Origin of the sequence: Saccharothrix espanaensis DSM 44229, assembly GCF_000328705.1 — a bacterium.
GTDB lineage: Bacteria > Actinomycetota > Actinomycetes > Mycobacteriales > Pseudonocardiaceae > Actinosynnema > Actinosynnema espanaense.
Window position 1 is genome coordinate 3,082,287 of the sequence record NC_019673.1, and the last position, 115,343, is coordinate 3,197,629.

Below are 115,343 nucleotides of genomic sequence, written 5' to 3' on the forward strand. Positions count from 1 at the left end.
TCCTGTCGGCCGCGGTCTTCGCGGCCATGCTGCTGCCGGTTTCCGCCGCCTCCGCCGCCGACTACACGGTGCCCCGTGCCGCGTCGGGATCCGCGACCACGCGGAGCCCCAACTCGGCCATCGAATCCGCCGGCGCCAGCGCGCGCGGCGCCGTTCTGGCGGCCGGCGTCGACTGCGTGGGCTGGCGCTACAAGATTCTCAGGCTTGAGGAGCTGCCGAGCGTCGCCCTGTACTCGGCCACCGTGGAGGCGAGCGCGATCTGCGTGAGCTGAACCCGGACGACCGCGCCGGGCGACCGGGTTCATCGGGCTTTCGGGCTCACCGGCCGGTAGACGGAACCGTTCAGCGGCGCGAGGACCTTCCAATCGAGCGTCTTTGTCGGCGGTCAGGTTGCGGACGTACGTGACGTAGTCGGCGGTCTCGACGGTGGCGGTGTAGTCGTCCGGTTTGGGCGCGGGTGACGGGCGCAGGTGGACGGCCATCAGGAAGCACGGCACGGTCGTCGCAGCGGGTCAAGCACCAGTGCTGGCGGCCGTGGCGCAGCAGGAAGCGGTTGTAGGGCCGGAATCAGCATGCGGCGAGGGGTTCGCGTCCGGGCTGGTGAGCAGGTCCGCCGCGTTGGCCGCCAGCGCCGCCCGGGCGTGGCGGCGAACAGCGACCTGACCTGCTCGCAGGCGGCGGCCAACCTGGGCTTCGCGGGGGCCTGGCGTTGGCGAAGTCGGTGGGGAGTTGGGTTGTTACCTGACGTCAGGGTGAAGTCACCCGATGTCAGGGCGAATGGGTTGGTGGGGGCTGGGTGGCCGGGGTTCTGTGGATGTCGAGTTCTGTCAATGGTCGGGTTGGGGCTTGCCGCCGGGCGACATCTGAGGTCAACTTGTCGCCGGTGGCACCACCTGGGTGTGGTGTTTCGGCGATCACGGGAACCACTGTGAGAGCACATGATCTTCGTCCGGGTGCGAACGGGGCGCACTCGGACTTGGCCTTATGGAGAGCCCCGTGTCAAAGCGTGTGATCGGACTGATCGCGGCCGTCGTCCTGGTAGTCGTCGGCTTGGTCGTCGTCTCGCCGTGGGACTCGCCTTCGGAGTCCGCCGCGGGCGGTGGTGTGCCCTCTTGCACGGCCGGCTCGGTGGGGGAGTGTCCGGTTGTGACGTCGTCGTCGTCGGCGGCGGTTACGGCCTCCGCGTCTTCGGCTACGCCGTCGACCACCACACCACCGGTGACGACGACCGTGCCTCCGCGTGACGAGTTGGACCTCCCGTTGGTTCCTTGGGAGGGCGGCCCGAAGTACTACGGGCAGTTCGCCAAGGCCGGGGCGTGGACGGATCCGAACTTCTTCCCCGTCGCGGTGTGGGGTGCCACCGTCGGGACGCAGGAGGACGTGGACCTCGACAAGGCGGTCGGGATCAACACGTACCTGGAGCTCTACGACACCCCGCGGCTCGACCTCATCCGCAAGGCGGGCATGTTCGCGCTGCACGACCAGACGACCAACCCGCACCTCGGGTCGGAGACCGTGGGGTGGCTGCTGGCCGACGAGCCCGAGCAGTTCGGCCAGGGTGACGCGCTGAACCTGCTGCGGGCCAACGCCTCCGCCCTGCCGAACGACGGGCGGATGCGCTACACGAACTTCACGGCGAACATGATCTGGCCGAACTACGCCCCCGAAGGCGAAACCGCCGAGCAGTGGCTCGACGTGAACAGCGCGGCGTCGCTCGACACCTACTGGTACGGCCGGTACATGGGCTGCGACCGACTGTCCTACCCGGACCTGCCCGCCCTCAACCAGAGCCTGTTGACCGAGGCCGAGTGCTACCGGCCCTTCAACTACGGCTACGGCGTGACGAAGCAGCGGGAGATCGCGGCCTCGTCGGGCAAGATGGAGAGCGTGTTCGGGTTCGTCGAGAACGGCCGTCCCTACGCCGAGAACGCGGCGATCAAACCCGATCAACTCCGCGGGTCGGTGATGAGCATGCTCATCCACGGCGCGCGGGGCATCAACTACTTCAACCACACCTACGGCGACTGGTGCACGAGCAGCAACAACTTCCGTTACACCGCTCAGCAGGGCGGCGACTGCTACGCCGAGATGACCAAGGCCGCGACCAAGGTCAACGGCCAGATCAAGGCACTCGCCCCGGTCCTCAACACCCAGAGCTACCAGTGGGAACTCAACCCGTCGCTGGACACCATGCTCAAGCTGCACGACGGGAACGCCTACGTCTTCGCGATGGGCAAGGGCATCCCGGGCGGGACCGCGACCGGGAGCTTCGACCTGACGCTGCCCGCGGACGTTCGCGGCACCTCGGTGGAGGTCGTGGACGAGGGGCGCACCATCCCGGTCGTGAGCGGCAAGTTCACCGACACGTTCGCTTCCGACACCACCTACCACATCTACAAGGTGCGGGCGTGAGTGTGCGCACCTGTGGCCGGGGTGGTTGACAGCCTGTACTGACCCGCCGGCGGGTGGACTTCGCGGTCCACCCGCCGGAAAGGACAGTCCACAATGGACTAGAGGTCAGGGTGCCTTGGGCAGCATGACTTCGTAGGCCAGGGTCGACGCGGCGTTGCCGCGGTTGCGGGCCATGGTGTGGGTGGCGAAGTTGGTGTTCGAGGACTTCGCGTCGCGCCACTCGACGAAGCGCAGGTCGTCCAGGTCCGCCCACGCCGTCTGCTCGGCGGAGGCGGTCACCTTCAGGTAGGGCATCACCATGTTGCCCTTGGTGGGGCCGGTGTCGAGTTCGGCCACCGTCAGGTCCACCGCCACCTGGTGCCACTGGCCGTCGGCGGGCACGTCCACCGGTTTGGTGAGGGTGACGACCACCTTCGAGGTCGGGTCCTCGGCCGGGTTGCTGTCGTCGAAGTGGTACACGTCGAAGCGGACCACCGCCTGGGCGGAGGAGGAGCGGCGGACCTTCGCGACCAGTGAGTAGGACGGCTCGGGGTCGGTGGCCACGGCCTTGCCGCGCTTCTCCTCGAACGCGCGGTGGCGGGGCAGCGGGATCCGGGCGATCGGCCTGCTCTGCACCGAATCCCCCTCCCTGGCTTCCAGGCGCAGGCTGCGCAGGCCGGCGGCGGCGTCGCCCGGACGTGCGCCCTCGCCCCGGCTGTTCACGCTCCAGTGCACCGCCTCGCTGACCGTCGCGTCGGCCGTCTCGTCCTCGAAGTGGCCCCATTCGTACAGGTCGCGGCCGATGTCGACGTTGGTGCCGCTGACCGGTTTGACCAACGCGGAGGCGGGTTCCGCCAGGTCGACCGCGGCACCCGGGCCGACGTCGCGCTGTTTCGACTCGGCGGCGCGGGCTTCGGTGACCAGGCGGCCGGTGTGCCGTTCCAGGACGAGCTGCGCCGGCGTGCCGGCTTCGCGCGGTCGGGTCCGCACGTCGCCGGAGTCGGTCCGGTAGGACTCCAGCGGCAGGAGGCTGCGCTCCCAGACGCGGGCCAGCACCCGTTCGGCCGCGGAGTCCGTGACCGGGACGGGCTTGTAGTCCACCAGTTCCAGCGGGTACAGCCTGGCTTCGACGAGCGTGTCGCCCTCCCACACCGTGCGCAGGAACGCGCTGGCGAACGTGGCCAGGAAGTTCTGCTCGAACACGAAGTTGCCCAGGCTGTAGGCGATCAGCTTGCCCTTGTACCACTCCAGGCCCTGCAACACGTGCGGGTGGTGGGCGACGACGATGTCCGCGCCCGCGTCGATCGCCTTGCGCGCGACCTCGCGGATGTTGTCCGACGCCGCTTCCTGGAACTGGAACCCGGCGTGCAGCTGCACCATCACCAACGGGTTCTCCGCGGCGGCCTGCCGGATCTGGGCCGTGGAGCCCTCGGTGCTCCACAGGGCCGCTCCGCCGTGGCCGCGCCGGGCCACCCAGTCCTGCACCTCCGGGTACACCCGGGCCAGCGACGCCCACATGGCGGCGACCTGGTCGGCGGGCAGCCGGGATTCCGCGGCGCTGAACCGCTCCCACGCCTCGCGGATGCGGCGCGGGGCGTTCGGCACACCGCCCTGGGGGTGGCCCCAGGTCCGGGTGTCGTACTGCCAGCGGTCCGCCTCGGCCACGTCGTCGGGCTCGCGGACCGACGCCTCGGGGAAGCTCTCGTTGACGAACGAGCCCTCGACGCTGGTGTAGGCCAGCACGCCGACCCCGGTGCCGTTGACCTCGCGGCGGTGCGGTGCGGCGGCCTCGGTGGCGTTCGCGCCCGCTCCGACCATCGCGATCCCGGCACCGGACAGGGCCGCGCGGGTGTCGGCCACGCCGCCGTCGAGCAGGTCGCGGGAGTGGTTGTTGGCCAGCACCGCCAGGTCGGTGGACAGCGCGCGCAGGCCCGCGACGGTGGCCGTGGCGGACTTGAGGATGTAGCGCTTGCCGGGGTACGCGGCGTCGTCGGGCTTGTCGCTGACGACCGTCTCCACGTTGACCGTGCGGAAGTCGGCGGCGGCGAACGCGGGGGCGATGGCCGACACGACGTCCTTGGCGCCGTCGGCCGCGCCGTCGTCGGGGATCAGCGGCTCGGACCGGCCGCTGGACTCCTCCTGGCCGGGTTTGACGTACCGCCGGCCGAACATCACGTCACCCGCCGAGTGCACCGCGAACCGCTTGCCGTTGCGGGCCAGCAGCCGCAGGTCGACCCGCTTGCCCGAGTCCGACCAGCCCAGCGGCACCGGCTCGGTCAGGTGGCCGTCCGCGGCGACCACGGCCATGGCCGGGCCGGGCAGTTCGGGCACCTCCACCAGGCCGTCCTCGTCGGAGGTCAGCGTCGCCGGGTTGCCCAGCGGGGAGTGCACGGTGACCGTGGCGCCTTCGACCGGGTCGCCGGACTCGTCGGCGACCCGGAGCGACACCGCGATGGTGCCGCCGCCGGCCGGGCGCAGGCAGCCGGCGCAGTCCGGGTCGTTGACCGCGTAGACCACCGCCCCGGCCGTCAGGGCGGCGGCCAGCGGGATGGCCACCCACGGCCACCGGCGTCTCAACGTGCCGATGATGCGCACACAGAACCCTTTCGCAGTAACGGATTTCCCAGGACGTGACAACAGCGTGGTCGGCACGGCACGGGTCGAGGAAGGTCGGCCGGCCCGGGTGGACGCCCGCGCCGGCGGTGTCACGTCAACCGCCGTCCAGCGCCTCGGCCAGGACGCGGACCACGTCGTCCCGGCCGGTGGGGGAGTCCCGGGTGGTCCGGTTGATCTCGACGTGGGCGAAGAAGGCCCCGTGCTCCGCCGCCGCCCCGCCCTGGCGGTTGTGCCGGCCCTCCAGCTCGCCGCAGTCGCGCGTCCACGCCCGGCACACCCGCAGCGACCGGTCGAGGCCGTCGGCGATCTCCTCGATCCGCGGGGTCCGCGCGGTCGCGCCGGGGGAGAGCACCAGGTCGGCGGAGTCGAGGCTGGCGTCGTCGAACCCGTGCAGCTGCACCTGGGGCAGGTGGTCGCGCGAGTGGCGTTCGGCCAGGGCGTGGAACATCGAGTCCGCGCGGTGCGCGACGTCGCCCGCGCCCGCCGCGACCCGGCGGTGCGTGCCCGCCACGGCGAGCACGGCGCCCGGCACGCGGCGGAACAGTTCCAGCCCGATGTCGGCTGTGCGCAGGTCGTTGGCGGGGTGGGGCACCTGCACCGCGAGCCGCGCCGAATGCCCGAGGTCCACCAGGTACAGGCCCCAGCCCTGCTCCGCGTCGGGTTCGGTGGCGGCGATCGCGTAGGGGCGTCCGGTCCGCTCGTCGACGCCGCGCGCCACGGCGAGGCCCAGCGACCGCAATTCGTCGTCGGCGGCCGACGGGGTCGCCCCGAGGCGGGTCAGCGATTCGGTGAACGCCTGCCGCTGGGTGTCGTTCGGCGGGCGGTAAGGCGCGTCCTCGTGCAATGCGGACGCGTAATCGCGCACGCGATCGGCGAGGTCGGCCGGAGCCGTCGTGGGGTTCGGCGCATCGTCGGAAGGCCCTCCGGCGTGACACCCGATCAAGGAGATGCTGATCACGGCGAGAACAAACCGGAAGCGCAGCGGGAACCGTAAATCGGTCACCGAATGTAGTCGGATTCGCTCGGTCGACACACTTCCCGCCTCCGCATGGTCTAGCCGTCTGCTAAATTCCGGTGCAGAATTTACGCTTTGTATCAAAGTGGAAGCGCGATCGGGGGGCGCACCCACTACAAGGGTGACGGTCGGAGAGAGTTCGTGCGCCACAAAAACACTACTGTCCGTGACGAACGGCTGCGCCGTTTGCAAGATCAACTGTGGGAGGCGAGGTTCCCGGCGGCGGTCCGGCGGATGCCCGCGGCGCTGCTCGTCCTGCTGCTCGCGCTGGCGGCGGCCACCGCCGTGCTGCTGAGCGCGGACACCGACGAGGAGGTGCCCGCCGCGTTCCGCCTGTCACAGCAGGAGATCGCCGCCGGGGTGGCCCGCTCGATCGGCGCGTCGGCCAACCAGAGCCTGAACGACCTGCGTGCGGCGTCGGTGGGCACCCGCGGCGAACCGGGCCAGGTGCTGGACGCGCTGGTGCGCAACCGGCGGTGGCGCGGTGCCGCGGTGCTCGCCGAACCCGGCCGCTCGCTGCTGGCAGCCCGCGGTGAACAGGTTCCCGTGCAGGCGATCCCGGCGAAGGTCGAGGGCACTTCGGTGACCGCGACGGTCGCCGTCAACGGCGAACCGGTGCTGCTCGCCACCACCGTGCTGCCCGACGGGCGACTGCTGACCGCGACCACCGCGCTGCGGCTGCCCGAGCCCGACACCGACCCGACCCTGCGGCAGTCGTTCCTGCTCGCCACGTTGTCCGGCAAGGTGGTCGACGCGGCGGGCCCGCTCGGGCAAGGCCGGACCCCGCAGGTCGACCGGCTGGTCGCCGACGCCGCCAAGGCCGCGGCCGAGGAACCCGGCGTGTTCCTCGGGTCGCCGGTGGACCGCGTCCAGCCGACCTTCGCCCACGTCCGGGTGGCGCCGGCGGGCAGCCCGGGTGCCCTGGACCTCGCCGTGGTCGCCGTCGCCGACGGCCCGCTGCACCGCGGCTCGCCCGAAGGCTCGGGCCTGGTCCCCGCCACGATCCTCGCCGCGCTCGCCGTCGCCGGGTTCGTGATCGCGCGCCGCGTGATCACCGCGCCGGTCGTCGCCGCGCGGGCCGACCTGCTCGCGCTGGCCTCCGGCGACCTGGACACCGTCGTGCGGCCGGCCAAGCCGGCCGAGGCGGCCCGGATCGTCGCCGCCGCCAACCTCTGCCTGGACCGGCTGACCGGCGGCCCCGGCGACGTGGCACCGGTCGAAGGGCGGCGGATCACCGCCCGTGCCACCGCGGTCGCCCTCGCCGCCGCCGTCTTCGCCTGGTCGGCGGGGGTGCTGGTGGCCTACCGCCCGGCCGAGGTGGACATCCCCGCCGGCGTCGTGGCCAGCGTGCGCGCCCAGACCGCCAAGGCCACCGAAGCGTTGCGCCGCAGCATGAACGACGGGCTGGCCGACCTGGAAGCCCTGGCCGCCGCCACCAGCTCGCCGGACGCCCTGCGGGCCGCGCTGGTCCAGGTGATGACCGACCAGACCCGCTACCGCAGCCTCTACCTGGTCGACTCCTCCGGCCGGCCGCAGGAGCCCGTCGGCCGCCCGCCGCTGCGCATCGGCGAACCGCCGGCCGCCGACGCGGGCCTGCGCCAGCAGAACCAGGCCGGTCGCGTGCCGGTGATCTTCGCCGAGGTGCCGCTGCCCGGCGGCTCGACGCTGATCGGCGAGTTCGACCTGGAGCACTTGGTCGGCCTGCTGCGCCAGGTGCCCGGTGACGCCCGCCTGGTCGACGCCGACTTCCGCACCATCAGCGCCACCACCGGGTTCATCGCGTTCTCCCAGATCACCGACCAGGGCCTGCGCGACAGCGCGGGTCGGGCCCGCGGCGGCGCCCCGGTCGGCGACGTGCAGACCGGCGAGGACGGGGTCGGCATCGTCTCGGCCGCCGCCGTCGTCGGTGGCGAGGTCGGCGGGCTGGGCTGGACCGTGGTCTCCACCAAGGAGGGCTCGGAACTCGCGCTGCCGGTCAACGACGCCCGCAAGTACGCCCAGCTGGTCGCCCTCGTCGCGGCGCTGATCGCGCTGTTCGGCTACGGCTGGCTGGTGTTCTCGGTGCTCGGCCCGCTGCGCCGGGCGTCGCACGCCGCCGACCGGCTGGTCCGCGGCGACCTGAAGTCGGTCATCTACCCGCAGCGGCACGACGAGGTCGGCACCATCGCGTCGTGCCTGGAGATCTGCCGCCAGGCGGTGACCCAGGGCCCCGACCGGCTCGGCGAGGTGCGCCGGCCGCGCGGCGCGGCCACCGACCCCACCCAGCTGATGAAGCCGGTCGACAAGCCGGCCGGACGCGTCCCGCCGCCCCGCCCGGCCCGGCCGCGCCCGGCCGAGCGCCGCCCGTCCGCGAGAGCCGGGAAGGGGCCGGCGTGACCTACCTGTACGTCGTCTTCGTCGTGCTGTGCACGGGGACGCTGGTCGCCGGCATCCTCGAACAGCGCCGCCACCTCGCCCAGCTCGACAGCATCGAGCACCGGGTCCTGGTCAACGGCATCCGGGGCAAGAGCTCCATCACCCGGCTGTGCGCGGGCGCGCTGCGCGGCGGGGGCCTGGTCACCACCGCCAAGACCACCGGCACGGCCGCCCGGTTCATCCACCCCGACGGCAGCGAGGAACCCGTCTACCGCAAGTGGGACATCGCCAACGTGGTGGAGCAGATCGGCATCGTCCGCCGGGCCGCCGCCTACCGGTCCGACGTGCTGGTCATCGAGTGCATGGCCGTCATGCCCGACCTGCAGGAGATCAACCAGAGCAAGCTGATCCGGTCCACGATCGGCGTGCTGTGCAACGTCCGGGAGGACCACCTGGCCGAGATGGGGCCGACCCTGGACGACGTGGCGCGCTCGCTGAGCCGGTCCATGCCGGTGGGCGGGGTGTGCGTGACCGCCGAGCGGGACCGGCTGCACATCCTGGAGCAGGAGGCGGCCAAGCGGGACTGCGAGCTGATCTCCGTCGACCCCGAGTCGGTCACCGACGAGGACATGGCGGGCTTCTCCTGGGTCACGTTCAAGGAGAACGTCGCCATCGCCCTCAAGGTGGCCGAATTGCTCGGCGTGAACCGGAGCCTCGCGCTGACCGGCATGTGGACCGCGCCGCCGGACCCCGGCGTGCTGTCGGTGCAGACCCGGGCGGTCGGCGACAAGCGGATCAAGCTGGCCAACGTCTTCGCGGCCAACGACCCGGAGTCGACCCTGATGAACATCGAGCGGCTGCTGGAGCAGGGCGCCATCGCGCGGCCGCTGCACGTGGTCGTCAACTGCCGGCCGGACCGGGTGGAGCGCAACCGGCAGATGGGCGCGCTGATCGCCCGGATCGACCCGGACCGGGTGGTGCTCATCGGCGAACCGACCCGCAGCGCTTTGTCCACGGTGGACGAGCAGTGGCGGGACCGGGTGACCGACCTGGGCGGCGCGCTGGGCCCGCAGGAACTGCTCGACGGGATCATGGCGAAGATCGACTCCACCGCGTCGTTGGTGGCCATCGGCAACATCCACGGCCAGGGCGAGGTGCTGCTGGAGGTCATCGAGCACCTGGAGGAACCACCGGAGGCGCCACCGGTCGAGCCGGCGCGTGCCCAGGAGGTGCGTGCCCAGGAGGTGCGTGCCCAGGAGGTGCGTGCCCAGGAGGTGCGTGCCCAGGAGGTGCGTGCGCAGGAGGCCAGGCCTGAGCCGCCGCGAGCCCGCCCGGCCCGGCCCGGCAACGGCGCGCCGGTCCGCCCCGCGCCGGACGGTCCGCGGCGGCCCCAGCCCGACGCCCGCCGCGCGCCGGGTGACCGGCAGTCACCGCCGCGTCCCACGCCCTCGGACGCCGCGCGCAACGCGTCCGCCGAGACCCGGTACCTGGACCCCGGCCGGCCGGTCCGAGAGCGGTCGCCCCAGCCGCCGCAACCGCCCCAGCCGTCGATGCCGCTGCCGCGGCCCCAGCCGCGCCCGGCGCGCCGACCGGCCCCCGAGGTGCCCCGCGAAGTGCGCGGCAACCTGTTCGACCCCCCGGCGCACCAGCCGAACGGTCACCGCGCGCCGCGCCGACCCGACCAGCGCCCCGCACCCAGACCCCCGGAGCAGTCGTGACCAACGGAGCCCTCCTCCTGCCCGAGGTGGCCACCCTCGGCCTGGCCATCGGCCTGGTGTTCTCGCTGGCCTGCTACCTGACCACCAACCTGTCGCCCGGCGGCATGATCACCCCTGGCTGGCTGGCGCTGACGCTCGTGGAGGACTACCGGCGCGCGCTGCTGGTGGTGGTCATGAGCGCGGTCACCTTCGGGGCGGTGAAGCTGTTGCAGCGCGTGGTGATCCTGTACGGCAAGCGGCTGTTCGCCGCCGTGGTGCTCAGCGGCGTGCTGCTCCAGACCACCCTGTTCATGCTGATCCAGAGCGACTTCCCGCTGCTGTTCGCGCACCAGACCCTCGGGTTCGTGGTGCCCGGCCTGATCGCCTACCAGCTCGTCCGGCAACCACCGCTGGTCACCCTGCTGGCGACGGGTACCGTCAGCGCTGCCGGCTACGGTGTGCTGGCCAGCGGGGTGCTCATCGGACTCGTGCCCTCGGTCTGAGGTTGCGGCGGGAGAGGTGCGGGTGGAACGGCGACCGGTTCTGGTGGTGTCGGTGGGGGTGGCGGTCGTCGCCGCGCTGGCGATCGGGGTGGCGGCCTGGTGGCCGGACGAGTCGTCCGAGGCCGGCCCGGCGTCGCCGCCCGCCTCGGTGGAGGTCGAGGCCGAGCACCTGGTGTACGAGCGCCTGGCGGACCCCGCCCGCACCGTCGTCCGCGACGACGCCGGCACCGTCCTGGCCGTGTTCACCGACGACGCGCGCACCGCGGTGCTCACCGGTCCGCGCCGGTCCTTCAGCGAACCCAAGGCGACCAAGGCGACCGTCAACACCTCGTCGTGGGTGCGGCTGCTGCCGCAGCCGTGGCGGCCCGGCGCGGAGGGCGAGCCGTGGTTCACCGAGTGGTACGCCGGCGCGCGCCACGACGTCAGCCCCGATGTGCTGGCCATCGCCACCGAGTACCTGATCGACACGCCCGCCGGCACCGACGACAAGGGCGTCCGGTTCCGCGGTGACGCCTCGTTCGGCCCGGTGAAGGCGTCCGGCGCGGGCCGTCAGGAGCAGTCGGACTTCTACGACTACCTCGGTGTGCCGTGGGACTTCCCCGACGGCGTCGCCGCACAGCCCGAGACCGGCCGCTACGGCGCGGTCGACTGCTCGGGCTACGTGCGCCTGGTGTTCGGCTACCGCCTCGGCATGCCCCTGCTCGGCACCAACAACGCCGGGCCGGGCATCCCCCGGCGCGCCTACGCCATCTCCGAGTCCGGCCCGGGTGTGCCGCTGGTGCCCAACGAACGCCGCCGGGCCACCGACCCCAGCCGGTTGCAGGCCGGCGACCTGGTGTTCTTCGAGGTCGAGGACGACCCCGACACGCTCGACCACGTCGGCATCTACCTGGGCCTGGACGACGGCGGGCACCACCGCTTCGTCTCCAGCCGGGAACGGATCGACGGCCCCACCCTGGGCGACGTCGGCGGCACGTCCCTGCTCGACGACGGCGGCTTCTACTCCACCGCCTGGCGCTCCGCCCGCCGGCTGTGATCCCGGCACACCGCCGCTCGACCTCGCGACCCGAACCACCGGGCATTCCCCAGGACCGACGCCCCGTCGAAATCCGCCTGGGCGTGATGACCTCCGGCCGGCGTGAAACAGAACGGTGCCGCGTGGCGATGGCTGGGTAGTCATGTTGCCTGCGCCAAGATCGGAAGCCGGTGCCGATTCTCCGATTGGCCGACGACCTCGACCCCACCTCGACCGCCGGAGCAGTGCGCTGGACGTTGCACTCCGACACCGGAGCCGACCTCGGTTCCCACGTCTGCGCGGTGGACGACGGTGTCCGGGGTGTCGAGCGGGCGCTCGCGTTGTTCGAGGGCACGGCCGGCACCCCGGACGGCCGGTCCGAGGTGCCCGCGAACACCATCGCGACCACCGGCCGCTGGGTCCGTGACGCGGTCCTGGGCCCGTTGGCCGGCGTGCTCCGCAACTCCGGGGAACCGGTCGTCGTGGAGCTGCCGGTCAGGCACAGCGCACTTGCGGCACTCCCGCTGGAGTTGGCGCTCGCGGGGGACGACGGTGTCCCGCCGCCCGTCGTCTTCCGGCTGCTGCCGGAGAACGAGCGGGTACCGCCGGCCGAGGCGGGCAGCGGAGCGCTACGGGTGCTGGCGGTCCTGTGCGCGCCTCCGGGCTCGCCGGGCCTGGGCACGTGGCGTGAGCGGCGGATGCTCACCGAGCTTGCCCACCGCCACGGTTCGGGCGTCGAGCTGACGGTGTTGCAGTACGGCGTGACCGTCGAATCGTTGACGGCGTGCGCGGCGGACGATCGCGGCTGGGACGTCATCCACTTCGGCGGGCACGGCGACTCCGGCCACCTCGCGTTCGACGACAGGGCGGGCGGTGTCCGGAACGTGACCTCGACCGAACTGGCGACGGCGTTCGCGCCACTGCGCGGACGGGTCGGGCTGGTCGTCGCGGCCGCCTGCCACTCGGCCGCGGAAGCGCTGGCGGGGTTGCGGCTCTCGTTCGGGATGGCCGCGGAGCGCGCGTCCACGTCCCGGTACCGAGCCGAGGACGGCAGTGTCGCGAGCGTGCTGGCGACAGCGCTCGACACCACCGTGATCGCGTTCCGGCACCCGCTTGACGACGCCTACGCGATCGAGTTCTGCGGTCAGTTCTACCGGCAGGCCGTCGACCATGGAACGGACTTCGCCGCCGCCGCCCGTGCCGCGTTCGTCGCGGCTCGACCGCTCCTGCGGCACCCCGCGCTGGGTATGCCTGTCACGATGTCGTCAAGTTCTGCGCCGCAACGGCTTCGCCCCCTGACGGCGGGCGCTCCCGCCACCGGGCCGCTCGCCGCCGGGACCGTGTTCGCGGGTCGTGCCGGGGTGCTCACCGAGGCCGCGCGACTGGTGACCGGGCCGGTTCCGTCCCCAGTGCTCACCCTCGCCGGTCCACCCGGTGTCGGCACGTCGGCGTGCGCCGGTGAACTGGTCACCGCCAGGGCCGACCGGTTCGACCACGTCATCCGGCACGTGGTGCGGCGGGAGGGGCACGACGGCGAGTCGGCGTTCGCCGCCTTGGTGGTGGCGTTCGACGACGCCGTCGACGGCGCGGAACTGGGACGCCTGTTCGGCGGCCCGGACGGCTCGCGGGCCGCGTTCACCTGGCTGGCCGACATCGCCGCCCGCCGCCGGCTCCTGCTCGTGCTGGACGACGTCGATCCGCTGCTGGACGCGGACGGTCGCTGGAACGATCCGCGATGGCGTGCGTTCGTCTCGGCCATCACCGGGCAAAGCGGGCACGGCCGCGTCGTCCTCACGGCCCGGCAGCCGGTGCACGAGCACGACGCGCACACCATCCCGGTACCGCTGCTGACCCAGGACGAAGCGCTGCTCCTGTTGCGGGAGTTACCGCACTTCGGCACGTTGCTCAGGCGGACCGCCGCCGAAGACCGGAAATCGATCACGGACCTCCTTCGCCGCATCCTGGTCCTGGCCGAGGGACGTCCGTACCCGTTGCTGCTGGCCGAGGCCGCCGCAGGCTCCGTCCACTCGCTCGCGGCCTTCGTGCACGGCGCACGGCCTGGTGACACCGGACTCGCAACGGACACCGCGATGTGGGTGGACCGCGTGTTCGCCGGACTGCCCGAACACCAGCAGGCGCTCCTGGTCGTCATCCACAACTTGGCCGAGTACGACCGCAACGACGAGGTCGCAGGCGCGGTGCTCGACGTGGTGGACCATCTGGCTGCCCACCTTGACGAGGAGCAAGGCAGCGCGTCCGAGAAGCCCGCTCTCGCGGTGAACCCGGTCGATGTCCGGCCCGCTGCCGCTGAACTGGTCAGAGCCGGCCTGTTGCAGGAAATCGGTACCGCGCCGAAGCAGTACCGGCTGCCCATCGCCGTCGCCGGCGTGTGCGACGCGGTCGCGGGCGAGTCTGCCCGCGATCAGGTGCGGGTGGCCGCGGTGCTGTGGTGGCGCGGTGTTCTGCGTTCGGCCGTCACTCGTGACCACCGCGTCCTCGACGCGAACCGACAGGCTCAGGCCCTGGTCGCGATGGTTCCGTACCTGGCGGACTCCGACATCGACTCCGCGTTGCGGGCCGCGGAGCACGGCATCACCCTGGCCCCGGCGTACCGGACGGCAGCACGGCTGCACGAACCCGTCGAGGCGCTGAACGCAGGGCCTGGTGCGAACACGACCGCGAACATCGTGCTGGCGCGGCTGTTCATGCACCTGGCCCCGGACCACGCCGCCGATCGACTTCGGGAGTTGTACTTCAGGTTCACGGCGGCACGGGAACCGCGTGCGGCGCTCGTCGCGGGGTTCCACCTGATCGAGCTGACCCGCCGTCGTGGCCGATGGACGGCGGAGTTGGTGGAGCTGGCCGATTCGCTGCCGGAACTGAGCGACGAGGCGGGTCTCGGCCCGTGGTCGGCGGTGTCCCAACGGGCCCGGCGCGCGGAAGTCTGGTTCGAGACCGGGCGGCGTGCGGAAGCGGCGCGCGAACTGGAGGCCGTCGAACGCCTCCTGCCGAACCTGCCTGCCTTCACCGGGCGGAACGAGAGCACCACCCCCGACAGCGTCCGCGTCGGCGTGACGCAACTGCGGCGCAACATCGAGTTCCGCTCCAGCGAGTGGGAACGCGCGCTGGAGAGCAACGCCGCGCTGCTCGCAGGCCAGCTGGCGCTCAAGGCCGACCTGACCACGTTGGCGAAGACCAAGTTCAACGACCACGAGCCGTTGCGACGGCTCAGCCGCCTGCCGGAGGCGGAAGTCCTGCTGCTCAGGTGCGCTCGCACGTTCCGCCAGGCGGGCGAGACCACCATGCTGGCCGCGGTGTACGGGGCGTTGGGTGACGTGGCCCGTGATCGCGGCGACCCGCGAGCCGCGCTCCTGCACCTGCGTGATGCGCTGCGGTACGCCTACCGGGTGGGCGACCTCGAACTGATCGTCATCACGCACGTGAAGCTCGGCCACATCTACCTGGTACCGGAGAACAACTCGCCGCTGCACGCGCACGCACACCTGATCGCCGGTGTCGCGCTGAGCGAGGCCGCGAGCCGTGACCACCGAGACCCGTTGCGCACCGACGCCGAGGCGCTGCACGGACTGCCCGCGGGCGGGATCCCCGAGCCGGGCGCCGTGGCCCGGTTGATCGACGCGCCGCGCCGCGACGTCACGCGGGTGTGGCAACGGGCAGGTGTCACGGCGGATCACCTGACCGCCGCGACCGGGCACACCGTCACGGCTGACTGGGCAGCCGCCGACATCGCGAAGATGACCACCCTCCTGGAAGAGGCGACTGGGTTGACCGACCCCTTGAAGGACGAACAGCGCCGCCACGAAGCCGAGGACGACATCGGCACGGCGGGAGATCGCGGCAGCCCGCCGAAGGAGGAGCTGTGCGGGTGGTGCGAGCGCCCGGTGGCGGGGAAGCACGAGGAGGGCTGCATCGCCGTCCCGCGAGGCGGCGCCCGGTGAACCCCACCTCACCCGGCGCGGAGCGGCCGGCCGAGAACTGGCGCATCGACAACCCGGTGGGTGTCGTGGAAGCCGACCGCGCCACCAGCACGGCAGCCGCACCGATGCTCGCCGGTTTCTCCTTCGCGTCTGCGGTCGTGCTGCTGACCGCCGAGGACAAACCGCAGTGGACCGAGCCCGCGCTCACCTGCTTCTTCCTGGCGGCCGCCGCACTGCTGTTCGCCGTGCAGTTCGGAAACGCCGGCCTGATGTACAGCGCCGGCCCCGCCGAGCGCCTCGCCTGGTTGCCCGACCCCGACAACGTCGCCCACGTCGAACTCGCGAAACGGGTCCAGCACCGCGATTCCGCCGTGGCGGCGCGTTTCCGACGCCGTGCACGGGCCTGCTACGACACCGGCGTGGTGCTGCTCATGGTCGCGTTGACCGTGGCGAGCGTGCCCGCCGACTGGAACGTGTGGCGGATCGTCGTGGTGGCGGTGCTCTCGGTGGTGGTAGTGCTCGAACTGCTGTGGATCGTCGGCGGCCGGACGCGTTTGCGGGCACGGTGGCTGTTGCCCGACTACAAGTCCGTCGGCCGCCGCCTTCCACGACCGGCCGTCCCGCCGGCGGCTGACGAGCCGCAGGACGGGGAAGCGCGGCCGGATCGCCAGGCACCTTCGTAGGAGCCGAGTTCTCGTTTTTGCTGCCGAAGGGGTGAACGGTTGGATCGGCGAAGGTCGAGCGATCGATGGACGACGACAGCGCCTACCGGGTCGTCGCGGAATTGGTGCGACAGCAGTCGTTAGGGGAAATCCTGCTGCTCAGCCGCGAGCACCACCTTGACGTGAGCGCGCGTCACCGTCTCGTCAAGTTCTACGCACTCTTGAAGTGCGCGGAGACCCTTCGGTACGACCAGTTCCGAGGTTTCCCGGCTTGATGGACCGCTGCCACCCGCATGTCGATTCGGGTCGGGAGCCGCGAACGGCCTCATGAGCCTGCCGCTCACTCGCTGAGTGCGACAACCGGCACCCAGGACAACCGGCACTCAGCGGCGGCCGGTGGACAGGACGACGAGGTACTGGCCGCCGCCCGCTTCGACGGCGGCGGTCACCGGTAGGGCCGGGGTCAGCCGGGAGAACCGGTCCACCAACCAGTCGGCTGCCTCCTGGGCGTCCTGTTCGGTCGGGCAGCGGGCGACCAGCTCGCGGCCTCCCTTGCGTTCCAGGCGTCCCGCGACGGTGATCAGGGGTGCCGGTTCGGCGACGTGCAGGCGGTCCGGCCAGGGGATGACGACCTTGACCGCGCCCTTGCGGGTGTTGCACCCGCGGTGTGCGAGCCGCTCGGCGAGCTTGGCCTTCCGGTCCGCGGTCCGGCTGTCGACGCTGGGGCCGCGCGGGTCGTTCACCGACATGTCGGGGTCGACCGGTTCGTCGCACACCCAGCAGCGCCAGCCGTCGCGTTCGGCCACGTCATCGAGGAGGCTCATCCGGGCAAACTAGCCTGCCGGCCGCTGCCCGGCGCACCGCACCCACGTGAGCGCGGGCAGCCTGCTCGGCCGGGGTTTGACTTCCGGACCCGTTGGTTGCATGGTTAGCTACATGAGTAACGAACCAACGAACCGCTCGGTTCGGTGGTCGGCGTGAAGGACGACGGGCGACCGCTGTTCCTGCGGATCGCCGAGCAGGTCGAGAACTCGATCGTGGACGGCACGCTGGCGACGGAGGCACAGGTGCCGTCGACCAACGAGCTCGCCGCCTTCCACCGGATCAACCCGGCGACCGCGGCGAAAGGCGTCAACCAGCTCGTCACCGACGGGATCCTCTACAAGAAACGGGGAATCGGCATGTTCGTCGCGGAGGGTGCCCGCGAGCGGCTGCTGGAGCGCCGGCGCGAGAGCTTCGCCCGGCAGTACCTGGCGCCGCTGATGGCGGAGGCGGACAAGCTCGGCCTGGCCGCCGACGAGCTCAAGAAGATGATCGACGGGTGGGGGGACCGGACGTGAACGTCGTGCGGATGGACCGGGTGACCAAGCGGTACGGCCGGGTCACCGCGCTCGACGGGGTCGGCATCACCCTCGCGGAGAACACGATCCACGGCCTGCTCGGCCGCAACGGGGCCGGCAAGACCACGGTGATGCAGATCCTCACCGGCCAGCGGTCCGAGACCTCGGGCACGGTCGAGGTCTTCGGCCGGCACCCCTACGAGAACCCCGACGTGCTGGCGAACGTGTGCTTCGTCAAGGAGAGCCAGCGCTACCCGGACAAGTTCAAGGTCAAGCACGCGCTGCGGGCCGGCGGACTGCTGTTCCCGAACTGGGACGCCGATTTCGCCGCGTCCCTGGTCGCGGAGTTCGGGGTGCCGGTGAACCAGGTGATCGCGAAGCTGTCCCGGGGGCAGCTCTCGGCGGTCGGGGTGATCATCGGGCTGGCGTCGCGGGCGCCGCTGACCCTGTTCGACGAGCCCTACCTCGGCCTCGACGCGGTCGCCCGCCGGCTGTTCTACGACCGGCTGCTCGCCGACTACGCCGAGCGGCCGCGCACGGTGGTGCTGTCCACCCACCTGATCGACGAGGTCGGCGACCTGATCGAGCACGTCGTGCTGATCGACCAGGGGCGCGTCCTCATCGACGCCGACGCCGAGACCCTGCGCGGGCAGACCGTGACGGTGACCGGGCCGGCCGACGCCGTCGACCGGTTCGTGGCCGGGCGCACCGAGCTGCACCGCGAACGGCTCGGCGGGGTCCTGCGGGTCACCCTGACCGGGGTGCCGGAGCGTCCCCTGGACAGCGGGCTGGACTTCGAGCCGGTGTCGCTGCAACAACTCGTCGTGCGGGCCACGCAGCCGAACGGGCGGCCGGTCGCCGTCGACCCCGGACAGGGGCGGCACCGATGAACCGCGTGCTCGACGTCGCGAGGATCCAGTTGGTCAACTGGGTGGTGGTGCTCTGCTTCCCCTTGGCACTGCTGGTCTGCCTGCCGGTGCTCGGCCTGGTCATCGACAGCGCCAACGCCGAACCCGGGACCACCGACCACCAGATCTTCCTGCTGCCGTCGCTCTACCTCATGGTCGGCCTGACCCACCTGCAGACGATGACCCAGGTGTTCCCGTTCGCGTTGGGGCTCAGCGTGACCCGCCGGACCTTCTACGCGGCCACCGCCCTGGTCGTCGTGGCCCAAGCGGTGCTGTTCGGCCTGCTCCTGCTGGTGTTCCAGCGGGTGGAGCGGATGACCGACGGCTGGGGCCGGCACATGCGGGTCTACGGGCTGGACTACCTGGTGCAGGAGAACCCGATCGCCCAGTGGTCTTCCTACGCCGCGCAGTTCGTCGCGGTGTCCGCGCTCGGCGTGTTCGCCGGTGTCGTGTTCCACCGCTGGCGGCAGACCGGGATCCTGGTCGCGATCGTCGGCGGCGTCTCGCTGTTGGCCGGTGCCGGTGCCCTGGTCACGAAGCAGGGCTGGTGGCCCGCGATCGGCCGGTTCTTCGCCGACCAGCCCGACATCGCCGTGGTCGCCGGCTACCCGCTCGCGCTCGCCGCGGTGATCGGCGGTGCCGGCTGGCTGGTGATCCGGCGCGCGACGCCCTGAAGACCCGAGCGGCGCGCCGGTGGTCGGCGCGCCGGCCGGTGGTCGACCACGCCCGGCCGTATCACAGCGGCTCCCGGCGGCATCCGGTTGCTGTGGAGAACACCGAAGGAGACCGCCGGGAGCGCACATGAGCAGGACAGTCATAGCCGTCGCGATCGTGTTGATGGCCACCGGATGCGTGCAGGGCAAGACCTCCCCGCCCGGACCCCGGAACCAGGCACCGACCGGCCCCGCCGCGCCGGCGCCCATCAAGATCCCGCAGTACCAACAGCTCGGCCTGCCGCTCACCGACGAGATCCGCGCCGGCATCGAGGACGACCTGAGGGCCGCCTGCGGTGACGGGACGCTGTGCGTGGACATCGCGTTCGAGGTCGCCGACCCGCCGCCGGAGTTCCCCTCGCAGGAGGGGGAGTGCGCGATCATCAAGTCCCCGTCGGGCACGGTGCAGCGCGGCGGGACGGTGACCTACGTCGTGGACGCCCCGTGTCCGTGACCGAGCCCGGCAAGGTGCTCGCGTCGATCGGCCAGGTCGTCGCCCCCACGACGGTGGCGACCGGGCTGATGTTCTTCTTCGGGTGGTCGCACGCGTTCTGGTTCTTCGACTACTTCGGGGTGCACGCGTCGACGCTCGAACTGTCCGTCCACGACTACCTGATCCGCAGCGTGAACGGCCTGTTCGTGCCGCTGGTCGTGGGAGCGTTGGCCGTGTCGGCGTTGCTGTGGCTGGGAAAGCGCGACTTCACCGCGCGATGGCTCACCATCGGCGCGACGGCGCTCGGCGTGCTGCTGACGGCCGTCGGCCTGGTGAACGTGTTCGGCTGGCGGTTGTTCGCGGTGCACTTCGCGGTGCCGCCGCTGTGCCTCGCGGCCGGAGTGCTGTTGTTGGCGCACAACGGGAAGGCCCGTGGCGTGGCGGTGTGGACGGCGGCATTCGTGATGATCACGCTGAGCCTGTTCTGGGCGGTGAACGACTACTCGGCCGCTGTCGGGGTCGCGCAGGCTCGGGCCGTGCAGGCCGAGTTGCCGACCTACCCGGAGGCCGTGCTGTACAGCGCGAAGTCGCTCAACCTGCGCGTGTCCGGCGTGCGGGAGACCGATTACGGCACGCCGGACGCGGCCTACCGGTACCGGTACGACGGGCTGAAGCTCGTGGTGCGCTCGGGCGGCCAGTACCTGTTCCTGCCGGCGTCCTGGGCGCCGGGGTCGGGTGTGGCGGTGCTGGTTCCGCGCACGGACTCGGTGCGGGTGGAGTTCGGTCCGCGCGGCTGACCGCCCCCCACACCGCTCGTGTAACGGCCAAAGGTTGTTCACCCTATCTGGTTTCGCGAGGGGTGTAGAATCAGCGAATTTCGGCGGGTGTTCGTGGGTGGGGCCGAGCGGCGATCGGTGTCTCCGGTGTCACCTCGCGGTGTTCCGGTAGTCCTTGTGGGGCCGTTGTCAGGGCGCGGACAGTCACCTTCAGCCGGCTACGGCACCGTAAAGAGTGTTGCGTTGCAACGATCGTGGGGTCGGGTGGCGAGTTCGGCAACAGGTCCCGTCGTGGGTTGTCGGTGTTCGAGGGCCTTCGGTTCCGGGCTGCCGGAGGTCGGTCCGGGTCGTGTTCCGGGATTCACTCTTGCAGGCGTACTTCCGGCTTCGAGCCTGTGTGGCCGGGGCTTTTCGCGTTGTCATGTCACTGCGGATCGCCCGGCACTCGTGCGCACGGGAAGGCAGGAAGATGGGTAGGTTCAGGTTCTCGACCGCGGTTTCGGCCATCGCGCTGACGGCTTGCGGGTTGCTCCTCGCCGGCGGAGGTGCGGCTCAGGCCGAAGCCGGCTATGACTCCATCACGATGTTCAAGCAGGAGAAGACGCAGTGGTGTTGGGCCGCCTCCGGCCTGACGATCGCCAAGTACCACGGGGTCGGCAGCACGCAGGCGGACTTCTGCACCCGGGCCCAGCCCTACTACGGCTGCAACAACCAGCCCGCCACGCTCGACGACATGGCCAAGGGGTGGGGCAGCCTCGGCATGAGGAACACCGGCTCGGGGCTGAACAGCGCGGCGTCGTTCAACCAGGTCTACACCGACGTCAAGGCGTCCCGCCCGCTGGGCGCGCGCATCGGCTGGACCTCCGGCGGCGGCCACATGAACGTCGTCTACGGGTTCGACACCTCGAACAACACCATCGGCGTGGCCGACCCGTGGCCGGACACCACCACCTACACGTGGTGGAACTACAACGACTACGTCAGCAACAGCTCGTTCAAGTGGACCCACTCCCGGATCGGCATCTCCCGTTAAGGCAGGCGACATGCGTGAAACACCGACGTCCGGCGCGCCAGCGGCCTCGCGCCTCTCCCGCCTCGCCGCCGTCCTGGCACTGAGCGCGTCCGCGCTGCTGTGCGCCACCGGCCCCGGCCACGCCGACCCGCTCCCGGCGGACATCCCGGACTACCAAGCCGCCCTCGACGCGGTGAAGTCGCCCGCCGTGCGCGACGCCGTCTGCCGCTTCCTGAGCGTGCCGGTGCCGCAGGGCGGTTCCGACACACCGCAGTCGATCCCGGACAAGGCCGAGGCGTGCGAGGGCATCCCGGCTTTCACGCTCAAGAACCCGTTGGCGGTCAACGAGATCACGCCGGGCTTCGTCGCCGGCACGTCCCAGCCGGTCGCCACCGAGGCGGTCCGGCTGAGCCACCTGGTGTCGTCGTTGGAGGCCTCCGTCGGCGGCCGCCAGGCCACCGTCATGCTCGCACCCACCCAGGGCGGCGGCTGGCACCTGGCGGCGGTGCGCGAGGGCGACAGCGACGCCGGCTTCGCCGGCAAGGCCGAGGTGGGCAGCCTGGTGTTCACCGAGCCGCAGATCCGCGGCTGGTACCAGCTCAAGCTGCTCACCGTCTCGCCGCTCAACGACCAGGCGCGGGAAGGTCTGGGCGGTCGGGCGTCGACGTCGCTGGGCGAGTACCAGAAGCTGGTCAAGGAGCGTTACGCGGACAAGCTGACCGGGTCCGAGTACGACACCAAGGGCTTCTCCAGCGGCTACGCCACGGCGGGCCGGGAGGCGGAGGGCTCCTCGGCGCCGTGGGTGGTCGGCGGTGCGAGCGCGGCGCTCGTGCTCGCGGGTGCCTTCCTCCTCCTGCACCGCCGGCGGCGCGACACCACCGGCTGAGCCCGACTCCTCCGCCCCCGCTCGCCGACGTCGGCGAGCGGGGGCGGAGGAGTCGCCGGAGGGCGGGTCAGAGGCTGTCCCGCAGCGGCACGGTGATCTGCTTGAGCCACGTGCCGGTGGTGAAGTCGCGCGCCTTGATCACCACGGCGCGGAAGTACACCTCGACCTGGAGGCCCTGGTTGAAGCTGCCGCCCAGGGAGACCTCGCCGCCCTTGCCGTCGTCCACCCAGCCGGTCTGCACGGCACCGGTGTTGACCACGGTGAAGCCCTCGAGGTTGCCGCTGCCCGGGACGACCCGGCGGGTCACCCAGTCGGAGAGGGTGAGGTCCCAGTGGGTGTGGCCGGAGAACAGGAACACGTCGCGGTATTTGCCGAGCACCGACAGCAGCCGGTCGGCCTGGAGGTAGTCGTTGAGGTAGAGCTTGTTGCGGGTGCCCGAAACGGTGTTCGGCAACGGGTGGTGGGTCAGCACCATCACCGGCTTGCGCCAGCGGTCCCAGTACGCCAGTCGCTGCTCCAGCCAGCTGAACTGCTGGTCGCTGATCCACACCTCGTCCCACAGCTTCGGGTCGTGGTAGTGGGAGTAGCGCTCGGTGCCCAGCGACAGCACCGGCACCCCGCCGAAGGACGTCTCGGAGTAGACGGTGTTGCGCCCGGCGAAGTTGTAGAAGCTGCGGAACAGCGAGTCCTCGGTGGTGCCGTTGGGCCACGTGTCCTGCGCCAGGGTGTCGGGGTCGCGCCACTTCGGCACGTAGAACTCGTGGTTGCCGATGGCCCATGCCACGTTGCGCGGGTGCGGGTGCTTGTCGAGCACCGACCGCACCTGGGCGTACTCGAAGTCGTAGCCGCGCGGGGTGATGTCCCCGGCCACGCCGAGCCCGGCGCTCTTGGGGTTGATCGCCTTGATGTCGTCGAGGGCCTTGCCGAAGTCGGCGAGGTCGCCCTGGATGTCGCTGATGATGTTGAACCGCACGGCCGGGCCGAGCGGGTCCCGGCCGGGTGCGGCCTCGGCCCCGGTTCCCAGCGCGGTGGTCGCGGCCAGCGCCCCACCCGTGGCCAGCATGAACGACCTGCGATCCATCGGACACCCACATTCGGTTGCACCGGTACGAGAACGGTCCGAAGGTAGGATGTTTCAGGTGATCGTCGGTGACATCGCGTCGACCCGGGCATGTACGCGAAGGTAACTTCAGGTTTTGGTCGTGACCAGGCACGACACCCGGTCACCGGAGCCGGGCCCGGTCAGGCGGTCCCGATCAGACGGTCGGTCGTAGCTGCCGGGTGGAGTCGCCGCCGTCCTTCCGGTTCGACCCGAACGCCTACGAGTTGAGGTTCGTCGTTGCAGAGCCGGTGCGCTGCTCGTGCTGCGAGCGCGACCGGCGGTACAAGGGCAGCTTGTACACCGTCGCGTCCGGGGTGCGGCTGTGCCCGTGGGGCATCGCGGGGTCCTGGCTGGCTGATCACCGCGCCGACGGCGGCGGCATCCCGCTCGCGGTCCCGCTCACCGGCGGCCACCTCGACGACGTCGTCAGCCTGGAACCGCTGCTGGACGCGGTGCCGAACGTGCGTGGCCCATGTGGGCGTCCGCCGTCAGACCAGGCCGCGGCGCGCGGCGTGGATGCCGGCCTGGAAGCGGGTGGTGGCGTTGAGCTCGTCCAGCAGCGCCGACATCCGGCGGGTCATCGTCCGCTGGGTGATCCCCAGGGAGCGCATGATCGCGGCGTCCTTCATGCCCGCCGCCAGCAGGGCGACCATCTCCTTGTCGCGGTGCGTGCCGCGCAGGGCGGTGCCGATCGGCGTCGCGCGGTCCCAGAGCAGGTCGAAGCAGGCGACCAGCGCGTCCAGCAACGGCGAGCGGTGCACCAGGATGCGCACCCCGGTCTCGGCGGCCTCGAAGCTGCCCGGGATCAGCGCCGTGCGGCGGTCGGCGATCATCATCTTCAGCCGCACGTCCGGCAGCGCGCGGGCCTCCTCGCCGGCCTCGGTGTAGCCCGCGATCTCGGCCAGCCGGGCCGGGTCTTCCAGCGCCGGCAGGTGGTAGATCGTGCGGTAGGCGACGCCGCGCCGCAACGCCTGCAACTCCGCCACGTTGTGCTCCGGCGCGCCGCCGAGGTACGGCGGGCAGTCGATGAGCAGCACCTCCTCCCGTGCGGCCAGTTGGAGCTGGGCGATGTGGTGGCGCACGGCGGGGCCGCCTTCGAGCAGTTCGACCAGGTCCCCGGGTTCGCCGCGCGGCGCGTCCTCGTACTGCGCGGCGAGGCGGTGGGTGGTCGCGCGCAGGCGGTCGAGCTGCTCGGTGCGGCGCAGCGCCAGGGCGTCCAGGGCCACCTGCGGCGGCGCGGGCACGTACCGGGCCGGGCGGCCGGCCAGCTTGGTGACCAGCCCGGCCGCGATCAGGTTCGCGGTGGCCCGGGTCAGCCGGCTGGTCGGGAGGTCGATCGCGGCGGCGAGCTGCCCGGCGTCGGAGCGCGGCTCGCGCAGCAGCGCCAGGTACACCGCGCCCTCGGTCGGGCCCAGTCCGACGGGCTCCAGGAATCCGGCGTCGACAACGTCCACCGGGCCGAGTGTAGGTCGCCGGCCAGTTCTGGACAGTGGCCGGCAGTGACCTTCCCGGCCGTTCGACCACGGTCTAGCTTGGGCATCTCTTCGCTGCGGGCACCGATGGTGAACGGACGACGATGAACAGAGAAGTGCGACGGCTGCTGCGCACCGGCCCGTTCGAGGTGGCGCTCGACGCGGCCATCGAGGCCTCCGGGCTGACGCTGGACCGGCTGTGCAGCCGGTTGGCCGACAACGGTGTCACGGTGAGCCGCACCGCGATCTCCTACTGGCGCAACGGTCGCAGCCGCCCCGAACGCGCGGAGTCCCTGGCCGCGCTGAGCCGGCTGGAACAGGTCCTGGGCCTCCCCACGTCGTCCTTGGTCGTGTTGTTGGGCGCACGGCGGCCACGCGGACGTTCCGCCGCCCGCCCACCCGGCACCCTGTCGCGGCGCGCGCTGTGGCCGTCGTGCGGGCCGCTGCTGTCCGGGCTGGACAGCTCGCCCGACGGGCAGTTGGAACTGCTCAGCGTCGGCGACGCGCTGATCGTCGACGAGCACACCGGCGAACGCCGGCAGCGGACCCGGCTGGTGGTGCGGGCCACCGCAGACCGGGTCGACCGCCACCTGGTGTGCCACGAGGTGGACGACGCGGCGTTCCCGGCGCCGGAGTTGGTCGGGGTGGCCCACGCGCGCCGGGGACGCGTGCGGCGCGACGCGTCCACCCGCTCGATGGTCGCGGAGTTCCTGTTCGACCGGCCACTCGGCCGGGGCGAGCTCACGGTCGTGGAGTACGAGGTGCGCCTGCCGGACGGGTTGCCGCTGGACCACTTCTACCGGCGGTTCCCGCGCCCGGTCGGGCTGTACACGCTCCAGTTGCGGTTCGCGGGACGGCCGCCGGGTCGGGTGCGGCGCTACGACCGCACCGGGCTGCGCGGCCCGGAACAGCACGTCGAAGAACTGTGGTTGAGCGCGGCCGGCACCACCGCGCTGGTCGCCCCGGCGGTGCGGCCCGGCACGGTCGGGGTCCGCTGGGAGTGGTGAATCGTCGGAAAACTGTTTCGCGATCCACCCCCTGACGTGCGGTTTCGTCGCTGTTGTGACGGTCGGAGGGACGGGGAACAGAGAGGTTCAGGTTCTGGTCGCCGCCGACTAATTTCCGGTTCCCACGCTCCGGGCCGATTACGGGCGCGGAGCCGGAAAAGGAGTGGATCAATGCCCTGCACACCACGATCACTGCTGACGGTGGTGACCGCGCTCGCCCTGGTGGCCACGACCGCGCTCGCCGCCCCGGCGTCGGCCGCCGAGCCGGAAGGCCCGGTGCGGGTCGCGGCGAAGAACCCCGTGCCCGGCGTCTACATCGTCAAGCTGAAGGACCACGCGGGCACGGCCGGCGCGGCGAGCACCGCGGACGCCCTGACCCGGCGCTACGGCGGCACCACGACCCACGTGCTGGACAAGGTCATGCGCGGCTTCGTGGTGGAGGACCTCGACGAGCGGCAGGCCCGCCGGCTCGCCGCGAACCCCGACGTCGCCTCGGTGACGCAGTCGGGCACCGCCCGCGCCGCCGACGTCCAGGACAACCCGCCGAACTGGGGGCTCGACCGCGTCGACCAGCGCGACCTGCCGCTGGACCGCAAGTACGCCTACCCGGCCAACGCGGGCGCGGGCGTGAACATCTACGTGGTCGACACCGGGATCCGGTTCGGCCACCAGGAGTTCGAGGGCCGCGCGAAGTACGCCGCGGACTTCGTCGTCCCGCCCACCAACGGCAACGACTGCGACTCCGCCAAGCAGGGCCACGGCACGCACGTGGCGGGCATCGCCGGCGGCAAGACCCGCGGCGTGGCCAAGAAGGCGACGCTGTGGGCGGTGCGCATCCTCAACTGCCAGTCCAGCGGCAAGGACAGTGACATCGTCGTCGCCGCCGAGTGGATCGCGAAGAACGCCGTCACACCGGCGGTGGTGAACATGAGCGTCTACGCCGACGACCCGACGGTCGGCGTCGACGCCATCAAGGGCGCGGTCGCCGCCGGCGTGCAGTGGTCGCTGATCACCGGCAACAACGGCGGCAACTCCTGCGACTACGGGCCGGGCAGCCGCGTCGACACCGGCGTGCGGGTCGCCAACGCCACCAGTTCCGACCAGCGCGCCGGCGACTCCAACGACGGCCCGTGCACCGACCTGTTCGCGCCGGGCAGCACCATCGACTCGTCGGTCAACACCTCCGACACCTCCTACGGCCAGAAGTCCGGCACGTCCATGGCCGCGCCGCACGTGGCGGGCGCGATGGCGTTGCGGTTGGCCGAACAGCCCTCCGCCACGCCCGCGGACCTGAAGAAGTGGGTGGTCGACAACGCCACCACCGGCAAGATGACCAACATCCGCACCGGCACACCCAACCGCCTGCTGCACGTGCCGAACGCGCCGCAGCCCGGCAACGACTTCTCCATCGCGGCCAACCCGGCGTCGGTGTCGACCGACCCAGGGGCATCGGTGGACACCACGATCGCCACGGCCGTCACGCGCGGGTCGGCGCAGAACGTCGCGCTGTCGGCGAGCGGCCTGCCCTCGGGCGTGACGGCGACGTTCGCGCCCACCTCGGTCACGGCGGGCAGCTCGGCCAAGCTGACGTTGAGCGCGTCGGCGTCGGCGACTCCCGGCACCTACCGCGTCACCGTGACGGGCAAGAGCACCGACGCCACCCGTGGCACCGACGTGACGCTCACGGTCAAGGGGCAGGTCCCCGACGACTTCAGCCTCACCACCAACCCCGCCAACGGTTCCGTGCCGGCGGGCTCGTCGGCGTCGACCACGGTCGGCGCGAGCGCGGTCACCCGCGCCGACACGGGCGCGAGCCCGGCCGTCATCGGCGGGACGCCCACCACGGTCGCGAAGTACCCGTTCATCATCTCGCAGCACCGCACCGGCGGCGTGCGCCCGCAGGAGCAGTCCTGCACGGGTTCGGTCGTGGCCAAGCGCGCGGTCCTGATCGCCGCGCACTGCAAGTTCTCCGAGGGCGACCCGAAGTACCTGGTGTACGGGCGGGACGACCTCGCCGACACCGCGACCGGCAGCCGGGTCGAGGTCGAGGAGTACCGGACGCACCCGGACTACAACCCCGGCGACGGGTGGCGCACCGGGTACGACGTCGCGGTGATCTTCACCAGGACCGACATCCCGGTGCCCGCCGGGACGTCCTTCCCCGCCATCGCCCGCTCCGGCGACACCCTGCCGCTGGGCACCCGGGGCACCGCGATCGGCTACGGCAAGACCGATTCGCAGGACGCGCAGCGCAACTCCAAGCTGCGCGAGGTGGTGCTGCCCACGGTGGAGGACCAGAACTGCAAGAACATCAACTCGCAGTTCGACGCCCGCTACATGTTCTGCGACGGCTACGGCACCGGCACCACCGGCCTCTGCCAGGGCGACTCCGGCGGCCCGTACTTCCACAACGGCAAGATCTGGGGCGTGTTCTCGTGGCTGCGCACGGACTGCGCCTCCTACAACGCGCACGGCAAGCTCTGGGGCGTCATGGGCGACTGGGCCAACGAGCAGATCGGCGGCACCCCGCCGACCGGTGACATCGCGCTGTCCGCCACGGGCCTGCCCTCCGGTGCCACCGCCACCTTCAGCCCGTCCGCCATCGGGACCGGCGGCAGTTCCACGCTCCGGATCGCCACGTCCGCGTCGACCCCGCCGGGCGAGTACCGCGTCACCGTCAGCGGCACGCGCGGCACGGTCACCCGGCAGACCGTCTACACCCTGACGGTCACCAGCGGCAGCACCAAGATCACCCTGGCCGACCCCGGCACGCAGACCACCACCAGGGGCAAGCCGGTCAGCCTGCCGTTGACCGCCACCGGTGGCAGCGGCGGCTACCGCTTCACCGCCACCGGCCTGCCCGCCGGCCTCTCCGTCAACGCCACCACCGGGGTCATCAGCGGCACGCCGACCACGTGGGCGAACTACCACCCGACGGTGACCGTGACCGACGGCTCCGGCGCGAAGGCCGCGGTCTCCTTCTACTGGTTCGTGTTCCCCAACTAGCCGACTGGAAGGAGGAGGCGGGTGCTCCCTCGTGGGAGCACTCGCCTTTCCGCGCTGTCAACCGGGAGTGGTCACTTCCGGCCGGTCGCGCCCCGGAAGGTCGTGCCCTGCTCGGCCGACGCCGAGGACGGGCCGGGCGCGATGTAGGAGGTGAGGACCAGACCCTGCGGCGAGCGCCAGGTGAAGATCGGGCTGCCGTCGGCGAGGGTGAGGCCGGTCGGGTCGGTGGCCGTCTCCTCCCAGTACTTGATCTGCCAGGCGCTGAAGCCCGCGGCCGGGGCGAGCTGGCTGGCCTGGTAGACGTAGTTGTCCGTGCCGCGCACGGCCAGCTCCACCAGTCCGGTGCCCCGGATCACGGCGGCCGGCGAACCGACGCCCGCGAGGCTGCCGACCGCCGTCCACGTGCCGGGGAACACGCCCGAGGTCTCGCGCTGGGTGTGCACGATCCCGTTGGAGCGGCGCGTGAACACCTGGAGGTTGCCGTTCTGGTGCGCCACGACGGCGGGCTTGCCGGTGGCGTCGGTGCCGACGGTCCGCCACGTGCCGACCACGTCGCCGGTCAGCCGCGCCGCGCGCACCGAGTTGTCGGTGAACCGGGCGACGACGTCGATGGCGGTTCCGTTGCGCAGCACCGAGAAGTCGTTCGACAGCCCGGTGGCGGCCAGCTTGCGCCACGGCAGCCAGCCGCCGTTCGCGGCCACCTGCGCCCGCCGCCACAACTGGCCCGAGCCGTCGACCGCGTACACGTTGAGCACGTTGTCCGAGTCGGCGACCACGGCCGCGTCGCTGGTCAGCCAGCCGTCGTGGGCTGCCTCGGCCGCCCACGGGCCGTTGGCCACCGACTGCGGCCGGCCCCGGAACGAGGCGTCGTCGGAGCTGTTGGCCAGCACCTGCAGCTTGTTGTCGCCCTGCCTGGCCGAGCCGGGCGTGCCGGTGAACACCTGGTGACCGGCGAAGGTCTGGTACTCCAGGATGCTGAAGTCGTTGGCGTACCGCTGCTTCGCGGTGGTCAGACCGCCGACCTGGTTGACGTAGAAGTAGTTCACCAGCCCGTCGCCGCCCTGCACCGCGGACGACGCCGCGCCCAGGTTCGCCGGCACCGCCGGGCGCTGCGGCGAGGTGCCGCCGACGATCTTGCAGGCGTTGGACTTGCCCTCCAGCTGCCAGTCGCCGTACCAGCCGCCGTTGCCGACGATCCGGCCCGCGTCCACGGCCCAGGTGCCGTTCCCGGTGTAGCGGTACCACTTCACCTGCTGGGCCGCGCCGTCCAGGGCGTAGAAGACGCCACCGCCGACCGACGCCACGTCGTGGAACTTGTTCCAGCCGCCGTCGCCGATCTGCCGGTCGGACTCGATCCAGCGCTGACTGGCCGCGTGGTAGACGTGGAGGACCAGCTTGTCGTCGTGGGTGCGGGCGAAGATGGTGCCGTCGCCCGAGGCCCAGATCATGTTGTAGCGGGCCGCCCAGCCGGTCGCCAGCGTCCGGTCCTCGTAGGACCAGGTGCCGCCGGTCTTGGTGAACCGCCGCCAGTGCAGGTTGCCGTCGGCGGCGATGCCGTAGAAGTCGCCGAGCGAGTCGACCACCAGGGTGTTGCGGCTCCAGCCGGTCCAGCCGGTGAGCAGCACCTCGCCCGCGCCGCCGTTCTCCCAGGAGCCGCCCAGCCACCGGGCGCGGCCGAGCTGGCCCTCGGGCGTGAGCTCGTACACCGCGCCGTCCGGGCCGCCGAGCGTGATGCCGTCCCAGGTGTGGCCGATGCCGTACTGGTCCTGCCAGTCGGGGGTGCCGACCTCGGGCTCGTTGTGCTGGTAGAGCGTGAGGCTGGTGTCCGGCTTGCGCACGAAGATCGGCACCGAGGTGTCGCACTGGAGCGTCTCGACGCCCGACGCGGCACCGGTCGGGCCGACGACGGTGATCGTCGTCGCCGCGAGTGCCGCCAGCAGGGCCGCTGGTACGAGTCGTCTCATCGCTTGGCCGCCGTTCCGGTGAAGACCCGGGCCGCGAGCGACCCGGTGCTGATGTAGGAGGTGAGGATCACGCCCTGCGGGGAGCGCCAGGTGAAGATCGGGTTGCCGTCGGCGAGGGTGAGGCCGGTCGGGTCGGTGGCGGTCTCCTCCCAGTACTTGATCTGCCAGGCGCTGAAGCCGGCCGCGGGGGCGAGTTGGCTGGCCTGGTAGACGTGGTTGTCCGTGCCGCGCACGGCCAGCTCCACCAGGCCGTTGCCGGTGAGGACGGCGGCCGGCGAGCCGGTGGTGGCGAGGCTGCCGATCGCGGTCCACGTACCGGGGAACGCGCCGGACGTCTCGCGCTGGGTCTGCGGGATCCCGCCGGTGCCGCGCGCGAAGACCTGGAGGTCGCCGCCCTGGTGCACCACGAGCGCGGGTCTGCCGGTCGTGCCGGTGCCGACGGTCCGCCACGCGCTCAGCGCGCCGTCGTAGCGGGCCACGCGCACCGAGCCGTCGGTGAACCGCGCCGCGATCTCGGTGCCGGTGCCCTTGCGGGCCACCGTGATGTCGGTCGTCAGGCCGCTCGCCGTGATCGGCTGCCACGCGTTGTACGCGCCGTTGACGGCGATCTGCGCGCGCCGCCACAGGCCGCCGGAACCGTCGACGGCGTACTGCGCGATGGTCGCGTCGGACTGCTCGACGAGCACCGGGTCACCCAGCATCCAGCCGCGCTGCGCGGTCACCGGGTCCGTGCCCCACGCGCCGTTCTTGACCTGCTGGACCCGGCCCCGGTACTCGGCGTCGTCGGAGCTGTTGCCCAGCACCTCGAAGCGCCCGTCCTGGCGCAGCGCCGCGCCCGGCTGACCGGTGAACTGCGAGTGGCCGGTGAACGCCTGGTACTCCAGCACGCTGAAGTCGTTGGTGTAGCGCTGGGTCGCCCGGCTCAGCCCGCCGGCCGGGTTGGTGTAGAACCAGGACACCTTGCCGTCCGGCCCCTGCCGCACGGTGTTGCCCGCGTCCAGGCGCTGCGGCACGGCGGGCCGGGTCGGCGCCGGGTGGCCGGTGATCCTGCAGTCGTCGGTGGTGGCGACCACGTCGAGCTCGCCCCACCAGCCGTGGCCGACGAGCTTGCCCACGTCGCGCCCGGTGTCGGCCCACGTGTCGGTGGCCTCGTCGTAGCGGTACCAGAGCATCTCGGGATTGTTGTTGTTCAGCCACGTGGCGTAGAGGACGTCGCCGCCGGGCGAGAAGATGCGGTTGAACATGTTCCAGCCCACCCCGGCGGGCTTGGCGTACTGGGTGAACCGGTCGGACGCGGCGTGGTACCGGAAGCGGTACAGCTCGCCGGTCGGCTTGCGGGCGTAGAGCACGCCGTCGCCGGCGGCGGTGATGGAGTCGTACTGGTTCCAGCCGGTGTCCAGGACCTTGCCGCCGCCCGTCTCGGCGGTCCACCAGCCGGTGGCGTCGTCGCCTTCCCACACGAACACCTCAAGATGCCCGTCTGCGTTGATCTCGTACAGCCGGCCCTTTTCGTCGACGGTCACCTTGTTGCGGTGCGCGGCTTCGGAGTAGCGGCCCCAGCCGCTGCCGACGACGCGGTACTGCTGGCTACCGAAGTTCACCCAGCCGTTCTCGGTCCAGCGCAGTCGCCGCAGCTCGCCGGTCGCGCCGACCAGGCTGTACATGACCCCGCCGGGGCCCGCCAGGGTGCGGCCGACCTCCCACCCGCTGCCGATCCCGTTCTGCTTGACGCCCCAGTCGAAAGTGCCGTTCTCCGGGTCGTTGTGCGGGTAGCGGAAAACGCTGCCGGACGGCGTCACGCCGAAGATCTGGACCGCGCTGTTGCAGTTCAGAGTCGCTACCGCGTGGGCCGTGGGAATGCTCAGCACGGTGCATCCGAGAATGGTTCCGAGCGTGATGCCCAGTGTTCTTTTGAGCAGGCTTGCGCCAACTCTCGACATGTGTACCCCCGTTGGTCGACCAGTCGGGTCGCTCGAGGGGACCGTAGCCCAGGACGCGGTGTTGGACCAGTACCCGCAGGTTAGGGTTACTTGGAGTCGTGAGCGAGTCTCGCTTTCGGCCATTCGGGTCATGCTGATCACCTGCTCCGCTCGGACCTTGTGACGGGTCCCGGTTTGTGGTTGCGTCCTTTCCGTAGGAATCGGTGCGCAGGCCGGAGTGCTGCCCACCGCCTGGCACGGGGGGATTACCACAATGGCCGATGGCCGTATTCGGCGTGCCCGCATCCGTCTGCCGCGATCGCGCCGCGGGCGTGTGCTCGCCGTCCTCGGAATGGTGCTCGTGGTCTTTCTCGGCGCGGTCGCGCCGAGCGTGGTCCCGCTGCTCCCGGTCCTCGGGAACAGCGCGGACGGGGGTGACCCGGGCGAGTCCGCGCCCGACCAGACCTGGGGCTCGGCGCAGGACCAGCCGCACGAGGTCGAGGGCGAGAGCACCAACCGCGCGCTGCCGAAGTCGGAGCTCGCGAAGCACCCGCAGCCCGCCTTCCACTCCGACCGGCCGCGCGCGAACGAGGCGCGCGAGGTCGAGGCGCCGTCGACCCGCACGGGCTTCGACGCGGCGACCTCGAAGGAGGACACCGGGCTCCGGCAGGCCGGTTCCCGCAGCTTCCGCAACACCGACGGCACGGTGACCACCGAGTTCAGCCAGTCCCCGGTCAACTACCGGGCGGCCGACGGGTCCTGGCAGCCGATCGACACCCGGCTGGTCGCCGACGGCGACGGCTGGCGCAACACCGCCGACCAGGTCGACACCCGGTTCGGCCCGACGGCCTCCGAGGCGCCGTTCGTCCGGGTGCGGCTGTCCGGCGACCACGAGTTCTCGTTCGGCCTGGCGGGCACCCGGCCCGCGCCCGCCCGGGTGGCGGGCAGCACCGCCACCTACGCCGGCGTCGCCGACCACACCGACCTGCGGTTGGACGTGCTGCCCGGCGGCGTGAAGGAAACCCTCGTCCTGAACTCGCCCGACGCGCCCCGGCGCTGGGTGTTCCCGTTGCGGCTCAAGGGGCTCACCGCCCGCGCCGACGGCGGCGGCGTGGCCCTGGTCGACTCCGCCGGCCAGGAGAAGGCGCGCATCCCCGCCGGGTTCATGACCGACTCCCGGGCCGAGACGCCCGCCACGTCCTACGACGTCCGCTACGAGGTGACCGGCGACGCCCTGGTGGTCACGCTGGACGACGCCTGGCTGCGCGACCCGGCCCGCGCCTACCCGGTGCTGGTCGACCCGTCGGTGCACGGCGTGACCGCGAACGCGGCCATCTCCACCTCCGGCGGCAGCCACAACACCGGCCCGGAGCTCCCGGTCGGCAACGGCAGCGCGATGTACCTGAAGTTCGACGACATCGGCCTGGGCGGGCACCGGATCTTCGACGCCCAGCTCTACCTGACCAGCTACGGCGCGCCCTCGTGCCGCCCCGAGCCGGTCACCGTCCACCCGATCACCGGCTCCTGGAGCGCCGTGGGCTCCGGCCACCCGCCGACCGGCGGGGTGCTCGGCTCGGCGTCGTTCGCGCACGGCTACGTGGCGCTGGGCCAGTCCCACTCGGCTTGCCCGCTCGCGGCCGACATGATCGACCTGGGCGACGGCGGCCGCGACCTCGTGCAGTCCTGGGTGACCGGCGGGGCGAACAACGGCCTCGCGGTCAAGGCCGTCCGCAGCTCCAAGACCTTCGCCGGCGCGGGCACGGCCAACCCGCCGCGCCTGTTCGTGACCCACACGCCGTACAACGCCTCCTACCGGATCGAGCGGGGTGTGCCGGAGCCGCCGGTGCACCGGCAGCAGGACGGCAAGGTGCGGATCGCGGTGACGAACCGGGGTTCGCAGACGTGGACGCCGGGTGCGTTCAAGCTGGCCTACCGGGCGTTCACCGCCGACGGCCGTCCGGTGGACTCGCGGGAGTCGGCGGCGCTGGACCGCAACGTGCCGCCGGGTGACACGATCACGTTGGACGCCAACGTCTACCGGTTCGCCAACCCCGGTGACTACCTGCTCGACTTCAGCATGGTGCACAACAGCACCTACTTCACCGACGAGCAGATCCCGCCGGCGCGGCTGTCGTTGACGATGTTCGAGCTGCCGCCGGTGGTGAAGGCGCAGTACCCGCCGGCGGGGCACTCCGCGCCGACGTTGACGCCGCAGCTGTGGGCGGACGCGGTGGACGTGGACGCGCCGAACAACACGTCGGTGCAGTACGAGTTCGAGGTCTGCAACAGCAACCTGGACGGGTCGCCGAGCACCGGCGCGTGCACCCTGGGCCCGCGCTCGACGTCCAAGACCTGGACCGTCCCCAGTGGACGGTTGCAGTGGAGCGAGACCTACCACTGGCGGGCGTGGGCGGTGGACCCGAGCGGTACCCGCAGCGAGGCGTTGCCGTTCAGCGCCCTGCTCACGGCCGTGCCGCAGCCGGACATCACCTCGCACCTGGGCGGCGCGCCTTACAGCGCGGGCGACCTCGACTTCGACCCGCAGATCGGCAACTACACGACGGGCGCGGTGGACGTCGCGCTCGGCGTGAGCGGGCCGGAGCTGAACGTGGCCCGCACGTACAACAGCCTCGACCCGCGCAAGGACTCGTTGTTCGGCGCGGGCTGGTCGACCCGGTACGACATGCGGGTGGTGCCGGACAAGGACGGCTCCGGCAACGTCGTGGTGACCTACCCCGACGGTCAGCAGGTCCGGTTCGGGCGCAACGCCGCCGACGGCAGCTTCGACCCGCCGCCGGGCCGGTTCGCGACCTTCTACCAGGACGTGGTGCTGCCCGCGCACAACTACGTGCTGGTGGACAAGGCGAACACGGTCTACACGTTCCGCGAGTTCGACGGCCGCCTGATCACCATCCACGACAACGCGGGCCGGGTGGTCGAGTTCGACTACGGCCCCGACAGCAAGCTCAAGCGGGCCATCAGCCGGGCCTCCGGCAACCGCACGCTGTACTTCACGTGGACCGGCAACCACGTCACCGAGGTCCGCACGGACCCGCCGGTGACGGGCGGCACGGCGATCAAGTGGACCTACAAGTACTTCGGCGACCGGCTGACCGAGGTCTGCGACCCGAAGAACGCCTGCACCAAGTACGACTACGACAACGGCTCGCACTACCGCAGCGCGGTGCTGGACTCGAAGCCGGACTCGTACTGGCGGCTCGGCGAGGGGTCGGGGGAGGACGCGGTCAGCCAGGTCGCGACCAACCTGGGCAAGGACAAGGGCGCGCACCGGGGCACCCAGTTGGGCGCGCCGGGCGCGTTGAACGGCACGGCGGACACCGCGACGACGTTCAACGGCACGTCGTCGTACGTGAAGCTGCCCGACGGGGCGATCAAGAAGTCCCGTGACCTGTCGGTGGAGCTGTGGTTCAAGACCACGTCCGGCGGTCCGCTGGTCGGCTTCCAGCGGGCGGCGTTCGACCGGGACCCGATCGGCGCGGTGCCGGTGCTGTACGTGGACAAGGACGGCAAGCTGCGCGGCCAGTTCTGGCACGGTCGCGTCGACCCGATCACGAGTGCGGCCGCGGTGAACGACGGGAACTGGCACCACGTGGTGCTGTCCGGGTCGTTGGCGGTGCAGAACCTGTTCCTGGACGGGGCGAAGGTCGGCACGTCGGCGGGGGAGATCGACGACAGCCTGCTCAACTTCGGCCAGATCGGCGCGTCGCACGTGGTCGGCCCGGCGGACTGGGCCCCGCACGGCTGGTGGCCCGGGGAGGGCAAGAAGCACTTCACCGGCCAGATCGACGAGGTCGCGATCTACCAGCACCCGCTGGGCGAAGAGGCGGCCCGCGCCCACTTCACGGCGCGTGAGCACTCCGACCAGCTCACCAGGATCACCCTGCCCAGCGGGCGGACCACCGCCGAACTGGCCTACGACACCACCGACGACCGGCTGCGCGACTACACCGACTCCGACGGCGGCCGGTGGAAGCTCGGCCGGCCCAACGTGAGCGGCACCGAGGAGCAGGACGCGCAGGGCCGCACCGTCCGCAACCTGGTGCGCACCATCGAGGTCACCGACCCCGGCAACCGGTCGCACTTCTTCGACTACGACCCGGTCCGCGGCCGGATCATCCGGTTCGTCGCGCCGCTCGGCGTCGGCACCCGGCTCGAGGACAGACCCGACCCGTCGGTCGTGCCGACCACACCGTCCACCGCACCGCCGTGCACCGGGCAGACCACGAACCCCGACGGCACGCCGGTCTACTGCGGCGGGCAGGGCACCAACAACCCGAACTGGCAGGGCGGCCCCGTCCAGGGCGTCGGCGTGCGCACCTACGACTACGACTCGGCGGGCTTCCAGCAGACCATCACCGACGAGAACGGCCACCAGGTCGAGCTGGTCAACGACAAGCGCGGCAACGTGAAGTCCCGCAGGACCTGCCGCGCGCCGGGCGTCTGCGACACCGAGCACTTCACCTACCACGAGCCCGCGCCGGGCGGCGTCAACGACACCGACCCGCGCATCGACAAGCAGCTCACCTCGCGCGACGGCCGCTCGACCGGCCCGACCGACGCGCGGTTCGTCACCTCCTCCGAGTACGACACGCGCGGCGAGCTGCTCAAGCAGACGATGCCCGACGGCACGACCGTCGTGCACACCTACACCGACGGCACGACGGCCGCCGAGGGCGGCGGCAACGAGCCCGCCGGCCTGCTCAAGACCACGAAGGACGCGCGCGGCAAGCAGACGACCTACCGGTACTTCGCCAACGGCGACCTGGCCTCCACCACGGAACCGGGGCGCACCGACGCCGAGGCGTCCGGGCGGATCACCAAGTACAGGTACGACCTGCTGGGCCGCAAGACCGGCGAGACCGAGATCTCCGACACCCACCCGGCGGGCCTGGAGACCAAGTACACCTACGACGAGCGCAACAAGGTCGTGGAGGTCACCGACGCCGCGGTCACCACCGCGATCACGAACGTCAAGCACACCAAGCACACCAAGACGACGTTCACCGTCGACGGGTTGCCGGAGAAGGTCGAGGTCGCCGACCTCACCGGCGGCGACCAGACGCGCACCACCTCCTACACCTACGACGACCGCGGCCGGCAGGACTCGGTCACCGACGCCACCGGCGCGAAGACCACCTACGGCTACGACTCGTTCGGCAACCGCACGTGGGTGGTCGACGCCAACGGCACCCGGATCGAGTACGCCTACACCGCCCGCAACAAGGTCGCCGAGGTGCGGCTGCGCGGCTGGCACGGCAAGCCGATCTCCGGCGGGCTGGGCGAGGTGGAGACCCCGGACAACGGCCAGTTGCTGGTCGTCGAGGCGAACACCTACGACCTGGGCGGGCGGCTGGTCCGCAAGGCCGACGCCATGGGCCGCAGAACGATCTACGAGTACACGCCCAGCGGCCTGGTCTTCCGGGTGCTCGCCGAGGTGCCCAACCCGGACGGCTCCACGCGCCGGGTCGTGCTGGAGCACAACGAGTACGACGGCGCGGGCAACCTGGTCAAGCGCACCGGCCCGAACGGCAAGGTCACCACGTTCGCGGTGAACGAGGTCGGCCGGGTCACCGAGTCGATCGCCGACCCGGGCGGTCTGTCGCGGCGCACCGCCTACCAGTACGACACCAACGGCAACGTGACCCAGATCCTGCGCTCCGGCAACGGTTCCAACACGCCGGGCATGGTGACCACCGCGCACAGCACCGTCGACTACACCTACGACAACGTCGGCAACCAGACCAGCGAGAAGATCCAGTTCGGTGCCACGTCGCTGACCACCACCCGCCGGTACGACAAGCGGGGCCTGATGGTCGCCGAGACCGAGCCGCGCGGCAACGTCGCCGGCGCGGACCCGGCCGCGTTCACCACCGAGTACCGCTACGACGAGAACGAGCGTCAGGTCGCGGTCAAGCTGCCCCCGGTGTCGGTGGAGACCGGCGGCGGCGCGGCCACCACGACCCGGCCGGAGACGCTCGTCGGGTTCGACACCTTCGGCGACGAGGTCGCGGTCAAGGACGAGAACGGCAACACCACCCGCCAGACCCACGACAAGGTCGGCCGGGTCCTCACCGCCGAGACCGCCGACTACACCGCGCCGGGCGCGACCGGCCCGATCAAGGGCGTGGTCACCACCAAGTACGACGCGGTCGGCAACGCCGTCGAGGTCACCTCGCCGCGCGGCGGCGTCACCCGGTTCCGGTTCGACCAGCTCGGCCGGGTCGTGGAGCGCCAGGACCCCAAGGCGGACAACGCCACCGAGGTCGGCGGGACCTGGAAGTACAGCTACACGCACAACGGCGAACAGCTCTCGGCCACCGACCCGACCGGCGCGCGCGTCGAGTCGACCTACGACTCGTTGGGCCGCAAGGTCACCCAGACGTCGTTGGAGCGCAAGCCGACCGCCGCCGCGTACACCACCAAGCTGGACTACAACGACGCGGGCGAGCTGCTGAAGTCGACCACGCCGTCCGGTGACTCCACCACCTACACCTACGACGCGCTGGGCCAGCGGATCACCGCGACCGACCCGGCCAACGTGACCGTGCGCTACGGCTACGACGGCCTCGGCCGGGCGGTGTGGCAGCGCGACGCGCTGGGGCGCACCAGCTACCTGCGCTACGACGCGGCCAACCGGCTGACCAACCAGCTCAGCCTCGACGGCCAGGGCCAGCAACTGCGCCGCAGCTCCTACACCCACGACGCCGCGGGCAACGTGCTCACCGCCACCGACGCGATGAACCGCACGTCCACCTACTCCTACGACGCGCTCAGCCGGCTCAAGCAGCAGGTCGAGCCGGTGTCGGACACCGAGTCGATCACCACGTCGACCGGCTACGACCCGCGCGGCAACCGGACCCGGTACACCGACGGGCGCGGCAACAAGTTCATCACCACCTACAACGCGTGGAACCGGCCGGAGTCGGTGGTCGAACCGGCCACCACCGCCCACCCGAACGCGGCCGACCGCACGTGGACCTCGGTCTACGACGCGGCGGGCAACGCCACCAAGCTGACCGCGCCCGGCGGCGTCACCCGGGAACGGCAGTACGACTTCCTGGACCGCCTGGTCAAGGAGACCGGCACCGGCACCGCGGCCCCGACCGCCGAGCGGGCGCGGGTCTACGACGAGGCCGGCCGCATCAAGGAGGTCGACGCCCCCGGCGGGCGCAACACCTACGACTACAACGATCGCGGCGGGCTGCTGACCGCGGGCGGACCCTCGGGCACGGCGAGCTACGCCTACGACGGCGACGGCCGGCTCACCAGCCGCACCGACGCCGCCGGCACCACCGGGTTCAGCTACGACAAGGGGCGGCTCAAGACCGTCACCGACGGCGTGACCGGCACCGGCCTGACCTACGGCTACAACGAGGCCGGCCAGCTCAAGACCCTCCAGTACGGCACGAGCCGCACCCGCACGTTCGACTACGACGGGCTGGGCCGGCAGAAGACCGACGTGCTCAAGGACTCGGGCGGCGCCACGCTGTCCTCGCTGAGCTACGAGTACGACAACAACGACCGCCTCACCCGCAAGCTCACCTCCGGCCTGGCGGGCGCGGGCGACAACACCTACGCCTACGACCACGCCAACCGGCTCAAGTCGTGGACCGTCGGCGGGCAGACCACCGAGTACGGCTGGGACGCCTCCGGCAACCGCACCCGCAACGGGGCCAAGACGGCGGCGTACGACGAGCGCAACCGCTTGCTCTCCGACGGCGACTACACCTACACCTACTCGGCGCGCGGCACCCGCGACTCGCGGACCAGTTCCGGCCTGACGGAGCAGTTCTCGTTCGACGCCTTCGACCGGATGACCAAGGTCGGCGCGACCGAGTACCAGTACGACGGGCTGGACCGGCCGGTGAACCGGGGCGCGAAGTCGTTCTCCTACGCGGGGTTCGACATCGACGCGGTGTCCGACGGCGACTCGACGTACGGTCGCGGCGTGGCCGGCGAGCTGGTGTCGCTGGGCCAGGGCGGGCAGCAGCGGCTGACCGTGGCCGACAAGCACGGTGACGTCGTCGGCGGCCTCGACCCGGCCGGCACCGGCATCGCCGACTCGGCCGCGTTCGACCCGTTCGGCAAGACCACCGCGACCAGCGGCCAACAGCGCCAGGTCGGTTTCCAGGGTGACTGGACCGACCCGTCGAGCGGCCTGGTGAACATGGGCGCGCGGTGGTACGAGCCGGGCTCCGGCGGGTTCGTCTCGCGCGACTCGGTCTCGGCGGGCTCGGGGCCGTCGGCGCTGTTCAACCGCTACACCTACGGCGCGGGCCGGCCGCTGGACCTGGTCGACCCGGACGGCCACTGGCCGAACTGGGGCGGTATCTGGGACGGCGTGAAGAAGGCCGCCTCGGTCGCGGTGGAGGTGGTCAAGGAGGTCTCGGGCTACAACGACATCGCCAACTTCATCCGCGAACCGAGCTGGGGCAACTTCTTCTGGGCGGCCTCGAACTTCATCCCGTTCGGCAAGCTCGCCAAGGGTGCCAAGTACCTGTACAAGTACGGCGACGACCTGATCGGGGCGGGCCGGCAGGCCGGTCGGCGCGCCGACGACGTCGCCGGGGCGGGCCGGTACGCCGACGACGTCGCGGGCGGGGCGCGCAAGTACGGCGACGACCTCGCCGGAGCCGGTCGGCGCAACGCGGGCGACTTCGCCAAGACGGCGGCGAAGCAGGCCGCGCAGTCGGCGGCGCAGGTGGCGGCGAAGCGGGCAGCGGCGGCAGCGGCCGCGGCGGCGGCCCGGCGGGCGGCGATGGAGGCCGTGACCGCGCGTGCCAAGGCGGCCATCTCCTACGCGGCCCGCCACAACCCCCTGCCGGTGCTCCAGGCGGCCCTCAAGCCCCGGATCGCCCTGAAGGACCTGGTGTCGTCGGCGGCGAACGTGCCTGCCCGCAAGGTCTCGGCGCTGGCGGAGAACGTCCAGGACGTCAACAAGGTCTGGGAGACCGTCAAGGCCACCATCATCAAGCCGGGGACCAGCGTCATCCAGTCCGTCGGCGAGCAGGTGGTGTCCGACTTCGCCAACAGCCAGGTCCCCGGCCTGGGCGACCTGCTCAGCCTCACCGGCCCGTCCCGCAAGCGGGGCAACGGCGCCGCGAAGGACGCGGGCCACCGGTCCAGGGGCGAGGCGAGCGGGAGCTGCCCGATCAGCTTCGACCGCAACAGCTTCGCGGGCGACACCCCGGTCCTGATGGCGGACGGCACGCGCAAGCCGATCCGGGACGTGAAGGTCGGCGACGAGGTCCTGGCGACCGACCCGACCACGGGCGAACAGGGCGTGCGGACCGTCACGGACACGAGGTCGCACGAGTCGGAGCGGCTGAACTACCGCGTGACGATCCGAACGGACACGGGCACGGACACGATCGTGGCCACGGACGAACACCCGTTCTGGGTCGAGTCCCTCCAGAAGTGGGTCGACGCCGAAGACCTGCGACCGGGCTTCACCTTCGAAACAGCGGACCACCGCCCGGCCACGGTCGTCGGCACCACGCCGTCCGCCGACGCCCTGCGCGTCCACAACCTGACCGTCGACGGCCTGCACACGTACCACGTGGGCCTGCTGGACGTCCTGGTCCACAACGAGGACGACCAGGACGACGCCCAGTGCGGCGTCGTGACGGTGTTGGGCAAGACCGCCGACATCAACGCGTACGAGCAGCGGCACAGCGACCAGGACTTCGACCGGGACCGCCTCAACATCAGGGGCACGATGGACGACGGCCGCAGCGGCGTCGGCGGCTGGAACTGGACCCGGAACAAGAGGTTCCTCGACACCGCCCTCTCCCGACCCGGTGAGGTGCGGATCGTCACCAACCCGGACGCCCCGGTCTACGCGGGGGGCAACGTCTTCCAGCGCGAGGTGAAGTACCTGAAGGACAAGGGCTTCGGCTGGGAGCAGGTGGACGACTACTGGCGGGTGGTCAAGGTGCGGCCGAGGCGCGGGTGAGGAAGGCTGACCGACGTGGGGAAGAAGCGCTCGGGCGGTGTGGGTGACAACTTCCACCCGGTCACGTTCCAGGCCTTCGGGTTCCTGGTGGACGAGTGGGGGTTGACCGGTCCGCGGTACGACCCGGAGGACGAGACGTCGACGGTGACCTACGGGGACGACCCCGTCGGGTACCTGGTGGTGCTGGACCGGCTGGAGCACCGGATCGCTGTCGTGGCGATCGTCGGCCGGCTGAGCGCGGAGGTCGCGGCCCTGGTGCCGGCCGCCGGTCTGGGGCCACCGCAGGCGGTTCGTTCGAGCGCGAACACGGTGCGCGGGCTCGAACAGAGCCTGGAGTCGCAGGCCGCGATGGTGCGCCGGCTGCACCCGAGGCTGGCCGGGCCGGAAGGCGTCGGGCTCCTGCGGGCGGCGAACGGCTGAGAGGCCGACGTCGTGGAGCAGGACCGGAGAGCTCTGGAAGGTGGGGGAAGTGAAGCGGATCGCACGGGTGTTGGCGGCGTTGGGACTGGCGGTGGCGTTGGTGGCCGCGCCGGCTTCGGCGGGGGCGGTGGTGACGACGGTGAGCTTCGTGGCTCACCAGGATGACGACCTGCTGTTCATGAATCCGGACATCCTCAACGACATCAAGAACGGTGACAACGTCTGGGTCGTGTACCTGACGGCGGGGGAGTTGCCGTGCGGTGAGGGGTTCCAGGAGTGCGGGTTGCCGTACGCGGACAAGCGGATCCAGGGGGTTCGGGCGGCGTACGCGCGGGCCGCCGACAAGCCGAACAACTGGACCTACCAGGCGATGACGTTCAACGGTCGCCAGGTCGCCACCAACACGCTCGACGGCACGAACGTGCGGCTGGTGTTCACGTTCATCCACGCGGCGGGTGGCAGCGACCAGTGCGGTGACCTCGCCCGGATGGTGAACAGCTCCACCTACGTCGCCCAGCCGATCGACGGCCGGGCCTCGTACACGCGGGCTTCGTTCGTGGCGATGCTGCGCGCCATCATCACCACCGCGCAGCCGAACCTGATCCGCAGCCAGAACAGCCTCGGGCACCGGGACCCGGTCCCGGACCGCGACCACGTCGACCACATCGCCGGCGCGATCCTGACGGCCGCGGCGGACGCGGACGCGGCCGGGAACACGGTGGTCCGGCGGGACGAGTACCTGGGTTACGTGATCCGGGGCTACCCGGACAACGTGTTCGGCACCGACCGGACCGAGAAGACGGCGGTGTGGGACCAGTACTGGCCGCACGACTTCCAGCTGGGCGCGGGCGACTGGAGCAACGTGATGGGCCGGCAGTACAGCCCGGACGGCCGGGTCTTCCCGGTCGGGCACCCGTGGATCCCGCCGGGCGACTTCCACTGCTGAAGATCCGACCGCGGACCGGCCACCACCCGTGCTCGGGTGGTGGCCGGGGTCGTGGTCGTCAGGGTCAGGACGGGGAGGCGGCGGTGACGAGCACGCGTCGGATCCTGGGCATCTGGGGCAGGGCGGAGGCGGCCTCGGACCGGATCACGGCCAGGCCGGGATCGTCGGTCGGGCTGGAGTCGTCGGTCAGGTCTGGGGCGTCGGTCGGGTCTGGGGCGTCGGCTGGGGGTGTGGCGAGGACCGCCTCGTACACGGCCCGCCTGCGCTGCTCCCACGCGGGCCGCTCGGCCACCTCGACGTCGACGAACCCGGTGCGGCGCAGCACATCGCCGCAGCGCAGGTCCGCGAACCGCGCCACGACGCCGGGATCGCCGGGCTCGCGCGCCTCCCAGCAGGTCAGCACGAGCCGGCCGCCGGGACGCAGGACCCGGCGCAGCTCGCGCGCGACCAGGTCGTGGTCGGCGGCGAACTGGAACGCGTCGACGCACATCACCGCGTCGGCCACGCCGTCGTCCAGCCCGGTCGCCGCCAGGTCGCCGACCGAGAACCGCGCTCCGGCCGTCAGCCCGAAGGACGCACGCCGCCGGGTCGCGGCGGCCACGGCCACCGCGGAGCTGTCGATGCCGCGCAGGCCCGCTCCGAGCCGGCGGGCCACCCACATGCCGGGCCCGCCACGCCCGCACGCCACGTCCACCAGCAGCCCGCCGGGCCCCAGGCCGACCGCCGCCGCGATCTCCTCCAGGCCGGACAGCGGGACGAACGAGAACGGCTCCACCTCCGCCGGCAGGTCCGCGTCGATGAGGGCGGGGAACGTTCGGCGCAGCCACTCCGAACGCTCCATGACCAGGTAGGCGTCATCGAACTTCTTCGGCAGGTCGCTCATCGGTTCACCGTAGGGCCATCCCGCGCCGGGCGGGCGGGCGTTCGCCGAGGGCTGTCGTGCACGGGAAGCGGGGATGCGCAAGGGTGTTCCCCGGAGTGGGACCTGATCGACACGTGATCGTCGTGCTCCGATAATCCGGTGAGGGTGGCGATATCGGGGGTGTGTGATGGGTTCTGGGCTGGATCGTCGGTCGTTCCTGCTGGTCGCGGGGCTCTTGGGGCTCGCCGCCTGTGGCTCGGACACCGGGCGGGGCGGGGCCGCCGACGGCACGTTGCGGCACTGGTACCACGCGTACGGCGAGGACGGGGTGCAGGACGCGGTGCGCCGGTACGCCGCCGGCTACCCGAACGGGAAGGTCGAGGTGCAGTGGAATCCCGGCGACTACGACTCCAAGATCGTCACCGCGCTCCAGAACAGCGCCGTGCCCGACGTGTTCGAGGCGCAGGTCAAGGTCGACTGGGTGCGGCAGAAGCAGGTCGTGCCGCTGGACGACCTGCTCGGTGACGCGCGGGACGACTTCGTCCGCACCCTGCTGGACTCCCAGACGGTCGACGGCCGCCTCTACGGCATCCCGCAGGCCATCGACACCCAGGTGCTGTTCTACCGGCCGAGCCTGCTCCGGCAGGCCGGTGTCACCCCGCCCACCACCGTCGACGCGCTGCTCGACGCCGCGGAACGGCTCACCGCCGGGAAGGTGCGCGGGCTGTTCGCCGGCAACGACGGCGGCGTCGGCGTGCTCACCGGGCCGCTGCTGTGGTCGGCGGGCCTCGACTTCCTGTCCGCGGACGGCACAGCGCCCGGGTTCGACGACCCGCGCGCGGCGGCGGTGTTCGGCAAGCTGCGCGAGCTGAACCAGGGCGGCGGCCTGCTGCTCGGCGCACCCACCGACTGGGCCGACCCGGGCGCGTTCGTGGACGGGCTGGTCGCGATGCAGTGGACCGGCCTGTGGAACCTGCCGAAGATCACCGCGGCGCACGGTGACGACGTGGGCGTGCTGCCGTTCCCGCGCCTCGACGCCACCGGGGCCGTGTCGGTGCCGGTCGGGGCGTACAGCGCGATGGTCAACGCGCGCAGCGCCGACGTCGAGGCGGCCAAGGCGTACGTCAAGTGGCTGTGGGTCGAGCAGACCGACCACCAGACCGAGTTCGCCACGGCTTTCGGCGCGCACCTGCCCGCGCGACGCGGCTTGGCGGAGCGCGCCGAACGGCTGGGTTCCGGGCCAGGCCGGGAAGTCGTCGGTTTCGTCACGGACAGCGGGCGCATCGCCGCGCCCGCCCGCTGGTCGGCGCGGGCGAACACCGCGCTGTCCGACGCGGTGTCCCGGATCGCGCGGCAGGGCGCCGACGCGAAGGAGGAGCTCACCGCCGCGCTCGACGTGGCGCGGGCCGAGATCGCCCGGCTCGACCGGTGACCGGCCGGCGGGCCGCGCTCGCGTTCTGGGGGTTCGTCGGGCCGTTCGCCCTCGGACTGCTGGTCTTCACCTACGTGCCGATCGGGTGGAGCGCGTACTTGAGCTTGTTCGACGCGCGCAACACCGTGACGCCGACGGAGTTCGTCGGGTTCGCCAACTACGCCGACGTGCTCACCGACCGGGCCTTCCTGGACAGCATCGGCACGTTCACCGCGTTCGCCGCTTTCGTCATCCCGGTCACGGTGGCGCTGTCGCTGGGGCTCGCGCTGCTGGTGAACCAGGTCCGGGTCGCACGCGCGTTCTTCCGGTCGGTGTTCTTCCTGCCGTTCGCGTGCTCCTACGTGGTGGCGGCGCTGGTGTGGAAGACCTCGCTGTTCTCCGGGCTGGACAGCGGGGAGGCGAACACCGCGCTGGGCTGGTTCGGCGTCGACCCGCAGGCGTGGGTCGGCACCGTCGACCCGCCGCTGTACTGGGTCGTGCTGGTCACCGCCCGGCTGTGGCTACAGGTCGGCTTCTACCTGATCCTGTTCATCGCCGCCCTGCAACGCATCCCGGCCGAGCGGTACGAGGCGGCGTGGATCGACGGCGCGTCACCCGGGTGGCAGGTGTTCCGGCACGTCACGCTGCCGGGCCTGCGCGGTGTGCTGGTCGCCGTGCTGGTGCTCAACCTGATCAACGCCTACCAGGCGTTCGACGAGTTCTACAACATCCTCGGCGACTCGCGCGGGTACCCGCCGTTCGCCCGCCCGCCGCTGGTGTACCTGTACTACACCTCGCTCGGCTCGGGCGGCCAGGACCTCGGGCGGGGCAGCGCGGGCGCGGTCGTGCTGGCCCTGGTCATCGCGTTGGCGACGCTGTTGTCCGGCAGGGTGTTCCGGAGGGCGGACCGATGAGGCCGGTCGGTCACCGCAATCCTGTCGGGACGGTCGCGCGCGGGGTCGCGCTGGCGGTCGCGGCGGTGCTGTTCCTGCTGCCGTTCGCGGTCCTGGTCCGGGACGGCCTGGCCGCCGTGCCGCAGGTGTTCGCCGACGGCGAGCTCCCGTTCGCCCGCAGCCTGCTGAACTCGACCGTGGTCGCGGTGTTGCAGACGGTGGGCCAACTCCTGCTGTGCGCGCCGGCGGGGTACGGCCTGGCGCGGATCCCGTTCCGGGGCGAGCCGGTGGTGCGGTACGCGATCGTGGCGACGCTGCTGGTGCCCACCGCCGTCACGTTCGTGCCGTCGTTCGTGGTGGTATCCAGCCTCGGCTGGCTCTCCGACCTGCGCGGGCTTGTGGTGCCCGGCCTGTTCAGCGCGCTGAACGTGTTCCTGTTCCGCCAGTACTTCCGGGACTTCCCGGTGGCGCTGGAAGAAGCGGGCCGGCTGGACGGGCTGTCCCGGTGGGGCGTCTTCCGGCGCGTCGTGCTGCCGAACTCGACCGGTGTCCTGGCCGCCGTCGCGGTCGTCGACTTCATCGCGTCCTGGAACCAGTTCCTGTGGCCGCTGGTCATCGCGCAGGACTCGTCCTCGTGGACCGTCCAAGTGGCGTTGTCGAGCCTGCTCACCGCCCAGAACCCGAAGGTCGCCCTGCTGTTCGCGGCGGCGGCGGTGTCCATCCTGCCGATCGTGCTGGTGTTCGTCCTGCTCCAGCGGCACCTGGTCCGGGGTGTCACCGAAACCGGGCTCACCGGCCAGTAGTCTTCCCCGACGTGACCGACGTCGTCGTGGTGACCCGTTTCGAAGCAGGTTCGTTGCACGCCCACGGTTTCCCCAGTGGGCGGACGGCCGTGTTCCCGGTGGGGTCGGGGGTCGAGCCGGTCGACCACGCCGTGGCGGGCGATTTCAGTCGGGCGGTGTACGCCACGGACGGTGAACTGGTCTGCGTGGACCCGGCCGGCGTTGTGCTGTGGCGGCTCGACTTCGGCCCTGTCGTGCGCAGGGCCTACCTCGCCACAGTGGACGGCGCGTTCTCCGCGGACGGCGGATCGGTGTGGCTGTACCGACCGGAGGCGATGGCCGGGCGCGGTGACGGCGTCGACGCGTGGGTCGTCCTGGACGCGGCCACCGGCCGGGAGCGCGCGCGGGCGGAGTTGGGCACGGAAGGGCACGGCGGGCGGCACTTCGCGCACCCGGACGGCGTGCACGTGCTGCTCGACGTCGGCGAGGGGCAGGACGGCGTCCAGATCTACCGGGGGCGGCTCGACGGCGACGCGCTCGACCTGTCCGCCTACCCCTGGGGCGATCGGGTGCTCGTCGGCCTGTCCCCGGACGGCGGTCGGTTCATGACCGTCGACCACTCCCAGACCGACGTCGCCTTCCACACCTGGCCGGCCGGCGAGGTGGTGGCCCGGTTCGAGGTGGACGCGTTCGGCCGCGACCCCGACGAGGGGTGCGTGGAGTGGGCCGGCGGGTTCCTCGACCCCGACACCGCCGTGGTCGCCCTCTTCGGCGAGACCGAGGACGACGACGAGTGGTTCGGCCACCACCTGGTCGACGTGCCCACCGGGCGGGTCCTCGGGACGCTCGACACCCCGTCCCGCGACGCCGCCGACATCCGGCCGCTGGGCGACGGCTCCTGGCTCACGTTCGACGCCGACGGGCGGCCCCACCGCCACCGGGTCACGTGACCAGGAACAGCGTCCCGCCCGCCACGACCTCGACGCAGCAGTAGAACCAGACCGGGTGGAACGCCGTGGGCCGGTCGACCAGGCGGGAGACCACCCGCCCGACCGCCATGCCGGTCAGCGCCAGCGCCACGGTGAGCGTGACGCCCCGGCGGAGGTCGCCGCCGTGGAACTCGGCCACGGCGAGCGCCCCGGCCACGGCGACGCCGAACCCGCCGTAGACGGCCCGGATCTCGGAGCGGCTCTCGGGGGAGTCCGCGACCAGGCGGAAGGGGCGGATCAAGGCGGCCGGCGCGACAAGCGCGTAGAGCCCCATGGCCAGGAAGAAGACTGCTACGACGATGACGGCGACCGTGCTCATGGGTTCTCCTCCGCTGCTGCCGCCACGATCACGTCCGGACCGGTTGGTGGGGTTCGCATTCCCGTTCCTCTCGTCGCGTGTGAGGATGCCGTGCGTGACCGGTGTGGCACTTCCAGAAACGTGCTCTTCCCGCAGCTGTGCGACGATCTGGGTCGGCCAGGGCCGGGCCGCCTACTTCGGACCGTCGTTGCGGTTGCGGGAGCACTCCGGTTCCGTGCACTGCTTCGCGCTGGGGGTGGACGAACCGTTCACGATCGTCTGCGGTGGCAACGAAAGGCTCGTGCGCAGCGCGTTGATCCCGCCCCGCACCAGGCACCGGCTGATCGCCGAGAACGGCCGGATGGTGTTCGCCTACCTCGATCCCGGCTCGCCGTGGGTGGCGCGGACCGGCGGCCGGATGACCGGTCGGGTGGGGCCGGTGATCCTGTCCGACCACGAGGACGATCAGCGCCTGGCAGCGGGACTTCGCGCCGCCGCGTCGCCGGATCCCTTGTCGCTGTTGGAGATCGGCGACCATGCCGACCAGCGCGACGAGCGGATCCGCGCGGCGTTGGCACTTCTGCGCACCGAGCGCGGCGGGAGCTTGAGCGTGGCGCAACTGGCCGACGCGGTGAACCTGTCCGCGTCACGGTTCCAGCACCTGTTCACCGCGCACACCGGGACCAGTTTCCGCCGCTACCGGTTGTGGGCGCGGATGCTGCACGTGGCGCGGGCCACCCGCGCGGGCAAGGACCTGACCACCGCGGCGATCGAAGCCGGGTTCGCCTCCTCGGCCCACTTCAGCGACAGCTTCCGCGCGATGTTCGGGCTCAGCGCCCGCCGCTTGGCGGTCGGCGCCGTCCTGGTGCCGGACCGGCCGTGAGGGTGCACGGACGTGTCCGGTGTGCGGACAGCCGGGCAGACACCTGGGGGTCGTGGGGACGCTGGACACAGATGTGACTTCGGAGGGTGAAGTCGTTGGGACAGCGCGAACTCCTCCGGGTAGCCGCTGTCACCTACACGGGTGGTAGGAGCCGGAATCGCCGCCGCCGGCGGGACGTACGCCCCGGGCTGTGCTGAACTCGGCTGGCAAGCGCTCACGGGGCACCGTCCGGCGACTGCCGCGGTGCTCCCCTCGGAGGGAGTCTGGAATGACCGTTCGCACCTTGGCCCGGCCCGTTGCCACCCCGTCGGACATCGCGGAACTGAGCACGCTGATGGTGGAGTCGGAGTCCGCGGTGGCCGACCCGCCGCTGCCCGAGCCCAACGCCGCCGGTGCGCTCTTGCTGGGCCTGCTGCTCGTGGCATCGCCCTCGACACCGAAGGAGCCGCGGAAGTAATCGCCGCCGGGACCCCGCGAGGGATCCCGGCACTCCCGCTGGTGCTGGTTCGTCGACGGTAGGAGGGTTCGTGGACGCATCGTCCTCCGTGCGCGGTGCCGCGCACTTGGCCGATCGTGTGCTCGGTGCGCTGCGCGGTAGCGGCGGCGCGGATCTGGCCGAGTTCGTGGACTCGTGCGCCGACCCGACCAGCGGCTTGGGGGCGGTCCGGTTGGTGGGTGCGGATGTCTTCCTGCCGCACGTGGTGCTGGACCGCCCCTTGAGCACCCAGGACGCCGAAGTGGTCGCGGCGTCCCTGGAGGTATTCCCGCCGGTGGTCGCGCCGGTCACCCCCGAGCAGCGGGTGATGGCGTGGTGCGACTGGACCACCGCGCGGGCACTGGCCCGCCTCTCCGGCGACGCGCCCGTCACGACGCCGGAGGACCCGGACGCCGTGCTCGGCCCGGCCGAGGACTGGCCGAAGTGGTCGGTCGCGGCCGCCCAGCTCTCGTCCTCGGCCTACCCGGGTGCGACCGGGCCCGTCGTGGACGCCGTCGCGGCGCACCCGCTGGCGCTGTGCCGCGGAGCGGTGCGGACCGTGCTGCGCCGTGATTTCGCCACCGCCGGCCGACTGGCCCGGTGGGTGGCCCTGCTGCACGCCGGCGGAACGCCGTTGCCGATCGACCCGGTGCTGCTCATCGGGCACATCGGCCTGCGGGTCGGCGCGGAGCCGCGTCGCCTGCTCGACCTCACCGTCGCCCGTCACCTCGTGGAGGCCGCATGACCGCCGTCGCCCGCCTCGCCCACGACGTGACGGCGGGTGCTCTCGGCTGGTTGCAGGCCAACCGGCACTTCGGCGCGTTCGAGGACGAGGTCAACTCCAACATCAACGACCCGGACGCCACCTACAAGCCGCTGTGCGAGGTGGCGCTGGCGGCGTCGCTGGTCCTGCGCGACGGGGTGGCCGGCACGGCGGAACTCCAGGCCGCGCACGAGCTGCTGGACTTCTCCTGGAACCAGCTCCGCCGCGGCGACCTGCTCTACGAGCGCCAGCTCCGGCATTCGGTGATCACCGACCCGCTGGAGACCTACTCGCACCACGCGCGCTGCGGCCTGCGCCACGAGGCGTTGGAGCAGACCGTCGCGGTGACCTCGGCCGTGAACTCGATGACCGAGGTGCTGCCCAACCGCCGGCTGGCCGTGGCCAACGCGCACCGGGTGGTCGGCGTGCCCCGTGACGACGACCTGCCGGCGATGTTCCGGCAGACGTGGCTGGGCCAGACCCCGGCGCCGTGGGCCATCGACTGGTACACGGCCTACCAGATGACGCACGCCGCCTTCCACATCACCGACTGGGGCGCCCGGCCCCAGGACGTGCCGCCCGACGTGGCCGAGTACCTGGAGAACTGGCTGCCGGTGTGGTTCGAGGTGTGGGCCGAGGCGGGCCAGTGGGACCTGCTCGGCGAACTGCTGATCGTGGGCGCGTCGCTGCCCGAGCCCCGGTGCGACCCGGCGGAGTGGGAGCTGTTCGCGGGCCTCCAGCACGCCGACGGGCTCGTGCCGCGCGACTCCGAACCCGTGGACGACGACCCGCGCGAGCGCTTCGAGGCCAACCAGCACACCGCCGTCGTGGCCACCGTGGCGGGCACGGTGGCCCTGTCCCGCCTGCTCGGCAGGGGCGCGTGAGGGAACTCGTCGCCGACCTGCCCGCCGCCGCGGGAAACGTGACGGGAGTCGCTGTCGCCGTGCGCCAGGACGGCCGGGAACGGCTCCTGGTGGGCGGCACGACCGACCGCGCCCGCCCGCGACCCCTGACCGGCCGGACCCGCTTCGAGATCGGTTCGCTGACCAAGACGTTCACCGCCCTGCTGCTGGCCGAGATGGCCGCCCGGGGCGAGGTGGACCCGACCGGTCCGGCCCGCGACCACCTGCCGCCCGGCGCGGCACCCGGACTGGGGCGCGGGGTCACCCTGGAGCGCCTGGCCACGCACACCTCCGGCCTGCCCCGGCTCGCGCCCGGTCTGCTGCGGCGGGCGGTGCCGCGCTGGCGCACCAACCCCTACCGCACCTTCGGCCCCGCCGAGTTCGCCGACGCGGTGCGCCGGACCCGGTCCGGTCCGCCCGGCCGGTACCGCTACTCGAACTTCGGCGGTGCGGTGCTGGGGTGGGCGCTGGCGGAGGCCGCCGGCCGGCCGTTCGAGGACCTGCTCGCCGCGCGCGTGCTGCGCCCCCTGGGCTTGGCGGACACCGGTTTCGACCCGGCCCCGCAGATCACCGGGCACCTGCGCGGCCGGCCCCGGCCGCCGTGGGAGATGCCCGGGTTGGCCGCCGCCGGGGCGCTGCGCTCGTCGGCGGCCGACCTGCTGCGCTTCCTGACCGCCCACCTGACCGCCCACCTGACCCCCGACGGCACGCCGCTGGGCACCGCCCTGACCGAGGTCGCCCGGCCGCGGGCGGCGGCCGGCGACCACGACCTCTGCCTGATCTGGAACCTGCGCCGGCGGGCGGACCGCGACCTGCTGTTCCACTCCGGGGGCACGCGCGGCTGCACGTCGTTCATCGCGTTCAGCCGGCGCACCGGGACCGCGTTCGTCGCCCTGGCCAACGCGGGGCCGACCGTGGGCAGCACCTTCGTGCAACGTTCCTACGAGGTGGCCTGGACGCTCGTCGAACAGGCCGAGGTCGACCGCGGTACCAACGGCGGGACCAACGGCGGCTACAGCAGGGGCGTGCTCGGGTCGACGCCGCACAGCGCGCGCCCGTAGTGCTCGATGCCCGTCGTGGGGACCATGATCGCGTGCGTGGCCAGGGCCTGGATGTCCCGGGAGATCTGGTGGATCGGGTGCTTCGTGGCGATCCCCGACGCCCCGGAGCCCAGCCGCAGCACCTCGACCGCCTCGGTGCACAGCCGTGACGCGTAGCCCACGTGGCCCCAGATCCGGGCCCGGTCGACCTGGTCGGTGAGCACGCCCGTGGCGACGCGGTCGTCCATCAGCGCGGCGACCTGGTCGGCGAGCAACCGGGCGGCGTCGATCTTCATCCTGGTCTCGGCGACCTGGTGGTGGGTGGTCGCGGCGTCGCGGTGGTGGGCGTAGCCGGTGTAGGCGACCTGGCCCCGGCGGGGCAGGCGCTCCATCGCGAACTCGTGGGCGGCCTCCGCCATGCCGAGGAAGGTCGCCACGGCGCTGGTGAGCAGGTAGGGCAGCGGCGGGTGCCGGAAGAACGGCGAGCCGGCGTTGCGCTCGCTGTGGTGGCGCTGGTCGAGCAACGTCGTCGTCGGGATCGCGAACCGGTGCGGGATGAAGACGTCCTGACCGGACACGGTGTTGCTGCCGGTGCCCTCCATGCCGCTGACGTACCAGTCGTCCTCGATGGTCAGGTCGCCGGCCGGGATGAGGAAGTGGGCCAGTTCGCCACCCTCGACCACCGCCGGTTGCAGCATCCGCGCGGCCTGCCGGCAGCCGCTGCTGAACGGCCAGCGCCCGGACACCGAGTACCCGCCGTCGACCGCGACCGCCCGGCCGGGGACGGCCAGCGTGGCGCAGAAGAACGCCTCGGCGTCGGCGAAGACCTCCTCCTGCACGTCGTCCGGGAACTTGGTGAGCAGGAAGGCCGCGTCGGTGTAGATGGCCGAGACCCAGGACGTGGAACCGCACCCCCGGCCGATCTCCGCCAGCGCCGCGAGCTTGGTCCGCATGTCGCACTCGAGGCCGCCCAGGTGGCGGGGCAGGCCGGCGCGGTAGACGCCCGTCTCGCGCAGCGCGTCGAGGTTCTCCCGGGGGACGCGGCGCTCCTCGGTGCACCGCCGCGCGTTGGACCGCAGCAGGGGGACGACGGCGCGCACCCGGTCCACGAGATCCGGCATGGTGTCCTCCCGCTTTCGGCCCCGGCGTTCGCCGAAGCCACTGTGCCACAGGAGATCATCGGTACCCGGTGCGTGCGGGACACCGCACCCGAACGGCCCGAACCGATCACCGCACGTGCCGCACCGGCCCGCCCCGGTGCTCCGATCGGGCCGCCCGGGACGCGGATCGGCGCAACCCGCGCAGGCCCGTGGCACTCCGCCGCAGCGGTCGTCGGGCTTGGTGCGCGGTGGTGCGGGAACCGGGGTCAGTCCGGGGTGAGCCTGTACCTCTTGTCCTCGTACGGCAGTTCTTTCGCGGCCGGGCAGGCCCGGCGCAACGCCTGGGACAGGGCTCTGGGGTCGTGGTCGTCGCGGGGGTACCAGGCGGTGGTGCGGTACGTGCGGTCGCGAAAGCGGATCTCCACCACGTGCCAGCCGTTGGTCTCACCGCCGGTGTAGCCGACGAGCAGCGTGCGCAGGGCGGTGATCTCGTCCAGCGACCGGGTGACGGACCTGCCGTCCACCCGCGTCAGCGTGATCTGCCTGGCTGCGCCCGGGTCGACGTGGACGCGGACGACACCCCGTGCCCGCTTCCGCACGTCCAGGCCCAGGGGGAGCACGATGGGCAGCATCCCGAGCACGAGGAACAGCCCCAGCACCGGCTGGGCGAACCCGAGCGCCGCGCCGCCGACCGTCGCCACGACCGCCCACCGGAACTCCTTGCCCTGGGACGAGTCGGGCGGCGCGTCGCCGACCCAGCCGAACGGCACGTCCCCGTCGCCCGGTGACCGGCCCTGCTCGTCGAGGTCCGCCGGCCCGCGCGCCGGCAGCGGGACGTCGTCGCGGTTCCTCTTGCCCATGGTCGAGACGGTACTGCCCGGTGATCGTCGGACGCAGGGGAAGTTTCCGCCCGGTTCGGCCGGTCGTAATTCCTCTGTGGACGGTCAGCGGGCGAGCGCGGCCAGCGCGGCGCAGGTGTCGGCGATCTCGTCCGCGGTGTCGGCGGTCCGGTCGACCAGCGCGTGCATGGCGTACCCCGTCAGCACCGCGCGCAGCGCCGCGGCGATCCTCCGGGCCTCCTCCGGGGTGCTGCGCCGCGGCGGTTCGACGCCCGGCACGACCCGGTCGGTCAGCAGGGTGGCGTAGCGGTCGAGCTCCGCCTGCTTGATCTCGGCGACCTGGGCGCGCAGCTCGTCGTCGCGCAGGACGATCAGCAGTTCGTTCAGCTCGGTCCGTGCCTGGTCGACGTCGGCCGGGACGACGGCCTGCGCGGCGCACGCGCGCAGCACGCCGACCAGGTCCAGGTCCGTCGCGGCCAGCCGGGCGACCTCGTCGTGCCGGGCGTGGAACTGGTCGGCGACGGTGGCCCGGACCAGCTCGCGCCGGCTGCCGAAGATCGAGTAGATCGCGCCGGTGGTGAGCCCGGCGGCGTCGGCGATCGCGTCCAGCGAGGCGGCCGGACCGCGGCCGGCGATGGTCGCGCGGGCGGCCTCGATGAGCGCGGCGCGGTTGCGCTCCTGCTGCTCGGCGCGGGTCAGGCGCACGGTCGGCTCCCTGGACGGTTCGACGGGACGCGTCTACCGTAGCGCGTGCTATCCGAATAACGCTCATTATCTCAAATCGCCGCGGAGGCGCTGTGACCGATGACGTCGACATCCGGACCGCCCTGCGCGCGCTGCCCCGCATCGACCGGTTCCCCTCGGTGGACGAGCTGACCGCCGAACTCGACGCCCTGGCCGGTGGGTATCCCGACCTGGTCACCCTCCGGCGGATCGGCACCTCCCGGCTCGGCGAGCCGATCCGGATGGCGTCGATCGGGTCGGGCGACCGCGACGCGCTGGTCTTCGGCGGGCCCCACCCCAACGAGCCGGTCGGGTTCGCCTCGGTGCGGGAGCTGGGCCGGCTGCTGTGCGCCGACGACGCCCTGCGCACCGGGCTCGGGTACCGGTGGCACCTCATCCCGTGCATCGACCCGGACGGGGCCCGGCTCAACGAGTCCTGGTACGCCCACCCCGGCGACCGCGGGGCCTGTGCGCGCGGCTTCTACCGGCCGGCCGGGAACGAGCAGGTGGAGTGGACGTTCGCGCACCGGGAGGAACCCGGCTGGTTCGACGGCGTGCTGCCCGAGACGGCCGCGCTGGCGCACGCGATCGACCTCGTGCGCCCGGCGCTCCAGTCGTCGCTGCACAACGGCGAGTACGGCGGGGTCTTCCACTACCTGCGCACCGACAACCCCGACCTGCCCGGCCGGCTCGCCGAGGTGGCGGCGTGGTTCGGGCTGCCGCCGCACAACGCCGTGTGGGAGCTGCCGGAGAGCGGCGTGCTCGCGCCGGGGGTGCTGCGGTTGCCGACAGTGCAAGAGCTGGCCCGGCCCGGTCTCCCCGCGACGTTCGGGGCGAGCAGCGCCGACTACGCGAGCCGGTACGGCACGACGAGCCTCGTCTCCGAGGTCCCGTACTGGGAGGACGCTCGGGCGGCCGACACGTCGCCCTGCGGACGCGCGTTCGGCGAGGTGCTGCCCGTGCACCTGGCCCTGCTGCGCGAAGCCGTCGACGTGCTCGACGCCGTGGGCGAGACCGCCCGTCCCGACCTGCGGCTGGACACACCGTTCCGCCGCTCGGCCGCGGACACCGTCGACCAGGCCCGCGAGCTGTGCGACGGCTGGGCGCACGTCCTGCGGGACGAGGAAGCTTCGCGGCGGCCGGCCACCGTGGCGGAGGAGTGCTCGTTCGAGGTGCTGCCGCACGTGGTGCGGTTGCGCCTGGCCGGAACGGTGCTGCGCCTGTTCCGAGCGGAGATCGGAGCCGGCAACACGCGCGCGGGCGTGCGGCAGGGCGTCGCGGCGGTCGAGCGCCTGTTCACCACCTGGCTCGCCGAGGCCGACGAAGCCATGCCGGGCGAACCGATCGACCCCCGCCGCCTGGTGGCCACCCAACTCGCCGCCACCCTCACCGCCGCCGCCACCCTCCGCTGACCGCGGGGCCTGGTCAGCGCCCGCTGCCCTCGGGTCGGCGGGGGAGGGGGACCTGCCCGCGGCGCGGGTCGGGCGGGCAGTGGCGGGCGATGAAGACCGGGCAGCGGGCGTGGTGGAGCGCGGCGCGGGTGGTGGGGCCGGAGCCCGCCACGACCAGGATGTCCGTGTCGGCGTACCGGGTGATCGCCTCGTGCGGGTGCATCCGGGCGAGCACCGACGTGTGCCGGACGCCGCGCAGGACGTCGTCGGCGTGGGCCAGCGGCCACTCCGGGGCGTCCGCCCGCACGGGGAGCGGCGGGCAGGCGTACAGGACGCGCAGGGCCGCGCCGCGCTGGTCCGCCAGCACGGCGGCCCGGCCCAGCACCGGGTCGTCGCCGATACCGGTGATCAGGGCGGTGATCCGGTGGTGCGCGGGCGACGTGCCGCCGCGGACCACCACGACGTCGCACGTGGCGTGGTCGGCCAGCGCCAGCACGTGCGGGTGCACGCTCGTCGGGCCGCTCCCGTCCTGGGCGATCACCAGGAGCCGGGCGTCGGGCAGGGGGCCGGTCCGGTCGGGCGGGTGCGGTTCGACCGGTGCCCCGGTGAGCCGGGCGTGCTCGGCGGCCCACCGCCGCGCGGGATCGTCGGGGCGGGACGGCCCGGTCGCCACGGCCACCGGGGCGACGGGGGAGATGACCAGGTTGTCCATGGCCCCCACCATTCCCCCTCGACGGCGGTCGCGGCAGGGCCGTCCGTGCGGTCGTGGCCGGGACGGGGACCCGGGACCGGCGCGGCGGCGCTCCGGCGGGGAGTCCCGGGGCCCGGCTCGCGGGTGTAACCGGTGGGGCCCGTCCGCCGATACAGCCGGTGATGGGATGGGGGGCACAGTGGCTGGGACGGAGTGCGGGGACGACTCGGTGATGCGGTTCGCGTTGGCGGGTCTGGTGATGGCCGCCGTGACGAACGTCGTCGTGGCGTTGTCCGATGCCGTCGTGTGGGCCTGGTGGGTGGCGGGGAGCTGCCTGGCGCTCGCGTTGGTGCTCGGTCTGGCGTGGACGGTGCGCCGCGTCCGGACCCGGGACGTGGCGCGCGAGGACGTCAGCGCGCGCGACAGGGCCCGTGCGCCGGTCCGGTAGGGCGGTAGTGTGACGTCCCGTGCAGGTCCACGACGTCGACCCACTCCTTCCCGATCGGTTCCGGCCGGTCGACGGCTTGCGCAGCGTGCGGTTGTCCGAGGTCGCCTCGCTCGCCGACCTGCTGGAAACCATCTCGTCCTTGCGCCGCAACGATCCCGCGGCGCGGTTCCTCTGCACCCTCGACAGCCTCGGCCAGTGCTGCTACACGAGCATGCACGCGCTGGAAGACCCCCGCTTGGACGTGCCGTCCTACGAGGACGGTGCCGGGCCCGCCCACGAACAGGCACGTCTGCGGCAGGTCGCGGCCAAGCTGGACGACCCGGCGCTGCGGTTCTCGTGGGAAGCGCTGCCCGGCACGGTGGTCACGAACGTGGCCGACGTGGAGGCCCTGGTCACGGTGAACCGGGAGCCCGACGCGGTGCTCGATGACGTCGTCTACGTGCAACCACTGCCGGTGGAGCGGGACGACCTGCTCATCGCCGGGCTGCCCAACGGCTACTTCAGCGCCGACTGGGACGTGTTCCAGAACCACGCGGTGATCCGCCGGCTGCACGAGCGCCACGGCTACCGGTTCTTCGGCATCGGGGCCGCCTGGCTGGGGTTCCTCCGCGACGACCCGACGAGCCCCGCGTCCGACGTGGTCGCCGACCTGGTCCACCTGTACGGGTGGGCCGAGGAGGCGGCGGACTCCTGGCGGGCGCTCGGCGACCTGGTGGAGCGCAACGGGTGGCTGTTCCTGGGCTACGCCGAGGACTTCGCCGAAGCGCTCGGCTGACTCAGGTTCTGCCGGTGAGCAGGAAACGCAGGTAGTGGCCGTAGGTGATGCCGCGGTACGCGTCGGCCCGCGTCGCGCTGTCGGCGACAGCCTGGTGGGCGCGGTCCAGCACGACGGCGGCTTCGGCCACCAGTCGGTCGTGGTCCACGCGGCTGCGGGCCGTGGACGTGTTGGCGGCCTTCAGGCTTTCGGCCAGGTCGACCTGCTCGGCGCGCAAGGCCGCCTGGAGTTCCCGCGTCGCCACTTCGGCGCGTTCCCGCTCGGCCTGGTACTCGACGTCCAGCGCCGCCCGCTCGGCGGCGAAGCGGTCCCGGATCGCCTGGTGCTCGGCGGGGTCCAGCGCGGTCGGCCGGTTGCCGGCGCCGATCGTGGTCAGGTTCGCCCGCCACTGGTCGACGCGGCCGGTCTTGACCGCGCCGATCCCGGCGGCGCGCACGGCCCGGCCGTCGGCCAGCACGAACGCCGCCACCCGGGTGTTGCCGATGGTGGCGTAGCTGACGCCGACGAAGTCCGCGGCGGTGCGGATGCCGACCGCCGCCAGGTTGGCCGTCAACGCCTGCCCGATGCCCTCGATCCCCGCCGTCCTGATCGGGAACCTCGCCAGGTACGCGCGCAGGTGTTCCTTCTGCCGCAGGGCGAGCAGCCGCTGCGCCTCCAGGTGCGCCCGGGTCGCCGACGCCTGCCGCTCGCGGTCGATCCGGTCCAGTCGCTGCCGCACGGCCTGCTGGTGCGCGGCCCGGCGCTCGTTGTGCCGCTGCTGCAGGGCGTGCCGTCGGCGGTCCTGCTCGGCCTTGAGCTTGTCGGCGGCCCTGGCCGCCTGCCAGGTCTCGCGGTCCAGCCACGCGGTCCGGGCAGCGGCGGCCTGGCGGGCGGCGTGCAGCCGCTTGCGCTCGGCGCGGGCGGCACGGGCCTCCGGGACCTCGGGGCGGCGGCGGTAGTCCGCCGCGGTCGCGCCGGCCCACGCCAGCACCGCGGCGAGGTCGAGACCGGCGACCGCCGGTTCCAGGAACAGCGCGGCCGGCACGCCCAACGGCAGCAGCACCGCCAGCAACCACGTCAACGCGGCGGGCAGCGGGGTCCGCCCGGCGAACCGCGCCTGCGGCAGCGGGGCGGGCATGTGCCCCTGCACGCGCTCGGCCACCCACGACGGCAGTGCGGCGCTGCCCGGCACCGCCACCTCGGCGACGTCGAGCGGTCCGAGCGGTTCCAGCGGCGGGGGAGCGGCGCGGTGGTGCAGCAGGACGTCCCGGAAGCGCCCGGCCAGCCCGCGCAGCCTCGGGTCCGGGTGGCCGGTCAGGGTGGCCAGCCGGAACGAGTTCGCCGGGTCGGTGAAGTCGGACTCGGCGAGCAGCAGGTTCTCGGCGTCCTCGTCGCGCAACTGGTGCCACAGCGCGGGGTCGACCGTCAGCGCCACCAGCGACAGGTAGACCACCCAGGACGAGAACCGGTCGACCTCCGGGCCGAAGTCGGCCGCCGTGCGGTCGGGCGACTGGTAGTTGCGGTGGCCGGTCTCGACCGCCGGCAGCCCGGCCAGCGCCGGGACGTAGACGCCGTCGTAGTCGACCAGCCGCAGCGCGCCGTCCTCGTCGACCAGGATGTTGCCGTGCTGGAGGTCGCCGTGCCCGACGCCCGCCGCCGCCAGGTCGGCCACCAGGGTCGCGAACCGGTCGGCCAACCCCGACAACGCGGCCGGATTCGCGGTGTTGCGCTCGATCCAGCGGATCAGGCCGACGCCCTCGACCCATTCCATCCGCAGCACCGGAAACCAGGCGCCCTCGACCATGATGCCTTTGTCGAGGTAGTCGAAACCGACGGTCCAGCCGTCGGCCAGGCCCGCCAGGTGTGCGCCGATCGCGCGGTAGCGGGCGGCCTGTTCGCGCACTTCCCGGGTGAAGCACTTGACCGCGTAACGGGTGCCGTCCGCGGCGGTCACCGAGAACACGCTCGCGAAGTTCCCGGAGATGGCGCGCGGGCGGCCCAGCGCGTCGACCCGCACGTCCGCGCCGGCCAGATCGGTGCCGCGAAAGCACAACTGCGTGTTCTGCAACGCCTCTACGTACGTCGCACCGGACGGGAACGCGCGGCCCGGTTCGTCATCCGAGGTCCACGTGAACGACCGTGACGTCGTCATTGCGCATCGCCCCCTCCGCGCGCACCTTCTCCAACCACCCCTGGAACCCGTCGGCATCGCCCGGTGAGGTGAAGTCGCACAACGCGGTCCAGGGCCGTTCCCCGCGCTCGACCTCGCGCAGGAACCACGCCGCCAGCGCGTCCGTGCAGAGGAAGAACTGGTCGCCCTGCTCGGCTTCGCCCGACGCCGTCCGCACGTGCCGCGCCAGCAGCGCGTGGTCCCGGTTGAACGCGTTGACCAGTCCCGGCGAGTTGTCGAACCCGCTCGACGACTCGACCGGGAACGCGCGCAGCAGCCGGTCGTCGCGGGTGTGGAACAGGCAGCTGTCGCCCAGGGCGGCGGCGTCCCACGAGGTCCGCTGCGCGGTGCCGGTGCCGGTGCCGGTGCCGGTGCCGGTGGCGGTGGCGGTGGCGAACCGCGCCGCGAGCACCGTCGAGTGCGGTCCGCGGTCCAGCTTGGGCTGCTCGTACCAGGCGATCGGCCGGCCGTCGGCCTCCCGGGCCGCCACGTACTCCGCGAGCCACTCCTGCCAGGCCCGCCCGGCGTCGACCAGGGCGGTGGCGAACCGGTCCGCGTCCCGCAGCACGTCCTCACCGGCGCGTGCGGCGTCCGCCACCGACGTCGCCAGCAGGTCCGCCCACTCGCCCGCGAGCAGGCTCTCCGAGGCCCCGTCGGCCACGGCCGCGCAGACTGGTTCGGCGAGCCACTCGTCCGGGGCGGCCGCGGGCCGGACGCGGTGGGCGTCCTCGCATTCCCGCAATGAGTTGCCCTGTTTGGGCGCGCGCAGGGCGGAGGTGTACATACCGCTGGTCAGCGCAGGTCCGTCGCGCGGGTGCCGATGTCCAGGAATTGGACGATCGAGGTGATGTCGGCGTTGTAGACGAACCCCCGGGTGGTTTCGGTGGCCGCCACGCCCTGCTGGAGCGCGTAGAAGCGCATGTGCGGCGGCAGGACGCTGGACATGCCGAACAGGGAACGCGCGTAGGCGTCGGGAAGGCCCAGGTCGGAGTCCGGGAAGGTGACCGGGACGGCGGTGCCCGCGGAGACGTGCAGGTTGAACAGCAGCGCCGCGCCGTCGGCACTGACGTGGGTCTGAACGGACCAGGCGGCACTGGTCGGGTCGCCGTCGGTGGACTCGCCGTCGGTCAGGTTGAGCACGATCGGCGGGAAGCAGTCGGGGTGGCGCCGCACCCAGTCCGCGACCAGCTCCCCGGCCCGCGCCAGCGCCCGGTTCATCGGGGTCGCGCCGTTGGCCACCGGGTCCACCCAGACCGGGAAGCTGGTGCTGGTCTCGACCAGCCCGCCGGCCCCGTCGGGGACCTTCTTGAGCCGCTTCTCCACCCGGGCCGGCCGGTCCGCCACCTGGCTCAGCGGCACCAGCTCCCGGCCGGCGAGCGGCCCGGTGAAGGCGGAGCCGACGGTGTGCCCGTAGCCGATGGCGGCGATGTGGAAGTAGTCCCGGACGCCTTCCTCCTTCGCGCACTTCACGCTCAGTTCGGCGAGCAGCCGGTTGATGGCGTCGGCGACCACGTCCGCCTTGCGCTGCTGCGCGCCGCCGCCGATCGGGTCGCTCATCGACGCGGACTGGTCGATCAGGAACACGATGCAGGACGGGTTGGCCCGACTGATCTCGGCTGCGTATGTCACCTGGACGTCCACCTCTCACACGACCGCCCGGTGCGGTGCCGGGCTCGCCGCCCTGGGCCGGTACTACGCTCTGTTAACACCCGTGAACACGGATCGTCACCTGAAACTGCGACGGATGTGTTCGCCGAAAGGGTGTTGATCACCCGAAATGTTAGCGTCCTCCAGATTCGTCCGGTCGTGTGGTCACCGTGCGTCCACCGTCCGGCGCAGCCGAGGGCGCTCGTCGCCCGGACGCGCTGCTGCGGCGGCGCGGTCCGGGTGCGTCTCAACCGGCCGCTGTCCTGCGGAGACCCGTGAACGGGCGGCCACGCGGTGTGCACGCCCGGCGGCCGGGGTTTCGCGGGTCGCGGGCCGCGGTCGCCGATTGAGACCGGCGGACCACCCGGGACGTGCGGAACCCGTGTTGTGCGGAGGCCGGATCGTGGTCTTTTCCGTATCAGCACGGGCCGCGCGGCAGGAGGGTCGCTCACATTCAGGGGTGGCCGGGCAGGTGGCCGGGTTATTCCGGGTGACCGGGATAATATGGCGAACCGTGACCGGGTAGTTCTTGTGACGTGAGCCGTTCGGCGCTCTGCGGGCTACTCCTAGGCAAATAGTGTTTCGCACGAATCGCGGTACCCGTGCCCGAACCGCGCTGTCTACATTATTCGAGGTATGTCCCGGGTTCCTCGGACGGAGGCGCGGCGGAGGTGCCCGGAAGGGCGCCTGTCCGCCTCGTCCGGGGCCGGAAATGTGGTGGCCGAGTTGATCTGAATGGCCGCCGTGGTGCTTCCGGCGTTGGCCCCCAAGCCGCGAGGGTGGGCCGGAGAAGATGGTCGAGAGAGTCCTCGTGGACTCCCTGGCAAACCGCAACGGTGCGGGATTCCGTGCTACCTGAAAGGGTTATGCCTTGGTTTCGAATACTGTTGGTTCGAAGCGGCTGGGGTCATTTCTGGCGACGCTCGTCGTCGTGGCCGCCGGGCTGCTCCCGGCCGCGGGCGTCGCCGCCGCGGAGGGCGGCCGGCACCACCGGCACGGCCTCGTCCTGGGCGAGGTCGCCCGCCCGAAGCCGGCCAGACCCACGCCCACCGTCGAACGTGACGGTCCCATCGCGCCGGTCGCCCACGCGCCGGCCCTGCTCCCCGCCGACAAGGTCGCGCTGCGCCCGCTGGTGATCGGCCTGGACGCCGCGGACTTCGGCCTGCCCACCTGGAAGGCCGTGCTGGACCGGACCGGGTCCCCCTACGACGTCCTGCTGGCCAAGTCCGAGCCGCTGACCCCGGCCCGGCTGGTCAACGCGGACGGCACCGGCCGCTACAGCGCCATCCTGCTCACCGACAACGCCCTGCTGCACCCCAACGGGTCGGGCGACTACGTCAGCGCGTTCGACACCACCGAGTGGCGGACGCTGTGGGGCTACGAGGCGGCCTTCCGGGTCCGCCAGGCCTCGCTGTTCACCTCCTGGGGGACCTTCCCCGAGGACTACTGCCTGCGGCCCGGCGTCGAGGGCGGTTCCACCGAGAAGTTCAGCGCCAAGCTGACCGACGCCGGCGGCAAGCTGTTCGACTACCTCAAGCCGACGGCGACCGTCCCGATCACCGACTCGTACGTCTACCGGTCGGTCCTGGCCCCGGGCTGCGCGGCCGAACCGCTGCTCAAGATCGGCGACTACGTGGTCGGCGTGACCAGCACGTCGACCGACGGGCGCGAGCGGGCGGCGCTGACCTTCACCTCCGACCAGTACCTGGCGCAGACCGACCTGCTCGGCTACGGCCTGCTGCGCTGGGCCACCCGGGGCGTGCTGCTGGGCGAGTCCCGGCACTGGATCAACGTCGACGTCGACGACCTGTTCAACTTCACCGACCACCTGTACCCGGACGGGCACCTGGAGACCGACCCGGGCTACCGGATGACCGGGGCCGACATCGCGTCCAGCGAGGCCCAGCAACGGGCGCTGCGCTCGTCGCCGATGGCCGCCGGCTTCACCCTCAACCTGCCCTACAACGGCAGCGGGGTCGATGACGAGGCACCGTCGCAGTGCGAGGACGCCGACACGCCGGACCCGTTGACCAGCTACTCCCGCTGCCTGTCGCGCAGCTTCCGCTGGCTCAACCACACGGTGAACCACCCGGAGCTCAACTTCACCGACTACGACACCGCCCGGGACGAGATCGAGGACAACCTGGACATCGGCCGCGACATCGGGCTGACCGTGCCGACCGACGTGCTCAAGACGCCGGCCTACTCGGGCCTGGGCGTGTACAACCCGAACCCGGATGCCCCGGACACCGACCCGCCGACGGACTTCGGCCTGGCCAAGTCCAACAAGTCCATGCTCGACGCGGCCTACGACGTCGGCGTGCGGTACCTGCACGGCAACATGTCGTTCCCCAGCCACGTGCCGAGCTGCTTCAACTGCGGCATCAAGCACCCGCTGCGCCCGGAGCTGCTCGTCGTGCCGGACTGGCCGACCAACATCGGCTACCACACCACCGCGCCCGCCGAGCAGACGTTGTTCTACAACAGCTTCTACGGGCCCAAGGGCAAGTTCCCCTTCCACGACCACGACCTGAGCTACACCGAGATGGTCGACTACGAGGCCGAGGTCGCGCTGCACCACGTGATGTCCGGTTCGGCCTACGCGCACACGCTGCACCAGGGCAACCTGCGGCAGTACGCATCCGGCCGCAACCTCACCTTCGACTGGCTGAAGGTGGTCGTGGCCAAGTACAGCGAGCGCTACCAGGTGCCGCTGCGCAACCCGGACTGGCCGGCGCTCGCGAGGTACGTGCAGGCGCGCACCCAGCACCACGCCGAGATCACCGCGAAGCGTGATCCGGTGTGGAACAAGTCCGACAACACCATCACGTTCACCCCGGCCACCACCGGGTCGCTGTTCCTGACCGGCGCGACCGCGCCGTCGGGGGAGACCGACCGCTACGGCACCGACCGCATCACGCGGGTGCCGATCAAGGCGGGCGCCCGGGTCGTGGCCACGGCGGTCCCGCGGCGATGAACCGATTACGGCCCGGTTCCGCTCCGCACGTCCCGCTGCTGATGGTCGTCGCACTGCTGATCACAGCGATCACCCTGACGAGTCCGGCCATCGACGACGGTTCGGGCGGAGCGGAACCGGTGCCCGTGCCGGTTCCCGTCGCCGTCAAGAAGGAGGTCCCGGTGCGAGTCGCGGACGAGGGCGTCGCGCGGCGGGGCGAACTGGTGGCGCTGCGGCAGCTCGTGATCGCCACCGGGCCGGACGACTTCGGCCTGGGCACCTGGCGTTCGGTGCTGGACCGCTTCGGCACGCCCTACGACGTGCTGCTCGCGGGCTCCGAGCCGGTCACGCCGCAACGCCTCACCACCCCGGAGGGCGTCGGCCGGTACAACGCGATCCTGCTCACCAACAACGCCCTGCTCCGCGAGGGGCCCGCCGGGCAGTTCACCTCGGCACTCGACGGTCCGCAGTGGACCGCGCTGTGGGACTACGAGCGGACCTACCGGGTGCGGCAGGTCGCGCTGAACACGGCCGCGGGCACCGAGCCCGAGGACCACTGCCTGCGCGCCCGGAGCGAGGTGGCGGTGGAGGGCACGCCCGTGCCGCTCGCGCTGACCGACGCCGGCCGCGAGGTGTTCGACCACCTGAACCCGGACGTGCGCATCCCGCTCACCGGGTCCTACCTGTACCGCACGGGCCTGGCCCCGGGCTGCACCGCCGAACCCCTGCTGACCGCCGGGGACGACGTGGTCGCGGTGCTCTCGCGCGCGCCGGACGGCCGGGAACGGCTCGCGCTCACCTTCTCCACCGGCGTGGGCTCGGTCCCGGAGCTGCTGCTGGGCCGGGGACTGCTCCGCTGGGCGACCAGGGGGGTGCTGCTCGGCGAGCAGCGGCACTGGTTCTCGGTGGACGTGGACGACTGGTTCAACGTGACCATGCGGAAGTACCCGGACGGTCGCACCGGCCTGTACCGGCTCGACGGCCGGGACGCCGTCGCGGCCGCCGCCGCGCAGGACGAGCTGGCGCGCCGACACCCGCAGGCCGGGGAGTTCCGGCTCAACCTGCCCTACAACGGCAGCCGGCTGGACGCCGGCGCGCCCGCCACGTGCGAGGACACCGGCAGTCCGGACTCGCTCAGCGGCTGCTCCAAGTTCCTGGTCGACGAGTTCCGGTGGGTCAACCACACCGCGAACCACCCGCAGATGAACGACACCACCTACGCGGTCAACCGGGCGGAGATCGAGCGGAACCTGGAGTTCGCGGCCGCGGCCGGGATCCCGGTGCCGCCGACCGTGCTCAAGACGCCCGAGTACTCCGGCCTGGGCGTCTACCACCCGGACCGGGCCGACCTGTCGGGCCCGCCGACCGACCACGGGCTGGGCGGGTCCAACCAGGCCCTGCTCGACGCCGCGCGCGACCTGGGCGTGAAGTACGTGCAGGGCAACATGTCCTTCGCCGGGCACCGGCCGCCCTGCTTCAACTGCGGCGTGGCCCACCCGCTGCGCCCCGAGGTGTTCGTGGTGCCGGACTGGCCGACGTCGATCGCGTTCGAGGCGACCGAGCCCGCCGAGCAGACCGCGCTGTTCAACGCCGCCTACGGGCGGGCCGGCACCGACCCGGAGCACGGCGACCGGGACCTGACCTACGAGGAGATCATCGAGACCGAAGCCGAGATCGCCGCGCAGCACCTGATGAACGGGTCGGTCTACGCGCACACCCTGCACCAGGGCAACGTGCGCGAGTACCGGCCCGGACACAGCCTCACCTTCGACTGGGTCGGAGCGACGGTCGCGAAGTACTCCGCCTACTTCGCGGTGCCGTTGAAGAACCCCGACTGGGTGTCGCTGGCCGGGTACGTGGAGGCGCGCACCGCGCACTTCGCGGAACTGGCCGCGCGCCACGACGCGGTCTGGAACCGGGTCACCGGGACCGTCGCCTACACGCCCGCCGCGACCGGCGCGCTGTTCGTGACGGGCCTGGAGACCCGCCCGGCGACCGAAGCCGACCAGCGGTCGGCGGACGAGGCGGAAACCTACGGATCGGACACCGTGTCCCGGGTCGGCCTGACCGCCGGGGACCGCGTCGTCCTGAAGACGAGACCCGCCGCATGACGACGTACCAGCTCCGGCCGCCTACCACGGCCAGACACCTGCCGGACACCCGCACCCGCATCGCGCTCATCTCGGAGGGCACCTACCCCTTCCACCCCGGCGGGGTGAGCCTGTGGTGCGACCAGCTCGTCCGGGGGATGCCCGAACACGCGTTCACCGTCGTCGCCCTCACCGTCGACGGCACCGAACGCCCGACCTGGCCGTCCCCGGCCAACCTGGTGGAGGTGGTGAACCTCCCGCTGTGGGGCAGACGCCGGCGCCACGCGCGCCGGAAACCGAAGGGCTTCGCCGAGATCCACGACGCCTTCCTGCGATCGTTCATCCCGCACGCCGAGGGCACGGCCGAGGCGTTCCTGGCCGCGCTGCGCCGGATGTTCGACGCGGCGCGCACAGCGGACGTCGGCGCGGCCCTGGTGTCCAACGACGCGGTGTCGAGGATCGTCGACGTGACCGCCGAGGCGCACGGGGAACCGTTGCCGCTACAGGACGCGGTCGTCGTGGCCGACCTCCTGGAGCACATGCTGCGGCCGTTGTTCCACCCGCCGATCAAGGTCGACGTGTGCCACCTCGCGATGAACGGGCTCAGCGCGCTGGTGGGCCTGGCGGCGAAGTGGGCGCACGGAACCCCGATGCTCATGTCGGAGCACGGCGTGTACCTCCGGGAGCGCTACCTGGCCGCGGTGAAGGAGGACCTGCCGCAACGGGTCAAGAAGATCCTGCTCGCCTTCCACCGCGCGCTGGCCGGCGCGGCGTACCTGAGCTGCGACATGCTCGCCCCGCACTCGGGCTACAACCGCCGCTGGCAGCTGAGGAACGGGGCCGACGAGTCGCGGATGAGCACCATGTACAACGGCATCGACCCGGAGGACTTCCCGCAGGCGCCGGGCGAACCGGACGTGCCGACGATCGTGTTCGTCGGCCGCATCGACCCGCTCAAGGACCTGCACACGCTGATCCGGGCGTTCCGGGTGGTCCGCACCGAGGTGCCCGACGCCCGGCTGCGGATGTTCGGCCCGGTCACCGTCGCCAACGAGGGCTACCACGCGGGCTGCGTCCGGCTGGTCGAGGAGCTCGGCCTGACCGACTCGGCGGTGTTCGAGGGCCGGGTGCCCAACCAGGTCGACGCCTACCACGCCGGCCACGTCGTCGCGCTGACCAGCATCTCGGAGGGCTTCCCGTTCTCGCTCGTGGAGGCGATGTCGACCGGCCGGCCGCCGGTCTGCACGAACGTCGGGGGCGTGCCGGAAGCGGTGGGGGACGCCGGTTTCGTCGTGCCGCCGCGTGACCACGAGGCGGTCGCGCGGGCCTGCGTCCGGCTGCTGGCCGACGGCGGGCTGCGCCGCCGGCTCGGCGACCTGGCGCGGCAGCGGGTGCTGGAGCACTTCACCCTGCAACGCTGGAACGACAGCTACCAGGCCCGGTACGCCGAACTGGTGCTCGTCGGGAGGTCGGGATGACGCTGGAGGAGCTGGTCGGGAACATCCGGCCGCTGCTGCCCGACCCGGTCGACGAGCTCCAGGTGGCGGCGATGCTGGAGAGCCAGGGCGTCACCGACGAGGCGGCGGTCGCCGAGTACGGCATGGCCGACGTGTTCGAGCTCGCCCACCACGTCTACCCGTTGCTCACCCCCGCCGCGCCGGCCGCCGAGCCGCCGCCGGAACCGGCCCGGCCGTGGTGGGCCGACGTCATGCACGGCCTGCTCTACCTGATGCCCAGCGCCGTCTACCCGGCGGTGTTCGCCGTCCTGGGCGGGCCGGACATGTTGCGCGGCCTGGTCTTCGCCACGACCGCCGGGTGGGTGTGGGGCGCGGGCACGAGCTGGATCGGCCACCGGCTGACCGGCGCGGGCGCGACCCGGCTGGCGGCGCGCACCCTGGTGCTGCTCGGCGGCGGCGGGTTCGTGCTGGCCTTCGCCGGGGCGCTGCTGATCCTGCGCTGGTACGGCGGTGGCGTCGAGCTGGTGCTGTTCGTGCTGGCGCAGACCGGTTTCCAGGTCGCCTCCGGCATCCTGCTGTTCCACCGCCGGGAGGTGCTGCTGCTGGCGGCCATGCTGCCCGCCTGCCTGGCCGGTGTGATGCACCTGATCTCCGGCTACGCCGAGGAGATGGTCCCGCCGGTGCTGGTGGCCGGCCTGCTGTCGGTGTCGCTCGCGCTCGTCGCCGGGTACCGGACCGGCCGGGTGCGCGGCAACGACCCCGGCAAGGTCCCGCCGGCCCGGGTGCTCGCCCTCGGCGCCCTGCCCAGCACGGTGTACGCGGCGCTGTGCGCGGCTTTCCTGCTGCACACCGACGTCCGGTACGTGATGGGGCCGGTCGACCTCGCGGTGGGCGTCACGCCGCTCGTGGTCGGCATGGGGGCGGTCGAGTGGCGGGTGCACCGGCTGTTCGACCAGGCCGGCGCGCTGCTGCGGCGCTGCGCGTCACCGGCCCTGTTCGACCGGGCGATGTGGCGGCTGCTGCTGCGCGAACTGGCGACCTGCCTGCTCGTGCTCGGCGCGCTGGCCCTGGTGCTGCTGTCCGCGCTGAGGGCGGGCGGCGTGCTGACCGTGCACGGCGCGCTCCTGATCGACGCGCACGTCCTGCTCGGCGGCGCGTTCTTCCTCGGCTTCGTCCTCATCCGCACCGGCGGCACCGGCCGGGCCACCGCCTGCCTGGCCCTGGTGCTGCCGGTCGACGTGGTGCTGGTGGAGGTCACCGCGGCCGGCCCGGCCCGGTACGGCGACGTACCGGTGTTCCTGGGGTGCTGCGCGGCACTGTCGATCCTCCTGCTCACGGCGCTCCGCCGGAGCGTCGGGCAAGTACGGCACTACCGATGACAGAAGGGAACCTCGAATGCACGCGGTGATACTCGCCGGTGGTCAGGGAGTGCGACTACGGCCCTACACCACGGCGTTGCCGAAGCCCTTGGTCCCGATCGGCGAGGAGTACGCGATCCTCGACATCATCCTGCAACAGTTGCGCGCCCACTCGTTCGACCGCGTCACGCTCGCCATCGGCCACCTCGGATCGCTGATCCGGGCGTTCGTCGGCGACGGCTCGCGGTGGAACATCGAGGTCGACTACGCGGAGGAGGAGAAACCGCTGTCGACGATCGGCCCCCTGCTCAGCTTCCTGGACCGGCTCCCCGAGCAGTTCCTGGTGATGAACGGCGACGTCCTCACCGACCTCGACTACATCGCCCTGCTCGCGCACCACGTCTCCAGCGGGGCGCCGCTGACCGTGGCCACCTACCGGAGGAAGGTGAAGATCGACTTCGGCACGCTGGAGACCGAGCACGGTCGGATCGTCCACTTCGTGGAGAAGCCGGAACTGTCCTACGGGGTCAGCATGGGCGTCTACGCGATGTCGCGCGCGACGCTCGAACCGTACCCGGCGGACGTCCCGTTCGGGCTCGACGACCTGGTGCTCGACCTGCTCGAGCGCGACGCGGGACCGGCCGCGTTCGAGTTCGACGGGTACTGGCTCGACATCGGCCGCCCGGACGACTACGACGAGGCCAACCGGTGCTTCGGGGAGGTGCGATCGGTGCTGCTGCCCGGAGTGCGGGACGACACCCCGCTCGGAGCCGCGTCGTGACCGTGCGCAGGGTGCTGCTGTTCGGCGCGTCCGGGTACCTCGGGCGGGAAGTGGCCGGAGCCCTGTCCTCGGACCCTGGCGGCGCGGCGGTCGTCAGGGTCGGGCGGAGGGCCCCGGACGCGGTTGGCTGGGCGCGGCACGACCTGGTGACCGGCGGTGCCGGTGACCTCGCCGACCTGTTGAGCACCACCGCGCCGGACGTGGTGGTCAACTGCGTCGGTCTGCTCGACGGGACCTACGCGGAGATGGTGGCGGCCAACGTGACGGCCACCGCCCGCCTGCTCGACGCGATCCCGGCCGCGGCACCGTCCGCGCGGCTGGTCGTGCTCGGGTCGGCGGCGGAGTACGGCGTCGTGCCCGAGGGCGTGGCGGTCACCGAGGACACGCCCGCGAACCCGGTCGCGGCGTACGGCATCACCAAGCTGGCGGGCACGACCCTCGTGCGCGCCGCGGTCACCGCGGGCAAGCTCGACGCCGTGGTGCTCCGGGTGTTCAACCCGATCGGCGCGGGACTGCCGGACGGGACCGTCCTGGGCCGGGCGGCCAGTGCCGTCCGGTCGGCGTTGGGCGCGCCCGGTCAGGAGGTCCGGCTCGGCCCGCTCGGGGCCTACCGGGACTTCGTGGACGTGCGGGACGTCGCGGAGGCGGTCTCCCGGGCCGCGTTCTCGGCGACCCGGCCCGACCCGGTGCTCAACGTCGGCAGCGGCGTGGCCGTGCCGGTCCGGGACGCGGTCGGCCTGCTCGCCGAGTTCGCCGGGTACACCGGCCGGATCGTCGAGTCCGACCCGGCACCCGCCCGGTCCGGCGCGGTGAACTGGATCGCGGCCGACCTGACCCGCGCCCGGCGGAGCCTCGACTGGTCGCCGCGCCGGGACCTGCGGGCCTCGGTCCGCGACCTCTGGGCCGCGGTGGGCTGACCGGTGCGAGCGGTTGGAACGGCGGCCACCGCCCGTTCCAACCGCCCGCGGCTCACGCCGAGTGGTGGTCCCGGTACCACGCGAAGGTCCGGCGGACGCCGTCCTCCAGCGACACCCCGGGCTCGAACCCGGTCAGCTCCCGCAGCAGCGCCAGGTCCGGGCACCTGCGCCGGACCGAGCCGGCCGGCGCGGGCTCCCGGTCCAGCACCGGGTCGTGCCCGGCGATCTTGAGCACCAGCTCGGTCAGCTCGCCGATGTTGGTCTCCACCGAGTCGTTGCCGATGTGCACGATCCGGTCCGCGGCCCGCTCCGCCGCCATCAGCCGCACCATCGCCTCGACCGCGTCGTCCACGTGGCAGAACGCCCGGAACTGGTCGGAACCGTAGACCCGGAACGGGTCCTCGCGCCGGATCGCCCGCAGGCACAGCTCCGGGATCACGTGGTCCGCGCCCATCCGGGGCCCGTAGACGTTGTGGAACCGGCCGATCACCGCCGAGAAGCCCTTCGCCCGCGCGCTGTGCACGACCGCCGCCTCACCGAGCATCTTGCTGATGCCGTAGGCGAACCTCGGCGCGGTGACGTCCTCCACCAGCAGCGGCACGTCCTCCGGCGTGGGCACCGGCACGACACCCCGGGTCACGCCGCCCGCGTAGGCCTCGCTGGTCGAGGCGAAGAACAGCCTCTGGTGGGGCTTGAGCCACGCCAGCGTGTTCAGCACGGCCAGCGTGTTGACCCGGACCACCCGCTCCGGGTCGCGCTCGACGTTGCGCACGCCGACCACCGCCGCCAGCAGGTAGACGTGGTCGGCGTCGTCGGGCAGCGCGGCGAACGCGGCCGGGTCGGTGAGGTCGGCCGAGTGCACCGGCACGTCCAGCGCCGCCAGCTCCGGGTCGTCGCGGCCGCGCGAGAAGTCGTCCACGATCGCGACCCGGTGGCCGTCGGCGAGCAGCCGCCGGGTCAGGTGCAGGCCGATGAAGCCCGCGCCGCCCAGCACCAGCGCCTTCACCGTGCGTCCCGCTCGTAGCCCAGGCCCGCGTAGCGCACCCCGTGGCCGGTCACCCGGTCACCGTCGAGCACCCGCCACGAGTCGTAGACCAGGCCGATGTTCGAGCCCGGCAGCACCGCGTCCACGTCCAGCTCGCGGTACTCGGGGTGGTCGGTGATCACCAGCACCGCGTCGGCCGCGGCGAACCCGTCGCGCAGGTCGACCGGCTCGCCGCCGTGCGCCCGGATCACCTCCGGGCCGACCAGCGGGTCGTGGCCGATCACCCGCACGCCGGCGGCCTCGAACACCGGCATCATCGACACGATCGGCGTGCCGCGCATGTCGTCGGTGGGCGGCCAGCCCTTGTAGGCCCAGCCGAGCACGAACAGGGTCTTGCCGCGCGGCTCGTCGAGCAGGTCGACCACCCGGCCGGCGACGTGCACCGGGGTGTCCTCGTTGACCTGCCGGGCGGCCAGGATCAGCGGCGGGACGTAGCCCGCGTCGGCCGCGGCGGACAGCAGGATGTACGGGTCCTTGGACAGGCAGCCGCCGCCGACGTAGCCGGGCTTGGCGATGTTGGGCCGCGGGTAGTCCAGGTTGGTCGCCCGGATGACCTCCAGCGGGTCCAGGCCGAACTGCTCGGTCAGCCTGGCCACCTCGTTGCCGAACGAGTAGATGACGTCGGTGTGGCAGTTGTTGGTGAGCTTGACCAGTTCCGCGGTCTCCAGGTCGGACACCGGCACGACCTGGCCCGCCAGCCCGCCGAACAGCTCGACGCCCAGCGCCAGGCTGTCCTCGTCCAGCCCGCCCACCACCTGCGGCAGCTCGACCAGCTCGCGCAGCGCCTGGCCCTGGATGGTGCGCTCCGGCGCCATCACCAGCCGGGCCGAGCCCCACGCCTCGACCAGCCGGGGCAGCACGACCGACCGGGTCGCGCCGACCGGGACCGTGCTGCGCACGACCACCAGGGTGTCCGGCGAGCACCGCTTGGCGATGTGCTCGGCGGCGGCGGCCAGGTTGTCCAGGTACGGCCGGTGCCCGGCCTGCTCGACCGGCGTCGAGACGCAGATGACGGCCGCGTCGACCCCGTTGTCGGGCAGTTCCGGGTACAGGAAGATGCGCTTGCCGACCCACTCGCCGAAGACCTCCTCGACGCCGGGTTCGAAGATGTGCGGGCGGCCCTGCGCCAGCGAGTCCAGCACCGCGGACTGGCTGTCGACGCCGTGCACCTCGTACCCCTTGCGGGCCAGCGCGGCGGCCAGGGTGAGGCCCACGTAGCCCATTCCGACTATTCCGATCCGCCGCAGTTCGCGCGACCCGTTCGTCACATTCCGCTCCTTGCCTGGTCGGGGTGCCCGATGTAGTCGAAGGTCACCGGCACGGTGTGCTGATCCGGTCCAGCGCGCGCACCGTGACGTATCCTTCGAAACCTTCTTCGCGGTACCTGCGGCAGGCTGTCGCGACGTTCTGCGGATCGGTCGCGTAGTCCACCGCCAACACCGTCTTGCCGGCCTCGCGGAGCGCGCGGGTGGCGGCGAGGTTCGTTCCGCAGTAGTCCGCCGAACAAGGTTTGTCGGTGGCCTGGAAGAACAGCTCCTCCACCCCGATGCCGTCGACCGCGGCGAGGTAGCCCGGGTACTCGTGCAACTCCGGGGAGTTCTGCGGGAACACCCGGAAAGCGGGGTTCGCGCGCTTGCCGTACTCGCTGATCCGGGCGATCAGGTCGACCATCCGGCGACCGAGTTCGGGGCGCTGGAGACCGCCGACCAGGTCGAGGTCGATCTCCTCGTAGGCCAGCGGGGTGTCCAGGTAGACGCCGTCGAACCCGGCGGCCAGCGCGCGGTCCAGCCGGGGCCGGACGGCCAGGTTCCACCAACTGGGCTCCCAGTAGCGGACGAAGTGCTCGCCCGGCCAGCTGGTCCACTCGTTGAGCAGCAGCCCGGCCCGGTCGGCGGCGACCGCGCCGAAGTCCGGCCGGAACGACTCGATCGACCCGATTTCGAAGTAGGCCAGCACCGTTTTCCCGGCCGCCCGCAGCCGGCCGATCTCGTCGGGCCCGAAGTAGGAGTGCCCGGCGTCCCGCGCCAGGTCCACCACGACGAACCGCGAGGAGGTGCCGGCCAATGTGTCCAGCCGTCCGTCGGAGTAATTCTGGAGTTGGTAGACGAGGCCGCCGTCCGCCGGTCCCGGGGGTTCGGCCGAATTGCGGTTTTCCGGAGTCGTCGCGGTACATCCTGCGGCTCCGAGGAACAGTGCGGAGAGCACGACGACGAGGGTGGTTCGAGAAAGGCGGTCCGCCACTCGTTCCACCATACCGGCGCGCGTTGTCCGGGCAATGCGCCGTTGAGGTTAGAAAACACCAGGTGGGACGATGACCGGTCAGGGAGAATATTCTGCGCGACCGGGATTAGTGGTATCGGTCAAATCCTGTCGCGCCGCCCGGTCCGGGCCCGGTGTCCCTTGTGGAGTCCGCGCGGGCCGCGATCGCGCCGGTCGGGTGTCCGATCCGGACCGGCGTCCGCCGCAGCGGTGGCCGGCGCGTGCTGTCCCGGACCACCCCGTAGGGGATTTCCGCGGGCCGATCACGGATGTGGGTGCGGTGGGGCGTGCCGGACGCTGGCCGCATGAGGACGACTCTTCGCAGGAAGTCGCCATTGGTGGTCATGGCCGTGGTCGTGGCTCAACTGGTGGCCGGGGGCGCGGCGATCGCGCACGGGGACGACCGGCTGCGCGGGTTCGAGGTGCAGAGCCTCGACGGCAGCGGCAACAACGTGGCGCACCCGGAGTGGGGGCGGGCCGGCGGGGTGTACCCGCGGGTCGCGCCCGCCCGGTACGCCGACGGGATCGGCGCGCCGGTCGCGGGGCCGAACGCGCGCCGGATCAGCAACCGGGTCTTCGACGACCGCGACCAGAACCTGTTCTCGCCGCGCCGGGTGAGCCAGTGGAGCACCGCGTGGGGCCAGTTCGTGGACCACACGTTCGGCCTGCGGGCCTCGTCGCCGGAAGGGGCCCCGATCCCGTTCGACAACGCCGACCCGGCGGAGCGCTTCACCAACGACTTCGGGATCGTGCCGTTCTCCCGCAGCCGCGCCGCGACGGGCACCGGGGTCACCACCACGCGGGAGCAGCCCAACACCATCGGCTCCTACATCGACGCGTACGCCGTCTACGGCGGCACCCCGCAACGGCTGGAGTGGCTGCGGGAAGGCCCGGTCGACGGCGACCTCACCAACAACGGCGCACGCCTGCTGCTGCCCGGCGACCTGCTGCCGCGCCAGGACGCGCGCGGTGACGCGGCCTCCGCGCCGCCGATGGACAGCGCGCTCGGCGCGTCGCCCCGGCTCGCCGTGGCCGGGGACATCCGGGCCAACGAGAACATCTCGCTGCTGGCCGTGCAGACGCTGTTCGCCCGCGAGCACAACCGGATCGTCTCGCTGCTGCCGGCGTGGCTCGGCGAGGAGCAGCGGTTCCAGCTCGCCCGGCGGGTGGTGATCGCGACCCAGCAGCACATCACCTACCAGGGGTTCCTGCCCGGCCTCGGGGTCCGGCTCGCGCCCTACCGGGGCTACGACCCGACCGTGGACGCGGGGCTGGGCAACGAGTTCGCGACCGTCGGCTACCGCGCGCACAGCATGATCGGCGACGAGATCACGGTCACCGGCGACGCCGCCCGCTACTCCGCCGACGTGCTCGACGCGCTGCGGGCGGCCGGGGTCCGGGTGGCGCCGGTCGACCAGGGGCGGCGGGTCGAGCTGACCGTGCCGTCCTCGATCGTGCTGTTCAACCCGGACCTCGCCGAACGGCTCCAGCTCGGCCCGCTGCTCCAGGCGCTGTCCGCGCGGCCCCAGGCGCGCAACGACGAGCAGATCGGGGACGTGGTGCGCAGCGTCGAGCTGAGCTCACCGGACTGCGTCCCGGTGTGCGGCACGATCGTCTTCGACATCGCGGCCATCGACGTCGAACGCGGCCGTGACCACGGCATGCCGTCCTACAACGACCTGCGGCGCGGGTACGGCCTGCCGGCCAAGCAGACCTTCCGCGCCATCACCGGCGAGGCCACCGAGTCCTTCCCCGCCGACCCGGAGCTGACGCCGGGCGCGGAGGTCGACGACCCGGACTCGCTGGACTTCCTGCACCTGTACGACCGGCGCGGCGCGGAGCTCCAGCCGGGCAGCGAGGCGGCCCGGACGTCGGCGGTGCGCGGGGTCCGCCGCACGACCACGGCCGCGCGCCTGAAGGCCGTCTACGGGGAGGTGTCCACTGTGGACGCTTTCGTGGGCATGATGGCCGAACCGCCGTTGCCCGGCGCGGAGTTCGGCGAGTTGCAGGCGGCGATCTGGAAGCGGCAGTTCGAGGCGCTGCGCGACGGCGACCGGTTCTTCCACCTGCACGACCCGGTGCTGCCGGTGCTGCGGCAGCGGTTCGGCATCGACCACCGCCGTTCGCTGGGCGATGTGATCGCGCTCAACACCGACGTCCCGCGCGGGCAGTTGCCCGCCGACGTCTTCTTCACCTCCTAGGATCGCGGACGTGCGCAGCCGGTCGTGCTGGATGGTCCTGCTGGGGTGCCTCGGCGCGGCCGGCCTGTGCTGGTTGTGGTGGGCGGTGCGGACCACGCCCAACCCCGGCCTGCCCGTCCAGATCGTGGTGATGCTGCTGGTGGTCGGGCTCGCCGTGGTGCCGTGGGCGGTGCTGGTGTCGGCCCGGCTGGCCGACGAGGAGGCCCGGTCGCTGCACAGCCGGGGCGTGGTGGTCGCCGCCTGCACGGTCGTGGCCGGGCTGTGGATCGCGCTGGTCGTCCTCCGCTGGCGGCCGGGGTGGTCCGCGGCGGCGGTGCTGGTGTCGGTGCTGGCGGCGGGCGCGGTGCTGCTGGTCGGCGCGGTGGCACTGCCGTGGCTGTACCTGATGGCCCGCGCGGTGACCCGGGAGCGGGCCGCCCGGGTCCGCGCGGAGCAGCGCGGCGAGATGGCCGCGCACCTGCACGACTCGGTGCTCCAGGCGTTGACGCTGATCCAGAAGCGGTCCGACCAGCCCGAGGTGCGCCGGCTGGCCCGAGGCACCGAACGCGACCTGCGGTCGTGGCTCTACGGTGGGCCCGAGCCGGACCCCGACGACTTCGCGGCGGCCGTGGTCGCGGCGGCGGCGGAGGTCGAGGACCGGTTCACGGTCACCGTCGAGGTGGTCACGGTCGGCACGTGCCGGCTCGACGACCGCACGGCGGCCGTGGTCGGCGCGGTGCGCGAGGCGCTGACCAACGCGGCGCGGCACGCGGGCGTGCCGAAGGTCTCGGTGTTCGCCGAAGCGGCCGACTCCGACGTGTTCGTGCTGGTCCGGGACCGGGGCAAGGGGTTCGACCCGGCGCTGCGGCCGGGCGCGCACCGGCGCGGGATCACCGACTCGATCGAAGGCCGGGTGCGCCGGCACGGCGGCGTCGCTGCGATCCGCTCCACACCGGGCGAGGGCACCGAGGTGGAGTTGCGCCTCCCGGGTGACGGGGCGCGGTGACGCCGGCGGGCGTGGGGTGACCGCGCGTCGGCGTGGGGTGGACGTGGCGCGGTGACTCTGCGTCGTGACCGCGCGTGGGCAAGGGGCGGACGTGGCACGGTGACGCTGCGGGGTGGTCGAGCGAGGGGTGGGGGAGGGGTGGCGGTGAGCTTGCGGGTGTTCGTGGTGGACGACCACGCGTTGGTGCGGGCCGGGGTGCGGGCCGAGGTGGGTGGTGCGGTCGACGTGGTCGGCGAGGCCGGGGACGTGGCGTCGGCGGTCGAGGGGATCCGCGCGCTGGAACCCGACGTGGTGCTGCTGGACGTGCACCTGCCCGGTGGTGGTGGGCGGACCGTGCTGGCGGCGGTGCTGGCCACGCACCCCGGGGTGCGGTTCCTGGCGCTCTCGGTGTCCGACGTGGCCGAGGACGTCATCGAGGTGATCCGGGGTGGTGCGCGCGGGTACCTGACCAAGGCCGTCACGAGCGCCGAGCTGCTGGACGCCATCGTGCGGGTCGCGGCCGGCGACGCGTGCTTCTCGCCGCGCCTGGCCGGGTTCGTGCTGGACGCGTTCCGGGGCGCGGCACCCGCCGGCCCCGACCCGGGCCTGGACCGCCTCACCCGCCGGGAGCGGGACGTGCTGCGGCTGGTCGGGGCCGGGTACACGTACAAGGAGATCGGCGGCCGGCTGTCCATCTCGGCCCGCACGGTGGAGACCCACACCGCCGCTGTCCTGCGCAAGCTCCAGCTGTCGAACCGCCGCGAACTGACCCGCTGGGCCGCCGACCGGCGGCTGGTCTGACGCCGTCCGGAGGTCCCCCGACTGGGCTATCCGGTGGAAGTGCGGCACGACCACGTGCCATCCTGATCCCGGACACGGACTGCTTCGGGGGGATGCGGGATGTGGCTGTTCCGGTTGTTGGGCCCGCTGCGGGCCGAGCGCGACGGGCTGGAAGTGCCGGTCGGCACGCCGCAGGCGCGGGCGGTGCTCGCGATGCTCGCCTGGCGCGCCAACGAGGTGGTGTCGATCGACCGGCTGTCCGACGAGCTGTGGGGCTGCTCGCCGCCGGCGTCGTCCCACACGCAGGTCCACGCCATCATCTCGCGCCTGCGCCGGCTGCTCGGCCGGGACCGGATCGCGACCGCGCGGCCCGGGTACCTGCTCCGGGCGTCCCCGCCGGAGCTGGAGATCGACCTGTTCCACGACGAGGTGTCGCGGGCCCGCCTGCTGGTGGCCGCCGACGAGGTCGAGTCGGGTGCCGGCCGGCTGCGCGCGGCGCTGGCGCGCTGGCGCGGGCCGGCGCTGGCCGAACTGCGGTCGGCCTGCCACGCGGCGCAGGGGCTCGACGAGTTCCGGGTGGTCGTGCTCGAAGACCGGATCGACGCCGACCTGCGGCTCGGCCGCGGCCGGGACCTGGTGGGCGAGCTGACCGAACTGGTCGCCGAGCACCCGCTGCGGGAACGGCCGCGCGCCCAGCTCATGCGGGCGCTGGCCGGTGCCGGCCGGGTCGCCGACGCGCTGCGGGCCTACGCGGCGCTGCGCGGCGACCTGGTGCGGGAGCTGGGGGTCGAGCCGTCGCTGGAACTGCGGACCCTGCACACCCGGATCCTGCGCGGTGAGCCCGTGGTCGTGCGGCCGGGCGACGCACCGCGCCCGGCCGCACGACCGCCGCGTCAGGGGCAGACCCGCAGCGAGGTCACCCGGTTGCGGTCCTCCGGGTCGAGGTTGCCCTCGAACCCGGACGCCACCCGGAAGATCTCGTTGTTGAACCCGCCGGCGTCGTAGAAGCACCAGAGCTGGTTGGTGCGGTTGGACACGCTCTCGGCGTTGTTGTTCAGCCCGCGCGGGCCGTTGGAGTCGGCCAGGTCGCCGTCGCCGGTGGCGAACGAGCCGTACGGCGTGCCGCCGTTGAGGTTGTTGAAGATGCACATCCGCGCGGACGGGCAGTCGTTGAACGCCGTGATGGAGATCGCTCCGTCGGCCGGTGCCGCGTAGTCCGGCGCGGTGGCGGCGGCCGGGCCGGCGAACACCAGTGCCGAGGACGCGACGACACCGAGCACGGCGGACAGTTTGCGAATCATGGTTCATCCCCCTCTGTGGGTCAGGCGTTGTGCCTTGTGGTCCACAGTGGAGGAGGGCCCTAAGCAGTTTCTAACAACAACTGTTCGGCGACACGCGAACCAGCGGCTTCTCGGCGCTGTGCGCCCCTCTGTCCGGTTGTCGGACAGTCGTAATCACCGCCCTTGCCGGCAGACGGGGAACGCGTCGGCCGCGCCCCTCCGGTCTGTCACAGGCCCGTGCGGGGTGCCGGCGGACGGCACGCACGGGCGGTCTTCCACGTGATGGGGAACACCGGGCGTTCACGTCCTGTCCACGGTCCGCTGTGGATTCTCGGTGGCGGTCGGCTGTGCTGTCGGCGAACGTGGGCGGGTTGAGGCGAAAACAGGGATCGCCCGGCGCGGTCCCGGAGGTAGGGTGAACGACGTTCAGGGCGCTGTAGCCCTTGTCTCGCGCCCGTTTTTCCTCTGGGGGATTTCGCATGACTTCCGCAGGTGTGTCCGACGCCGTGTCGTCGCCGCCCGCGCTCAGCCGCGGCGACCGCACCGTGATCGGTGTGCTGCTCGTCGCCACGTTCGTCGTCGTCTTGAACGAGACGATCATGGGCGTCGCGCTTCCGGTGCTGTTGACCGAGCTGAACGTCACCGCGGCCGTGGGGCAGTGGCTCACCGCCGGGTTCCTGCTCACCATGTCCGTGGTCATCCCGATCACCGGCTACCTGATCCAACGCGTGCCCACGCGGGTGCTCTACGGCGTCGCGATGAGCCTGTTCAGCACGGGCACGCTGCTGGCCGCGCTGGCACCGGGCTTCGTGGTGCTGCTCGGGGCCCGCGTGGTGCAGGCGTGCGGCACGGCGATCATGCTGCCGCTGCTGATGACGACGGTGATGACGCTCGTGCCGGCGGCCCGCCGCGGCGCGCTGATGGGCAACATCTCGATCGTGATCTCGGTCGCGCCCGCGATCGGGCCGACGGTCTCCGGCGTGGTGCTCGACCTGTTCGGCTGGCGGGGGATGTTCTGGGTGGTGCTGCCGATCGCGCTGACGACGCTGGTCCTGGGCCTGCGCCGGGTGACCCGGGTCGGGGAGACCCGCAGCACGCCGATCGACGTGGTGTCCGTGGTGCTGTCGGTGTTCGGGTTCGGCGGCCTGGTCTACGGCCTGTCCAGCATCGGCCACGCGGGCGGGTCGTCGGCGGCGACGCTCTGGGTGTCGCTCGCGGTGGGCGTGCTGGGCATCGGGCTGTTCGTGTTCCGGCAGATCTCCTTGCAGCGCCACGAGCGCGCGCTGCTGGACCTGCGGACGTTCGCCTTCCGGACGTTCACGCTGAGCAGCGGCCTGATGATGGTGATGATGGCGCTGCTGCTGGGTGTGGCCACCATCCTGCCGATCTACCTGCAGAACGTGCTCAAGCTCGATCCGCTGGGCACCGGCCTGCTGCTGCTGCCGGGCGGTCTGCTGATGGGTCTGCTCTCGCCGTTCGTCGGCCGGCTCTACGACCGGGTGGGCCCGCGCCCGCTGCTGCTCGTGGGCACGGTGGCCACCAGCGGTTCGCTGTGGTTCGCGAGCACGTTCGACGCGGCCACGCCCAGCGCCCTGGTCCTGGTGTTCCACCTGGTGCTGAGCCTGGGGCTGGCGTTCTCCTTCACGCCGCTGTTCTCCTCGGGGCTGGGTGCGCTGCCCGCGCGGCTCTACTCGCACGGCAGCGCGATCTTCAGCACCACCCAGCAGTTGGCGGCGGCGGCCGGGGTGGCGCTGCTGGTGAGCGTGATGAGCGCCCGCACGGCGGCCCTGGCGGCGGAGACCGCGCCCGGCGTGACCGCCGAGATGGGCGGGATGCACCTGGCGTTCCTGATGGCGGCGATCCTGTCGCTGCTGCCCGTGGCCGGCGCGTTGGCCATCGGCAAGGGCAAGGCCGTGAGCCCGGAGTGACACCGGCGGTGGCATCACACCGGCGCCGGTCGCCGGTGTGATGTCACCGACCCCGGTTGTGAATCGTCATGCACCGTCGTGCATACTTCTGCCCGTGTCCAAGGTGCTTACTTCCCTCCCCGCCGGCGAACGCGTCGGCATCGCCTTCTCCGGTGGTCTCGACACCTCGGTCGCGGTCGCGTGGATGCGTGAGAAGGGCGCGGTGCCCTGCACGTACACCGCGGACATCGGGCAGTACGACGAGCCCGACATCGCCTCCGTCCCGGGCCGGGCCACCACGTACGGCGCGGAGCTCGCCCGGCTGGTCGACTGCCGCGCCGCCCTGGTCGAGGAGGGGCTCGCCGCGCTGTCCTGCGGCGCGTTCCACATCCGCTCCGGTGGCCGGGCCTACTTCAACACCACGCCGCTGGGCCGCGCGGTGACCGGCACGATGCTGGTCCGCGCGATGCTCGACGACGACGTGCAGATCTGGGGCGACGGCTCCACCTACAAGGGCAACGACATCGAGCGGTTCTACCGCTACGGCCTGCTGGCCAACCCGTCGTTGCGGATCTACAAGCCGTGGCTGGACGCCGACTTCGTCGGTGAGCTCGGCGGTCGCACCGAGATGTCGCGGTGGCTGCTCGCCCGCGACCTGCCCTACCGGTCCAGCACCGAGAAGGCCTACTCCACCGACGCCAACATCTGGGGCGCGACGCACGAGGCCAAGCTGCTGGAGCACCTCGGCTCGGGCATCGAGATCGTGGACCCGATCATGGGCGTGCGGTTCTGGGACCCCGAGGTGGAGATCGCCACCGAGGACGTCACGATCGGCTTCGAGCAGGGCCGCCCGGTCACCCTCGACGGCGAGGAGTTCGACTCGCCGGTCGACCTGGTGCTGGCGGCCAACGCGATCGGCGGCCGGCACGGGCTGGGCATGTCCGACCAGATCGAGAACCGGGTGATCGAGGCCAAGAGCCGGGGCATCTACGAGGCCCCCGGCCTGGCCCTGCTGCACATCGCCTACGAGCGGCTGGTCAACGCCATCCACAACGAGGACACGCTGGCCTCGTACCACAACGAGGGCCGCAAGCTCGGCCGGCTGCTCTACGAGGGCCGCTGGCTGGACCCGCAGTCGCTGATGCTGCGCGAGTCGTTGCAGCGCTGGGTGGGCATGGCGATCACCGGCGAGGTGACGCTGCGGCTGCGCCGGGGCGACGACTACTCGATCCTGGACACCACCGGCCCGGCGTTCAGCTACCACCCGGACAAGCTGTCGATGGAGCGGACCGAGGACTCGGCGTTCGGCCCGGTCGACCGGATCGGCCAGCTCACCATGCGCAACCTCGACATCGCCGACTCGCGCGCCAAGCTGGAGCAGTACGCGGGGCTGGGCATGGTCGGCACCCGGCAGTCCACGCTGATCAGCGTGGAGGTGCCGCGCACGGAGCTCATCGGCGCGCTGCCCGAGGGCGGGGCCGAGGTGATCGCCTCGCGCGGCGAGGCGGCCGACGACGCGCTGCTCGACCACGCGGCGCTGGAAGCCGGCAACGACTGACCGGCGCGGGCGCGGCGGCCGTCCCCTCGGTCGGTCGCCGCGCCCGCCCGGAGCTACGCGGGCTTCGCCTCGATCACGCTGAAGTCGACGTGCGGGGGCAGTTCCACGACCCCGGTCACCGCGAAGCCGGCGCGGTCGCAGAGCCGCTCGAAATCGGCCCGGGTGCGTTCCTTCCCGCCCACCAGCACCATCATGTTCAGGTCGCTGAGGTACGGGTCCTCGCGCGCGTCGCCGGCCGGGTCGACGGTGTCGGGCAGGATCGGCTCGATGATCAGCAGCCGGCCGTGCTCGGGCAGCGCCTCGCGGCAGCGGGTGAGGATGGCCGCCGCCCGGTCGTCGTCCCAGTCGTGCATCACGCTCTTGATCAGGTGCAGGTCCGAGCCCGCCGGCACGGAGTCGAAGAAGTCGCCCGCGACGACCTTGCACCGGCTCGTCAGTCCGGCGGCGTCGAGGGTTCCGGCGGCCTGCGCCACGCCTTCCGCGGTGTCGAACACGACTCCTTCGAGCGTGGGGCAGTGGCTCAGCACCGACGTCAGCAGGGTTCCGTCACCACCGCCCACGTCGCGAACGTGCCCTGCTCGGGCTCGGTGCACAGGCCCAGGCAGGCCAGGGCGCGCAGCAGCCGGTCGAGCCGTTCCGGCGCGATGCCCGAGCGCGCGGCCAACTCCTCGACCGACCGCCGGTCGTCCCCGATGGCGTCGGCCAGTCGCAGCCGCGCGGTCACCCCGACCACCTGGGTGATCATCGTGCCGAACAGCGCGGCCATCGCGGAACTGGGCCGGGACCTGGACCGCACGGTGGTGGTGATCGCCCACAGGCCGGCGGCGGATCACGTGGTGGCGCTGGCCGGCGGCCGGGTCGCCGAACAGGGCGATCCGCAGGACCTGCTCGCCGTCGACGGCCCTTGTGCCCGCCTGCACCGCCAGTACGAGCACGCCCGCAGCCGGCACATCGCGGCCACCTGAGGAAGCGGCGGCCGGCCGGTGCGGACCGGCTGCCCCCGGCGCGGCACCCCGTCGCCTCCCGCGGCCGGCGGGGTGCCGCAGCGGGCCGGTCAGCCCACGTGCGCGGCCGGCGTCCGGGTTCGCGCCGGGGTCTGCTTGCGGGCGGCCAGCACGACCAGGACACCGGCGACCGTGCCCACGAAGAACGGTGAGGGCACGAGCAGGACGCCGCCGACGAGGCACCACGCCGTGATGCCCCAGCCGATGCCGGCGGGCACGGCGACGCCCCGGCCGGCGAGGTGCCACACCAGGCAGCCCAGCAGGACCAGCGGCACCGAGAAGCTCCCCGGGCCGGCCCAGAAGGTGGCGCTGTTGTCCAGGCCGGCCACAGTCCGCTCGGGGGCGAACAGCGGGACGGCCGCCCACCCGCCCCGGGTCACCCAGCCGGCGACGCCGTCCCAGCGGATCACGGTCAGCAGCACCAGGTGACCCGCTCCCAGCACGACCATGATGCCGCTCGCCCACCGCAGCATTCGTGTTCCCGTCATCATCGGCCTGCTTTCATCTGCTCTGGTCGGGGACGTCACGGCGTGCACGGTCTTGTCGGCCCGTGCGGCCTCGGTGGTCGCAGCGCCGCGAGCACCGAGGCCAAAGTCGTCGGGCCCGCTCGCGGGGTGGCGAACACGTCTTCGACCGGAAGCCGGGCGTGCACACCACCTCGCCTTCTGTACGCCACCGTATATTTCGACTGTACGGTACCGTACAACCTCGTCGTGGCACTTCCGAGAAGAGGTGGACCGGTGCCCCCGAACGCCCGAACGCCGAGGGCCCGCTGGATCGAGGCCGGCTTGGCGGCGCTCGCCCGGGGTGGGCCGGACGCCGTCCGGGTGGAGGTGCTGGCCGCGTCGATCGGCGTGACCAAGGGCGGCTTCTACGGGTACTTCGACGGCCGGCCGGAACTGCTCGCCGAACTCCTCGACGAGTGGGAGCGGCGCTGCACCGACGACATCATCGAGCGGGTCGAGGCGGAGAGCCCGGACCCGGCCGAGCGGATCCGGCGCGCCGGGCAGCTGACCTTCTCCGACGACCTGCACCGGATCGACCTCGCGATCCGCGAGTGGGCCCGGCACGACCCGGCGGTCGCGGAGCGGTTGCGGCGGATCGACAACGCCCGGATGGACTTCCTGCGGGCGATGTTCGGCAGCTACCTCGCCGACCCGGACGAGGTCGAGGCCCGCTGCACGCTGGCCTTCGCGCTCGCCATCGGCCGGCACTTCATCGCCGCCGACCACCCCGGGCGCACCAAGCGCGAAGCCGTCGAGCTGGCCGGGGAATTCCTGCTGCGCAAGCGGATCTGACCCGTTCGGCGGCACGGGAATAGATCATCGGGCGGTCGGGTTGGCCGTGACATGGCTGAAGAAGGCAACGGGCCCGCTGGGGCGACCCTGGACGACGACGCCGCGTCGGAGGTGCTGGCGACCCGGCGGATCGGCGTGCTGGCGACCACCAAGAAGAGCGGGCACCCGCACCTGACCACCATGATGTACGACTGGGACCCGGAGCGGCGGGTCCTGCGGTTCACCACGACCCTCGACCGGGCCAAGGTGGGGCACGTCCGGCGGTCCGGCAAGGCCGCGCTGCACGTGGCCGTGGACGACTGGACCTTCGCCGTCGCCGAGGGGGACGCGACGGTCTCCGAGGTCACCGCCACGCCCGGCGACGCCATCGGGCGCGAACTGCTGGCCATCGTGCCCGAGGAGTACAAGTCCGCCCTGGGGCTCACCGACGAGGAGTTCCTCGAACTCCAGGTCCGCGAGCGCCGGGTGATCATCCGGTTGGCGGTGACCAAGTTCTACGGCAACCGGATCAGCTTCGACTGACGGCGTGCCACCGCCCGGACGACCGGGTGGGCCATCACGATCACCAGCGACAGCGCCGGGATCGACTGTCCCAGCACGAACTCGCCGAGCGCGTAGTCGACGGCCGGCACCACGAGGCACGCGGCGAACGCCCACGCCGGCGCGGTCGGCACCTTGCCCGGCCGCGCCCACGGCGTCCGCTTGAGCGGTTTGGCCACCGACAGCCACACCTGACCGGCCAGCGCGCCCGCCATGAGCAGCGACCCCAGCCGCATCAACGCCGGTGAGCCCTCCGCGTGCAGGTTGGGGCTGAGCACGAAGATCCCGACGTAGAGCTGGCTGAACGTGACCACGAACTTGGCCAGCACCCACCAGTGGCGGAAGTAGCCCCACGGTGTCAGGCCGGACAGCATCAAGCCGGTGAACGCCGACGTCGTCGCCATGAACTGGAGCACGTCGACGTCGATCAGCAGCGCCACGTCGAAGGACGCGGCACAGGCCGGGCCCGCGGCGTCGAGCGCGTGGCTCACCACCACGAACAGCGCCAGTGCCATGCACATCCACCCCGTCGAGGTGAGGACGTGCAGCCAGACCAGCAGTTTCCTCGACATGTCGTCCCCCTACATGTAGCCGCGCTACCTATAGTACGGCGGCCGGTCCACGACGTCCGGCCTGCCGGTGCGCGACCCGGCCGACCTGTTCTTCCTCGACGTGATCGGCGGCGCGCAAGAGGTCGCGCGCGGGAGGCCGGGGGTGCGACCAGCGGGAGATCGCGCTGGTCACCGCGCCGCCGAACCCGGTGACCGATCCAGGCCGGCCGCACCACTCGCGGGTCGTGACGGCGGAACCCGGCGTCCACCGGCGGGCGATCGGACGCGCGCTGATGACCCGCCTGTCCACCCCTCCGACACCGGGTGACCACCGGGAATTCGTCCAGCTGGTCGAACGGGTCTCACTGGGCCCGTTCAGCTTGACAAGCACGCGCGGCGTCGCGAATCCTCCGCACGTCTGAAACGTTCCGGTCGCTCGGAAACCCCTTGTCCACGAGGAAGGTTCGACCCGTGACCCACACCCGAGTCCTCCGTGCGGCCGGTCTCGGCGCCGTCGCGCTGGCGCTGGTCGCCGCGTGCGGCGCGCCGCCCGCCAAGGAGGGCGCCGCGAACGGCTCCTCCGCCGCCACCGCGAAGTCCGCCGCCGACCTCGGCGGGCTGGACAAGCTCGTCGAGGCCGCCAAGAAGGAGGGCAGGCTCAACGTCATCGCGCTGCCCCCGGACTGGGCCAACTACGGCGAGATCATCACGGCGTTCGAGGCCGAGTACGGCATCGAGGTCGACTCCGCGCAGCCCGACGCGTCCAGCCAGGACGAGATCAACGCCGCCAAGCAGCTCAAGGGCGGCGACCGCGCACCGGACGTGTTCGACCTCGGCCTGAACGTGGCCGTGGCCAACAAGGACCTCTTCGCGCCCTACCAGGTGCAGACCTGGAGCGACATCCCCGCCGAGCTCAAGGAGCCCAGCGGGCTCTACTACGGCGACTACGGCGGCTTCATGTCCATCGGCTACGACGCCGCCAAGGTGCCCGCGCCGACGTCGGTCAAGGACCTGCTCAAGCCCGAGTACCAGGGCAAGGTCGCGCTCAACGGCGACCCGACGCAGGCCGGTGCGGCGTTCTCCGGCGTGGTGATGGCCTCGCTGGGCAACGGCGGCTCGGCCGACGACATCAAGCCCGGCGTCGAGTTCTTCAAGCAGCTCAAGGCCGCGGGCAACTTCCTGCCGGTCGACCCGTCGCCCGCGACCATCGAGTCCGGCCAGACGCCGGTCGTGCTCGACTGGGACTACACCAACGCCGCGCAGACCGCGAAGCTCGCCGGCAAGGCGGACTGGAAGGTCGTCGTGCCGCAGGGCGCGCAGGTCGGCGCGTACTACAACCAGGCGGTCAACAAGGACGCCCCGCACCCGGCCGCCGCGCGGCTGTGGCAGGAGTTCCTGTTCTCCGACAAGGGGCAGAACCTCTACCTCAAGGGCCTGTCCCGACCGGCGCGGCTGGACGCGCTGACCAAGTCCGGCAAGGTCGACGCGGACGCGAACGCCAAGCTGCCCAAGACCGACGGCAAGCAGGCGTTCCTCACCCAGGAGCAGTCGGACCAGGCCAAGAAGGTGCTGTCCGAGACCTGGGCCCAGGCGGTGGGCTGACCGGTGGTCGCACCCGTCACCACCCCGACCGGGCGCGGCACCCCCGCCGCCCCCGGTCGGGGGCCCGCCGCGAAGCCGTGGCTCGCGTGGCTGGTCGTCGTGCCGTTCCTGGCCTACGTCGGGATCTTCCTGGTCTACCCGACGGTCCTGGTGCTGGCCGGTGCGTTCCAGGACGCGAACGGCGCGTTCACCACGCAGAACCTGGTCGCGCTGGGCGAAGGCGTCCACCTCCAGGCGTTCCTGCGCAGCGTCGAGCTGTCCGCGCTGACGGCGGCGCTGGGCGCGGTGCTCGGGGCGCTGCTGTCGTGGGCGGTCGCGGTGGGCAAGCCGCGAGGGCTGCTGCGGCGGGTGGTCGTGGCCGGTTCCGGTGTGCTGGCCCAGTTCGGCGGTGTGCCGCTGGCGTTCGCGTTCCTGGCCACCGTCGGGTTCCAGGGGTTCGTCACCCAGTTCCTCGACCACCAGTTCGGGATCGACCTGTTCGCGCGGGGCGCGTGGCTGTTCGAGCTGCCCGGCCTGACGCTGGTCTACACGTTCTTCCAGATCCCGTTGATGCTCATCGTGTTCCTGCCCGCGCTGGACGGCCTCCGTCCACAGTGGAGGGAGGCGGTGGACGGCCTCGGCGGCACCACGTGGACCTACTGGCGGCACGTCGGCGGGCCGATCCTGCTGCCCGCGTTCCTCGGCGCGCTGCTGCTGCTGTTCGCCAACGCCTTCTCCGCCTACGCCACGGCCGCCGCCCTGGTGTCGCAGGGCAGCCCGATCGTGCCGTTGCAGATCCGCGGCGCGCTGACCGGTGAAGTGCTGCTGGGCAACGAGAACCTGGGCAAGGCGCTGGGGCTGGGCATGGTCGTGGTGGTCGCGGTGGCGATGGGCCTCTACGCGCTGCTGCAACGGAGGTTCGCCCGATGGCAGTGAAGGTCGTGCGGTGGCTGGTCATCGGTGTGCTCGGCGCGTTCTTCCTGCTGCCGCTGCTGGCGATGGCCGAGTTCTCCACGCGCGGCGTGAACGGCTCGCGCAGCCTCGACTCGTGGTCGGGCATCGTGTCCGACCCGGACCTGGTGTCCGCGATCCTGGCGTCCGTGCAGCTCGCGGTGGCGAGTTCGGTGGTCATGCTGGTGCTGCTGGTGCCCACCATGACGTGGGTCCGGCTGCGGCTGCCCAGGCTGCGCCGGCTGGTGGAGTTCCTGTGCCTGCTGCCGATCACCATCCCGGCGATCGTGCTCGTGGTGGGCCTGGCGCCGCTCTACGCGTGGGTGGACTACTTCGTGGGCGACTCGCCGCTGACGCTCACCTTCGCCTACGCCGTGCTGGTGCTGCCCTTCGCGTACCGGGCGATCGACGCGGGCCTGTCCGCGATCGACCTCAAGACGCTGGCTGAGGCGGCACGCGGCCTCGGGGCGTCCTGGGCCGCGGTGCTGCTGCGGATCGTGGTGCCCAACATCCGGACCGCGCTGCTCGGCGCGGCGCTGCTGTCGGTCGCGCTGGTGCTGGGGGAGTTCACCATCGCGTCCCTGCTGAACTTCGACACGTTGCAGGTGCGGGTGAACCTGCTGGGCAAGCGCGACGCGGGCGTGTCCATCGCGGTGTCGCTGCTGAGCCTGCTGTTCGCGTTCGTGCTGCTGTTCCTGCTCTCGTTCGTCGGCGGGCGGCGGCGGGACACCGTCGCGGAGGAAGGCTGAGATGGGCTACCTGGAGTTGCACGGGCTGCGCAAGTCGTTCGGCGGGCAGCCCGCGCTGGCCGGTCTGGACCTCGACCTGGCGGAGGGCGAACTGGTCAGCCTGCTCGGCCCGAGCGGCTGCGGCAAGACCACCGCGCTGCGGATCGTGGCCGGGTTCGAGACCGCCGACGAGGGCGTCGTCCGGGTCGACGGCCGCGACGTGACGGGCGTGCCCGCCAACAAGCGCGACATGGGCATGGTCTTCCAGGCCTACAGCCTGTTCCCGAACATGACCGCGGCGCAGAACATCGCGTTCGGCCTGCGGCTGCGCAAGATGCCCGGCCGCGCCAAGCGCACCGACGAGCTGCTGGAGCTGGTCGACCTGGGCCACCTGGGCAAGCGGTACCCGCACCAGCTCTCCGGCGGCCAGCAGCAGCGGGTCGCGCTGGCCCGCGCGCTCGCGATCCAGCCGAGCGTGCTGCTGCTCGACGAGCCGCTGTCCGCGCTGGACGCCAAGGTCCGGGTCGCGCTGCGCGAGGAGATCCGGCGCATCCAGACCGAGCTGGGCATGACCACCCTGTTCGTCACGCACGACCAGGAGGAGGCGCTGGCCGTCGCCGACCGGGTCGGCGTGATGTCGCAGGGGCGGCTGGAGCAGCTCGACACCCCTGCCGCGGTCTACCGGCAGCCCGCGTCGGCGTTCGTGGCGCAGTTCGTGGGCGTGACCAACGCGCTGTTCGGCACCGCCGAGGCCGGGGGCGTGCGCTTGGGCGCGTACCGGCTGGCGACCGACGCGGCCGAGGGCATCACGGCCGGCGCGGACGTCAAGGTCATCGTGCGGCCGGAGGACATCGGCATCGCCCAGCACAGCGGCCAGGACAACGGCGCGCTGGTCGGCAACGTGCTCACCCAGAGCTTCCTCGGACCGGTCACCAGGCTGTCGGTGCGCCTGGCCGGCGGCGAGCAGGTGGTCCGCGTCGACCAGCCCTCCAGCCGGGCCGCGGACTTCCCGCCGGGCACGCCGGTCGCCCTGGACCTCGCGGTGGGCCGGCTGATGGTCGTGGAGGGTCTGGGTCCCGTTTGAGAATGGATCCTGGTCGGGCCGGATCCTCCGGTGGCTCGTGGTGGTCTGACCAGTGCGCGGTGCCGCGTGCGGGCGCGAGGCGGCCTCGGTGATCGGTGCGCGCTTCCCCGCCACGGGGGAGCTGCGGGTGCGGCCGGGGGCCCGGCTCGGCATGATCCACGCATGACGAGGGCGTGGTACCGGCCGATGACGGCCCGGCGGTCCGACGAGGAGCACCGGGTCGCCACGCCGCTGGAGCTGTTGTTCGACCTGAGCTTCGTGGTCGCGGTCGCCTCGGCCGCGACGAACCTGCACCACGCGCTGACCGAGGACCACATCGGCCACGGCATCACGGGCTACCTGACCGTGTTCTTCGCGATCTGGTGGGCGTGGCTGAACTTCACCTGGTTCGCCTCCGCCTACGACACCGACGACGTGCCGTACCGGCTCACGACGTTGGTGCAGGTCGCGGGCGTGCTGGTGGTCGCGGCCGGGGTGCCGGGGGCGTTCGACCGGGCCGATTTCACGGTGATCACCGTCGGGTACGTGATCATGCGGCTGGCCATGGTCGTGCAGTGGCTGCGCGCGGCGCGGTCCGACGTCGAGCGGCGCGCGTGCGCCCGGCGGTACGCCCTGGGCATCACCGTCGTGCAGATCGGGTGGGTGGCCCGGCTGTGGCTGCCGGAGAGCCTGTTCTGGGTCGGGTTCCTGGTGCTGGTGGTGGCGGAGCTGGCGGTGCCGGCGTGGGCGGAACGGGTCGCGCGCACCACGTGGCACCCGCACCACATCGCCGAGCGGTACGGGCTGTTCACGCTGATCGTGCTCGGCGAGTCGATCCTGGCGGCGACCAACGCGATCGGCTCCGGACTGGACGCCGGGCACTCGTCGGGCGCGCTGATCTCGCTGGCCGCGGCCGGTCTGGTGATCGTGTTCTCGATGTGGTGGCTGTACTTCGACCACCCGGCGGAGGGGCTGCGGACGTCCATGCGGGTCTCGCTGACCTGGGGCTACGGCCACTACCTGGTGTTCGCCTCGGTCGCGGCGGTCGGCGCGGGGCTGGCCGTGGCGGTCGACCACGACCTGCACGTGGCGCACCTGCCCGCGGTGGCCGCCGGGATGGCGACCACCGTGCCGGTCGCGGTGTTCCTGCTGGTTGTCTGGTACCTACAGGTGTACCCGCGCCAGCGGGGGCCGATCACCTGGGCGTTCCCGGCGGCGGCCGTGCTGGCGCTGCTGGCGTCGTTCGCACCCGCGCCGATCCATGTGGTCGCGGTGGTGCTCGCGGCGCTGGTGGCGGTGACGGTCGTGGTGGAGCGCGACACCGCACACCGAGAGGTTTCCTGATGGTCCACGAACTGCGCCTGGTCGTCACGGCGGCGGACTACGACGAGGCGCTGCGCTTCTACCGGGACGTGCTGGGGCTGCCCGAGCGGGCGGCGTTCAGCTCGCCCGGCGGCCGGGTGACGATCCTGGAGGCGGGCCGCGCCACGCTGGAGATCGCCGACCCGCCGCACGCCGAGTACATCGACCAGGTCGAGGTGGGCCACCGGGTGGCGGGCCACGTCCGGGTGGCGTTCGAGGTCGCGGACTCGGCCGCGACGACCCGTGAGCCGGCGGCGGCGGGCGCGACCGTCGTGGCCGAGCCGGTGAAGACGCCGTGGAACTCGCTCAACGCCCGGCTGGAGGCCCCGGCGGGGTTGCAGCTGACCCTGTTCACCGAGCTGGGCTGACGGCGGGACCGGGCCGCACGCCGCCCGGTACGACGGGCCGGCCAGAACGTCGAGCCGGCCGGAACGTCGAGGGGGCCCGCCCGTCATCGGGCAGACCCCCTCGGCACGCCGTGCGGACTACCGCGGGAACAGCTCGCGGTAGGAGCCCTGCGTCTGCACGTTCAGCTCACCCACGCGGATGAACTTGGCGGTGAGCACGCGCGGGTCCCGGATGTCCAGGACGTCGAAGCCCTTCGCCATGTCCGACGAGTAGATGTAGCCGTTGTAGTAGTACGACGACCACGCGCCGCCGCCCTTGCCGTTGGGCAGCGGGCCGCGCTCGAACCAGCCGATCTCCTTGGGGTTGCGGGAGTCGGTGAAGTCCCAGATCGAGATGCCGCCCTGGTACCACGCCTGCACCATGATGTCGCGCCCCTGCACGGGGATCAGCGAACCGTTGTGCGCCACGCAGTTCTCGGTGTCGGTCTGGGTCCGGGAGATCTTGTAGTACGAGCGGAACTCCAGCTTGCGGTTGTCCCCACGACCGGTGATGTCGTAGATGCCGTCCGCGCCGCGGGTCTTGCCGATGGTCTCGTTGCACGTCGCCGCGCCGCCGCCACCGAGCTCGTCGGTGAACACGACCTTGTTGCCGGCGTTGTTGAACGTCGCCGAGTGCCAGAACGCGAAGTTCTTGTCGTCCTGCACGCGGTTGATCTCGCGGGGCTTCTCCCGGTCGGAGATGTCCCACAGGACGCCGTCACCCATGCACGCGCCCGCCGCGAGGTCCTTGGACGGGTACACGGTGATGTCGTGGCAGCCCGAGGTCGCGGTGACGTAGCCGGCCGGCACGGTGCCCGGCTTGCCGGGGTTGCCGCCGTCCGGGAACATCACGGTCTCCGACAGCAGGGCCGCCCCGGCCGGGTTCTTCAGCGGCACCTTGACGATCGAGATCAGGTCGTGCGGCGGCTGGCAGTCCGGGAACGTGGCGTTCGGGGCGTAGGACGAGACGTAGACGTAGACGTCCTTGCCCCGCTTGTCCGGCACCAGCGTGTGGGTGTGGGACCCGCACTTGGTCTCGACGGCGGCGACGTAGCGCGGGTTGCGCTTGTCGCTGATGTCGAAGATCTTGATGCCTTCCCAGGCGTCCTTGTTCGTGGCCGGCAGCGGCGTGCTGGAGCAGGAGTTGTCGCTGCGGGACGAGTCGGTGGACAGGAAGAGCAGGTTGCCGCGCACCGAGATGTCGTTCTGCGAGCCGGGGCAGAGCACCGTGCTCGCGATCTTGGGCTTGTGCGGGTTGCGGATGTCGTAGACGACGAACCCGTCGTAGTTCCCGTCGAACGCGTACCCGTCCTGGAAAGCCAGGTCCGACCACGTCGAGGTCTCGGTGAACGGTGCCGGCTTCGGCAGGTTCGCGAGGTGCTTCACGTTGCGGCTGTTGCGGATCTCGTCCACACCCGGAATGCCCGTGCCCGGTTGTTCGGGTGCGACGAGCTGGGCTTCCGACAGCCCGGCCAGGTCGGCGTCCGCGCCGGGTTCCGCCACCGCCTGCGGTCCCCAGGTCAGGGTCGAGAGCGCGAGTGCGAACGCCCCCACGGCCGCGACGGTTCTCCGCCGTCGCGCAGAATCGCGTGCAGTCACTTCAGGTCTCCCCTTCCAAACCTGTAGCAGAGACCGCAGTATTGCCCTTTTGCGAGGCTAACCACCAGGCCCATTCGTCGGTAAGGTGCCTATTCCGGCTGGTGGGACGGCCGGGTACGGTGGCGGCGGAGCCGAGGGGGAACGTATGCGGATCTTGTTCGTCGCGGTCGTCGTCGCCTTTCTTGCCGCCTGCACGCCGCAGTCGGAGGAAGCTCCGCCGGTCATCGTGCCCAAGGGGCCCGGTGAACAGGCCGAGACGATGGCGCCCGGTGATGTCGGGACCGACCGCTGGGTGGCGCCGGGCGAGGCGGACCTTAAGTACGTGGCGAGCATGATCGTGCACCACCGGCAGGCATTGGAGATGTCGGCGCTCGCGCCGGAACGGGCGCGAAATGAGACGGTGAAGGGCCTGGCGTCGCGCATTCACGACACCCAGGGGCCGGAGATCGGCGCGATGGAGCAGTGGCGGCGGCAGTTCGCCGAGAACGCCCCGGCGCACGGCCACAACGGGAGCCTGCCGGAGGTCGACCACGGGTCCATGCCCGGCATGGCGACCGACGAGCAGCTGGCGGCGCTGAAAGCCGCGAGCGGCACCGACTTCGACCGGCTGTTCCTGCGACTGATGATCGCGCACCACGAAGGTGCGCTGACGATGGCCGTCGACCTGCTGTCCTCGGGGTCGGACGTGCGGGTCGAGGAGATGGCCAACGACGTGGTCGCGTCCCAGTCGGACGAGATCGCCCGGATGAAGGCGATCTCGCTCCCGTAGGCCGTCAGGACGCGATCAGCACGAGGTCCTCGGTGGGCTGGAACGTCTCCACGGCGTTGCCGGTGACGTGCCGGGCGATGCCCGCGTTGCGCTTGTGCGCTTCCTTGAACGAGTCGGAGCGGACCCACGCCGTGAAGTCCTCCTCGGTGTCGAACTCGTTCACCGAGACGTAGGGCTGGTCCGGGCGGGTGGGGCGCAGCAGCGTGCTGCGGCGCAGGCCGGGGACGCCCGGCAGGTAGGTGCGCATGTTGTCGCGGAAGTGCGCCTCGAACTCCTCGGCCCGGTCCTCGGGCACGAACAAACGGTTGGTCGCGACGAACATGCGGCACCCTCCAGGTTCCCGACGCTACGTAGGGAACTATTCCAACGCGGCGTCGGGAAAGCAAGGGGCTACTATCTGACGAGTGCCGAGGATCAGCGCCGAGACCGTCGCGCAACACCGCGCGAACCGGCTGCGCGATCTGCTCGCCGCGGGTCGCGCGATCGTGGCCGAGGAAGGCCCGGACGCCCTGACGCTGGCCGCGCTGGCCCGCCGGGTGGGTCTGTCCCGGCCGTCGCTCTACGAGTACTTCCGGTCCCGCGAGGAGCTGGTCGCGGCCATCGTGACCGACGAACTGCCTGATCAGGCCCGTCGCCTGGCGGCGGCGGTGCACGCGGTCGAGGGGGTGGCCGCGAAGCTGGAGGCCTACCTGCGGACCGTGCTGGAGATCATCGTGGACGGCAGCCACGGCGCGGTGGTGGCCCTCTCGGCGCACGCCCTCCCGGAAGCCAGCCGCCGCCAGATCCGCGCCGAGCACGAGAAGCTCCTGGCCCCGCTGGTGGGTGTGCTGGTCGAAGCCCGCGTGCCCCAGCCGGGTCTGCGCGCCCTGCTCGTCCACGGTTCGGTGGAGGCCGCGGCGCGCACCGTGCGGCCGGGCGACGTGGAGCAGAGCGAGAACGTCCTGCGGGCGTTGCTGGAACAGACCCTGCACGGCCTGAACGGCCCGTCGTAACGCTCGACCGGTTGTTCGGACGCCGACCACTGCACCTGGTCGGCGGACACCCGGGTGGACCGGTCGTTCGGCATCGATTTCGCGGTGCGGGTCGTGGACGACGACGCGATCCGGCAGTTGACCCGGTGGGCGTTGAGATCGAAGGCGCGGGTCGACCGCAACATCGTGCCCGGTGGGCAGGGTCTGTGGGCGTTCGGGCTGCGAGAGCACGCCGAGTTGGTGAAGGAACTCGTCGCCAAGGCACGCGCCGACCTGGCGGTGAGCCTCACCCACCTGCGCCCCAAGTCGCACCGGCCCAACCCCGGGCCGGGCCTGGAGTGCCGCGACGGCCTCAGGCTCCCGCTCGGTGTGGAAGGCGCGGGCCTGGTCGCGGACCTCCGTGAGATCAACCGGGTACTGGCCGAATTCCCGGTGGTACCGGCGCTCGAACCGCTCCAGTGGGTCCGTCGCGTACCCGCGTGCGACCCCCGGCGCGACGACTTGGAGCGCGCTGTGGCACACCTGCTCGCCGACGCCGACGCCGACGTCGCTTGCGGCGAGATCGGCATCTCCTACCCGGCCAAGTACTTCGAGGGCCCCGACGTGCACCGCTACCGCGGTTCGCTCAACGCGACGGCTGTCGACACCTCGGAACTCATGCTCGACACGATCGGCGATGTTCTCAGGCCGATCCCGGCGGAGGAACGCCTGCGTGCGCTTCGGGCCGGACACATCGACGGCTACTACGAGAACGACGAGAGCCGGAGCGACGGCATGTCCGCGTTGCAGTGGATAGCGGCCGAGGTCGACCTGGAAGGGACGCGGCACATCCTGCTCGACGGGAGTGATTCGCGCTCGGCGACGAATACCTGCGCCATGTCGACCGGGTGGTGCGCAGGGCATTCGACAGCCCGCCACCGTGGGCGTCCGCCCCGCCGCCGGCCACCGGGTCCAGTCCGCTGAGCCACCTGTTCGCCCAAGGGCTGGTCGCCGCCGAGAGCTTCACCGATCCCGCGACGTGGGAGAAGTTTCGCGAGCTGGTGGCCGAGCAGGACGAGGAGCGGGCCGCGGGTCTGGCCGGCCGTCCCGGCAGCGTGGTGTTCGCGATCCACCGCGCCGACCGCCCGCTCACGGTGGACGGGCTGTTCACCTTCGCCCGGTCGGCGCTGGTCTCGGCGTGGACCTCGCTCACCACCTACAGGATCCCCGTCCAGCTCGCCGTGATCGCCTGATCGCCTGATCGGCGGTTGAGCGCCGGTCAACCGATCGGTTGATCCGGGGTGTGGCTCGCCGTGTGATCCACCGGCCGCGGGATCCGGTGAGGCTGGGGGCATGGCAATCATCGAGGTGGTCGACCTCGTCAAGTCCTACGACGAGAAGGTCGCGGTGGGCGGGGTGTCGTTCACCGTCGACGAGGGGGAGATCTTCGGCATCCTCGGCCCGAACGGGGCGGGCAAGACGACGACCGTCGAGTGCGTCGAGGGGTTGCGCGCGGCGGATTCCGGGACGATCCGGGTCGGCGGGCTCGACCCGCGGCGGGACCGGGCGAAGGTCAGGGAGATCCTCGGGGCGCAGTTGCAGCAGAGCGAGCTGCCCGAGCGGATCCGGGTGGGCGAGGCGCTGGAGCTCTACGCGTCGTTCTACCGCGAGCCCGCCGACTGGCGCGAGCTGCTCGGCCTGCTCGGCATCGCCGACCGGGTCGACACCCAGTACCGCAAGCTGTCCGGCGGTCAGAAGCAGCGCGTCTCCATCGCGCTCGCCCTGGTCGGCCGGCCCAGGATCGCGGTGCTGGACGAGCTGACCACGGGACTGGACCCGCAGGCCCGGCGGGACACCTGGAGCCTGGTCGAACGGGTCCGCGACTCCGGGGTGACCGTCGTGCTGGTCACCCACTTCATGGAGGAGGCCGAGCGGTTGTGCGACCGGCTCGCGCTGATCGACGCCGGGAAGCTCGTCGCGGTGGACAGCCCGGCCGGGCTGGTGGCCCGGCTGGGCGGGGAGCAGACCGTGCGGTTCCGGCCGACCACGCCGATCGGCACCGAGCTGTTCGACGTGCTGCCCGAGGTCTCCTCGGTCCAGCGGCACGGCTCGCAGGTCGTGGTCACCGGCACCGGCAACCTGCTGCACGCCGTCACGTCCGTGCTGGCGCGCAACCAGGTCGTCGCCGCCGACCTGCGGATCGAGCAGGCCGGCCTGGACGACGCCTTCATCCGACTCACCGGCAAAGCCCTTTCGGAGTGACCGCCATGACGAAGATCATCTCGACCGAGTGGAAGCTGTTCCTGCGCGAGCCCGCCATGGTGGCGTTCTCGGTCTTCTTCCCGACCGTGCTGATGCTGGTGCTGGGCGCGATCCCGGCGCTGCGCACGCCCGACCCCAAGTTCGACGACCTCCGGTTCGTCGACGCCTACGGGCCCACGCTCGTCGTGATCGCGCTCGCGTTCCTGGGTCTCAACCGGCTGCCCACCGCGGTCGCCTCCTACCGGGAGAAGGGCGTGCTGCGCCGGTTCTCCACCACCCCGGTGCACCCGAGCCGCCTGCTCGTCGCGCAGGTCGCGGTGAACCTCATCGCGGGCGTGGTGTCGATCGGGCTGGTGCTGGTGGTGGGCAAGGCCGTGTTCGACATCGACCTGCCGCACAGCCCGCTGGGGTTCCTGGCCGCCTGCCTGCTCGGGATGCTGTCGCTGTCCGCGCTCGGCCTGCTGGTCGCCGCCTGGGCACCGGGCGCGGCCTCGGCCGGCGGCTGGGCGACGGTGGTGTTCATGCTGGTGATGTTCTTCGGCGGGGCCTACCTGCCGAGGTTCCTGATGCCGGACTTCCTGGTCCGCGTCGGCGAGCACCTGCCGCCGGGCGTGGGCGCGTTGCAGGCCGCGTGGCTGGGCACCGCGCCGAGCCTCGTGCACCTGGGCATCCTCGCCCTGATCACGCTGGTGGCGGGTACCGTCGCGGCGAAGTCGTTCCGCTGGGAGTAGGGGTCGTGGTGGCAGACAAGCTCGACGTGTGGGAACGCCGGCTCGGCGTCCTGGCGAACCTCATCCCGTACCTCGCCCTGCTGCTGCCCACCCTGATGTACCTGGTCCTGGTGCCCGATCCGCCGGAGCAGCGCCTGGTCACGCTCTCGATCGTCGCGGGCGCGGTCGCGTGGATGCTGTGGTGGCACACGTTGCACCCCGCCTGGCGCGCGCGGTCCGGGCTGATGGTCGTGTTCTTCCTGGGTGTCCTGGTCTTCTACGCGGTGCTGGGCCTCGACGACCCGATCTTCGGGTTCTACTCCTTCGCCGGGTACGTGTACGCGATCGACTGCCTGCACGGCCGCATGAAGTTCGTCGGGGTGCTGATCAACGCGCTGATCGCCTCCGCCTCGCTCTACGGCGGTTTCCCGTCCACCGAACCACTGGCGATCTTCACCTACGTCGTGATCACGTTCTTCATCGTGATGGTCGCGATGACGTTCACGACGCTGGGGTTCATCACCGCCGAGCAGTCCCGGCGGCGCAAGGAGATGGTGGCCGAGATGGCCGCGATGATGGAGGAGAACGCGGGCCTGCACGCCCAACTGCTCATCCAGGCGCGGGAAGCGGGCGTGCTGGACGAGCGGCAGCGGCTGGCGGGAGAGATCCACGACACCCTCGCCCAGGGGTTCACCGGCATCATCACCCAGCTCCAGGCCGTGGACGAGCCGTCCCGGCGGGTGGACACGGCGCTGCGGCTGGCCCGGGAGAACCTCGCCGAGGCCCGCCGCTCGGTGCACGCGCTGCGCCCACCCGCGCTGGAGGACGCCAACCTGCCGGACGCGCTGGTCGAGGTCGCGTCGGGCTGGACCGACCAGACCGGCGTGCCCGCCTCGGTCGCCACGACCGGCGCGGCCCGCCCGTTGCACCCCGAGGTGGAGGTGGCCCTGTTGCGCACCGCGCAGGAAGCACTGTCCAACGTGGCCAAGCACGCGTCCGCGTCACGGGTCGGGCTCACGTTGTCCTACATGGAGGACGTGGTGACGCTCGACGTGCGCGACGACGGCACCGGGTTCGACCCCGGCCGCGAGACCGAGGGCTACGGTCTGGTCGGGATGCGCCAGCGGGTGTCCCGGCTGGCCGGGGCGCTCGCCGTCGAGTCGGAACCCGGTGCGGGCACCGCGGTGTCGGCGTCGGTGCCCGCGATCCCGGCAGAGGTGGCCCGGTGATCCGGGTGGTGATCGTGGACGACCACCCGGTGGTGCGCGACGGGCTGCGCGGGATGCTCGCCGCGGCCGGCGACGTGGACGTGGTGGGCGAGGCGGCGGACGGCGCGGAGGCCGAAGCCGTGGTGCGGGCCAAGAACCCGGACGTCGTGCTGATGGACCTGCGGATGCCGGGCGTGGACGGGGTGACCGCGATCGGCCGGCTGCGCGACTTCCCGGCGCGGGTGCTGGTGCTCACCACCTACGACACCGACAGCGACGTGCTGCCCGCGATCAAGGCCGGCGCGACCGGGTACCTGCTCAAGGACACGCCGCGCGAGGAGCTGTTCCGGGCGGTGCGGTCGGCTGCGCGCGGCGAGGCGGTGCTGTCGCCGTCGGTGGCCACCAGGCTGGTCGGGCAGGTGCGGGCGCCGACCGCGGAACCGTTGAGCGAGCGGGAGGTCGAGGTGCTCGGCCTGATCGCGCGCGGCTGCACGAACCGGGAGGCGGCGGTGCGGCTGTTCATCAGCGAGGCCACCGTGAAGACGCACCTGGTGCACGTCTACGCGAAACTCGGCGTGAAGGACCGAGCGTCGGCGGTGGCCGAGGCGTACGAACGGGGCTTGCTGGGCGGCGTGTGACGTACCCTCCACGTCGTGATCGAGTCCGTTGTCCAGCCGGATCTGGTGCTGGCGCTGCACGACGCCGTCCGGCGCGGAGCTGCCGGACGAGGTGGACCACGCAGCGGCGATCGCGTCCTGCGTGTCGAAGGAGCCGCGCCGGTCGGACTACGCGATCCCGGACGAGCAGGGCGACACGTACGTGGCCGAACGCGCCGGGCCCGAACCGGTCTGGACGGAGCTGTCCACCGACGACACCGTGCGCCCGGTGTACGAAGCGGGCCCGGAGCACGACGAGCCGAGCCCCACCGACCTGGTCCGCGGCACGAGCCCGTGCGGCCGGCTGACCCCCTGTCGCCGGCGGAGAAGTAGCAGTACTGCGACGCGCTACGCGCCACACACAGCCGGCGTGTTCCCTGGAGTTGTTGGCGCAACGGGCCGCCACGCATCCCGCCGCCGTTGAGGAAGATCAGCGCCAGGGGGGTCCTCCTTGTGGATCGGGGTGTCGGTGGCCGACAGCGGCAGGCCGGCGCCGCCGCGCCGCGCGGCGATCAGTTCGGCGACGATGGACACCGCCGTCTCCTCGGGTGTGCGCGCGCCGAGGTCCAGGCCGATCGGTGACCGCAGGCGGGCGATCTCGGTGTCCGACAAGCCTTCCTCGCGCAGCCGGGCCAGGCGCTCCAGATGGGTGCGCCGGGATCCCAGCGCGCCGACGAAACCCAGCGGCCGGCGCAGTGCCTCGGCCAGCAGCGGGATGTCGAACTTCGGGTCGTGGGTCAACACGCACACCGCCGTGGACGGGTCGGTGCGGGTCGCCGCCAGGTACCGGTGCGGCCAGTCGACCACGACCTCGTCGGCGGCCGGGAACCGTTGCGGGGTGGCGAAGACGGGCCGCGCGTCGCACACCGTGACGTGGTAGCCGAGGAACTTGCCCTGCTGGGCCAGCGCCGCCGCGAAGTCGATCGCGCCGAACACCAGCATCCGCGGTGCCGCACCCCACGCCTCCACGAACACACCACCCACAATGGACGAGCGGGAAACCGCGTGCTCCGGCAGCGAGATCGAGCACGTTCCCGTCGCGAGGTCCCGGCTCAACACCACGGGACGGCCACGCGCCGCCGCCCGCAGCGCCGCCCGGATCTCCGGCGTCACGACCTGGACGAACACCTCCAGCTCACCGCCACACGTCAAGCCGACCGCGAACGCGTCCTGCGCCGAATACCCGAACCGGGCGCGCTGCGGCCGCCCGTCGGCCAGCACGGACAGCGCCAGCTCGTACACCGCGCCCTCGACGCACCCGCCGGACACGCTGCCCACCACGCGCCCGTCCGGGTGCACGGCCAACGCCGCACCGACCTCGCGGGGCGCGCTGCCCCGCACGGCCACGACCGACGCCACCGCGTACGGCCCGTTCCAGTCCGCCACCGCGGACGCCAGATCGCGCACCGAACACCTCCCTAGCGCAGGACCGCGGTGACGCCCTCGACCTCGAAGCAGAGTACGAACATCCCCACGATGACCGTCATCCGCCGGTCGCCGCCGCCCGTCCCGCGCGACTAGTAGTCGACCCGGTCGGCCCGGGAGAGCCACGCCGTGAACGGCGCGTTGTCGGCACCGGTGGAGATCTGGTGCACGGGCAGGCTCCACTGGTCGCGGGGCTTGCCGAACAGCTCGTAGAACTCGCGGTCGTCGAACCCGGCCGACGCGGCGTCGTGCCGGTCGGCGGCGTAGACGACGCGGTCCACCCGCGCCCACAGCGCGGCGGACAGGCACAGCGGGCACGGCTCGCAGGACGACACCAGCACGCACCCGGGCAGCTTGAAGTCGCCGACCGCCCGGCAGGCCGCCCGGATCGCGACCACCTCGGCGTGCGCGGTCGGGTCGAGCGTGGTGGTGACCTGGTTGGTGCCGGTGGCGATCACCTGGCCGGCCCGGACGATCACCGCGCCGAACGGGCCGCCGCCGGCGGCGACGTTGCGGGTGGCCAGCTCGATCGACTCGCGCAGCCAGGTGTGGTCGGGGGACCCGGACGTGGTCATCTTCGGTTGCTCCTCTGGGGCTGCGCCTCTGGGTCTGCTCCTCCGGCGGGGCCGGGTCAGGTGCCGGTGATGTGCTCGGGCCGGACCGGCACGCGGGTCAGGGCGAGGCCGGTGGCGGCGCGGATGGCCGCCACGATCGCCGGGGTGGACGAGATGGTGGGCGGCTCGCCGACGCCGCGCACACCGTACGGGGCGTGCGGGTCGGCCAGTTCCAGCACGTCGATGCTCATCGGCGGCATGTCCAGCACGGTCGGGATCAGGTAGTCGGTGAACGACGGGTTGCGCACCTCGCCGCCGGTGGTCTGGATCTCCTCCATCACCGCCAGGCCGAGCCCCTGCGCCGAGCCGCCCTGGATCTGACCGAGCACGGCCTGCGGGTTGAGCGCCTTGCCGACGTCCTGCGCGCAGTCCAGCCCGACCACCTTGACCAGGCCCAGCTCCACGTCCACGTCGACCACCGCGCGGTGCGCGGCGAAGCCGTACTGGACGTGCGCGTCGCCCTGGCCGGTCTCCGGGTCGATCGGCTGGGTCGCCCGGTGCCGCCACTCCACGGTCTCGTCGATGACCTCGTCGCCGAGCACCGCCACCAGGTCGGAGGTGTCCCTCCCGCCGGCCAGCTTCGCCAGCTCGGCGCGCACCGCCGCGCACGCGGCCTTCACCGCGCCGCCGGTCACGTAGGTCTGGCGGGACGCCGACGTCGAGCCGCCGTTGCCGATGCTGGTGTCCATGGGCAGGATCGTCACCCGCTCCACGCCCAGTTCGGTGCGCACGATCTGCTGCATGATCGTCACCAGCCCCTGGCCGACCTCGCACGCCGCGGTGTGGGCGAGCGCGGCGGGCTCGCCGTTGATGACCTGGAGCCGGACGCGGGCCGTGGAGTAGTCGTCGTAGCCCTCGGAGAAGCAGACGTTCTTGATCCCCACCGCGTACCCGACCCCGCGCACCACGCCTTCGCCGTGCGTGGTGTTGGAGACGCCGCCGGGCATGTCCCGCAGGTCCAGCGCGGCCGGTGCCGGCGGCAAAGGCTTGTCCTTGACCAGTTTCAGCAACTGCGCGACCGGCGCGGCCGAGTCGACCACCTGCCCGGTCGGCAGCACCGAACCCTCGGCCATCGCGTTCACGACCCGCACGTCCACCGGGTCCATGCCCAGCGCCTCGGCCAGTCTGTCCATTTGGGACTCGTAGGCGAAAGCCGCCTGCACCGCGCCGAACCCGCGCATCGCGCCGCACGGCGGGTTGTTCGTGTAGACGCCCCACGCGTCGATCGACACGTTGTCCACGTCGTACGGGCCGACGCCGAGCGTGGCCGCGTTCGCCACCACGGCGGGTGTGCTGGACGCGTACGCGCCGCCGTCGAGGTAGATCTTCGCCTTGACGTACACCAGCTTCCCGGTGCGGTCCGCGCCGTGCTCGTAGTACAGCACGGCCGGGTGCCGGTGCACGTGGCCGTAGAACGACTCCTCGCGGTTGTAGACCATCTTGGTGGGCTTGCCGGTGTGCACCGCGAGCAGGCACGCGTGCACCTGCATCGACAGGTCCTCGCGCCCGCCGAACGCCCCGCCGACACCGGACAGCGTCAGCCGCACCTTCTCCAGCGGCAGCCCCAGCGCGGACGCCACCTGCGCCTGGTCGACGTGCAGCCACTGGGTGGCGATGTAGAGGTCGACGCCGCCGTCCTCGGCGGGTACCGCCAACCCCGACTCCGGCCCGAGGAACGCCTGGTCCTGCATACCGACCTCGTACCGGCCGGTGACCACGACCTCGGCCGTCGCGGAGGTGTCGCCGCGCCGGATCGGCACGTGCCGCACCAGGTTCCCGCCGGGGTGCAGCGGGGTGTCGTCCTGCGCGGTCTCCATGTCCACCACGGGCGTCAGCACGTCGTACTCGACCTTGATGCGCTTCATGGCCCGCAGCGCGGTCTCCGGGTGGTCCGCGCCGACCAGCGCGACCGGTTCCCCCTGGTAGCGCACGAGGTCCACGGCGAGCACGGGCTGGTCCTTGTGCTCCAGGCCGTACAGGTTGCGCCCCGGCACGTCCTGGTGGGTCAGCACCGCGTACACGCCGGGCACCTTGAGCGCCTCGGTCAGGTCGACGGAGAGGATCCGCGCGTGCGGGTGCGGGCTGCGCAGGGTCGCGCCCCAGATCATGTCCTCGTGCCACAGGTCCGAGGCGTAGGCGTACTCGCCGCGCACCTTGAGGTTGCCGTCCGGGCGCTGCGGGCTCGTGCCGACACCGCCGGACACGGACGAGGTGAGTTCGGCCGGGGTCAGGCTCATCGGGCCGCCTCCTTCAGTCGGGTGCTCGCGGCCCGCAGCTCGCGGGCCAGTTCGGCGTCGGCCGCGGTGCGCAACTCGCCGTCCGCCACCACGGTCCGGCCGCCGACCAGCAGCAGCTTCAGCTCCGGCGTCGGCCCGAGCACCAGCGCGGCCACCGGGTCGTCGATGCCGGCGTGCGCCAGGCCGTCCAGCCGCCACACGGCCAGGTCGGCGAGCTTGCCCGGCTCGACCGAGCCGATCTCGGCCGCCCGGCCCAGGCACCGCGCCCCGCCCATGGTGCCCAGCCACAGCGCGCGCCGGACGTCCAGCGCGCGCGGCCCGCCGCGCTGCCGGGCCTGGAGCAGCGCCTGGCGCAGCTCCTCGACCAGGCCGCCGGACTCGTTGGACGCCGCGCCGTCCACGCCCAGCCCGACCGGCGCGCCCGCGTCGAGCAGGTCGCGGACCGGGGCGGTGCCGGTGCCCAGCCGGCCGTTGGACGTGGGGCAGTGCGCCGAGCCGGTGCCGGTCGCGCCGAGCTTGCGCACCGCGTCCTGGCTCAGGTGCACGGTGTGCGCGAGCCAGACGTCCTCGCCCAGCCAGCCGGTGCGCTCGGCGTACTCGGTCGGCGAGCAGCCGTGCTCGGCCTGGCACTGGTCCTCCTCGTCGAGCGTCTCGGCGAGGTGGGTGTGCAGCCGGACGCCCTTGCGCCGGGCCAGTTCCGCCGCGCCGGACATCAGCTCGGGGCTGACCGAGAACGGCGAGCACGGCCCGACCGCGACCCGCAGGACCGAGTCCGGCGACGGGTCGTGGTGCGCGTCGATCGCCTTCTCCGTCGCGACCAGCGCGGTGTCGGTGTCCTCGACGAGGTCGTCCGGCGGCAGCCCGCCGTGCGAGCGGCCCCGGTCCATCGAGCCGCGCACGGCGTGCAGCCGGAGGCCGATCCGGCGGCCCGCGCCCACCAGCGCCTCGAACTGGTCGCCGCCGGCCCGCGGGAAGACGTAGTGGTGGTCGGCGGCGGTCGTGCAGCCGGTGGTGGCCAGCCGCGCCAGGCCCGCCGACGCGGCGGCGTGCGTGATCTCCGCGTCCAGGCCGCGCCACACCGGGTACAGCGTGGTCAGCCACTCGAACAGGGTGGCGTCCTGGGCCAGGCCGCGGGTCGCCCACTGGTAGAGGTGGTGGTGGGTGTTGACCAGGCCGGGCGTGACCAGGCAGCCGCTGCCGTCGACCCAGGTGTGCGGACCGGTCGGCCGGGGGGCCTGGCCGGGGCCGACGGCGGTGATCCGGCCGTGCTCGAACACCACGTGGCCGAACGCGTGCTCGGTGCCGGCTTCGTCCATCGTGGACACCGCGACGCCGTCGAGGACGGTGGGGGTCACCGCCGCGCCTTCCGCGCCGCGAGCCGCACCGCGTCCAGGATCTTCTCGTAACCGGTGCAGCGGCACAGGTTCCCGGCCAGCGCCTCCCGGATCTCCGGGTCGCTCGGCTCGGGCACCCGCTCGACCAGGTCGTGCGCCGCGACCACCAGGCCGGGCGTGCAGAACCCGCACTGCACCGCGCCCGCCTCGACGAACGCCTCCTGCACCGGGTCGAGCCCGCCGGCCGGTGCGAGGCCCTCGACCGTGCGCACCTCGCGGTCCTGCGCCTGGCCCGCGGCGACCAGGCAGGAGCACACCGGCACGCCGTCGAGGTAGACCGTGCACGAGCCGCACTCGCCCTGCTCGCAGGCGTTCTTGGAGCCGGGCAGGCCCAGCCGCTCGCGCAGCACGAACAGCAGGCTCTCGCCCTCCCAGACGTCGTCGGCCCGGCGCTGCTCCCCGTTGACCGTCACGTTCACGCGCATGGCTTCAGGCGACCTTCCCGGTGTAGTCCTGCCACGCCCAGCCCAGCGTGCGGCGGGCCAGCACGGCCAGGGCGTGCCTGCGGTACGCGGCGGACCCGCGCACGTCGTCGATCGGGCTCGCGGCCCGTGCCGCCAGCTCCCCGAACCGCCGTTTGACCGAGTCGAGCAGCGGTCTGGGCGATTCCCACTGGTCGGTGGCGGTCAGCTCGCCGGAGAGGAACTCCTCGGCCTCGGCGGCCCGGCGCGGCGTCGGCGCGGAACTGCCCACGGCCGCCCTGACCAGGCCCTGACCGGGGTGCAGGGCGACCGCGAAGGAGCACACCGCGATCACCATCGCGTTGCGCGTGCCCACCTTGGCGAACTGCTGCGGGGCTCCGGTCTCGGGCAGGTGGACGGCCGCGATCAGCTCGTCCGGTTCCAGCGCGCTGCGCTTCACGCCGAGGTAGAAGCCGGTGGCCGGGATCAGCCGCCGGCCCCGGGCGGACACCACCTCGACCACGGCGTCCGAGGTCAGCAGCACCGGGTGGGTGTCACCGGCGGGTGAGGCCGCGCCCAGGTTGCCGCCGACCGTGCCGCGGTTGCGGATCTGCGGCGAGCCGACCGTGCGCGACGCCATCGCCAGGCCCGGCAGGCGGTCGCCCAGCTCGGTGATGATCCGGGTGTACGGCACGCCCGCGCCGATCCGCACCACGCCGTCGGCCACCGACCACTCGCGCAGCTCGGCGATCCGGGTCAGGTCCAGCAGCGCGTCCGGGCGTCGGTGGTCGAAGTTCAGCTCCACCATCACGTCCGTGCCGCCCGCGATCGGCACGGCAGCCGGCCGCTCGGCCTTGAGCGCCACCGCCTCGGCGAGGGTGTCGGGTCGAAGGAAGTCCATCAGCTACCTCGGTAGGTGGAGTACGCGAACGGGGACAGCAGCAGCGGCACGTGGTGGTGCTCGCCGGGGTCGGTGACCCGGAAGGTCAGCACCACCTCCGGGAAGAACGGGGCCACCTCCCCGGTGTCGAACACCAGCCGGTAGACCCCGGCGGCGTCGGACGGCCAGCCGGTGATCCGGCCGTCCGGCCCGGTGACGTCCCGCGCGACGGTCGCGCCGCCGTGCTCCAGGCGGACCCGCAGGCCGGCGGCGGGCCGACCCCGCGCGGCGTCGAGCACGTGGGTGCTGATCGTCACTCGTCCTCCCTCGGTGTGTGAGCCAGTACACAGAGCGGGCCGGCTGTTCGGCTACGGCTGCGGCGCATGAATCCCAGGCTCCTCCGGCGAGTGGATTTGTGCTTTCCTACAAACACGATCGGACGAAGGTGGACCGCCCGGACGACGTCGAGGAGGTGCGCTGTGCTGGTTCGCGATCTGCTGCGGATGCCCGAGCTGCGGCTGCGCCTCACCGTCGGCGAGCAGTGGCTGGACCGGCCCGTGACCAGGCTCTACGGCACCGAGCTGCCCAACCCGGCGCGCTACCTGGCCGGCGGTGAGCTGGTCGTGTCCGGGCTGCTGTGGTACCGCTCGGCGGCCGACTGCGAGACGTTCGCGGCGGCGCTCGCGGAAGGTGGCGCGGCCGGGCTCGCGGCCAGCACGCCGGTCGTCGGCAAGCTGCCCGAGGCCCTGGTCGAGGCGTGCCGGCGACACCGGATCCCGCTGCTGGAGGTGCCGGTCGACCTGTCGTTCGCGCTGATCACCGAGCGGGTCGTGCTGGAACTGGCCGCCGAGCGGGTCGGCGACGCGGGCGCGCAGCTCGGCCGGCACCGGCGGCTGCTGACCGTGGTCGCCGGCGGCGGCGGCCTGGACGAACTGCTCGCCGCCGGCTCCGCCGAACTGGGCGCGGCCTGCCGGGTGCTGTCCACCACCGGCCACGTCGTGGCCGGCCCAGCCCTGCCCGGCCCAGCCCTGCCCGGTGCTGCCCCGTCCGGCGCCGCCCTGCCCGGTGCCGGCCCGTCCGGTGCCGTCCCGTCCGACGCCGCCGCGCTGGTCCGGGAATTCCTCCAGGCCGACCGGCTGCCCAAGGTCGCCCGCCGCACCACCCTGCTCCCCGTGGCCGAGCGCGGCGGGTCGCGGCTGGCCACCTGGATCCTGGCCGTCGAGGGCGACCGGGCGCACGACGAGGTCGCGGCCGAGCTGGCCAGCCTGGTCGGCGTCGAGCGGGCCCGGGTCGTACAGGGCAGGCGGATCGAGAACCGCGCCGCCGGCCCCCTGCTGCGCGAGCTGCTCAGCGGCACCGGTGACCTCACCGCCCGCACCGCCGCCGTCGGCTGGGACGCCGACACGGCGCTGCGGGTCCTCGTCGCCTCCGCCTCGGACGGCCGGGTGGACGCGCTGGCGGCACTGGTCGCCGAGGTGCTGGCCCCCGTGACCCCGCACGCCCTGGTCGGCGCGGTCGACGGCGAGGTGTACGCGGTCGCGCCCTCGGCGGCGATCGCCCCCACGGCGATGGGCGTTTCGTCGGCGGCGGACGGATCTTCGCCGGCCGGTGGGTCGCTGGCCGGTGGGTCTCCGCCGGTGGGCTGGGCCGAGCCGGTGCGGGCCGCGTTGCGGGCCGTCGAACCCGGTCTGGGCGGTACGCGGGTGCTGGTGGGCATCTCGTCGCCGGTCGCCGCGACCGGTCTGCGCGGTGCGGCGGAGGAAGCGGCGCACGCGCGTCGGTTGGGCGAGCGGCGGGCCGGGCGCACGTGCGTGGTGGCGGGGGAGGAGATCGCGCTGCACCAGCTCCTGCTCGCGGGCGTCCCCGAGGAGCTGCGCGGCTCGTTGCGCCGGCGGGTGCTCGGGCCGGTGCTGGACTACGACGCCGAACACGGCACCGACCTGGTCGGCACGCTCCGGGTGTTCCTCGACCGCTCCGGCTCGTGGACGGCCGCCGCCGGCCAGTTGCACGTGCACGTCAACACGTTGCGCTACCGGATGGGCCGGGTGGAGGACCTGCTGGGCGTGGACCTGGCGGACTTCACCGTCCGCGTGGACCTGTACCTGGCCCTGCAAGCGGGGTGATACTGGAGCCATGGCCCCCTGGGGCAACCTCGCGCTGTTCGCGGCCGCCGCCCTCGCGCCGTCCGCGCTGTACTGGGCCGCGCTCCGGGTCCCCCGCGTCGTCGGCCGGCTCCGCCGAGAACCCGCTGCGCCGCAGGGGCTTCCCATCGAACGCCTGGCAGCGGACCTGAGGCGGGTGCGCGCGGCGCTCGCGCGAGTCGAGCCGGGCACGCCGCAGGCCCGCCGTGCGGGGGCGCGGCAGGCGTACGACGCCCTGTTGGCACAGGCTTGTGCAGCGCTCGACGTGACGCACCGGCTGGACGTCGTCCCGGAGGGCGTCGACCGCGAGATCGAGCGGCTGAGGGTCGAGGAGTCGTTGCGGCAAGCCGGTGTGGTGGTCTCCTGACCCCGCCGTGGGCCAGGAGACCACCGGAGTGTCAGCGCACCGGCGCGAACGCGTCCACCGCCGTCACTCCCGGCACTTCTTGCCGCTGTTGATGCAGTTCACCACCCGCTGCATGATCTCGTCGGACATCACGTTCGCGAAGTCGTCGTGGTCGGAGAACGGGTTGTGCTCCTCCTCGGGGAACGCGTCGACCGCGTACTGGCCGTTGGCCTGCACGTCGCGCGGGATGTTGTAGGTCAGGCTGATCCGGAGCTGCGGCACGGCCCGGAAACCCTTGGGGCAGCGCCCGTTCTGGTCCGGGTAGACGATGTGGTCGCGGTGGTTGGCGCTGTCGGTGTTCTTGCCGTCCCAGCAGCTCGCGAAGTCGTGCACGCGCTTGACCTTGCTGCCCTGCGGGCAGATCGGGTACTTGTTGATCAGCACCTTGTCCTCGAAACCGGTGCAGGTCCAGGAGTTGCGGGCGTTCTTGGTGCCGTTGGTGGAGACCTTGGCGTCGCCGTAGAGCACGCGCAGGAACTGCGGCATCGCGGTGACCTTGCCGACCGGGCTGCCCCGGAAGGAGATGTCGACGACCTCGGGGCGCTGGATGTCGCCCTCGTTGCCGGGCAGTTCGTTCTCGTCGCTCGCGCTCTTGCCGTCGCCCTTCTCCGGTGCGTCCGGCTCGGCCTCGCGCTGCTCGTCGGCCACCTTCACGTCCTCGGCGTCACCGTCCTTCACCGTGCACGGGGCGAGCCGTTGCAGCCCGCGCGGCCGTTGCGCGACCCGGTCGATGGCGTCGGCGATCCGGTTGATGGTCGCGGACCGCTTGTCCCGCAACGGCTTGAGCACCTGGTTGTTGACCGCGCCCGGGTCGTCCACGTTGATCGACTTGAGCTTGGTGTTCGCCTCGGCGACCTGGTCCTTGAGCGCCGTGAGGTTGCGGTCCACCTCGGCCCTGGCCTGGCGCGGGACCTCGCGCAGCTTGCGCTTGACGTCCGGGCACTCGACCTGGGCGTTCGCGGGCTGTCCGGGCTCCCCGCCCTCGTCCTCGGTGTCGATCCGCACCACGGGCCAGAAGTAGGTGGACTTGTCGCCGTTCTTGCAGGTGGTGTCGCCTTCGAGCAGGCTCTCGTCGGTCGAGTCGGCGTCCGTGGTCACGTTGCCCACGTAGTCGTGCAGGTGCTGCGCGCCGTTGCGGACACCGGGCTGGGCGATGAAGTTGTCCGGGTTGAAGTGACCGTTCTCGTTGCGACCGCAGTCCACGCCGAACGTGCCGGTCGTCGCGTCCCGCTCCGGCCTGGGCGCCTTGACGTTGCGGCCCTGCTTGGTGATGTCGACGAACAGGGACTTGTCGGCCCCGTCCGCCTGGGCCGTGCCCTGGTCGCCGGTGGTGGAGATCGCGACCGCCAGGCCGGTCGCCAGGGCCAGTCCGGCGAGCCCGGCGGTGAGCTTGGTGCGCCGGGAGAACCGGTGGCGCCCCTGGTTTCGCGTCATGGATGTGTCACCTCGTCGTAGGTACGCGCATGAGCTTCGAACCCCGACCGCCGGTGGGCGGCGGACACCGTGGCATACGTACCACTCCCGGTCCGCGACCTGTTCGTTACCCGTTCGTTACCAGGTTCCGCCCCCTAACTTCCGGCCGGCGTGCCTCGTTCGGGTGCGACCGCTCGGCACAACCCGCGCGGCGGTTGGATTCGGATGCCGTTCTGTGACACTCGAATCACGCGGGGTGGAACGGGGAGGTCACGCGTGAGGCGAGGCGGGGAGAACGTGGTGTCCGGCACGGCCCAAGGCCCCGTGGTGCAGGCGGGCAGCGTTGGGGAGGTGCACTTCCACAGCGGCACACCCCAACCCCTCATCCCCTACCAACTCCCACCACCGCCCAGGCTGTTCACCAGCAGACACCGCGAACTCGCCGACCTCGACCACTGGCTGACCGCCGCCGAACCGCTGGTCGCCGTCGTGAGCGGACCCGGCGGCGTCGGCAAGACGTCACTGGCGCTGCGCTGGCTGCACGGGTCCAGAACCCAGTTCCCGGACGGCCAGCTCTACGTCGACCTCGGCGCGCACGCACCGGAGGGCCCCGCCGTCCCGGAGGAGGTCCTGGAGTGGTTCCTGCTCGCGCTCGGCGTGCCAGGTGCCGACGTCCCGCCGGGGTTGGCTCGACGACAGGCCCTGTTCCGGTCGCTCACGGCAGACCGCGCGCTGTCGTTGCTGCTGGACAACGCGGTGTCGGCCGCCCAGGTCCGGTCGCTGCTGCCCACCTCGACCCGCAGCGCGGTGTTGGCCACCAGCCGGTGGCGGCTCGGCGGGCTGGCCGTGGACGGGGCCCGGTTCGTGGAGGTGGAGTCCTTCGACGTCGACTCGTCACTGGAGCTGCTCGAACGCGCCGTCGGTCGGCGCGTCGCCTCGGAGCCCGACGCGGCCCGGGAACTCGCCCATCTGTGCGGCGGCCTCCCGATCGCGCTGTCGGTGGTGGGCGCGCGGCTGTCCACCCACCCGAGGCGCACGCTGTCCGGGGAGGTCGGCTCGCTGCGGACCGAGCGGCTGGCCAAGCTGGCGCTTGACGACGACGTTTCCGTGGAAGCCGTGTTCGACCTGTCCTACGTGGACCTCCCCGCACGGCACGCAAGGGTCTACCGGTTGTGCGCACTGCACCCCGGCCACTCCTTCGGCGTCGAGGCGGCGGCCGCCGCAGCCGGTGAACCCCCGGGCGACGTGGCACCCGTGCTCGCAGATCTGGTGGAGAAGAACCTCTTGGCCGAGGTGGCGGACGAGCGATTCCGCTTCCACGACCTGTTGCGGCTGCACGCGCGCCAGCACGCGGACCGGGACTCCGCTGCGCAGCGCGACGCGGCGTCCCGGCGCGTGGTCGAGTGGTACCTGGACCGGCTGGTCGGCGCGGACCTGGCGCTGCGGCCCACCCGGCACCGGGTCGGTCCGCGCTACCACGGTGACGTCGTCGCGTCGTCCGGCCCGCGCGCCGCACTGAACTGGCTGGAGGGCGAACGGGCCAACCTCCGCGAGTCCTGCCGGGTCGCCGCCGAGATGGGCTGGGACGACCTGGTGTGGCAGTTCTGCGAGGCGATGTGGGGGTTCTACCTGCACGCCAGGCATTCCGACGACTGGTTCGCCCTGCACGCGCTGGGCGTCCCGGCGGCGGTGCGGCTGGGCGACCGCGTCGCGGAGGCGAAGCTGCGCGCGCAGCTCACCTACTCCTACAGCTCACTGGGGTACTTCGCCGACGCGGAACGGGAGGGCGTGCGCGCGCTGGAGATCGCGGAGGAGGACGGCGACCGGCAAGGCGTCGCGGTGGCGCTGACCGAACTCGGCGGCGTGGCCCAGGGCTCGGGCGATCTGCCGCGGGCGCTGCGGTGGCTGACCCGGGCCCGGGACGTCCGGCGCGGCATCGGACCGCGCCGCGCCGAGGCCCTGTGCGGGCGGCGGATCGGGGAGGTGCTCGCCGCACTCGGCCGGGACGACGAGGGCCTGGCCGAACTGGCCGCCGCCGCCGAGTCGATGGCGGCCGTGGGCGACCACGTCGGCCAGGCGCGGTGCCTGATGTCCACCGGCGGCCTCCACCTGCGCCGCGGACGCCCGG

General features: G+C 72.2%; 100 protein-coding genes and 1 pseudogene (2 of these 101 cut by a window edge). 66 read left to right on the plus strand and 35 right to left on the minus strand.

Going from position 1 to position 115,343, the window contains the following annotated elements; genetic code table 11:
- Window positions 1–272, plus strand: partial view of a hypothetical protein gene (locus BN6_RS14115; protein ID WP_015100330.1) — the 3' portion only. 13 nt of this gene lie to the left of the window's left edge; the window shows 272 of its 285 coding nt (coding positions 14–285); the start codon falls outside the window, past its left edge; its stop codon occupies window positions 270–272.
- A 946-nt stretch (window positions 273–1,218) separates the two neighbouring features.
- Window positions 1,219–2,412, plus strand: coding sequence for a hypothetical protein (locus tag BN6_RS41890; protein ID WP_148302866.1), 1,194 nt, complete (start codon window positions 1,219–1,221; stop codon window positions 2,410–2,412).
- A 105-nt stretch (window positions 2,413–2,517) separates the two neighbouring features.
- Here the strand turns inward: BN6_RS41890 and BN6_RS41895 are convergent, their stop codons facing one another.
- Complete coding sequence (locus BN6_RS41895) at window positions 2,518–4,986, minus strand: CapA family protein (RefSeq protein WP_015100332.1); 2,469 nt, start codon at window positions 4,984–4,986, stop codon at window positions 2,518–2,520.
- A gap of 115 nt (window positions 4,987–5,101) precedes the next feature.
- On the minus strand, window positions 5,102–5,872 hold the full coding sequence (locus tag BN6_RS14130) for a hypothetical protein (RefSeq protein WP_148302867.1): 771 nt from the start codon (window positions 5,870–5,872) through the stop codon (window positions 5,102–5,104).
- Window positions 5,873–6,208: 336 nt separating this feature from the next.
- Between BN6_RS14130 and BN6_RS49570 the strand changes: the two genes are divergently transcribed.
- The 7 genes from BN6_RS49570 to BN6_RS14165 all read left to right on the plus strand — a co-directional run bounded on the left by BN6_RS49570 (window position 6,209) and on the right by BN6_RS14165 (window position 16,467).
- The gene (locus BN6_RS49570) at window positions 6,209–8,398 is read left to right on the plus strand and encodes a HAMP domain-containing protein (protein WP_148302868.1); all 2,190 of its coding nucleotides are present in this window, start codon (window positions 6,209–6,211) and stop codon (window positions 8,396–8,398) included.
- Complete coding sequence (gene pgsB, locus BN6_RS14140; protein WP_015100335.1) at window positions 8,395–10,095, plus strand: poly-gamma-glutamate synthase PgsB; 1,701 nt, start codon at window positions 8,395–8,397, stop codon at window positions 10,093–10,095. Before BN6_RS49570 ends, pgsB begins: the two co-directional genes overlap by 4 nt.
- Window positions 10,092–10,577 carry a poly-gamma-glutamate biosynthesis protein PgsC/CapC gene (locus BN6_RS14145; RefSeq protein ID WP_015100336.1) on the plus strand — a complete coding sequence of 162 codons (486 nt, stop codon included), beginning with the start codon at window positions 10,092–10,094 and terminating at the stop codon, window positions 10,575–10,577. The genes pgsB and BN6_RS14145 overlap by 4 nt, the downstream gene beginning before the upstream one ends.
- 22 nt (window positions 10,578–10,599) lie before the next feature.
- The gene (locus BN6_RS14150; protein WP_015100337.1) at window positions 10,600–11,613 is read left to right on the plus strand and encodes an NlpC/P60 family protein; all 1,014 of its coding nucleotides are present in this window, start codon (window positions 10,600–10,602) and stop codon (window positions 11,611–11,613) included.
- A gap of 170 nt (window positions 11,614–11,783) precedes the next feature.
- On the plus strand, window positions 11,784–15,551 hold the full coding sequence (locus BN6_RS14155; protein ID WP_015100338.1) for a tetratricopeptide repeat protein: 3,768 nt from the start codon (window positions 11,784–11,786) through the stop codon (window positions 15,549–15,551).
- Complete coding sequence (locus tag BN6_RS14160) at window positions 15,548–16,213, plus strand: hypothetical protein (RefSeq protein WP_041312772.1); 666 nt, start codon at window positions 15,548–15,550, stop codon at window positions 16,211–16,213. Before BN6_RS14155 ends, BN6_RS14160 begins: the two co-directional genes overlap by 4 nt.
- Window positions 16,214–16,278: 65 nt before the next feature.
- Complete coding sequence (locus BN6_RS14165) at window positions 16,279–16,467, plus strand: hypothetical protein (protein WP_015100340.1); 189 nt, start codon at window positions 16,279–16,281, stop codon at window positions 16,465–16,467.
- Between the two features lie 108 nt (window positions 16,468–16,575).
- Here the strand turns inward: BN6_RS14165 and BN6_RS14170 are convergent, their stop codons facing one another.
- A complete protein-coding gene (locus BN6_RS14170; RefSeq protein ID WP_015100341.1) occupies window positions 16,576–17,016 on the minus strand; it encodes a hypothetical protein in 441 nt (146 codons plus the stop codon).
- Window positions 17,017–17,169: 153 nt separating this feature from the next.
- Here BN6_RS14170 and BN6_RS14175 point away from each other — a divergent pair, with 153 nt between their 5' ends.
- From BN6_RS14175 to BN6_RS14205, 7 genes are all read left to right on the plus strand, one after another.
- The gene (locus BN6_RS14175) at window positions 17,170–17,532 is read left to right on the plus strand and encodes a GntR family transcriptional regulator (protein ID WP_015100342.1); all 363 of its coding nucleotides are present in this window, start codon (window positions 17,170–17,172) and stop codon (window positions 17,530–17,532) included.
- Window positions 17,529–18,422 carry an ATP-binding cassette domain-containing protein gene (locus tag BN6_RS14180; RefSeq protein ID WP_015100343.1) on the plus strand — a complete coding sequence of 298 codons (894 nt, stop codon included), beginning with the start codon at window positions 17,529–17,531 and terminating at the stop codon, window positions 18,420–18,422. Before BN6_RS14175 ends, BN6_RS14180 begins: the two co-directional genes overlap by 4 nt.
- Window positions 18,419–19,114 (plus strand): hypothetical protein, encoded by a 696-nt coding sequence (locus BN6_RS14185; RefSeq protein ID WP_015100344.1) that lies wholly within the window; start codon window positions 18,419–18,421, stop codon window positions 19,112–19,114. Before BN6_RS14180 ends, BN6_RS14185 begins: the two co-directional genes overlap by 4 nt.
- A gap of 127 nt (window positions 19,115–19,241) precedes the next feature.
- Complete coding sequence (locus BN6_RS14190) at window positions 19,242–19,607, plus strand: hypothetical protein (protein WP_015100345.1); 366 nt, start codon at window positions 19,242–19,244, stop codon at window positions 19,605–19,607.
- Window positions 19,598–20,383, plus strand: a complete 786-nt coding sequence (locus BN6_RS14195; protein ID WP_041312776.1) for a hypothetical protein — start codon at window positions 19,598–19,600, stop codon at window positions 20,381–20,383. The genes BN6_RS14190 and BN6_RS14195 overlap by 10 nt, the downstream gene beginning before the upstream one ends.
- 448 nt (window positions 20,384–20,831) lie before the next feature.
- Window positions 20,832–21,395 carry a papain-like cysteine protease family protein gene (locus BN6_RS14200; RefSeq protein ID WP_015100347.1) on the plus strand — a complete coding sequence of 188 codons (564 nt, stop codon included), beginning with the start codon at window positions 20,832–20,834 and terminating at the stop codon, window positions 21,393–21,395.
- A 10-nt stretch (window positions 21,396–21,405) separates the two neighbouring features.
- Window positions 21,406–22,260 (plus strand): hypothetical protein, encoded by an 855-nt coding sequence (locus BN6_RS14205; protein WP_015100348.1) that lies wholly within the window; start codon window positions 21,406–21,408, stop codon window positions 22,258–22,260.
- Between the two features lie 67 nt (window positions 22,261–22,327).
- Here the strand turns inward: BN6_RS14205 and BN6_RS14210 are convergent, their stop codons facing one another.
- Window positions 22,328–23,341: a metallophosphoesterase family protein gene (locus tag BN6_RS14210; RefSeq protein ID WP_015100349.1), complete on the minus strand. Its 1,014-nt coding sequence runs from the start codon at window positions 23,339–23,341 to the stop codon at window positions 22,328–22,330.
- A gap of 200 nt (window positions 23,342–23,541) precedes the next feature.
- Between BN6_RS14210 and BN6_RS50200 the strand changes: the two are divergent.
- Window positions 23,542–23,694: pseudogene (locus BN6_RS50200) on the plus strand (CbrC family protein); the annotation flags it as partial.
- A 156-nt stretch (window positions 23,695–23,850) separates the two neighbouring features.
- Here the strand turns inward: BN6_RS50200 and BN6_RS14215 are convergent.
- A complete protein-coding gene (locus BN6_RS14215; RefSeq protein WP_015100350.1) occupies window positions 23,851–24,816 on the minus strand; it encodes a helix-turn-helix domain-containing protein in 966 nt (321 codons plus the stop codon).
- 122 nt (window positions 24,817–24,938) lie between these two features.
- Here BN6_RS14215 and BN6_RS14220 point away from each other — a divergent pair, with 122 nt between their 5' ends.
- Together BN6_RS14220 and BN6_RS14225 are read left to right on the plus strand one after the other, a co-directional pair.
- Complete coding sequence (locus BN6_RS14220) at window positions 24,939–25,841, plus strand: helix-turn-helix domain-containing protein (protein ID WP_015100351.1); 903 nt, start codon at window positions 24,939–24,941, stop codon at window positions 25,839–25,841.
- A gap of 171 nt (window positions 25,842–26,012) precedes the next feature.
- Window positions 26,013–28,847 carry a S8 family serine peptidase gene (locus BN6_RS14225; RefSeq protein WP_015100352.1) on the plus strand — a complete coding sequence of 945 codons (2,835 nt, stop codon included), beginning with the start codon at window positions 26,013–26,015 and terminating at the stop codon, window positions 28,845–28,847.
- A 71-nt stretch (window positions 28,848–28,918) separates the two neighbouring features.
- Here the strand turns inward: BN6_RS14225 and BN6_RS14230 are convergent, their stop codons facing one another.
- On the minus strand, window positions 28,919–30,811 hold the full coding sequence (locus BN6_RS14230) for a tachylectin-related carbohydrate-binding protein (RefSeq protein ID WP_015100353.1): 1,893 nt from the start codon (window positions 30,809–30,811) through the stop codon (window positions 28,919–28,921).
- Window positions 30,808–32,679 (minus strand): tachylectin-related carbohydrate-binding protein, encoded by a 1,872-nt coding sequence (locus BN6_RS41900; protein WP_051075561.1) that lies wholly within the window; start codon window positions 32,677–32,679, stop codon window positions 30,808–30,810. The genes BN6_RS14230 and BN6_RS41900 overlap by 4 nt, the downstream gene beginning before the upstream one ends.
- A 403-nt stretch (window positions 32,680–33,082) precedes the next feature.
- Between BN6_RS41900 and BN6_RS49575 the strand changes: the two genes are divergently transcribed.
- The 3 genes from BN6_RS49575 to BN6_RS14250 are packed head-to-tail and all read left to right on the plus strand — an operon-like array spanning window position 33,083 to window position 44,072.
- Window positions 33,083–42,706, plus strand: coding sequence for an RHS repeat-associated core domain-containing protein (locus BN6_RS49575; protein WP_051075562.1), 9,624 nt, complete (start codon window positions 33,083–33,085; stop codon window positions 42,704–42,706).
- Between the two features lie 15 nt (window positions 42,707–42,721).
- Entirely contained in the window at window positions 42,722–43,126 is a 405-nt protein-coding gene (locus BN6_RS14245) for a hypothetical protein (protein WP_015100356.1), read from the plus strand.
- A 49-nt stretch (window positions 43,127–43,175) separates the two neighbouring features.
- Window positions 43,176–44,072, plus strand: a complete 897-nt coding sequence (locus BN6_RS14250) for a PIG-L family deacetylase (protein ID WP_041312779.1) — start codon at window positions 43,176–43,178, stop codon at window positions 44,070–44,072.
- A gap of 64 nt (window positions 44,073–44,136) precedes the next feature.
- On the opposite strand, the gene BN6_RS41905 is transcribed toward BN6_RS14250, so the two are convergent.
- Entirely contained in the window at window positions 44,137–44,955 is an 819-nt protein-coding gene (locus BN6_RS41905; protein ID WP_015100358.1) for a class I SAM-dependent methyltransferase, read from the minus strand.
- Between the two features lie 166 nt (window positions 44,956–45,121).
- Here BN6_RS41905 and BN6_RS14260 point away from each other — a divergent pair, with 166 nt between their 5' ends.
- Genes BN6_RS14260 through BN6_RS14275 form a run of 4 tightly spaced genes read left to right on the plus strand, consistent with a single transcriptional unit; the run spans window position 45,122 to window position 48,970 of the window.
- A complete protein-coding gene (locus tag BN6_RS14260; protein WP_015100359.1) occupies window positions 45,122–46,366 on the plus strand; it encodes an ABC transporter substrate-binding protein in 1,245 nt (414 codons plus the stop codon).
- A complete protein-coding gene (locus BN6_RS14265) occupies window positions 46,363–47,259 on the plus strand; it encodes a carbohydrate ABC transporter permease (RefSeq protein ID WP_015100360.1) in 897 nt (298 codons plus the stop codon). Before BN6_RS14260 ends, BN6_RS14265 begins: the two co-directional genes overlap by 4 nt.
- Window positions 47,256–48,041, plus strand: a complete 786-nt coding sequence (locus BN6_RS14270; protein ID WP_015100361.1) for a carbohydrate ABC transporter permease — start codon at window positions 47,256–47,258, stop codon at window positions 48,039–48,041. Before BN6_RS14265 ends, BN6_RS14270 begins: the two co-directional genes overlap by 4 nt.
- Before the next feature lie 11 nt (window positions 48,042–48,052).
- On the plus strand, window positions 48,053–48,970 hold the full coding sequence (locus BN6_RS14275; protein WP_041312781.1) for a hypothetical protein: 918 nt from the start codon (window positions 48,053–48,055) through the stop codon (window positions 48,968–48,970).
- Here the strand turns inward: BN6_RS14275 and BN6_RS14280 are convergent.
- Complete coding sequence (locus tag BN6_RS14280) at window positions 48,963–49,328, minus strand: DUF4345 domain-containing protein (RefSeq protein ID WP_015100363.1); 366 nt, start codon at window positions 49,326–49,328, stop codon at window positions 48,963–48,965. The genes BN6_RS14275 and BN6_RS14280 overlap by 8 nt on opposite strands.
- A 103-nt stretch (window positions 49,329–49,431) precedes the next feature.
- Between BN6_RS14280 and BN6_RS14285 the strand changes: the two genes are divergently transcribed.
- The 5 genes from BN6_RS14285 to BN6_RS14305 all read left to right on the plus strand — a co-directional run bounded on the left by BN6_RS14285 (window position 49,432) and on the right by BN6_RS14305 (window position 53,391).
- Entirely contained in the window at window positions 49,432–50,190 is a 759-nt protein-coding gene (locus tag BN6_RS14285) for an AraC family transcriptional regulator (protein ID WP_197540271.1), read from the plus strand.
- A gap of 268 nt (window positions 50,191–50,458) precedes the next feature.
- Entirely contained in the window at window positions 50,459–50,647 is a 189-nt protein-coding gene (locus tag BN6_RS14290) for a hypothetical protein (RefSeq protein WP_015100365.1), read from the plus strand.
- Between the two features lie 70 nt (window positions 50,648–50,717).
- Window positions 50,718–51,410 (plus strand): hypothetical protein, encoded by a 693-nt coding sequence (locus tag BN6_RS14295; protein ID WP_015100366.1) that lies wholly within the window; start codon window positions 50,718–50,720, stop codon window positions 51,408–51,410.
- Window positions 51,407–52,312 (plus strand): DUF6895 family protein, encoded by a 906-nt coding sequence (locus BN6_RS14300; protein ID WP_015100367.1) that lies wholly within the window; start codon window positions 51,407–51,409, stop codon window positions 52,310–52,312. Before BN6_RS14295 ends, BN6_RS14300 begins: the two co-directional genes overlap by 4 nt.
- Window positions 52,309–53,391, plus strand: a complete 1,083-nt coding sequence (locus BN6_RS14305; protein WP_015100368.1) for a serine hydrolase domain-containing protein — start codon at window positions 52,309–52,311, stop codon at window positions 53,389–53,391. Before BN6_RS14300 ends, BN6_RS14305 begins: the two co-directional genes overlap by 4 nt.
- Here BN6_RS14305 and BN6_RS14310 read toward each other — a convergent pair.
- The 3 genes from BN6_RS14310 to BN6_RS41910 all read right to left on the minus strand — a co-directional run bounded on the left by BN6_RS14310 (window position 53,343) and on the right by BN6_RS41910 (window position 56,014).
- A complete protein-coding gene (locus tag BN6_RS14310) occupies window positions 53,343–54,491 on the minus strand; it encodes an acyl-CoA dehydrogenase family protein (RefSeq protein WP_015100369.1) in 1,149 nt (382 codons plus the stop codon). The genes BN6_RS14305 and BN6_RS14310 overlap by 49 nt on opposite strands.
- 245 nt (window positions 54,492–54,736) lie before the next feature.
- The gene (locus tag BN6_RS14315; protein ID WP_015100370.1) at window positions 54,737–55,330 is read right to left on the minus strand and encodes a hypothetical protein; all 594 of its coding nucleotides are present in this window, start codon (window positions 55,328–55,330) and stop codon (window positions 54,737–54,739) included.
- An 84-nt stretch (window positions 55,331–55,414) separates the two neighbouring features.
- The gene (locus BN6_RS41910) at window positions 55,415–56,014 is read right to left on the minus strand and encodes a TetR family transcriptional regulator (RefSeq protein WP_015100371.1); all 600 of its coding nucleotides are present in this window, start codon (window positions 56,012–56,014) and stop codon (window positions 55,415–55,417) included.
- 92 nt (window positions 56,015–56,106) lie between these two features.
- Here BN6_RS41910 and BN6_RS14325 point away from each other — a divergent pair, with 92 nt between their 5' ends.
- A complete protein-coding gene (locus BN6_RS14325) occupies window positions 56,107–57,444 on the plus strand; it encodes a M14 family zinc carboxypeptidase (RefSeq protein ID WP_015100372.1) in 1,338 nt (445 codons plus the stop codon).
- Between the two features lie 13 nt (window positions 57,445–57,457).
- Here BN6_RS14325 and BN6_RS14330 read toward each other — a convergent pair whose 3' ends face one another.
- Complete coding sequence (locus BN6_RS14330) at window positions 57,458–58,135, minus strand: universal stress protein (RefSeq protein WP_148302871.1); 678 nt, start codon at window positions 58,133–58,135, stop codon at window positions 57,458–57,460.
- A 178-nt stretch (window positions 58,136–58,313) separates the two neighbouring features.
- On the opposite strand from BN6_RS14330, the gene BN6_RS14335 reads away from it, so the two are divergent.
- Complete coding sequence (locus BN6_RS14335) at window positions 58,314–58,562, plus strand: hypothetical protein (protein WP_148302872.1); 249 nt, start codon at window positions 58,314–58,316, stop codon at window positions 58,560–58,562.
- Window positions 58,563–58,581: 19 nt separating this feature from the next.
- Entirely contained in the window at window positions 58,582–59,337 is a 756-nt protein-coding gene (locus tag BN6_RS14340; RefSeq protein WP_015100374.1) for a hypothetical protein, read from the plus strand.
- Between the two features lies 1 nt (window position 59,338).
- Here BN6_RS14340 and BN6_RS14345 read toward each other — a convergent pair whose 3' ends face one another.
- Genes BN6_RS14345 through BN6_RS14355 form a run of 3 tightly spaced genes read right to left on the minus strand, consistent with a single transcriptional unit; the run spans window position 59,339 to window position 63,115 of the window.
- Window positions 59,339–61,468 carry a protein kinase family protein gene (locus BN6_RS14345; protein ID WP_015100375.1) on the minus strand — a complete coding sequence of 710 codons (2,130 nt, stop codon included), beginning with the start codon at window positions 61,466–61,468 and terminating at the stop codon, window positions 59,339–59,341.
- Window positions 61,431–62,270, minus strand: a complete 840-nt coding sequence (locus BN6_RS14350) for a hypothetical protein (RefSeq protein WP_015100376.1) — start codon at window positions 62,268–62,270, stop codon at window positions 61,431–61,433. Before BN6_RS14350 ends, BN6_RS14345 begins: the two co-directional genes overlap by 38 nt.
- An 8-nt stretch (window positions 62,271–62,278) precedes the next feature.
- Window positions 62,279–63,115 (minus strand): VWA domain-containing protein, encoded by an 837-nt coding sequence (locus BN6_RS14355; RefSeq protein ID WP_015100377.1) that lies wholly within the window; start codon window positions 63,113–63,115, stop codon window positions 62,279–62,281.
- Between the two features lie 949 nt (window positions 63,116–64,064).
- Between BN6_RS14355 and BN6_RS42935 the strand changes: the two genes are divergently transcribed.
- From BN6_RS42935 to BN6_RS14385, 6 genes are read left to right on the plus strand one after another with little or no spacing between them, the layout of a single operon-like run.
- Complete coding sequence (locus tag BN6_RS42935; protein ID WP_148302874.1) at window positions 64,065–66,110, plus strand: Agd3-related carbohydrate-binding protein; 2,046 nt, start codon at window positions 64,065–64,067, stop codon at window positions 66,108–66,110.
- Window positions 66,107–68,200, plus strand: a complete 2,094-nt coding sequence (locus BN6_RS14365; RefSeq protein WP_148302875.1) for an Agd3-related carbohydrate-binding protein — start codon at window positions 66,107–66,109, stop codon at window positions 68,198–68,200. Before BN6_RS42935 ends, BN6_RS14365 begins: the two co-directional genes overlap by 4 nt.
- Window positions 68,197–69,657 (plus strand): GT4 family glycosyltransferase PelF, encoded by a 1,461-nt coding sequence (pelF, locus tag BN6_RS14370; protein WP_015100380.1) that lies wholly within the window; start codon window positions 68,197–68,199, stop codon window positions 69,655–69,657. Before BN6_RS14365 ends, pelF begins: the two co-directional genes overlap by 4 nt.
- Entirely contained in the window at window positions 69,654–71,015 is a 1,362-nt protein-coding gene (locus BN6_RS14375; protein WP_015100381.1) for a hypothetical protein, read from the plus strand. Before pelF ends, BN6_RS14375 begins: the two co-directional genes overlap by 4 nt.
- 16 nt (window positions 71,016–71,031) lie before the next feature.
- On the plus strand, window positions 71,032–71,775 hold the full coding sequence (locus BN6_RS14380) for a nucleotidyltransferase family protein (protein ID WP_015100382.1): 744 nt from the start codon (window positions 71,032–71,034) through the stop codon (window positions 71,773–71,775).
- Window positions 71,772–72,692 (plus strand): NAD-dependent epimerase/dehydratase family protein, encoded by a 921-nt coding sequence (locus BN6_RS14385; protein WP_015100383.1) that lies wholly within the window; start codon window positions 71,772–71,774, stop codon window positions 72,690–72,692. Before BN6_RS14380 ends, BN6_RS14385 begins: the two co-directional genes overlap by 4 nt.
- 52 nt (window positions 72,693–72,744) lie before the next feature.
- Here the strand turns inward: BN6_RS14385 and BN6_RS14390 are convergent, their stop codons facing one another.
- Genes BN6_RS14390 through BN6_RS14400 form a run of 3 tightly spaced genes read right to left on the minus strand, consistent with a single transcriptional unit; the run spans window position 72,745 to window position 75,942 of the window.
- Complete coding sequence (locus BN6_RS14390) at window positions 72,745–73,698, minus strand: NAD-dependent epimerase/dehydratase family protein (RefSeq protein WP_015100384.1); 954 nt, start codon at window positions 73,696–73,698, stop codon at window positions 72,745–72,747.
- Window positions 73,695–75,005 carry a nucleotide sugar dehydrogenase gene (locus BN6_RS14395; protein WP_015100385.1) on the minus strand — a complete coding sequence of 437 codons (1,311 nt, stop codon included), beginning with the start codon at window positions 75,003–75,005 and terminating at the stop codon, window positions 73,695–73,697. Before BN6_RS14395 ends, BN6_RS14390 begins: the two co-directional genes overlap by 4 nt.
- A 43-nt stretch (window positions 75,006–75,048) precedes the next feature.
- On the minus strand, window positions 75,049–75,942 hold the full coding sequence (locus tag BN6_RS14400; protein WP_231905292.1) for an endo alpha-1,4 polygalactosaminidase: 894 nt from the start codon (window positions 75,940–75,942) through the stop codon (window positions 75,049–75,051).
- Between the two features lie 359 nt (window positions 75,943–76,301).
- On the opposite strand from BN6_RS14400, the gene BN6_RS14405 reads away from it, so the two are divergent.
- From BN6_RS14405 to BN6_RS14420, 4 genes are all read left to right on the plus strand, one after another.
- Window positions 76,302–78,197: a peroxidase family protein gene (locus BN6_RS14405; protein ID WP_158509385.1), complete on the plus strand. Its 1,896-nt coding sequence runs from the start codon at window positions 76,302–76,304 to the stop codon at window positions 78,195–78,197.
- Window positions 78,198–78,207: 10 nt separating this feature from the next.
- Entirely contained in the window at window positions 78,208–79,182 is a 975-nt protein-coding gene (locus tag BN6_RS14410; RefSeq protein WP_015100388.1) for a sensor histidine kinase, read from the plus strand.
- 144 nt (window positions 79,183–79,326) lie between these two features.
- Entirely contained in the window at window positions 79,327–79,962 is a 636-nt protein-coding gene (locus BN6_RS14415) for a response regulator (protein WP_015100389.1), read from the plus strand.
- A gap of 99 nt (window positions 79,963–80,061) precedes the next feature.
- The gene (locus BN6_RS14420; RefSeq protein ID WP_015100390.1) at window positions 80,062–80,946 is read left to right on the plus strand and encodes an AfsR/SARP family transcriptional regulator; all 885 of its coding nucleotides are present in this window, start codon (window positions 80,062–80,064) and stop codon (window positions 80,944–80,946) included.
- Here BN6_RS14420 and BN6_RS14425 read toward each other — a convergent pair.
- Window positions 80,835–81,242: a peptidase inhibitor family I36 protein gene (locus tag BN6_RS14425; protein ID WP_015100391.1), complete on the minus strand. Its 408-nt coding sequence runs from the start codon at window positions 81,240–81,242 to the stop codon at window positions 80,835–80,837. The genes BN6_RS14420 and BN6_RS14425 overlap by 112 nt on opposite strands.
- 458 nt (window positions 81,243–81,700) lie before the next feature.
- Here BN6_RS14425 and BN6_RS14430 point away from each other — a divergent pair, with 458 nt between their 5' ends.
- Window positions 81,701–83,149 (plus strand): DHA2 family efflux MFS transporter permease subunit, encoded by a 1,449-nt coding sequence (locus tag BN6_RS14430; protein WP_015100392.1) that lies wholly within the window; start codon window positions 81,701–81,703, stop codon window positions 83,147–83,149.
- A 94-nt stretch (window positions 83,150–83,243) separates the two neighbouring features.
- Window positions 83,244–84,686 (plus strand): argininosuccinate synthase, encoded by a 1,443-nt coding sequence (gene argG / locus BN6_RS14435; RefSeq protein WP_041312791.1) that lies wholly within the window; start codon window positions 83,244–83,246, stop codon window positions 84,684–84,686.
- Between the two features lie 53 nt (window positions 84,687–84,739).
- On the opposite strand, the gene BN6_RS14440 is transcribed toward argG, so the two are convergent.
- Together BN6_RS14440 and BN6_RS48715 are read right to left on the minus strand one after the other, a co-directional pair.
- The gene (locus tag BN6_RS14440) at window positions 84,740–85,246 is read right to left on the minus strand and encodes a methyltransferase (protein WP_051075566.1); all 507 of its coding nucleotides are present in this window, start codon (window positions 85,244–85,246) and stop codon (window positions 84,740–84,742) included.
- Window positions 85,219–85,452, minus strand: a complete 234-nt coding sequence (locus tag BN6_RS48715; protein ID WP_041312793.1) for a methyltransferase family protein — start codon at window positions 85,450–85,452, stop codon at window positions 85,219–85,221. Before BN6_RS48715 ends, BN6_RS14440 begins: the two co-directional genes overlap by 28 nt.
- On the opposite strand from BN6_RS48715, the gene BN6_RS47810 reads away from it, so the two are divergent.
- On the plus strand, window positions 85,433–85,651 hold the full coding sequence (locus BN6_RS47810; RefSeq protein ID WP_041312795.1) for a hypothetical protein: 219 nt from the start codon (window positions 85,433–85,435) through the stop codon (window positions 85,649–85,651). The genes BN6_RS48715 and BN6_RS47810 overlap by 20 nt on opposite strands.
- An 89-nt stretch (window positions 85,652–85,740) precedes the next feature.
- On the opposite strand, the gene BN6_RS14455 is transcribed toward BN6_RS47810, so the two are convergent.
- On the minus strand, window positions 85,741–86,163 hold the full coding sequence (locus tag BN6_RS14455; protein WP_015100395.1) for a DUF6463 family protein: 423 nt from the start codon (window positions 86,161–86,163) through the stop codon (window positions 85,741–85,743).
- Window positions 86,164–86,430: 267 nt separating this feature from the next.
- On the opposite strand from BN6_RS14455, the gene BN6_RS14460 reads away from it, so the two are divergent.
- Window positions 86,431–86,988: a TetR/AcrR family transcriptional regulator gene (locus BN6_RS14460; protein WP_197540273.1), complete on the plus strand. Its 558-nt coding sequence runs from the start codon at window positions 86,431–86,433 to the stop codon at window positions 86,986–86,988.
- A gap of 51 nt (window positions 86,989–87,039) precedes the next feature.
- A complete protein-coding gene (locus tag BN6_RS14465; RefSeq protein WP_015100397.1) occupies window positions 87,040–87,510 on the plus strand; it encodes a TIGR03618 family F420-dependent PPOX class oxidoreductase in 471 nt (156 codons plus the stop codon).
- Here the strand turns inward: BN6_RS14465 and BN6_RS14470 are convergent.
- The gene (locus tag BN6_RS14470; protein WP_015100398.1) at window positions 87,483–88,100 is read right to left on the minus strand and encodes a hypothetical protein; all 618 of its coding nucleotides are present in this window, start codon (window positions 88,098–88,100) and stop codon (window positions 87,483–87,485) included. The genes BN6_RS14465 and BN6_RS14470 overlap by 28 nt on opposite strands.
- 28 nt (window positions 88,101–88,128) lie before the next feature.
- Window positions 88,129–88,389, minus strand: coding sequence for a hypothetical protein (locus BN6_RS45615; RefSeq protein ID WP_148302876.1), 261 nt, complete (start codon window positions 88,387–88,389; stop codon window positions 88,129–88,131).
- Window positions 88,390–88,550: 161 nt separating this feature from the next.
- Between BN6_RS45615 and BN6_RS14480 the strand changes: the two genes are divergently transcribed.
- The 6 genes from BN6_RS14480 to BN6_RS14505 all read left to right on the plus strand — a co-directional run bounded on the left by BN6_RS14480 (window position 88,551) and on the right by BN6_RS14505 (window position 94,132).
- Window positions 88,551–89,681, plus strand: a complete 1,131-nt coding sequence (locus BN6_RS14480) for an ABC transporter substrate-binding protein (RefSeq protein WP_015100399.1) — start codon at window positions 88,551–88,553, stop codon at window positions 89,679–89,681.
- 3 nt (window positions 89,682–89,684) lie between these two features.
- Window positions 89,685–90,596, plus strand: a complete 912-nt coding sequence (locus BN6_RS14485; protein ID WP_015100400.1) for an ABC transporter permease — start codon at window positions 89,685–89,687, stop codon at window positions 90,594–90,596.
- Window positions 90,587–91,360, plus strand: a complete 774-nt coding sequence (locus BN6_RS14490) for an ABC transporter permease (RefSeq protein ID WP_015100401.1) — start codon at window positions 90,587–90,589, stop codon at window positions 91,358–91,360. The genes BN6_RS14485 and BN6_RS14490 overlap by 10 nt, the downstream gene beginning before the upstream one ends.
- Window position 91,361: 1 nt before the next feature.
- Window positions 91,362–92,423 carry an ABC transporter ATP-binding protein gene (locus BN6_RS14495; protein WP_015100402.1) on the plus strand — a complete coding sequence of 354 codons (1,062 nt, stop codon included), beginning with the start codon at window positions 91,362–91,364 and terminating at the stop codon, window positions 92,421–92,423.
- A 162-nt stretch (window positions 92,424–92,585) separates the two neighbouring features.
- Window positions 92,586–93,746: a low temperature requirement protein A gene (locus tag BN6_RS14500; RefSeq protein WP_015100403.1), complete on the plus strand. Its 1,161-nt coding sequence runs from the start codon at window positions 92,586–92,588 to the stop codon at window positions 93,744–93,746.
- Window positions 93,746–94,132: a VOC family protein gene (locus BN6_RS14505; RefSeq protein WP_015100404.1), complete on the plus strand. Its 387-nt coding sequence runs from the start codon at window positions 93,746–93,748 to the stop codon at window positions 94,130–94,132. Before BN6_RS14500 ends, BN6_RS14505 begins: the two co-directional genes overlap by 1 nt.
- Before the next feature lie 117 nt (window positions 94,133–94,249).
- Here the strand turns inward: BN6_RS14505 and BN6_RS14510 are convergent, their stop codons facing one another.
- Window positions 94,250–95,704 (minus strand): LVIVD repeat-containing protein, encoded by a 1,455-nt coding sequence (locus tag BN6_RS14510; protein WP_148302877.1) that lies wholly within the window; start codon window positions 95,702–95,704, stop codon window positions 94,250–94,252.
- A 190-nt stretch (window positions 95,705–95,894) separates the two neighbouring features.
- On the opposite strand from BN6_RS14510, the gene BN6_RS14515 reads away from it, so the two are divergent.
- Window positions 95,895–96,518 (plus strand): DUF305 domain-containing protein, encoded by a 624-nt coding sequence (locus BN6_RS14515; RefSeq protein ID WP_015100406.1) that lies wholly within the window; start codon window positions 95,895–95,897, stop codon window positions 96,516–96,518.
- 4 nt (window positions 96,519–96,522) lie between these two features.
- Here the strand turns inward: BN6_RS14515 and BN6_RS14520 are convergent, their stop codons facing one another.
- Window positions 96,523–96,840, minus strand: coding sequence for an antibiotic biosynthesis monooxygenase family protein (locus BN6_RS14520; protein ID WP_015100407.1), 318 nt, complete (start codon window positions 96,838–96,840; stop codon window positions 96,523–96,525).
- A gap of 82 nt (window positions 96,841–96,922) precedes the next feature.
- Here BN6_RS14520 and BN6_RS14525 point away from each other — a divergent pair, with 82 nt between their 5' ends.
- The 7 genes from BN6_RS14525 to BN6_RS14555 all read left to right on the plus strand — a co-directional run bounded on the left by BN6_RS14525 (window position 96,923) and on the right by BN6_RS14555 (window position 102,286).
- Window positions 96,923–97,510, plus strand: a complete 588-nt coding sequence (locus BN6_RS14525; protein WP_015100408.1) for a TetR/AcrR family transcriptional regulator — start codon at window positions 96,923–96,925, stop codon at window positions 97,508–97,510.
- A gap of 54 nt (window positions 97,511–97,564) precedes the next feature.
- Window positions 97,565–98,452: a DUF6119 family protein gene (locus tag BN6_RS14530; protein WP_015100409.1), complete on the plus strand. Its 888-nt coding sequence runs from the start codon at window positions 97,565–97,567 to the stop codon at window positions 98,450–98,452.
- On the plus strand, window positions 98,380–98,721 hold the full coding sequence (locus BN6_RS14535) for a DUF6119 family protein (RefSeq protein ID WP_015100410.1): 342 nt from the start codon (window positions 98,380–98,382) through the stop codon (window positions 98,719–98,721). Before BN6_RS14530 ends, BN6_RS14535 begins: the two co-directional genes overlap by 73 nt.
- A 100-nt stretch (window positions 98,722–98,821) precedes the next feature.
- A complete protein-coding gene (locus tag BN6_RS14540; protein WP_015100411.1) occupies window positions 98,822–99,730 on the plus strand; it encodes an ABC transporter ATP-binding protein in 909 nt (302 codons plus the stop codon).
- A gap of 5 nt (window positions 99,731–99,735) precedes the next feature.
- Window positions 99,736–100,461, plus strand: coding sequence for an ABC transporter permease (locus BN6_RS14545; RefSeq protein ID WP_041312801.1), 726 nt, complete (start codon window positions 99,736–99,738; stop codon window positions 100,459–100,461).
- 5 nt (window positions 100,462–100,466) lie between these two features.
- Complete coding sequence (locus BN6_RS14550; protein WP_015100413.1) at window positions 100,467–101,669, plus strand: sensor histidine kinase; 1,203 nt, start codon at window positions 100,467–100,469, stop codon at window positions 101,667–101,669.
- Complete coding sequence (locus tag BN6_RS14555) at window positions 101,666–102,286, plus strand: response regulator (protein ID WP_015100414.1); 621 nt, start codon at window positions 101,666–101,668, stop codon at window positions 102,284–102,286. The genes BN6_RS14550 and BN6_RS14555 overlap by 4 nt, the downstream gene beginning before the upstream one ends.
- A 366-nt stretch (window positions 102,287–102,652) precedes the next feature.
- Here BN6_RS14555 and BN6_RS14560 read toward each other — a convergent pair whose 3' ends face one another.
- The 7 genes from BN6_RS14560 to uraH all read right to left on the minus strand — a co-directional run bounded on the left by BN6_RS14560 (window position 102,653) and on the right by uraH (window position 109,572).
- A complete protein-coding gene (locus BN6_RS14560; RefSeq protein WP_015100416.1) occupies window positions 102,653–103,711 on the minus strand; it encodes an XdhC family protein in 1,059 nt (352 codons plus the stop codon).
- 110 nt (window positions 103,712–103,821) lie between these two features.
- Window positions 103,822–104,304, minus strand: a complete 483-nt coding sequence (locus tag BN6_RS14565) for a nucleoside deaminase (RefSeq protein WP_015100417.1) — start codon at window positions 104,302–104,304, stop codon at window positions 103,822–103,824.
- Between the two features lie 56 nt (window positions 104,305–104,360).
- The gene (locus BN6_RS14570) at window positions 104,361–106,580 is read right to left on the minus strand and encodes a molybdopterin cofactor-binding domain-containing protein (protein ID WP_015100418.1); all 2,220 of its coding nucleotides are present in this window, start codon (window positions 106,578–106,580) and stop codon (window positions 104,361–104,363) included.
- Window positions 106,577–107,935: an 8-oxoguanine deaminase gene (locus BN6_RS14575; protein ID WP_041312803.1), complete on the minus strand. Its 1,359-nt coding sequence runs from the start codon at window positions 107,933–107,935 to the stop codon at window positions 106,577–106,579. The genes BN6_RS14570 and BN6_RS14575 overlap by 4 nt, the downstream gene beginning before the upstream one ends.
- Window positions 107,932–108,399, minus strand: coding sequence for a (2Fe-2S)-binding protein (locus BN6_RS14580; RefSeq protein WP_015100420.1), 468 nt, complete (start codon window positions 108,397–108,399; stop codon window positions 107,932–107,934). The genes BN6_RS14575 and BN6_RS14580 overlap by 4 nt, the downstream gene beginning before the upstream one ends.
- A gap of 4 nt (window positions 108,400–108,403) precedes the next feature.
- Window positions 108,404–109,276, minus strand: a complete 873-nt coding sequence (locus BN6_RS14585) for an FAD binding domain-containing protein (RefSeq protein WP_015100421.1) — start codon at window positions 109,274–109,276, stop codon at window positions 108,404–108,406.
- Window positions 109,276–109,572, minus strand: coding sequence for a hydroxyisourate hydrolase (gene uraH, locus BN6_RS14590; RefSeq protein ID WP_015100422.1), 297 nt, complete (start codon window positions 109,570–109,572; stop codon window positions 109,276–109,278). The genes BN6_RS14585 and uraH overlap by 1 nt, the downstream gene beginning before the upstream one ends.
- A 162-nt stretch (window positions 109,573–109,734) precedes the next feature.
- Here uraH and BN6_RS14595 point away from each other — a divergent pair, with 162 nt between their 5' ends.
- Entirely contained in the window at window positions 109,735–111,378 is a 1,644-nt protein-coding gene (locus tag BN6_RS14595; protein WP_015100423.1) for a PucR family transcriptional regulator, read from the plus strand.
- A 10-nt stretch (window positions 111,379–111,388) separates the two neighbouring features.
- Window positions 111,389–111,763, plus strand: a complete 375-nt coding sequence (locus BN6_RS14600; RefSeq protein WP_015100424.1) for a hypothetical protein — start codon at window positions 111,389–111,391, stop codon at window positions 111,761–111,763.
- 63 nt (window positions 111,764–111,826) lie between these two features.
- Here the strand turns inward: BN6_RS14600 and BN6_RS14605 are convergent, their stop codons facing one another.
- Complete coding sequence (locus BN6_RS14605) at window positions 111,827–113,236, minus strand: DUF1996 domain-containing protein (RefSeq protein WP_015100425.1); 1,410 nt, start codon at window positions 113,234–113,236, stop codon at window positions 111,827–111,829.
- Between the two features lie 255 nt (window positions 113,237–113,491).
- Between BN6_RS14605 and BN6_RS14610 the strand changes: the two genes are divergently transcribed.
- Window positions 113,492–115,343, plus strand: partial view of a tetratricopeptide repeat protein gene (locus BN6_RS14610; protein WP_015100426.1) — the 5' portion only. 221 nt of this gene lie beyond the right edge of the window; 1,852 of the gene's 2,073 nt are visible here — the first part of the coding sequence; the start codon lies at window positions 113,492–113,494; its stop codon lies beyond the right edge, outside the window.

What these genes read in the sequence shown, in the direction of transcription:
- BN6_RS14165 (WP_015100340.1), top strand. Translation starts at nt 16,279, where the DNA reads ATGGACGACGACAGCGCCTACCGGGTCGTCGCGGAATTGGTGCGACAG.
- BN6_RS14170 (WP_015100341.1), bottom strand. Translation starts at nt 17,016, where the DNA reads ATGAGCCTCCTCGATGACGTGGCCGAACGCGACGGCTGGCGCTGCTGG.
- BN6_RS14185 (WP_015100344.1), top strand. Translation starts at nt 18,419, where the DNA reads ATGAACCGCGTGCTCGACGTCGCGAGGATCCAGTTGGTCAACTGGGTG.
- BN6_RS14190 (WP_015100345.1), top strand. Translation starts at nt 19,242, where the DNA reads ATGAGCAGGACAGTCATAGCCGTCGCGATCGTGTTGATGGCCACCGGA.
- BN6_RS14200 (WP_015100347.1), top strand. Translation starts at nt 20,832, where the DNA reads ATGGGTAGGTTCAGGTTCTCGACCGCGGTTTCGGCCATCGCGCTGACG.
- BN6_RS14205 (WP_015100348.1), top strand. Translation starts at nt 21,406, where the DNA reads ATGCGTGAAACACCGACGTCCGGCGCGCCAGCGGCCTCGCGCCTCTCC.
- BN6_RS14210 (WP_015100349.1), bottom strand. Translation starts at nt 23,341, where the DNA reads ATGGATCGCAGGTCGTTCATGCTGGCCACGGGTGGGGCGCTGGCCGCG.
- BN6_RS14220 (WP_015100351.1), top strand. Translation starts at nt 24,939, where the DNA reads ATGAACAGAGAAGTGCGACGGCTGCTGCGCACCGGCCCGTTCGAGGTG.
- BN6_RS14225 (WP_015100352.1), top strand. Translation starts at nt 26,013, where the DNA reads ATGCCCTGCACACCACGATCACTGCTGACGGTGGTGACCGCGCTCGCC.
- BN6_RS14230 (WP_015100353.1), bottom strand. Translation starts at nt 30,811, where the DNA reads ATGAGACGACTCGTACCAGCGGCCCTGCTGGCGGCACTCGCGGCGACG.
- BN6_RS49575 (WP_051075562.1), top strand. Translation starts at nt 33,083, where the DNA reads ATGGTGCTCGTGGTCTTTCTCGGCGCGGTCGCGCCGAGCGTGGTCCCG.
- BN6_RS41905 (WP_015100358.1), bottom strand. Translation starts at nt 44,955, where the DNA reads ATGAGCGACCTGCCGAAGAAGTTCGATGACGCCTACCTGGTCATGGAG.
- BN6_RS14260 (WP_015100359.1), top strand. Translation starts at nt 45,122, where the DNA reads ATGGGTTCTGGGCTGGATCGTCGGTCGTTCCTGCTGGTCGCGGGGCTC.
- BN6_RS14270 (WP_015100361.1), top strand. Translation starts at nt 47,256, where the DNA reads ATGAGGCCGGTCGGTCACCGCAATCCTGTCGGGACGGTCGCGCGCGGG.
- BN6_RS14280 (WP_015100363.1), bottom strand. Translation starts at nt 49,328, where the DNA reads ATGAGCACGGTCGCCGTCATCGTCGTAGCAGTCTTCTTCCTGGCCATG.
- BN6_RS14290 (WP_015100365.1), top strand. Translation starts at nt 50,459, where the DNA reads ATGACCGTTCGCACCTTGGCCCGGCCCGTTGCCACCCCGTCGGACATC.
- BN6_RS14300 (WP_015100367.1), top strand. Translation starts at nt 51,407, where the DNA reads ATGACCGCCGTCGCCCGCCTCGCCCACGACGTGACGGCGGGTGCTCTC.
- BN6_RS14310 (WP_015100369.1), bottom strand. Translation starts at nt 54,491, where the DNA reads ATGCCGGATCTCGTGGACCGGGTGCGCGCCGTCGTCCCCCTGCTGCGG.
- BN6_RS14315 (WP_015100370.1), bottom strand. Translation starts at nt 55,330, where the DNA reads ATGGGCAAGAGGAACCGCGACGACGTCCCGCTGCCGGCGCGCGGGCCG.
- BN6_RS14330 (WP_148302871.1), bottom strand. Translation starts at nt 58,135, where the DNA reads ATGGACAACCTGGTCATCTCCCCCGTCGCCCCGGTGGCCGTGGCGACC.
- BN6_RS14345 (WP_015100375.1), bottom strand. Translation starts at nt 61,468, where the DNA reads ATGACGACGTCACGGTCGTTCACGTGGACCTCGGATGACGAACCGGGC.
- BN6_RS14350 (WP_015100376.1), bottom strand. Translation starts at nt 62,270, where the DNA reads ATGTACACCTCCGCCCTGCGCGCGCCCAAACAGGGCAACTCATTGCGG.
- BN6_RS14365 (WP_148302875.1), top strand. Translation starts at nt 66,107, where the DNA reads ATGAACCGATTACGGCCCGGTTCCGCTCCGCACGTCCCGCTGCTGATG.
- pelF (WP_015100380.1), top strand. Translation starts at nt 68,197, where the DNA reads ATGACGACGTACCAGCTCCGGCCGCCTACCACGGCCAGACACCTGCCG.
- BN6_RS14375 (WP_015100381.1), top strand. Translation starts at nt 69,654, where the DNA reads ATGACGCTGGAGGAGCTGGTCGGGAACATCCGGCCGCTGCTGCCCGAC.
- BN6_RS14380 (WP_015100382.1), top strand. Translation starts at nt 71,032, where the DNA reads ATGCACGCGGTGATACTCGCCGGTGGTCAGGGAGTGCGACTACGGCCC.
- BN6_RS14405 (WP_158509385.1), top strand. Translation starts at nt 76,302, where the DNA reads ATGAGGACGACTCTTCGCAGGAAGTCGCCATTGGTGGTCATGGCCGTG.
- BN6_RS14420 (WP_015100390.1), top strand. Translation starts at nt 80,062, where the DNA reads ATGTGGCTGTTCCGGTTGTTGGGCCCGCTGCGGGCCGAGCGCGACGGG.
- BN6_RS14425 (WP_015100391.1), bottom strand. Translation starts at nt 81,242, where the DNA reads ATGATTCGCAAACTGTCCGCCGTGCTCGGTGTCGTCGCGTCCTCGGCA.
- BN6_RS14430 (WP_015100392.1), top strand. Translation starts at nt 81,701, where the DNA reads ATGACTTCCGCAGGTGTGTCCGACGCCGTGTCGTCGCCGCCCGCGCTC.
- BN6_RS48715 (WP_041312793.1), bottom strand. Translation starts at nt 85,452, where the DNA reads ATGGCCGCGCTGTTCGGCACGATGATCACCCAGGTGGTCGGGGTGACC.
- BN6_RS14455 (WP_015100395.1), bottom strand. Translation starts at nt 86,163, where the DNA reads ATGCTGCGGTGGGCGAGCGGCATCATGGTCGTGCTGGGAGCGGGTCAC.
- BN6_RS14465 (WP_015100397.1), top strand. Translation starts at nt 87,040, where the DNA reads ATGGCTGAAGAAGGCAACGGGCCCGCTGGGGCGACCCTGGACGACGAC.
- BN6_RS14470 (WP_015100398.1), bottom strand. Translation starts at nt 88,100, where the DNA reads ATGTCGAGGAAACTGCTGGTCTGGCTGCACGTCCTCACCTCGACGGGG.
- BN6_RS14490 (WP_015100401.1), top strand. Translation starts at nt 90,587, where the DNA reads ATGGCAGTGAAGGTCGTGCGGTGGCTGGTCATCGGTGTGCTCGGCGCG.
- BN6_RS14495 (WP_015100402.1), top strand. Translation starts at nt 91,362, where the DNA reads ATGGGCTACCTGGAGTTGCACGGGCTGCGCAAGTCGTTCGGCGGGCAG.
- BN6_RS14500 (WP_015100403.1), top strand. Translation starts at nt 92,586, where the DNA reads ATGACGAGGGCGTGGTACCGGCCGATGACGGCCCGGCGGTCCGACGAG.
- BN6_RS14505 (WP_015100404.1), top strand. Translation starts at nt 93,746, where the DNA reads ATGGTCCACGAACTGCGCCTGGTCGTCACGGCGGCGGACTACGACGAG.
- BN6_RS14515 (WP_015100406.1), top strand. Translation starts at nt 95,895, where the DNA reads ATGCGGATCTTGTTCGTCGCGGTCGTCGTCGCCTTTCTTGCCGCCTGC.
- BN6_RS14520 (WP_015100407.1), bottom strand. Translation starts at nt 96,840, where the DNA reads ATGTTCGTCGCGACCAACCGTTTGTTCGTGCCCGAGGACCGGGCCGAG.
- BN6_RS14540 (WP_015100411.1), top strand. Translation starts at nt 98,822, where the DNA reads ATGGCAATCATCGAGGTGGTCGACCTCGTCAAGTCCTACGACGAGAAG.
- BN6_RS14545 (WP_041312801.1), top strand. Translation starts at nt 99,736, where the DNA reads ATGACGAAGATCATCTCGACCGAGTGGAAGCTGTTCCTGCGCGAGCCC.
- BN6_RS14565 (WP_015100417.1), bottom strand. Translation starts at nt 104,304, where the DNA reads ATGACCACGTCCGGGTCCCCCGACCACACCTGGCTGCGCGAGTCGATC.
- BN6_RS14570 (WP_015100418.1), bottom strand. Translation starts at nt 106,580, where the DNA reads ATGAGCCTGACCCCGGCCGAACTCACCTCGTCCGTGTCCGGCGGTGTC.
- BN6_RS14580 (WP_015100420.1), bottom strand. Translation starts at nt 108,399, where the DNA reads ATGCGCGTGAACGTGACGGTCAACGGGGAGCAGCGCCGGGCCGACGAC.
- BN6_RS14585 (WP_015100421.1), bottom strand. Translation starts at nt 109,276, where the DNA reads ATGGACTTCCTTCGACCCGACACCCTCGCCGAGGCGGTGGCGCTCAAG.
- BN6_RS14600 (WP_015100424.1), top strand. Translation starts at nt 111,389, where the DNA reads ATGGCCCCCTGGGGCAACCTCGCGCTGTTCGCGGCCGCCGCCCTCGCG.
- BN6_RS14605 (WP_015100425.1), bottom strand. Translation starts at nt 113,236, where the DNA reads ATGACGCGAAACCAGGGGCGCCACCGGTTCTCCCGGCGCACCAAGCTC.